This is a genomic window from Anaerovorax sp. IOR16 (assembly GCF_017168145.1).
In the GTDB taxonomy this organism is placed as follows: domain Bacteria; phylum Bacillota; class Clostridia; order Peptostreptococcales; family Anaerovoracaceae; genus IOR16.
Genome location: NZ_JADQTL010000009.1, coordinates 1 through 115,343 on the forward strand (window position 1 = coordinate 1; position 115,343 = coordinate 115,343).

Sequence of the window (115,343 nt, forward strand, 5' to 3'; positions counted from 1 at the left end):
GCATCCATAAAAAAAACCGCATATACTTCTTCCAAAGGACGTTCCTGCCATTCCTTTACAATCGGTATAATTTTATCAGTAACTCGGCTAATCGTACTGTCAGAAATATCAATGTCATATAACTCACGCATATGGGATTCAATATCATTTGTAGTCATACCTTTTGCATACATGGAAAGTATCCTTTCTTCCATATCTTGCGTAACGGTATTTTGATATTTCTTGATAAGCTGGGGTTCATATTCTCCATTACGGTCACGAGGAATAGCAACATTCATATCTCCATAGTTTGTATGCATGATTTTAGAAGAATATCCATTCCGACTATTGTCGGTTTCCTTATTCCGATAGTCATATTTTGAGTATCCCAGTTCGTCTTCTAATTCTCCTTCCAGAGAACCCTCCAGTAATACAGACATCATATCACGCATAACAGAATTGACATCTGTACCATTTTTGATAGGAATATCATTCTCTTTTAAGTATTCCTGCATCATTTTTCTGATTGCTTGTTTTTGGGGTGATTCTTTTCTTCTTTTGGGCATAAATAAAACCTCCAAACTGATATATTTATCTTACATCAGTTTAGAGGTTTACACAAACTTTAGGATACTCCCTTAAGAGGCAGAATCTGTTCTGCCTCTTCGTTTTTATCTAAGTTTATTAATGAGCTAACTATTTATTCATCCAAATGTGGGTTTGCTGCAACAACAGCCTCCAATTCACTTTCATATTTTTTTAAAGAAGTTTCTGTTTCTACAGACTGTTCAGAGATGTTTTTGTCTAAAACAGTAGCTGCTTTATGTAGCCCACTCATACCTAAAGTGCCTGCGAGGCCCTTTATAGAATGTGCTAGGCGCTTTGCTTTTTCATAATTTTCATCTGCTAAAAAATCTCGAATTTCCTTTGCGCTATTTTTATAATTTTTTTGAAATTTATCTACATGTTTATAATAAGCAGTTTCTAATCCACCTAGATTTTTAATTGCTTCTTGTTTTCCGGCAAATGGATTTTGAAAATCATCATTATTTTCATGTTGTTTTTCTAGTACAACTTCACTGATTTCTTCTGGTTCTTCAGAACAAGGGATGCAGCTAGCTGTGACTGGTGATATTAATTCTTTGTTCTCATTTGTAAATGATAAATGTTTATAAATCGTATTATAAAAAGTATCAATTTTAAATGGCTTTATAATAAAGTCGCTGATGATATTACGGTATTGCAGCTTTGTACTCTCATCTAAACAGGTTGCAGTCACTGCTAGAATCGGACATGAAATATGAAGTTTGTTTCTTAATATATTAGACGCTGTATAACCATCCATTCGTGGCATATGTATATCCATAAGAATCATCTTATAGTAATCAATAGGATGTTTTTTACAAATCTCAATTGCTTCTAACCCATCTTTTGCAGTGTCGCAAGTAAAATTTACTTCCGTTAATAAATTGGTAGCTACTTCTTGATTAATTTCATTATCTTCTACAAGAAGAATTCTAGCACCGTGCGCATCATATTTTTTAGGGATACAATCCGTTACTTCATCAGCTTGTACTTGTGTAATATTTACTTTTTTAGCGGTAATTGTGAAATGGAATTTACTGCCTTCGCCAATTTTGCTTGTTACCCAGATTTCTCCACCCATTTTTTCTACAATGTATTTACATATAGTAAGCCCCAAGCCGGTTCCGGTATGCTTTTTAGTGAGGTGGTTTTCTAATTGTTCAAATTCTTCGAATAGCTTGTTCATGTCCTCCTCGAGAATACCAATTCCACTATCTTCAACACAAAATTGAAGGGTAATGATATCGTTTGTTTCCGATTTCACTTCTGCAGATAAAATAATATGACCAGCATCCGTAAACTTATATGCATTTGTGATTAAGTTGACAAAGACTTGTAGGAGGCGAGTGCGATCTAAATACACACATAGGTTGGGATCAAAGTTGTAATGAGTTTCAAATTTAAGTCCCTTTTGAGTAATGTGAGCGATGCACATATCTTCCATGTTTTTTAGGAGATTAATTAACATAAAAGAGGATGGGTAAAAACTTAAATTTTTTGCTTTTATTTTTGAAAGGTCTAATACATCATTTATAATACCCAAAAGTAAATTAGAAGAATTTTTTATTTTAGCTACTAAATCCTCTTGTTTTTTACTAAGCTGTGTTTCTTTCAGAAAATAGGTCATACCGATAATGGCATTAATTGGAGTCTTTATTTCGTGCGATACATTAGCAAGGAAGGCGTCTTTGGCCCGAGAGTGAAACTCAATTTCTTCCAATTGTTTCTGCAGTTGAATTTGCATTTTTTCGGTTTGAGTCGTATCATGAAGCAGATCGATGTATTTCGTTTGTTTGTTTTCATCAAAAATAGTAAAATAATTATAATACATATAATAATCTTCATTATCAAGCTTCATTTTTAAATTGCCTTCGGACGGTCTTGTTTCTGATACGTTTAAAAGACTTGCTACATCTTGAGAAAAAAGAGTATTGGGTGTTTGTCCCATTATGTTTTGGGGCTCTACCTTTAAAAGTTCTCTATATTTTGGATTCATATATTCGTATTTTCCATCTTTATCTTGTATGGAAAGACCTACATTGATATTTTCTACAATTGTCTTATATAATTTTCTAAAATATAAGTTTAAGGCATTTTCCTTTACTAATAGGTAAAAGAGAAGAATACCCATAAAAAATAACAAAATAGATAAGAAAATTAATGTAGCTTCCAATAAGAATTGATTTTTTATAAGAATATTTTCTTTATCATTGATACGATTCATATAGGAGCTGTATATTTTTAGTAAATCTTGATTTTGCTGTTTAAAAAGTTTTTGATATTGTATGGAAGTTAGAATGGACGGATCCTTTTTTATAACAGCGATTTCTAATTGCTTTAATACTCCATTGAACGATTGGATGAATTCTTGATAGGATTCCGACTCTTTCGAAGTAAAGTCTAAATTGTTTAAATGTGCCTTCATCGTCACGTGATCTGAAGAATAGAATGTTTCTGATTCTATGCCAGTAAAAATCTGACTACCAATGGGAATAATATCCAAAACATAATATGTTTGCAGTAAATGATTAAATTCTGTTTGATAGGTTTCATCATCGGTTGAAAAATAAAGTGTAGCATTGTTAATAAGCGTACTAGATATCGTTTCATACTTTGTTGTAAGCTTTAACATATTGTCTTTTTGATTTTCTAAAGATAAGAGGCTATCGCGATAAATTAGAATCCCAATTGTATTAAGAATCAATAAAAAAGTTAAAAATAAAACAATAATTACTGTAGATTTTAATTGTTTCATGTAAAAATCCCCCTCCCCTTTTTTATCGAACATACATATTCTAGTCGTTTTGAATGGAAAAGTAAATCAAAAATAGGCAAAATATGGCATGATTTGAAGAAGAAAATTTCCCTAAGATTCGACGTTTTATAAGAAAAATGTCGAAAGGGATATAAAATTGTAGGGAAAGTTACTTTATGATATAATATGCATTAAAATATTTTTAAGTAGAAGAAAAAAAGAAGTTGAGGAAACAAAATGAAAAATGTTTTGTTAACAATCTCCTATGATGGTACAAATTTTTCGGGATGGCAAAGACAACCACATAAGAGAACCGTACAGGGAGAGGTTGAACGAGTGTTATCAACCCTTTGCAAACAAAGTATACAAATATCAGGGACAAGCAGAACGGATGCTGGGGTTCATGCACTTGGACAAAGAGCTTCCTTTAAAGGAGATTTTGGCATACCGATTGACCGTATTCCGATCGCGTCCAATCATTTACTTGCTGGTGAAGGGGGACTTTTAAAAAGTACCGGAGATATTCGGATTTTAGAAGCCAAACAAATGCCTGATGACTTTCATGCTCGCTTTGATTCTTTAGGAAAAAAATACATTTATCGCATTCGAAATGCGGAGAAACCAGATTTATTTCAAAGAAATTATACTTATCAAATCGAGAAAGCTTTAGATATAGGTGCAATGCAAGAAGCTGCAAAAGCATTTGTTGGTACCCATGATTTTCGGTGTTTTATGGCATCAGCGGGACAGGAAATGGAGTCAACCGTAAGAACCATTTATCAATTAAACGTAAAGAAACAGGTATCTTCGCAAAGCAGCCAAGAAGAACAAATTGAAATAGAAATCATGGGAAATGGTTTCCTTTACAATATGGTTCGTATTATTACCGGCACTTTAGTTGAGGTAGGGCTTGGAAAGAAGAGAACGAAAGAAGCAAAGCATATTTTAGAAAGCAAAAATCGTTGTTTAGCTGGACATACCGCACCGCCGCAAGGATTATATTTAGTAGAGGTATATTATGAGAAGCAGCCTTGGATGTAAAAAGTGAGAAGGAGTGAAACAATGAAGATAAAAGAACTATACAATGAAAAAAAGACAGTCATTTCTTTGGAAATTTTTCCGCCCAAGTTAGAAATGCCTGTAGAAACAGTCTACAAAACATTGGATGAATTGCAAGGATTAAAACCGGACTTTATTAGTGTAACATATGGTGCAGGTGGAAAGGCAAAGGATCGCACTGTAGAAATTGCATCAAAGATAAAAAATGATTACAGGATTGAAAGTCTTGCACATCTAACTTGTATTTCTTCCACCAAAGAACAAATTAAATCAATATTTACAGAGATGAAAAAAAATAATATTGAAAATATTTTAGCATTAAGGGGAGATGTTCCTGAGCAGGAAGATGCTCGTTCGAATATTTCAGAGGAACATCATTATGCAAAGGACTTAATTACAGAGATACGAAATGAAGGTGGCTTTTCAATCGGTGCAGCTTGTTATCCGGAAGGACATATAGAATGTGAAAACCGCATTAAAGATATTAAGCATTTAAGAGAGAAAGTAGATCGTGGTGCTGAGTTTTTAATCAGTCAGCTTTTCTTTGATAACGAGCGGTTTTTTCGATTTATGGAAGAATTGGATCTCGCAGGCATTGATGTACCGGTTTCTGCAGGAATTATGCCTGTAATGAACAAGAATCAAATCCTTCGAATGACCAAACTTTCTGGTTGCTATTTGCCACCGAAGTTTCGACGTATTGTAGATCGTTATGAAAACAATCCGGAGTCTCTTCGAGAGGCAGGAGAAGCTTATGCCATTGAGCAAATTATAGATTTGATGACTTGGGGTGTCAGAGGGATTCATTTATATACGATGAACAAACCGGATACCGCTCGACGAATCCTTACAAACATTGAAAACATCCGACGTTTGCAAGCATAGGTTCTATGGGTATTTCTTGCAAGGCGAATATGCATATGATAAAATAAAAGTTAAGATTTTTAGTAGAAATCATAAACGATAATAAAGGAAGAAAGAGTAGGCAGCATGTTTAAATTACCGAGATACAGAGAACCGAATTTTAAAGAGACATTTTTTGTGCAGGCACCTAATGTAAAAACTGCAAAGGTGGAGCAAGAAGGAGTCGCACCGGATGATTATCATTCGACTTCCATGTATCCCGAATACTTTAAAATAGATGGTAAGTGGAAACTGATTGAGAATACACGTATGGACTGTGTTCCGGTTATTGAATCAGATGGAAGATTGGAAGCAAAGGAATTCCGTAGGTTAACCATTGGAGATACTGTGATTTTAGGAAGAACAGAGGACGGAAGCGAAGGTATTTACTTACATACCGATGGATTTGCAATGGAGGAAGCAAAGGGCGATGCGTTTGCATTTCGCAGCGGGCGTTCCAGAGAAACTTCTTTTGCGAATGATTATCTTCGTTTGGCACAGCTTTTAAATCATGATCGTGATAATGGGCACATTGTTTGGGTGCTAGGACCGGCGGCGGTTTTTGATGAAGGTTCAAGACAGGCTATGGAATATATGATAGATAACGGGTACTGTCATGCTGTTTTTGGAGGAAATGCCGTTGCGACACATGACATAGAAGGTGCATTATTTCACACAGCCTTAGGACAAGATTTAACCACTACTATGAATCGACCAAATGGGCATTATCACCATTTGGATGCGATAAATTTGATTCGTCGTCTAGGGTCGGTGGAAAAGGCAGTGGAGGAAGGTTATATTGACAATGGTTTGGTTTATAGTTGTGTAAAAAACAATGTACCACTGGTTTTAGCTGGATCAATTCGTGATGATGGACCTTTGCCGCAGGTGGAATGCAGTACTGCAATCGTTCAGGATGAGATGCGCCAGCATACAAATAAAGCGACTACTATAGTTTGCCTTGCAACGCAATTGCATACCATTGCAACCGGAAATCTTACTCCGTCTTATGTAATTCGTGGAGAAGAAGTTCGTCCGGTATTTATTTATGCAGTGGATGTTTCAGAATTTGTTCTAAATAAAATTCGTGATCGAGGAACGTTAGAAGTTACCACCATTGTAGCAAACATTCAAGATTTTCTCTTTAAATTAAAGAGCTTGCTGGAAAGAGGCTAATATGGATATACGTGAACAAATGAATCAAAAAGTACTACTGTTTGATGGAGCAACAGGTACAATCATTCAGAAAACAGGAATTCAAATCGGTAAAGTGCCGGAATTGTTAAATTTCACACATGGAGACAAGATAGAAGCGATTCATGAAGCTTATTTTTTAGCAGGAAGTGATATTGTTTCAAGCAATACTTTTGGTGCAAATGCTTATAAAACTGCAGGTTGCGGTTATACCGTAGAGCAAATCGTAGCACAGGGAGTAAAATTAGCTAAAAATGCAGCAAAACGTGCAATGGAGCGTTCCTTTAAAGAAGGGAAGAATGAGCCCAAATATGTTGCATTAGACGTAGCGCCAATTGGAAAACTTATGGAGCCCTATGGACCATTAACCTTTGAGGAAGCTTATGCAATGTTTCGTGAGCAAATTGAAGCAGGAGTCAAGGCCGGAGTGGATTTGATTCTTCTGGAAACTTTTACAGATATCTATGAATTAAAAATTGCGGTATTAGCCGCAAAGGAATGCTGTGATCTGCCTGTTTTCTGCTCGCTGACCTTTCAGGAAGATGGAAGGATGCTTATGGGGACAGATCCATTGACTGCAATAACCATATTGCAGGATATGGGTATTGATACCTTAGGGATGAATTGTTCACTTGGACCGAAGCAAATGATACCTTTGGTTCAAGAGTTTTTGCATCATTCAAAGGTACCTGTTTTGGTACAGCCAAATGCAGGGTTGCCAACTATAATAAACGGAGAAACGATATACGACGTAAGTATTAAAGAATATACAGAGATTATGGTTTCCTTTGTAGATGAGGGGCTTGCTATTGCAGGTGGATGCTGTGGAACAACACCGGATTATATTCTTAGCTTAGCAGAAGCATTAAAAGATAAAAAGCTACAGCCACGCAGCATGAAGGAACCGATTATGGCGGTAAGCTCTGCAACAAAGACCGTTTTTTTAGATGACCGCATCCGTATCATTGGCGAGAGAATTAATCCCACGGGAAAAAAGCGTTTAAAGGAAGCCTTGAAATTAGGGGATTATTCTTATATAGAAAATGAAGCCATTCAACAAGTAGAAGCCGGAGCAGAGATTTTGGATATCAATGTAGGGCTACCGGAAATGGATGAGCTTTCTACCATGCTTTCGGTTGTAAAAAAAGTTTCTGCAGTTGTAGATGTACCGTTACAAATTGATAGCGCAGACAGCAGGGTACTTGAAGCAGCCGTTCGTACTTATAATGGAAAGCCAATCATTAATTCCGTAAATGGAAAAGAAGAAGTAATGGATGCTGTTTTTCCGATTGTAAAAAAATACGGGGCTTGTGTAATTGCCTTAACCTTGGATGAAAAGGGTTTACCTAAAAATGCAGAGGAGCGAGTTGAAATAGCAGACCGTATTATAAAGCGAGCGGCAGAGTATGGAATTGGACCGGATCGAATTCTTGTTGATTGTTTGACTTTGACGGTTTCCGCTCAGCAGAATGCAGGAAGAGATACATTAGAAGCCATTCGAAGGGTCAAACAAAAATATGGTGTAAAAACAACATTAGGGGCAAGTAATGTTTCTTTTGGCTTGCCGGAACGCATCCTGTTAAACCGTACATTTTTAGCTATGGCTTTAGAAGCAGGATTGGATGCACCGATAACTGACCCTCTTGTACCAGATTATGTAAATACCATCAGTGCGTTTGAAGCGTTAAGCGGAAAGGACATTGAGTCAAAGAATTATATCGACTATTATGGGACAAACAGCAATGGATTGACGACGAAACAAAATCGTGAAGTGCTGACCCGGAATACTTCAAAAAAATCATCCTTAGAGGCATTTACGTTAGAAGAGATTATTTTAAACGGGTACGAGGATCGTGCGGCACAAATTACGGAAGAGCTTTTAAAGACAGAAAAACCATTAGAAATAGTTGAAAAACGTATCATACCTTCTTTAGAACAGGTTGGAAAGGAATATGAAACCGGAGAAAAATTTTTACCACAGCTTATGAAAGCAGCCGATACGGTAACTCGTTCGTTTCATGTATTGAAAGAGGCGATGAAGCTTTCCGGTGAAAGTATTAATTACGGAAGAATTATTTTAGCTACTGTAGAAGGGGACGTACATGATATTGGTAAGAACATTGTAAAGGTTATTTTAGAAAACTATGGATATGAGGTACTCGATTTAGGTAAGGATGTACCGGTTGAAAAGGTAGTGGAGGTTGCTCGAAATGAGAACATTCAGTTGGTTGGTTTGAGTGCGCTTATGACGACTACGGTTGTTAGTATGGAAAAGACAATTAAAAAATTGGAGGAAGCAGGCTTAAGCTGTAAGACAGCTGTTGGCGGAGCTGTATTAACAAAGGATTATGCAGAAGAAATAGGTGCTGATTATTATTGTAAAGATGCAATGGACACTGTAAAAGCAGCAAATGAAATTTTTAAAAATTAAAGGGTATTGCTGATCGTTAAATGCGAAAGAGGAACGCAGGAAGGATTCACGTATGGAGAGACCAAGCTGGGATGAATACTTTATGGAAATGGCAGTGTTGACTGCAAAACGTTCCACTTGTATGCGAAGGCAAGTGGGGGCAGTTATTGTTAAGGACAAGCACATCATTGCAACTGGATATAATGGTGCGCCTAGGGGGATTGCACATTGTGAAGAGCGCGGAGGCTGTCTACGGCAAAAAATGAATGTGCCTTCTGGAGAACGTCATGAACTTTGTATGGCACTTCATGCAGAGCAAAATGCAATTATTCAGGCAGCTACCCTTGGTCAAAGCATTGAAGGGGCGACGATTTATGTTACGCATCAACCTTGTGTTATTTGCGCTAAAATGTTGATTAATGCAGGGATGAATCGTATTGTAGTAAAAGAAGGTTATCCGGACAGTTTAGCAGTGGAGATGTTGGAAGAAGCTGGATTAAGCATTATAATGTTAGAAAAAGAGGATAAATAAGGAGTTAGAGAAATGAGTTTTGGAATTAGTTTTGTGCTGCCTTTTATGACGGCTTTATTAGTGTCGTTTTTATGTACTCCGCTTGCGATTAAAATTGCACCAAAAATTGGAGCTGTCGATATTCCAAAGGATGCACGAAGAATGCATACAAAGCCAATGCCGCGATTCGGAGGAATTGCTATTTTTTTAGGAACCATAGCGGCATTGATTGTTTCTATGTATTTTGCATTACCAGCAATTACAGAGTATCTTCCTGAGGGGGAGCCTGTTGAAAAAGTATTTGGACTTTTAATTAGTGGTGTTCTTATTTACCTTGTAGGTGTGGTTGATGATTTGCGAGGAATGCCTGCCAAGGTAAAATTTTTGTTACAAATTGCATGTGCTTCAGTGGTCTTTGCATCTGGAATTCGAATTTCCTTTGTAACCAATCACTTTGGAGTTGGACATGGATATTTTCCATTTGCAATTAGTTTTTTCATTACAATTATATGGATTGTAGGAATTACCAATACCATTAATTTAATCGACGGGTTAGATGGATTAGCAGCGGGAGTTGCTGCTATAGCTTCATTTGCGATTGCTTATACAGCATACATTCATGGAATGTATACGGTAACAATGGCTATGCTTGCAACTGCTGGAGGAGCGTTGGGATTTTTGCCATTTAATTTTCATCCAGCAAAGATTTTCATGGGAGATGGGGGTTCATTATTTTTAGGTTTTATGCTGGCATCAGTATCTATTTTAGGTCCAGTAAAAGGAGCCACCATTCTTGCTACAATTGTCCCAGTATTGGTTTTAGGTGTTCCGATTTTTGATACCGCATTTGCCATTTTTCGAAGAGTGATTAATAAAAGACCAATTATGGAAGCAGACAAAGGACATTTGCATCATCGCTTGATGGCAGCAGGTATGGGTCAAAGGCGTTCGGTACTTACTTTATATGGGATTAGCGCGGTAATGGGAGTAGCAGCAATTCTTTTTAGCCGAGATTTATTTTTGGAATCTGCAGGATTATTTTTAATAGCAGGGAATTTTATTTATATATTTTTAACGGATGCGACGAGCGCGATTCCACAATTAAAAGTGGAAAGTCATCCTAAATCAAATAACAAAAAAAATAAAAAGAAGAAAAAATAGAGATTTAAATAAAGATATAATAAGATTAGAGATTTATAGAAAAAGAAAGAAGGAAAAATCATGAAAATAATGACGGTATTTGGGACAAGACCAGAAGCCATTAAGATGGCGCCTTTGGTAAAAAAACTGCAAGAAGATCCGGACATTGAATCCGTACTGTGTGTAACGGCGCAGCATCGAGAAATGCTGGATCAGGTACTTTCGTTATTTGAACTTGTTCCGGACTACGATTTGAATATTATGAAGCCAAATCAAACCATTAGCATGATTACGGCGAATGTATTACAAGGGATGGAATCGGTATTACAAAAGGAAAAGCCAGATATGATCTTGGTGCATGGTGATACTTCAACGACCTTTGTAGCTGCACTTGCTGCGTTTTACCAGCAAATTAAAGTGGGTCATGTGGAAGCAGGGCTGCGCACTTATGATAAATATTCACCTTATCCGGAAGAAATGAATCGTGTTTTGACCGGACATCTTGCGGATATTCATTTTGCTCCGACACAACGTAATGTAGACAATTTACTTCGAGAAAATATAGAGAAGGAAAAGATTGTGGTTACCGGAAATACGGTAATTGATGCACTGCTTCAGGTAGCAAATAAGCCATATGAGTTTGAGGATGAAACGCTTAAAAAATTAGATTTTGAAGGAAATCGCATTATAACGGTAACGTGTCATCGAAGAGAAAATCTTGGAGAGAATATGGTACATATTTTTAAAGCCATTCGTGAAATTGCAGATGAATTTGATGATGTTGAAGTTGTTTATCCTGTTCATATGAACCCGAAAGTAAGGGAAACGGCGAACATGGTATTCGGAAAATCTGAAAAGGTACACTTAATTGAGCCGTTGCAATATCAGCCATTTGTAAATTTGATGGCAAAATCCTATCTGTTAATTACTGATTCTGGTGGTATGCAGGAGGAAGCGCCATCTCTTGGAAAGCCGGTTCTTGTTGTAAGAAAAGAAACGGAACGCCCTGAGGCAATTGAAGCAGGAACGGTTAAGCTTGCCGGTGTAAGTCAGGATACAATCTATGCACTGACTAAGGAATTATTGGAAAATAAAGGGGCTTATGATGAAATGGCACAGTCAACCAATCCGTATGGAGATGGGAAGGCGTGTGAACATATTATCAAAGCGCTGAAAATATATTTTAAAAAGTAATGGAAAATAGAAATTTCTGTTAAGAAAGTAGGAGTATGGGAAACAATTATCCAATTGTTATTGATAATAAGCAGTTATATCATAGTTTAGTCGTTGTAGCTTTGCCCATTGCGTTACAAAGTTTAATTGCATCTTCTTTAAGCTTGGTGGATAATCTGATGATTGGAAGTCTCGGAGAATCTGCCTTAGCGGCTACAGGGTTAGCGACACAGCTCTTTTTTATACAATGGATGATACTTTTTGGCTTTACCAGTGGATGTTCTACATTTATGGCACAATTTTGGGGAGTACAAAATATAAAGCAAATTCAAAAGGTTACTGGATTTGCAATCACCATATGCTTTTCAAGTGGTTTTTTGTTTTTTATAGCAGCGGCTTTTTTTCCGGAACAGGTGCTGCGTATTTTTACGAATTTACCTGAGGCAATTGAAATTGGTTCTCAGTATATGAGAGCGGGTGCATTTTGTTTCCTTTGCGTCAGCATAACAGTACCATTGACGACTGCTTTACGAGCTACGCAGCAAACAGCAATACCACTAAAAATTAGCGGTATTGCATTTGCAATAAATACTGTTTTAAATTACCTATTAATTTTTGGAAATTTTGGAATGCCTGCACTTGGTGTTGTTGGAGCAGCTGTTGCAACCGTAATTGCTCGCGTACTGGAACTTACTGTACTTATTATTGTAATTTTCGTTCGGAAGAATAAAATATGCGGGAAATTTCAAGATTTTTTTGGATGGGATCGAAAGTTTGCACGTCGTATTTTAAATAATGCGATACCGACAACATTAAATGAAGCTCTTTGGGGTGCTGGAACAGCGGCATATAATGCTGTTTATGGTCGTATGGGTATTACTGAATTTGCTGCGATTCAAGCTAGTACTACAATCAACAGTATGTTCATTTTGGCTATTTTTAGTTTAGGGGATGCTTTGTTGATTTTAGTTGGGCAGCGTCTTGGTAAAGGTGAGTTGGAATATGCATATCTTTTAGCGAAAAAGATATTAAAAATTGGTGTAATCATTGGTGCCTTTGCAGGTGTTTTGTTAATTATTAGTTCGCATCTGATTGTACAATTTTTTGAATTTACAGATGAGGGTAGAATGTATGCATTAAACATCTTAAAGGTGTACGGAATTTTTATGGTTGTAAAATTATTCAATGGGATGAATGTTACCGGAACGTTACGAGCAGGTGGTGATACAAAATATGCGATGACTGCTGAGCTATGTACGATGTGGCTAATTGGGGTGCCGATTGTTTATGTTGGAGCACTTTGGCTGCATTTACCGATTTATATCGTAGTTCTTATGGCTCAATTGGAGGAAATTACCAAGTTTACGCTTTGCATGAAACGGCTGACTTCTAAAAAATGGGTAAGAAATGTGATTCATGAAATATAAAGATAAAAAAGCAAGCTATCGTAAAAAAGCTTGCTTTTTATATATCATATTTTAATAGGTTTTTACTTCTTCTATTTTATTTAAGAAACGAACTCCGTTTTCTGCTAGAGAAAGCATTTCGTTTTCACCGGCGAATTTGTGGACCGGAGCTAAAAAGGATATACGATCGATTAGCCAACTTGTAAACAAATCGGAATAAGCCAAGCTTCCTGTAAGAAGAATCGCATCTACTTTGCCCTTTAGAATGGTGGAGGCACCACCAATTTCCTTTGCAACTTGGTATGCCATTGCTTCAAACACTTCTTTTGCATAATCGTCTCCGTTTTTTATGCGTTCTTCTACCTCGAGGCCGCTGTTAGTCCCCAAATAGGACATAAGACCTCCGCCACCGCGTAAATTGTGCATCATCTGCTCCTCGGTATAGTTACCGCTAAAGCACATACGAACGACAGCACCGACCGGTAGTGTACCTGCGCGTTCCGGAGAAAAAGAGCCATCACCCTCCAATGCATTATTCGTATCAATGACATGACCTTTTTCATGGGTACCTACGGATATTCCACCTCCGAGATGCACTACGACTAAATTTAAGTCTTCATAATCACGACCGATTTCTTTTGCATACTTTCTAGCAATTGCCTTGTGATTTAAAGCATGAAAAGTACTTACTCTCGGTGCTTCCTTGATGCCGGAATAGCGGGCAAAGTTACAAAGTTCGTCGGTACTAACGGTATTTGCTGTAATTACAGGTATATGATACTCCTGACTTAGTTCATAAGCAATCATACATCCGACGTTGGAAACATGTGTGCCGTAAATACCCGATTCCATATCAGCAAGCATTTTTTCTGTAATATAATAAATACCGCCTTCAATCGGTTTTGTGCAGCCTCCTCGTGCAACAATGCAGTCAAAGGTTTCCAAATGAAAGTTGTTTCTTTTCAAAAAATCAATAATTGCATTCTTTCGAAATTCTTTTTGATCCATAATTTTAGAAAAATGATTCAAATCCTCTTGTGAGTGTTGTAAAGATTCTTTCACAATTTCGTTTGTATCTTCATAAACAGCTACTTTAGTAGAGGTAGAACCTAAATTCAATACAAACATTTTATTAGCCATTGGTTTACCTTCTTTCTTTTGTAATAATATTTTGAACAATGATTCTTTTGAATAGTTTACCACAAAAAAAGAGGAAGAGATGAAAAAGTTTAAAAGAAAGTGTATAATGAAACAAGAGAAAATAGAAAAACATATAGGGAATGAATTCGAGTATATAAGGTAATATGATTGATATAACCTAAGAAAATGAGGAATAGATTGGAGGTAAATTATGAAATTTTATATAGTTGACGCATTTACAGATCAGATATTTGGAGGGAACCCGGCAGGTGTAGTACTGCTGGAAGCAGGTATGGAATTTCCTAGTGATGAGTTGATGCGTAAAACAGCAGCAGAGTTACGTTATTCTGAGACTGCATTCATTCGTACAATCAATGAGAAGGAATTTAATATTCGCTATTTTACTCCGGCAGCAGAAGTCGATTTATGTGGACATGCAACCATTGCTTCTTTTTGTGCGTTACAGCAGGATGGTATGATCAATTCAGGAGAATCGTTTATTAACGATACATTGGCGGGACGATTAAATATTGAGGTAAACGATGGCTTTGTTATAGATGGATATGGGACAGCCACAAAGTTTGCCTAAAATGGAACGTCAAGAGGAGCTGGAGGAAATGTATCGTGTTATGGGACTCTCTTATGTAAACCAAGGAGTCGTGGAAAAAACAGAGAAACTTCTTTTACCGCAATTGGTTTCTACCGGCTTGTTTGATATTATGATGCCGGTTGCAAATGTTGAGGAATTAGCTGCCATTTCTCCAGATTTTCCTGCACTCTCTGCATTGTCAGAACGGTATAATGTAACGGGAGTTCATGCGTTCACTGTAAATTCCGATGATGGTGCAGTCCATTGCAGAAACTTTGCACCTTTATATGACATTGATGAAGAAGCGGCTACCGGAACATCCAACGGAGCTTTAACTTACTATTTATATTTAAATGGTTTAATCAATGCAAATCAAAACAATCTTTTTATACAAGGTGAGGCAATGAATCGTCCTTCCAAAATCATTAGCCACCTGAAAGAAGCAAACAACGAAATAAAGATTCAAGTTGGCGGAAGCGGTGTTATACTAGCAAAAGGTGAAATATTCATTTAACAAGCAAAAGGGGGAGACAAATGATTTATTTTTTAGAGGAGGACAGGCTGGAGGCAGAGAAATCCAATCAAAAAGATTCGGTGGATTTTCGGCCTTGTCTTGGTATTTTTGATCAACATGAAACGGAAGATTGGAAGGATTATTTAGAAATCAGTCCGATTGTATGTGAAGAATTATTTGGAGAAAAAACATGTAAATTTGAAAGTCATGATGGTTTTGACTATATTACGATATCCATTCCTAATGCTGTTGATTATACGACAAGTAAACATTGGATTGAAGTATACTATAGAAACAATCAACTTCTTTTCTTTTATGAAGATAACGAGGGTAAGCAATTTCTAACAAAAATGCTTGAATTGGTTACGTCAAAAGGGATAAAGGTATTAAGCCTGGAACGAATCCTTTATGAATTATTTGATTTATTAACCGAAGGAGATGCGGATTATTTAGAAGCAATTGAAGAAGAAGTGTTTAAGTTAGAAGAAGCATTATTGACGTCGGTAGCATCGGATTACATTCAGAACATTATGGGAATCCGGCGGAAACTACTGGCATGGAAACGCTACTATGAGCAGCTCTTGCATATTGCCGAAGGGATGCAGGAAAATGAAAATGGACTGTTATCAAATAAAATGGCGCGAGCATTTCATCGTCTTTCAGGTAGAACTATGAGGATTATGGATAATATTGTAAACCTAAGGGACTATGTTTCTCAGGTAAGAGAAGCATATCAAGCACAAGTAGATATTAAACAAAATGAAATCATGAAACTTTTTACTGTTATAACTGCTATTTTTTTACCATTAACTTTGATTGTTGGATGGTATGGTATGAATCTGCAAATGCCAGAGTTCCGCTTTGCCTATGCATATCCTGTGGTCATTTTAATTTCTGTTACGGTTGCAGTATCAAGCTATTTATACTTGAAAAAAAAGAAATGGTTTTAATTGTTTTTAAGAGGAGAATATGGAGCATCAGAAAGAAGAACATTATTTATTAATATTAGGCATTCTTTGTATTAGTATTTGTTTGCGTGCACCGCTCACTGCAGTAGGTCCGTTGATAGAAGATATTGGTAAAGATTTGGTCGTTTCACCAAGCTTATTAGGGATGATCACTACACTTCCTGTGTTAGTTTTTGGAGTAACTTCGCCGTTTATCAATTCGTTCAGCAGAAAATTGGGATACAATTTTACTGTGATGATAGGATTGGTTTTTTTAGTGATCGGAATTCTTCTTCGCTCCTTTTACGGTTTCTGGGGATTGCTTTTCGGAACCATACTGATGGCTTTTGGAATTGGCGTGGGAAATGTTCTTTTACCCAGCATTATTAAGTCAAGATTTGGGGAAAGCGGGGGCATGATTACAGGGGCTTATATGACGATACAAGGTGTTTTCGCAGGTATTGGAGCTGGATTGAGCCTTCCTCTTGCAATAAAGCTTGGATTTGGTTGGAGAATCACTCTTTCGGTTTGGGCAATCGCAGCAGTGATTGCTCTTCTCTTATGGGTGCCTCAAGTTTCTGAAAAGGAGTTTCAAATTAAAAATCAATTTCTTCAATCACAAAAGAAATTGAAGGGAAACAAAAAAAATGTATGGGCTTCACCATGGGCATGGCATATTACTCTATTCTTGGGAAGTCAATCTTTGTTATTTTATTCTCTAAGCAATTGGATTCCATCGATTTTAGCGGATCGCGGGTTATCTGTTGAAGCAATTAGTATGGCTGCAACATGGTATCAGTGGAGTGCCGTTCCAACTACCTTTTTAGCACCCATATTAATTCAAAAAATGAAAAATAAAAAAATACTTGCAGCTATGATAGGAATCGGTTATTTTATCGGTATCGTTCTATTCTTAATTTCAGGTACTTCTGTTGTGCTTCTGTTGATTGCTTTAGCCATTGCCTCTGCAAGCGGAGGTGCAAATTACAGTTTGTCGATGACAATGATTGTTCTTGTAAGCAACGATGCACAGGAAGCTGGTGAATTATCCGGAATGAGTCAGTGTGCCGGATACCTTTTAGCAGCCCTTGGGCCTGTTGTTTCCGGTATATTATATGATTATACCGGGCAATGGACGGCGACGTTATTGTTTTATCTCTTAGTTACTTTTGTTTTATTTATTTCCGGTCAATTGGTGATGAAGCATGATTCGCTTTAGGAAGGATGGAAACTATGAAAAAATGGATCCGGTTTTCTATTGTGGCATTATCCTGCTTATTAACGTTTGCTTGGATTACCTATTTAAAATATGACATTAATCTTTACGAATATTTACGATATTCTTTACCGTTAACAAGAAATGAAATTGCATATTTAAAAGAAAAAGAAACCATTGTATGCGGTTCGGATCAAAGTGCAAGGCCAATCTCATATGTGAATCCGAAGAACGGCAAGTATGAGGGCTTGATTATTGATTATATGTCTTTTCTATCCGTGGATTTGGGTGTGGATATCGAATGCAAACCGCTTGTCTGGGCTCACGTTATGGAGGAACTTCGCAGTGGGAATATTGATACGGCAGATTTATTCCCAAGTAAACAGCGTAAGGAAGATTTTATTTTTTTGCAATCCATATACTCTCTACGAGGGGTAGTCGCAGTTCAAAAAGAAGCAAAAAATATACAATCCATCTCAGATATAGCGCAAGAGAGAATCGCAGTGGTAGAAGGCGATTTTGTTATTGAATACATTAAGGATAACTTAAAATCAGGGAAGAAAATGCCGGAGGTACTCTTAGTTCCAGATATTGAAACAGGTATTGCTTTGTTGCAGAGTGGAGATGTAGCCGGTATTGCAGGTGATGAGGTTATCATTGATTATGGAATCAATAAAACGGAAGACATTTCAATACGAATATTGGATCAGCATTTATATGAAAAAAATGTAACTCTAGCAGTAAGAGAAAAGGAAAAAGCACTTCTTTCCATTTTAAACAAGGGGATATTAAGTCTAAAGAAAAAAGATATTTTATCAAAAACGCAACAAAAATGGTTTGGAATTTCAGCTCCGATTATTAAGGATAGTCTTTCTTATGAATGGATTTCAAGAGGGATATTATTTGTAATGATAATATTTTTGGTATTGATTTTTTGGAGTGATACTTTGCAAAGAAAGGTCTATGAAAAAACCAGACAATTGGAATTGAGCAAAGCGAATCTTCGAACGATTATTGATGCATTGCATGTTTATTTGTTTGTAATCAATGGGAAGGGTGAAATTATAGACTGCAATCAAGCAGCAGAGTATTTTTTAAAAAAAGGAAGAAATGAGATTATTGGAACTAATTTTTTTGAAAATTTGATACTCACGGAAATTTATGAAAAAGCAGCCATCGGTCAAAGAAAGATCAAAGAAAGATATTATGTTGTAACCGAACGGCATTTGGATGATTTATCGGATAGTAAGCTAATCACAATTGAAGACGTTACAGAGAAGCGAATTAATGAGAATAAGCTTCGTCAGGAAAGTAAAATGATAGCAGTTGGACAATTATCAGCGGGACTGGCTCATGAAATCCGTAATCCATTAGGATTGATCAAAAATTATATGTATGTCATGAAGAAATACGTTACGAACGATTTAGGAATGCATGCAATGCAGGTCATTGACAATTCCGTTAGTCGAATCAATCAACTGATTGAAAACTTATTAAGTTTTTCGCGATTGGGAAATGAAGCAGATACGATTACGGATATTGAAAAACTAATTTGGAGTATTGCCGAGTTGGAGGGAAAAAAATTAAGAGAATTTGGGATTTCCTTTCAAGTAAGTTGTGAATCATTAGGGTTATTATTTTTCAATGAAGAAGCTTTTAAAATTATACTGTTTAATTTAATTGATAACGCAGTAGATGCACTAAAGAATATTGAGAAAGAAGAGAAAAAAATATTCGTTACGGTACAGCGGATTGATGATACGGTGCGAATTAAAGTGCAGGACAATGGATGTGGAATAGAAGAGAGTAAGTTGGAAAATATTTTTAATCCCTTTTTTACGACGAAAGATAGTGGAACCGGTTTAGGACTTTATATTGTTAACTTTGAATTGGAAAATATGAATGGGATGATGCAGGTAGAGAGTTGCTTGGGTCAAGGAACCGTATTTGATTTAACCATTCCGGTAAGAGATGTTTCAGGAGAGGATTGCTGATATGAACATTAACAAAAGTTTTCATATTTTGGTGGTAGATGATGAAGTAGAGTATCAAACGGTATTTTCTTTAATTTTAAGGGAAAATGGATATCGAGTCTCGTGTTGCTCGAACGCACTTACGGCAATGGATTATATAAAGAATAATGAAATTAATCTTGTATTGACGGATTTAAAAATGCCGAACATTGATGGTTTAGAATTGATTCAAATGGTGAAGAACTATGATCCAGAAATTGATATTATGATTGCGACTGCTTATGGGAGCATTGAGAGTGCTGTAGAAGCGATGAAGCATGGTGCGATAGGATATTTTGTAAAGAGCAGTGACTCGGAAGCACTTTTGATAGATATTAATCGGATTACAGAAATCAGAACACTAAAAAAATCCAATGAAATATTAAGGCAGCAAGCATCGTCACCCGAAATATTCATAGACACCAAAAATGAAGAAGTAAAAAAAGTACTGGAGGTTTGCAAAAAAGCGGCTGATTCAAATATTAATGTTTTATTATTAGGGGAATCCGGTGTTGGAAAGGAAATATTTGCTCAGTTTATACATCGTTTAAGCAACCGAAGTGACAATCATTTTATTCCTGTAAATTGTCAGGTGTTCTCGGAGGGTATGATTGAATCCGAGCTTTTCGGCCATGAAAAAGGAGCATTTACAGGTGCTACCAGTAAACGAATTGGGCGGTTTGAGGAAGCGAATTATGGGACAATTTTTTTAGATGAAATCGGAGACTTGCCGATTGCCACTCAAGGAAAGCTTCTTCGTGTATTAGAGACTTGGAAAATTGAGAGAGTAGGGAGTAATAAATCCATCGATTTGAATCTTCGTTTGATTTCTGCCACCAATAAAAATTTAGAAGAAGAAATACAAAAAGGAAATTTCCGTGAAGATTTTTTATATCGTATTAATACGTTAACAATTACAATACCACCTTTGCGTCAGCGTAAGGAGGATTTAGAACGGCTGATTTCATTTTTTCTGGAGAAAATTCAAAGAGAACAAAAAAAGAAAATAATAAACATAGAAGAGGGAGTAAGAAACTTTCTAATGCAGTATGATTACCCAGGTAATATTAGAGAGTTAAAAAATATTTTGGAACGGCTGGTTGCATTAAGTGAAGGGGGAACCATTCGTGCAAAGGACCTTTTACCCCCATTGCAGCAGGAAACACAGGGAACAAAACAGCAAGCAGCATTAACACAAACTCTACGAGATGCCCGTTCTGAATTTGAGGCGGATTATATTGCGAGGGCTTTGAAGAAATATGATTCAAATATTTCAAAGACAGCTGTTTTTTTAGGAATTACAAAACGGCAGTTATGGAATAAGATTTCAGAGTATAACTTAAAGAATTAAAAAAGAAATAAATTACACAAAACAGTGAAATATTTTTCGTAAAGTGAAATAAATTTCACTGTTTTTTCTGTTTGGCATGGTTTGATTCGTTGGAAAATGAATAAATTTCTGTTTGGCATAATATTTGCTTCTTATAATAAGTAACAAAAGCGAAGAAACTCGTTTTTGTTACGGACATCATTGTATTTTTAAGCAAGGAGGAGCAAAGGTATGGATTTTATTAATGAAGTAAATGGAAAAATTAATGATTGGGTTTGGGGCCCGTACATGGTTTTTTTACTGGTAGGTGTTGGCTTATATTTAAGCGTTCGATTAGGATTTTTACAAATCTTTCGATTTAGCTATATCTATAAGCATACTATTGGTAAAGCATTTGCAAAATCAGGGAATGGGGATGGAGATATCAGTTCCGGTCAAGCAGGATTAACTTCTATTGCAGCGGTTGTAGGAACTGGAAACATTGCCGGTGTAGCAACGGCTATTTCCATTGGTGGACCTGGGGCATTGTTTTGGATGTGGGTAGCAGCTTTCTTTGGTATGGCTACAAAATTTTCCGAAATAACCCTAGGTATTCATTATAGAGAAAAAAGGGAAAATGGCAGTTTTGCAGGCGGTGCTATGTATTACATAGAAAAAGGGCTAAAGCAAAAGTGGATGGCAGTCTTTTTTAGTATTATGGTTATCATTGCATATTTTGTTATTGGTGCAATTGTAGATACAAATACCATATGTTTATCGGTTCAAGCGCAATGGGGGATTGCCCCAATCATAACGGGTGTTGTATTTGCAGTATTAACAGCAATTGTAATTTTAGGTGGCATTCAAAGAATTGGAGAAGTTTGTCAGTTTTTAACTCCAATTATGGCAGGGCTTTACATTTTAGCAGGAATTGCAGTTTTAATTTTTAATTTCCAAGAGATTCCGAAAGCGTTTGGTGAAATTTTCACGGGAGCGTTTAATGCGCCGAGTGCGGTTGGAGGTTTTACAGGTGCTACTGTTATGCGAATGATTACGATTGGTATGGCAAGAGGATTGTTTTCCAATGAGGCAGGTATGGGAAGTTCTCCGATCATTCATAGCAGTGCTCAGGTTTCTCATCCGGTAGAACAGGGAATGTGGGGCGCAATTGAAGTATTTATCGATACGATTATTATTGCAACCATCACGGGACTTGTTATTATTATTTCAGGTGCCTGGACGAGTGGAATATCGGGTCCAGAATTAACAATGAAGGCGTTTGAAGTGACCTTGCCAGGTTCAATTGGGAGCTACATCGTTATGATTTCTGCAATATTATTTGGATATTCCTGTTTAATCTCTGCAAATTATTATTGTGAAAAATCCGCAGACTACCTGTTTGGAGCAAAATCGGTGCTTCCGATTCGTGTTATGTGGGTTATCTTTATTGTTATAGGATCAATGGGTGGATTAGAATTTGTATGGGCATTGGCAGATACTGCAAATGGATTAATGGCAATTCCAAATCTAATTGCATTATTGCTTTTAAGTCCGGTTGTTGTAAAACTATCAAAAGAATATTTTTCAAAAGAAGAAGAAAAAGTAGATTTATAATTAAAGTTGGTATTATAAACTTAAATTTTAAACAAAAAACAGGGAAATATTTTTCCCTGTTCAGACTGTAGACAAGGATATCTCTATCTTTGCCTACAGTTTTTTTTACATAATGTAATACATAAAATATATGTATAAATACATGGAGGTATTTGCTTTATGATGGGTAAGAAAGATTTATTAGGTCGTGATCAATTTCAAATGGTAACCTTGAATTCTCTTGTTCCACAAGATCATATTATTCGTAAGATAGATACTGCGATTAATCTCTCTTTCATTTATGACCTTGTAAAAGATTTGTATTCTGATGTGGGAAAAGAAAGCATCGACCCTGTCGTCTTAATTAAAATTACCCTCATTCAATATACCTTTGGTATTCGATCCATGAGGCAGACCATTAAAGAAATTCAAACGAATGTAGCTTATCGATGGTATCTTGGTTATAGTTTAGAGGAAGAAATTCCTCACTTTTCTACCTTTGGTAAAAACTACTCTCGTCGGTTTCAAAATACTGACTTATTCGAACAAATCTTTCAAAGAGTCATTGCTGAAATTATGGAATATGAATTCATTAATTCAGAAAGCATTTTCATTGACGGTACACATATTAAAGCAAGTGCAAATAACCATAACAGTGAAAAAGAAACCGTTTTGGAATCCGTTAAATACTATGAAAAAGAACTAATGAAAGAAATTAACGAAGATCGCATTGAACGAGGAAAACAAGCTTGTAAAAAAAAACGGAAGCCAAAGAAAAGACAAAAGTAATCAAGAAAAGTACCGTAAATCCGGATTGCGGTGTATTTCATAAAGGAAAGCATAAGGTAGTATTTGCTTATGCTGCAAATGTAGCTTGCGATCGAAACAATTACATACTTGCTTTTCATACAAATCCAGGAAATGTACATGACTCAGTTGCATTCCCAAAGATTTATGAAAAAGTAAAAAGATATAAAGGTGTAAAAAATATTGTAATGGATTCCGGATATAAAACACCTGCAATTGCTAGAGAAATACTCAAAGATAAACGAATTCCTATCCTACCATACAAACGACCTATGACAAAAAATGGTTATTTTAAAAAACACGAATATGCTTATGATGAATACTATGATTGCTTTGTATGCCCAGAAAACCAAGTGTTAAACTATACTACAACAAATAGAGAAGGGTATCGGGAATATAAGAGTAAAGGAGAAATTTGCAAGAGTTGCCCTTCCTTATCAGAATGCACAGCAAGTAAGGACCATGTAAAAGTAGTCACACGTCATATATGGGAAAACTACATAGAGCAATGTGAGGACATTCGTCATACTCCAAAGTATCGAGATCTTTACAAACTACGGAGTCAAACCATTGAGCGAGTCTTTGCAGATGCAAAAGAAAAACATAATATGCGTTATACACAATATCGAGGGATTCAGAAGATAGAAATGGAACTGAATCTTCTTTTTGCGTCCATGAATCTAAAAAAACTAGCAACATGGATTCATAAATCTGAAAGAAGGAATCAAATGGCATAGAGATATCCTTTTATTTTTTCTTTTTTTAAAAGCTTTATAGAAAAAATAGAAAATACCTTGCAGAAATTATAAGAATATAAATTTAGCAAGGTATTTTGTCTACAGTCTGAACAGGGAAATATTTTTCCCTGTTTTTTCATGTATTTATTTTGTATAGTTATCAAAGTATCCTTGGATGTAAACAATCGGAGTTCCTTTGTCTCCGCTTCCTGAAGTTAAATCACAAAGGGAACCAATTAAATCTGTTAATCTTCTTGGAGTAGTTCCTTGTGAAAGCATCGACTCTTTCAGGTCATTGTCTTTTTTCTTAATACATTCAGAGATGGCTTTCTTTAATTCCTCTCCGGATAAATGTGCAAAATCATTATCAGCAAGATATTTTAGCTTTAACTCATTTGGTGTACCTTCCAGTCCGGAGGTGTATCCCGGTGATACAACCGGATCTGCAAGCTCCCAAATTTTACCCACAGGATCTTTAAACGCACCATCGCCATATACCATAACCTCAATGATCTTTCCGGTTGCTTCAAGCAGCTTTTTTTGAATACCGTTTACAAAGGTAGTACAGTCGTTTGGAAATAGTTTAATGGTAGTCTCAGTTGATTTATTAGAACCCAGAATACCATAATTTGTATTATAGCCGCTTCCCTCAACACTGCTGGTCAGAAGGTCATCCATACCTAAGATGATTTCACCGCCGGCTTCCTTTAGTAAGCGTTTCGTACGTGCTCTTGTATGAATATCGCAAGTTAATACCCTTTTGGTATAACTCAAAATCGTTCTTGGATTATTTGAAAAAATAACTTCTGCTTCGGCACCTTCTTCTTCGATTAATCCCTTATAATAATTAACATAATCCATACCGGTAAATGTGTGCTTTGATTGACCGAAAAGCGTCTCAAATTGTTCTTGAGTCAGAACATCTGTGTAAGGATCAATTCCTTTTTCATCCAGTTTGTCTATATCAATTAGATGGTTTCCGACTTCATCACTTGGATAGCTGAGCATTAATACTACTTTTTTTGCTCCTTTTGCAATGCCTCTTAAGCAGATTGCAAAGCGGTTTCTGCTAAGAATTGGGAATATAACACCAATGGTTTCTCCACCTAATTTTGTTTTTACATCCAAAGCCAATTGCTCTGTGGTTGCATAGTTTCCTTGCGCTCTTGCCACGACAGCTTCTGTAATTGCTACAACATCTTTATCGTGTAATTTGAAACCTTCCGCTTCTGATGCCTTTAATACAGTATCTACAACAATTGATTCTAAATCATCACCTTCTCGGATAATTGGCGCACGTAATCCACGGACGACGGTTCCGACCATTCTTTCCATATAAAACTCCCTCACTTTTCTATCGATTTTTCTTCTGCTTTTAAACAGATTTTTTACTGTAAAATAAATATTACTTTTTAGTATGGTCAATGAATTATAACCATACTCCATATAATTATAACTTAAAAGTTAAAAAAATTATTTTAAAAAATAAATAATCCAATCTGATAGACAACAAAAGCAGAAATCCAAGCAATGATTGTTTGAAATGTCATTGCTGCTAATGCAATACGGTAACCGCCCATTTCTCTTTTTACTGCGGCCATTGCTGCGACACATGGCATGTAAAGCAGGCAGAAGGTGAGGAATGAAAAGGCTTGAAGTGGTGTAAATACTTCAGAGAGCATGGAAATTACGGCACTTGTATCGCTTGCGTTCATTAAAACGGCAAAGGTACTGATTACTGCTTCTTTCGCCGTCAATCCGGTGATAAGAGCCGTTGCTGCTCTCCAGTCTGCAAAGCCCAATGGTTTAAAAATGGGTGCAAGCAATTTTCCAAGAGAAGCTAACATACTATTTTGACTATCGGTTACCATATTAAAACCAAAATCAAAGCTTTGCAGTACCCAGATAATGATTGTAGCTATAAAAATAATGGTAAATGCTTTAATTAGGAAATCTTTTGCTTTTTCCCACATATGCAAAAGTACTGTTTTAGGCGCAGGGAACCGATAGGAAGGGAGCTCCATAACAAATGGAACCGGTTTTCCTTTATAAATGGTTTTCTGTAGTAAGAGGCCATAAAGGATACCTACTAAAATACCCATAACATAAAGTGAAAACATTACTAACGCTTCGTATTCACTAAAAAAAGCTGCAGTAAAAGTTGCATAAATCGGAAGTTTTGCACTGCATGACATAAATGGAGTCAACAGGATGGTCATTTTTCGATCTCTTTCACTTGGAAGCGTTCTGGTTGCCATAATAGCAGGAACCGAACAGCCGAAACCAATCAGCATAGGTACAAAAGAACGGCCGGAAAGTCCGATTTTACGCAGCAATTTGTCCATGACAAAGGCGACGCGAGCCATGTATCCGCTGTCTTCCAGAATGGAGAGAAAGCAAAATAGGATAACAATCGTTGGAAGGAAGGAAAGAACACTTCCAACACCGACAAAAACACCGTCTATTACCAAAGAATGAAGAGCCGGGCTCACGCCAGCCGACTGCATTGCTTGACTGGTAAGCGCCGTGAATTCATCAATTCCCATAGCTAGTAAATTGCTTAATGCCGCGCCAAAAAGGCCAAATGTCAGCCAAAATACCAGCAACATAATTCCTAAAAAAATAGGAATGGCGAAATATTTATGTGTCAGAATATTGTCAATTTTTACAGAACGCAAGTGTTCCTTCGTTTCACCGGCTTTTACTACGGTGGCAGCACAAACTTTTTCGATATAAGCATAACGCATATCAGCCATGGCGGCTTCACGGTCTGTTTTTAGGTGTGACTCCATATCTTCTACTATATGGCCGATGATATCAATTTCCGGTTCCATCAGCTTTAGTGCAGTCATAACCGGTTCATCACCCTCTACAATTTTTGTTGCAGCAAAGCGAAGGGGAAGTCCTGCTTGTTTCGCTTCATCCACAATAAGATGTGCAATGGAATGTATGGCAGTATGAACGTAGCCCTTACAAAAATCAAGTTTTTTTGGACGTTGCTGTTGTTCTGCAATTTTGATTGTTCGAAGAGTCAGCTCTTCCGTTCCTTCATTCTTACTGGCAGAAATAGGAACTACAGGAATACCCAACTCTTCCTGCAATTTTGCAATATCAATAGAAGCTCCACTGGCACGAACTTCATCCATCATGTTTAAGGCCAAAACCATTGGAAGGTCCAATTCCATTAGTTGCAGGGTCAGGTATAAGTTTCGTTCAATGCTGGTCGCATCAATGATATTAATAATACAATCAGGTTTTTCTTGTAATAAATAGTCTCTTGTGACTACCTCTTCAGCCGTGTATGGTGACAACGAGTAAATGCCGGGCAAATCAATGACCGTAACGCCCTTGTGCTTACGAATGCTTCCTTCTTTTTTTTCTACTGTTACACCGGGGAAATTCCCAACATGCTGATTGCTCCCGGTCAATTGATTAAATAGGGTGGTTTTTCCGCAATTTGGATTGCCAATCAAAGCTATTTTCAAAGCAGTGCTGTTATTCATGATGACAGTTCCTCCACTTCGATTTTTTTTGCATCATCCAATCGGATGGTCAGTTCATAACTGCGTAAATGCAGTTCAATTGGGTCACCCATTGGAGCGACCTTACGTATCATAATTTTTGTATTGGGGGTAATGCCCATATCTAATAATCTTCTTCGCAGGGCACCTTCTCCGCCGATTTTACGAACAACACCGGAAGTCCCTACTTTAAGTTCATTTAATTTCATATGTGAATCCCTTTCTATGGATGTTAGCGTCTGCTAACATAATACTCTTAATACCCTCATTTTGTCAAGATAAAACAATGCATGACAGTCTTTGTCGGAAGAAATAAATTGTAAGACAACATCTAAGAAATAGAAGCATATGATAAGTTATATAAATGTTAGAAAGGAATGAGTAAAATGAATCCAATGATTATGGATTATGGTCCAGAACCATATGTAGCAAATCTTGAAACGATTTCAGAATTCAATGATAATTTTCGCTCTGCTTTATGGACCGGAGAACACCTACAGGTTGTCTTAATGAGTATCTTGCCGGGAGAGGATATTGGTTTGGAGGAACATCCTGAGCTGGATCAATTTATACTTATTGAAGATGGGAAGGGAACGGTAAAGATGGGTGATACAAAAGATGACTTAGATTACGAAACGAGTTTTTATGAAGAATATGCGATTATAATCCCTGCAGGTAAATGGCATAACATAATTAACACGGGGGATATACCGATTAAGTTGGTAACAATATATGCACCTCCGGAGCATCCTCGCGGTACGATGCAGAAAGACAAACCAAAAGAATAATAAGTGATACAAAAAATTAAGGCTGACAATTCTGATCGAAATGTCAGCCTAATTTTTATTACTTAATTTCACCGTGTGTTTCATAACGGGAACATTGTTTTATTTGGTTTTCATCATCTACAAATACAACATGTGGCTTATGTTCTTTTGCTTCGGTTTGATTGAGTTGGCAGTAACACATAATAATTATTTTATCTCCGGGCTGTACACAACGGGCGGCAGCACCATTTAAGCAAATCATACCAGAACCTCGCTCCCCGGCAATGGTATAAGTTTCAAAACGGTTGCCATTATTAATGTCTACAATTTGGACCATTTCATATTCTAAAATATTTGCAGCATCAAGCAAATCAGCATCAACAGTGATGCTCCCTACATAGTTTAATTCTGCTTGCTTTACAGTTGCTCGATGAATTTTTCCTTTTAACATGGTTAGGTTCATCTTTTCCTTCCTTTCTATTCTGGCCAATAAAAATTATCAATTAAACGGGTTTTTCCAATATATACAGCAATAGCACACAATACAGGGCGATCAATGATTTTAACTGGCTGCATGGAAGAGCTGTCTACAATGTTAATGTAGTCAATTTTAGCCAGAGGTTCTTTTTTAATCCAATCTGTCATAGTGGTAATTAGGGATTCGGTATTCCTTTCTCCCTGCACTAGACATTGTTTTCCAAGAGAAAGTGCTTGGGAGAGTATGAGTGCAGCTTTTCTTTCTTCGGAATTAAGGTAAGTGTTTCGAGAACTTTTAGCGAGTCCATCTTCTTCACGGATAATAGGGCAGCCGATGATTTCAATGTCAAAATTTAAATCTCGGACCATTCGCTGAATGATTGCCAATTGCTGTGCATCTTTTTTTCCGAAATAAGCACGATTCGGTGTTATAATGTGGAACAGCTTTGTAACAATGGTACAAACACCACGGAAATGACCGGGACGGCTTTTTCCGCATAGTTCTTCACCGAGTACTTCCATATTGACATAGGTAGTGTAATCAGAAGCATACATTTCCTCAGCAGACGGATAAAACAAAAGGGAAGCACCTGCTTGCTCGCAGAGTTGACTGTCCCAATTTAAGTCGCGTGGATAGGCTGCAAGGTCTTCTTTTGGCCCAAACTGTGTTGGATTGACAAAATCACTTACGACGACTCGGTCGTTTTCTTTTACTGCTCTCTCAATTAAACTTTTATGACCTTCGTGTAAAAATCCCATGGTAGGAACTAAGCCCACGGACAGACCTTGTGCCTTCCATTCTTTTATGAGTTGACGAACTTCAGATATGGTATTAACGATAGGAATCATATTAATTCTCCTTTTTTATAAAATAATGATAGTTATTAATATAATTTGTCAATAATGGAATCGTCGATGCAAAATGTATGCTCTTTTTGAGGAAAAGCGCCGCTCTGTATCTCTTGGATATATGATGCAAAGGCTTGTTTCATTTGTATACCGACATTCGTATATTGTTTTACAAATTTAGGGGTAAAGTCTGAATACATTCCAATCATATCTTGGTAAACCAAAATTTGTCCGTCACACCCTGCACCCGCACCAATCCCAATGGTTGGTATGGAAAGAGTTTCACTGATTTTTTGTGCTAGTTTTTCCGGTACACATTCTAATACAAGAGCAAAAGCACCTGCTGCTTCAACGGCTTTTGCATCATCCAGAAGAGCTTGTGCAGCTTCTTGACTTTTTCCTTGGACTTTAAATCCTCCAAAGGCATGAATGGATTGTGGCGTAAGACCAAGATGAGCCATTACTGGAATCGAGGAACGTGTGATGGCTTTAATTTCTTTGCAGAAAGTGGCACCACCCTCTAATTTTACGGCTTGTGCACCACCCTCCTTAATTAATCGGCCGGCATTGAAAACGGCTTGTTCTATGCTGGTATGGTAAGACATAAAGGGCATATCGGCTACGATAAGGCAATTTTTTGCACCTCGTGCAACCGCTTTTGTATGATGCAGCATATCCTCCATTGTTACAGCGAGCGTGTCCTCGTAGCCTAACATTACCATTCCTAAGGAGTCGCCGACTAATATACCGTGAATACCAGACTGATCCATTAATTTCGCTGTGGAATAATCATAGGCAGTGAGCATACTAAGCTTTTGTCCGGTTTTCTTTGCATCTTTAAAAGTGATTGCTGTATTTTTCATTGTTTTTTCCTCCCATTTTCTCAGATAACAGTTGTTCTACTTTTTCATAAGAACGATTAGGGTGTTTTTTTCTTGCAATTTCTAATAACTTATTTGATAAAATTAGGTAAAGCATTGTTTCTTCTTCCCCTAGGAAATCAAGATGGTGCAAAACAGTTGCAGCATCTCCTCGTTCAATTGGGCCGGTAAGAGCTTCTTTTAAGCTCGTTGCACATAACTTTTCCATATTTCCAAGCATTAAAGGATTAAGTGCTTGCTGGGCAAGGGAATCTGAGAACCCACAACGAATGAGTAAGTCCTGTGACATTTTTGCAAGAGCAAGCATTTGATTGCTTGCACATACCGCGGCTGCATGATACAGTGTCTTTTTTTCTCCGGATATAATTTGAACGGAGTTTCCTAAGCTCTCAAGCATTGTTTTTATTTCGTTCAAATAAAAAAAGGAGCCTTCCAGGGTAAATACCGCCCTTTGAAGCTCCTTATAAGAATCCATTCGACTGCTGATTGCATACAACGGATGCACGGAATAACCAAAAGCTCCAAGGGCTTCGATTCCGTCAAAAACCGATGCGGATAAACAACCACTGCAGTGACATATTTTTTTATTTTGAATCGACAGCTTTTTTATGTCATCCCATAAAATTTCAATTTCACCGTCAGGGACGGTAAGGAATAGGGTATCACTCACATCCAAAAGCGCTTTTAAATTAGAAAAAGCAAGCGAATTTGTAAATGCTGCTGCTGATTTTGCAGATTCGAAATTTCTGCTATAATAGCCGGTTACGTTAATACCGTACAGGCTGAAGTATTTACCAAGGGAAAAACCAACTTTTCCTGCACCGATAAATCCTATTTGCATGCGTACCACCTCCTAAAAAAGAGTGATACACCCGGTCCCATTCCATAGGATATGGGCTGTTTTCAAATAAAAAAATAATTCTGCTTTGGTATAGTTTCCGTCTGTTTTTTTGGAATACTACCCAAAAGCAGTATAGCATACGTTTTTTGCAGTTACAAGAACATATAATAAGGAAATATTTGTGTTTGTTAAAAAATAGACAAAAATAATTACGGCAAATTATAAAAAATATGTAAAAAATAATTAAAATATATTGTGTGAGTAAAAAAATACAAAGAAATAAAGTGTTTTCCATATAGATTATCGAAATATAAAGCAGATTACCGTGAAATCTAAAGATATATAAAAAGACTCGAGTTTGAATTTTCGGTAAATTAATGTATAATGGTTTACAATCATCATTTTGGGGTACATATATCATAATGAGAATGAAAGCGTCTCAAAATGATAAAAATCAAATTAATAAGGAATAGGAGGCGACGCTGTTGGCAATTGAGCAAATTAAGAGGATAAAAGAAGTAGAAGAGGAGGCTGACCAATTGCGCAGAAAGGCAACCGCAGAGGCAAAAGAAATGAGAGCGGAAGCAGAAAAAAAAGCGCAGGATTTATTGGAAAACGCTCGTCATGAAGCGGAGGATGCCTATAAGCAACAAATCGCAAAGGCAGAAGAAGAAGCAAAAGCGGCATATGATGTAACGATTCATAATGCAGAAAAGCAATGTCGTGAAATCATAACGAATGCCAGTGTGCATTTAGAAAATGCCGCAGCAATCATTGTAGGAAGGGTTGTGAGTTAAATGGCGATTGTTAGAATGCAAAAGCTTTCTGCCATTGGACTTGTTTCTGGTAAGGAGACCTTAATGGAACAGCTTATGAAGCTGGGAGTTGTTCAACTGAATATTCAGGACAGTAAGTTGAATAATGAAGATTGGGCTGACTTGGTATCGTTAGATGAAAACGATGCAGCGGTTGCAAAGATAGAGGATCGTATGGGGAAAGCATACCAAGCTTTAGAGGCAATCGCAAAATATGAAACCGTGAAAAAATCACTTTTTCATACCAGAAGAAAGATGCAAAGAGAACTCTTTCAGAAATTGGCAGAAGAGAATCAAACGGTTGAAAGTCAAATTGGACGAATCAACGAAGCGTTTGAAGGAATCACCGAATTAATAAATGAGGCTAACAAAATTGAGGTTGCAAAGCTCGCATTGCTTCCGTGGAAAGACTATAATTTGCCTCTAAACACAAAGGGAACAAAATATTGTGATCTAATTCGAGGCGTTATACCAGCAGCAGCCAGTTTACCAAAGCTCCAGGAAGCTATGGAAGAAAAAACACCTTGTTATGATTTGCAGTTAGTGGCAAGTGATGCAGAACAGCAATATATTTCACTTCTATATTTAAAGAAAGAAAAAAATGAAATAGAAGATGTTCTACGACAATTTGGATTTTCTCCAAGTCAAGGATTGGAATTTGAAGGAGAACCACAGCAGGCCATTTCTGCTTATGAACAACAAACGGAAAAAATTAAAGAACAAATACAAGAACTAGAGAAAAAAATTCAAAAAGAGCAAGATGGAAAGCATAACATCGAAGTTTATTATGATAGTCTTGCGATTAAAAAAGATCGAGCATTGATCCGGCATCGCCTTTTGGTAACCAATCGTACCTTTTACTTAGAGGGATGGACACCAAAGGTAGCGGCAGAAAAGGTAGCAAAGCTATTAGAAGAAAATAATTGTTGGTTTGAAATTACGGATCCGGATAAGGGTGAAGAAACTCCCGTTCTGATGCAGAATGGTGTATTTTCTGCCCCATTTGAGGCGGTTACAAAACTTTATGCACTTCCGGATTCCAGAGGAATTGACCCGACTCCATATTTTTCATTCTTTTATGCGCTGTTCTTTGGAATGATGCTGAGTGATGCGGCTTACGGTTTAATCATCGCCGCTGCTACGTTTATCATTTTAAAGAAGTATCCACTTGAGGGAATGATGGGACAGTTGATGAAGATGTTCTTCTATTGTGGAATTTCTACTATGTTTTGGGGAATTCTGTTTGGAGGATATTTCGGAGATATAGTTACGGTGGTTGCTAAGACCTTCTTTGATGCCGATGTGGTAGTACCTGCCGTATGGTTTAATCCATTGGATGAGCCGATGAAAATGCTTACATTCTCCTTTATTTTAGGGGGAATTCATTTATTCTTAGGAATGGGCGTGAGCGGATATATGTCCATTCGAGACGGAAGACCGTGGGATGCGTTATTTGATGTAGGACTTTGGTACATTCTTTTAATTGGTTTAGTTCTTTGGTTAGGTGGCAAAATGGCCGCACTTGTAGGACCGACAGGCACCAATATTGGAATGTGGATGACAATAGTAGGAGCTGTAGGTATTTTGATTACCGGAGGAAGAGACAAGAAAGGTCTTGGAAAGCTTACCGGAGGTCTTGGTAGCTTATATGGCATTACCGGATATCTGGCGGATGTTTTGTCGTATTCCAGACTACTGGCTTTGGGGTTAGCAACTGGTGTTATTGCTTCTGTTATTAATACCTTAGGCAGTCTGGCCGGCGGTGGCATTGGAGGGGCCATCTTACTTACAATTGTCTTTGTTATCGGTCATGCGTACAATTTATCTATTAATGCGCTGGGGTCATTTGTACATTCCAGCCGTTTACAATATGTAGAGTTTTTTGGTAAGTTCTATGAAAGTGGAGGGGAAGCCTTCCAGCCATTTTATGAAAATACAAAATATGTTGAGATTTCAAGGGAGGAAAACTAAATGATTACAGAAATGATTAGCACACTATTTAATGGAAGCTATGTTGCTATGTTAGGTGCCGCATTAGCTGCTTTGGCAGGTATCGGCAGTGCAAAGGGCGTCGGAATTGCCGGTGAAGCTGCTTCGGCAGTCGTTGCAGAAGATCCGAAAAAGTTTGGTCAGGCGTTGATTTTACAGGCTTTACCAGGTACCCAGGGTATTTATGGACTGTTGATTGCCTTTTTGATTATGTTAAAGATTGGACTTTTAGGTGGAAACGGGATGTTACCGGTCACTACAGAGCAAGGTCTTTATATTTTTGCAGCAGCTCTTCCGATTTTCATTGTAGGTATCATTTCCGGTATTGCACAGGGTAAAGCAGCCGCTTCTGCAATTATGTTAATTGCAAAACGTCCTGAGGAAATTGCAAAAGGTATGGTTTATACAGCTATGGTAGAAACGTATGCAGTTTTGGCATTATTAATTTCCTTCTTAATGCTGAATGGAATTCAGGTTGGCTAATTCTCTGTAGAAAAATAAGGATGTGAAACAATGGGCATTGAAAAAATAACAGAACAAATCCTAGCGGATGCCAAAGACGATGCCAGAAGAATTTTTGATAAAGGGCGTTATGATAGTCGTATTATTGAGCGGCAGGCAGATCACCAAATCAAAATTATGCAGACTGAGGCAGAGGAACGCGGCGTACATGATGCAAACACGCTGAAAAAGAGAAAGGACTCTGTCGCACAGCTAGAAGGGCGAAAGTTACGTCTTGGCGCAAAGCAGGAGGTCATTTCAAAAAGTTTTGATTTGGCGTTGGAAAAGCTATCAAGTATGGAAGAAGAAGCTTATCTTAACCTACTGGAAAAGGTCATGAACGAAACAGGAATGGAAAAAGGAGAAATTCTTTTAAATAAAAAAGATCGAAATTCGGTTGGTCAAAAACTAGTGGAACGCGTGAATAAAAAAGGTACAAATTTCACTTTATCGGAAGAGGTTATTTCCGCAAAAGGAGGATTTCTTCTTCGAGATGGAGCTGTTGAGGTAAATTCTACCTTGGAAACCATGGTCAATGCCGTAAAGGAAGCGGTAACACCTGAAGTAGTAAAAGTCCTCTTCAATTAAAAAATCCAGCGGAAAGGAGGAAGGACTTTGGGAAACAAAAATATGGATTATGTGTTTGCTTCCGCTCGGGTACGCAGTGTAGAAAAAAATCTTCTCAGTCGGGAGAAGGCAGACAAAATGATAGATAGCAAAACATCTGAGGACGCGTTAAAAGTCCTACATGAGTTAGGCTATGGAGAAGAAAACAGTGGTCTGAATCCTTCGGAATTGAATGAAATCTTATCTACAGAAATTCAGAAGGCATATGCATTTGTTTTTGATGTGGCACCGGATAAAGGCGTATTTGATACCTTCTTATATCCCTATGATTATCATAACTTAAAGGTACTGCTGAAAGCCGAGTTTTCTGACACAGAAGCAGAACCATTTTTAATGGACATCGGTACCATACCGAAATCAAAGCTTATGGTTATGGTGAGAGAAAGAAGCTTTATGGATATGCCGGAAGAAATGAAACGTGCAGTGCAGGAAGTTATTGATGTCTTTGGAAGAACTGCTGACCCACAAGTAATTGATTTTATTTTAGATCGTGCTTGCTATGAGTCAATGTGTAAAGCCGCAGACAATTCTGGCAGTGAGTACATTCGGGGATATGTTGCACTTCTGATTGATATAATTAATTTAAAAACTTTTGTTCGTTTAAGACAAATGAAGAAAAATTGGGATTTCTTTTCCAAGGTATTTTTACCGGGTGGACGCATTTCAGAAAGTGTATTCATTAGTGGCTATGAGGAAAGCTATGAGCAATTTGCAGAGAAACTTTTGCCGTATAACTTGAATGAAGTGTTGGCAGAAGGTGCATTGCTGTTAAAGGAGAGCGGTCGGTTTACGATATTGGAGAAGCTTTGTGATAATTGCTTAATGCAATATGCAAAGCAAGCAAAGTATGTATCCTTTGGCGTTGAGCCGTTGGCAGCCTATTTGATTGCAAAGGAAGGGGACATTAAAAATGCCAGGATTATAATGGCAGGTCTTTTGCAAGGACTTTCCCGGGAAATGATAAAGGAAAGGCAGAGGGAAGCGTATGTATAAAATAGGAGTCATAGGTGACCATGAAAGCGTTTTGGGATTTAAAGCGGTGGGACTAAATGGATTTCCTTGTGCAGACAGCACCGAAGCAAGAAGGATATTGCATCGCATTGCCAAGGAAGACTATGCCATTATTTATATCACAGAAAGCTTATGCAAGGGCATGATAGAAGAATTGGACAAATATAAGGATGTGCGTATCCCGGCAATCATTCCAATACCGGGGATGGATGGAAGTTATGGAATCGGGATGCAGAATGTAAAGAAATCTGTGGAACGAGCTGTTGGCGCGGACATTCTTTTTGGGAATGATGAAAGAGAAAAGGAAGGCAGGTGACCTGTGAAGTGAAGCAAGGAAAAGTAGTAAAAGTATCTGGACCACTTGTAATTGCAGAAGGTATGCAGGATGCAGATATGTTTGACGTGGTTCGCGTAGGCGAGCAGGGCTTGATTGGAGAAATCATCGAAATGAGAGGTGATGCTGCTTCTATTCAGGTATATGAAGAAACCGCAGGACTTGGACCGGGCGCAAAGGTAGTTACCACCGGAGCACCACTTTCGGTAGAACTTGGGCCGGGTATGATTGAAAATATGTATGACGGAATTCAGCGTCCTTTGGCAGAAATGTTGGAAAAAGCAGGGCCGAACATAACAAGAGGTATCAGTGTAAAAGCCCTTCCTCGTACAAAAAAATGGAACTTTGAGCCTTGTGTAAAAGCAGGAGATGAAGTAGAGACCGGGGATATTATAGGTACCGTTCAAGAAACGGTAACTGTTTTGCATAAAGTTATGATTCCAAATGGGATCAAAGGCGTGATAAGTGAAATCAAATCCGGGGAGTTTACGGTAGAGGATATCGTTTGTACAGTAAAACGAGAGGATGGCTCTGTCACTGAAGTTACAATGATGCAAAAATGGCCGGTTCGTAAAGGAAGACCATACAAAGAAAAATTGGTTCCTGAAATGCCTTTGGTTACAGGGCAGCGTGTTATTGATACGATGTTTCCGATCGCAAAGGGTGGTGTTGCAGCAGTACCGGGACCGTTTGGAAGCGGTAAAACGGTTGTACAGCATCAGTTAGCAAAATGGGCAGATGCTGACATTGTTGTATACATTGGCTGTGGAGAACGTGGAAACGAAATGACCGATGTATTGATGGAATTTCCTGAATTAAAGGACCCTAAATCTGGAGAACCTTTGATGAAGCGAACCGTATTAATCGCGAATACTTCCGATATGCCTGTAGCGGCTCGTGAAGCATCTATTTATACGGGTATTACGATTGCAGAATATTTTAGAGATATGGGTTACTCCGTTGCATTGATGGCGGATTCCACATCTCGTTGGGCAGAAGCTCTTCGTGAGATGTCCGGCCGTTTAGAAGAAATGCCAGGTGAAGAAGGATATCCTGCTTATTTGGCTTCTCGTCTTGCACAGTTTTATGAAAGAGCTGGTCGTGTCATCAGCTTAGGTAAAGAAGGCCGTGAGGGTGCGCTTTCCGCAATTGGAGCAGTATCTCCTCCGGGCGGTGATATTTCGGAACCAGTATCTCAAGCGACACTTCGTATCGTTAAGGTGTTTTGGAACTTGGATTCTGCACTTGCCTATGCACGTCACTTCCCTGCAATTAATTGGCTGAACAGTTATTCTCTATATGTTGATCGCTTGTCTGTTTGGTTTGCGGAACACGTAAATAAAAACTTCCCGGTTCTTCGGAGTGAAGCAATGAAAATGCTGCAAGAAGAAGCGGAATTACAAGAAATTGTACAGCTGGTCGGCGTGGATGCATTGTCCTTTGCAGATCGTTTAAAGCTGGAGGCTTGTAAATCCATTCGTGAAGACTATTTGCATCAAAATGCATTTCATGATGTTGATACGTATTCCTCATTAGAAAAGCAATATATGCTGTTGAATTTAATTTTGGAATTCTATAAGCAGAGTAAGGTTGCCATTGAAAAGGGTGCTGACTATGAAACCCTTGTTTCTATGTCAGTGAGAGAATCCATCGGAAGATTCAAGTATGTAGAAGAAAAAGAAGTGGAAGTTTATTATAAAGATATATTGAATGAATTAACGAAATGCGTACAAGATTTGATTAATAAGGGGGTAGAAGACGATGCTGAAAGAGTATAAAACCATATCGGAAGTTGCGGGCCCCTTAATGCTTGTGCGCAACGTCGAGAATGTAACCTTTGATGAATTGGGTGAAATTGAATTACCTAGTGGAGAAACCAGACAATGTAAGGTTTTGGAAATTAACGGAAGCAATGCATTGGTACAGCTTTTTGAAAGTGCTGCCGGAATTAACTTAGCAGAAAGCAAAGTTCGTTTTCTTGGCAGAGGCATTGAGCTTGGTGTATCGGAGGATATGCTGGGTCGTGTATTTGATGGTCTTGGACGTCCAAAGGATGGCGGTCCTGATGTCATTGCAGAAAAGTATATGGATGTAAGCGGTTTGCCGATGAATCCGGCCGCTCGTGACTATCCTGCAGAATTCATTCAAACCGGAGTGTCTGCGATTGACGGACTAAACACGTTGGTTCGTGGTCAGAAATTACCGATTTTCTCCGGTTCCGGACTTCCGCATGCAAACTTAGCGGCACAAATTGCAAGACAGGCAAAGGTACTTGGAAGTGATAGTAACTTTGCGGTTGTATTTGCTGCGATCGGGATCACGTATGAAGAAGCCGATTATTTTATTTCAGACTTTAAGAAAACGGGGGCAATCGATCGTACTGTACTATTCACGAATTTAGCAAACGATCCGGCAATCGAACGTATTTCGACGCCTCGTATCGCATTGACTGCTGCAGAATATTTGGCGTTTGAAAAAGGCATGCATGTATTGGTTATCTTAACGGATATTACAAATTATGCAGAGGCTCTTCGTGAAGTTTCGGCAGCTCGTAAGGAGGTGCCGGGCAGAAGAGGTTACCCTGGCTATTTGTATACTGACCTTGCTACTCTTTATGAGAGAGCCGGAAGAAAGAAGGGCTTTGAAGGTTCGATTACCATGATTCCGATTTTAACTATGCCGGAAGACGATAAAACACATCCAATTCCGGATTTGACCGGATACATCACAGAAGGACAGATTATTCTCTCCAGAGAGCTATACCGTAAGGGCGTAACTCCACCGGTTGATGTATTACCATCTTTGTCTCGTTTAAAGGATAAAGGTATTGGAAAAGGTAAGACAAGAGAAGATCATGCAGATACGATGAATCAATTGTTTGCTGCTTATTCTCGCGGAAAGCAATGCAAGGAATTGATGGCGATTTTAGGCGAAGCCGCGCTGACCGATATTGATAAGCTGTATGCAAAGTTTGCAGATGCTTTTGAAAATGAATACGTTTCACAGGGCTATGAAACAAACCGAAGCATTGAAGAAACGTTGAACACTGGATGGAAGCTTCTCTCTATTTTGCCTAGAAGTGAACTGAAACGTATTCGTGATGAATACCTCGATCAGTATTTACCTGAACAAGATGAGCAGGAGAAATAGAAGAGGGAGGTGACGGGGAATGGCAAGATTAAATGTAAACCCCACCAGAATGGTGCTTACCTCTCTGAAAAAAAAGCTGGCAGTGGCTTCTCGCGGACATAAGCTCATGAAGGATAAACGAGATGAACTCATGAAACGGTTTCTGGAGCTTGCGAGAAAAAACAAGTCGCTTCGTGAAGAAGTGGAAAAACAGCTGGCAGAGGTTTATGGAAACTTTACAATTGCCAGTGCAGTGATGTCTTCTCAAATGATGGAGGAAGCATTGATGTATCCGAAACAGGGCGTTTCCATTGAGGTAGGCGAAAAAAATGTAATGAGTGTGGATGTGCCGGTATTTGAATTTACCACTACCACCGATGATTTAACTAATATCTATCCATACGGCTTTGCTTCGACATCAGGTGAATTGGACAAAGCGATTTCTCGTTTGTCAGAGGTTTTCCCTGTAATGCTTGAGCTTGCAGCGATGGAGAAGGAAGCTAGTCTTTTGGCGCAGGAAATTGAAAAGACCAGAAGAAGAGTAAATGCCTTAGAGTATATTATGATTCCACAGCTGGAAGAGACCATTAAGTATATTAAAATGAAACTGGATGAAAGCGAAAGAGGAAACCAGACACGTTTAATGAAGGTAAAAGACATGATGTTGGAACAGGCAATAAGGCAAAAACAAGCCGAAACGGCTGCATCCTTACAGGAATTTAAAGAGCAGGGCTAGTTTTAATAAAAGTTGATACTGAAATAAATAGACTCGTTATAAAAGGAAAGCACCATTTGATATATAATTCAAATGGTGCTTTTAATAAATATGACAAAAATTAATCCAAATAAAGATTCTTTTATTTTATTCTAAAAAATTCTAAGGAGATTTGTTATCATATGATTTACTATATCTTTAATACATAATCTGATTTCTTCCCGTCTTTTTCCCTTCATATAAGAGCTTGTCTGCTTGGTTAATCGCTTTTATTACATTTCCATTTGTATAGGGTGCTAATCCGGCAGAAAAGGTGTAAATAATCTTATTATTTTGCTTTTCGATTTCTTTTCGGAAAGTTTCTATTTTTTCATAAACCTTGTCCAAACTTTTTGACTCAAAGAACATTGCGAATTCTTCGCCACCATAACGATAAACAGGTTGTTCGGGAAATGACTGCATAAGCTGTTTTGAGAAATCAATTAAAACGTGATCCCCTTGGATATGGCCAAAGGTATCATTGATGTTTTTAAAGTGATCAATATCAATCATAACAAAAATACCCTCTTTATGGTCGGTATAAAGGTTATCCATAAAATATCGTCGATTATATAGTCCAGTTAATGCATCTTTCGTTGCCAATATTTCCAAATGCTTTTTGGATTGTTCTGTTTCTGTAATATCACTTACCATATAGATATATCCTTTGTCATTACCTATATTTACAATTTTAAAGTATAATATTTTTTTATCAAACTCATAAATCTTTGGATTTGTATCAAAGTTATAATCCTGTAATTCCGTTACAAAATGAATTGGTTCACCAAGTTTTCTTTCATTAAGAGAGGGAAATAATAGTTTGGAAGCAGGATTAAATCGAACCAATAATTTTTCATTATCAATAACCATTACGGCTTCTTCGACGGAATTAAAAATCATTTCATAGGTTACAGGCATAAAAGCAAGGGAATGATATCGCAAAAGCCCATGGAAAATAAATAAGCTCATGACTAAGTAGGAAAATGGTGATACATCAATATAGATTGCTCCTAACATATAAATAAAAAATGTGATAAATGGTATTGTAGTACCAATTAACATAAAAGCAATTCTTTTTCGATAATAACCCGTTGACTTTTTATATCTTATAAAGAAAAAAATGACAGAATAAAAAAGCGAGAAGTATAAACTTATGGTTTGTACAATGTACCAAATTCCCTTATTTAGTATCATTATTGGGAAACCAAGGGAGAAGTCAAGAGCAATTGAGGAATAGTATAAAAAATGATAAGAATTTGTGTTTACAAAAATTAAAGTAAAGACATTAATCATGAAGAGTAATGTTAGAACACATTTGTTTGCCACTTTTTTTTCATCAATATATTCTCTTGCAAATAAAAGAATTAAAGTTGGATAAAAGGAAGTTCCTATGTATTCGATTCGGATGAAATAATACATTTGTTCTATGGTATTACCTTGTAACTCAAATGAGTATCCTATAGAATGCACGGCCATAGCAAGCATTAATAAAGAAAAATATAGTGCGCCAGGTATTTCTTTGTTTTTAATTCCATAGAGTGCCAAAATACAAAGTAAAATAGAAGATACCATTAACAAACTACTTAAAATAACGTTACTCATTAGAGAACTCCTTCAAGGCGATGTCTTACTATGTAATTTAGGAATAGCATAGCTTGTATTGATATTTCAGTCGTATATTTTATTTTACTAAAATTCAATGGATTTGTCCAATCTGTAGTCTTTTTTATTTTACTTTATAAGTTCTTTACGAATCGAAAGGTTTCTTTTCTATCATAAGAAAGGTTAAACCGGAAAACGTTATATTGCAGGTATTTACAAATTTAGTTATTGACATATGCCCAAAATGGAATATAATGAGAAATATAAATGACATATGACGGAAACTATAAATGTTTTCTATGTTATCTTAAAAAAATGAAGAAGGAGATTATGAAAAATGAAAAAGAGTAAAGCAAGTATGAAATCTTGTCTTCAGCCAATGCCTAAAGTGTTAGTATCTTGCAGAGGATTGGATGGAGAAAACAATGTCCTTGCAGTCGGGTACTGTGGAAATTGCAGTTACGATCCGCCAATGGTTATGGTAGGTATTGTTCCAACAAGATATTCTTATAAAATGATAAAAGAATCGGGATGCTTTGTTGTGAATCTCGTAGAGAAATCATATCAAGAAACGTTTGATTATTTAGGAAGTCATAGCAAACGTGATGAAGATAAATTACAAGCAATGCAAGTGAAAATGGCTGACGCTGAAAAAATAAATGCACCGATACTTACGAACTGTCCTGTGAATATTGAATGTAAGGTAGTGGATTCCATTGTTACAGGTTCTCATGAAATGTTTATCGGTAAAATTGAGTATGTTCATGCAGATAACCAATTGCTTGATAACGAAGGCAATATAGACTTTTCAAAAATAGAGTTTCTTTAATAAATATGATAATTTTTCTATTATGTAAAGAGGTGATTTTGGTGAAAGAAATTAACTGATAAAGGGTTCAAATAGGTGGTAGACATGGATATTAGTGAAAAAACTGCATTGGGTTCGATAATTATAAATCTTATAATTTTCGCTATGAAATATGCGGCGGCCGTTGCATCAGGGAGTATTGCATTAAAAGCGGAAGCCTTCCATACTCTCGCAGATTTTGTTGCATCTTCGACTGTATTTATAGGAATAAAGATTTCAAAATATAAAACAAAAGCATTTCCTTATGGACTTTACAAAATTGAAAATTTATTATCTGTTTTGATTTCATTGATTATTCTTTATACGGGTTATGAAATATTACTAGAGGTAATCGATACAACAAATACTGTCGTAATTAGAAATTCAAATTATGCAATACTTAGTTTGCTTCTCTCAATCATAATCACTCTTTGTTTTTCAAAATATGAGAAGAAAGTTGGTCAAAAAACAAATTCACCTATATTGTTAGCGGATGCGGCTCATATACATATGGACGTATTAAGCAACGGCTTGGTATTCATTGCAATGATATCTAGTTTGATGGGATATCAAGTTGATAAAATAGCTGCAATTATTGTTGTTGGATTTATTGTACGAACCGGATTTCAGATATTAGAGGATGGCGCAAGAGTCCTTTTGGATGCTTCTTTGGATTATGATACGCTTAGCAAAGTAGAAAAAATTATTATAGAAACTCCTCAAGTGATTGAATTAAAGACTTTAACTGGACGTAATTCCGGAAGATTTAAATTTATTGAAGCAAACATAGTAATAAAAACTCATGATTTAAAAAAAGCACATATCATGTCAGAGGAAATAGAAAAACAAATTCAGGAAGAAATTAAAAATGTGCATGAAGTTTTTATTCATTATGAACCAATGCAAAAGGAAGAATTAATTTATGCTTTTCCTTTGACGGATGATCAGAATCATATTAGTGAACATTTTGGAGAAGCTATGTCATTTATGCTAATCACAATTAATGGAAAAGACAAAGAGGTTCGCAAGATGGAAGTGATTCAAAACCCTTTTAGCACAGTAGAAAAAAGTAAAGGCATTCTAGCGGCAGAATATTTGGTTAAAAATTTAGTTGATTTTGTTATAGTAAAAAAAGATTTTGGAAGTAAAGGGCCGCATTATGTCTTTTCGAATTCGAATGTTGAGATGATACTTACGGATGAAGTAAATCCACATGCAGCACTGAAAAAGATTGGAATTCGGGTTTAATTAAAAAAATATAGTATGTTTGTAAATAGGATTATTAGAAATAGGGAGATGATAAGATGTCGGAATTCAGTACATTTACATGGGTTGCGATTTTTGCACTCTGTGCAATGATTGTAAATAGTTTTGGGATTTGGGTCGTATATCAAAACAAGACATGGGCAATCAAAGTAAAGCACTATTTTATATGCTTCGCTGCAGGAGTATTAATTTCATCTCCTTTAATTATGGCATTTCCGCAAGCAATAGCAAAAAATTCTAATGCAGGTTTGGCTGCTTTGTTTGGTTTTATATTTATGTTTTTCAGTAATAAATATATTAAATACAAAACACAGCAACCAGAATTGGCGTTTGGAATTACAGCATTAGTAGGGATTGGAATACATTCTTTTATTGATGGAGTTATCTATTCTGTAACCTTTACTGCGAGTACTTTTGTAGGAGTGTTGGCAGGTACTGGATTAGTCATTCATGAATTTGCTGAGGGAATCATTACTTTTACTGCATTAATCGAAGGTGGATTCCATGAAAAAAAAGCGATGATATATGCGTTTTTTGTAGCTGCATTAACAACACCTGTAGGAGCGTTTATAGCGTATCCTTTTGTAAGTAATTTTAATAATTCTATTCTTGGATTGGCTCTTGGAGTTGTTTCAGGAGTTTTAATTTATCTTTCAGCCTCTCATCTTTTGCCTGCTGTAAAAGAAGGTGAAAAAGGCCATTCGTACATTGCTTTTTTATTTGGTATCTCATTGGCATTATTTATTATGTATACGAAGCAGTAATAAAGTACTATTACTTATATAGCTTTATGTAAAATACTTGAAATTTTAACTAGAACAGTGTATGATTTTTGAATAGATCTGTGTAAAAACAGAAAAAAGACGTATAATAAAGAAGGCAAAGGATCTATTTGCCAATCACTAGTTAAAATGGAGGATAAGATGAAAAAGAGAATTGCACTGATGCTGTTAGCAGGAGCTATGGTAGTATCCTGTCTAAGTGGCTGCGGAGTAAAGTCTACAAGTGACACTGATCAAAATGGAGAAAAGCAGAAATTATATGTTGTAAACTGGAAAGATTATGGTTCTGATGATGCCGACTTTATCGCTGCATTTGAAGAAGCGAATAACTGTGAAATTGTAAATACTTATATGTCAAGTGAGGAAGAATTATTAACTAAGCTTCGTACGGCAAAGGATGGAGAAATTGATGTATGCCTGCCGAATTGCAGTATACTTCCTGCAGCAATCGAAGAAGGACTTTTAAAAGAAGTGGATTCCTCAAAATTAGAAAACTTTGAAAAAATGTTTGATCGTTTTAAGGAACAGCCGGAATGCATCAAAGACGGAAAGCTGTATGCTGTACCATTTGTATGGGGTTCTACAGCGATTGCATATAATACAAATTTGATTAAAGAAGCTCCTACGAGCATAAATGCATTGTTTGATCCACAGTATGCAGGAAAAATTACGTTCCGTGACGATTACAATGATGCGGTTATGACAGCAGCATTGGTTACCGGACAAGATGCCAATAATCCAAAGGATATGGATGCAATTAAGGCAAAACTTTTGGAACAGAAGAAATTAAATAAAACATATTGGAAAACCGGAGATGAGTTTTCCAAGCTGTTTGCAAGTGAGCAAATTTCTATTGGAATGATGTGGTCCGGACAAGCAGCTTTTATGAAGCAAGAGGGACAGCCAATCGCTTATGTTGTACCGGAAGATGGTGCAATCGGTTGGGTTGATAATTGGGGAATCGCAAAAGGAAGTCAGAACGAAGAATTAGCATATAAATTCATCGACTGGATGATCAGTCGTGACTTCCAATACAACTGGGCGGTAAATGGCGGCCCTGCACCGGTAAATCAGGAAGCTGCAGACTCCTTGGATCCGGAATATGCAGCCGGTGCCGGAATGGATGAAACATCTCTAAACCGTTTAACCTTTATGCAGTATCGTACCGATGAGGTAAAGCAGACTTGGAACGAACTTTGGACAGAGGTAAAATCCAGTAAATAAGAGCGAAGGGAGAAGTGAAAGCTTCTCCTTTTTTATCTATTAGGAAATATTCTTAGACTTTTTTATTAGATAAAACGTGAGCGCAAATATGAAAAATGAAACAAGTAATCTTGTAATCTATAACAAGGATGATTTATAATCATAAAATGACTAAATAAAAATACAAGAGCATTTACAAGGAGGAATTTTGTTGAACAACTATAAGAAATGGCTTACGGCTCCGGGCACTTTAACGCTTTTGGTTTTTGCCGTCGCGCCGCTGTTCATCATGCTGTTTTACAGCTTTCGAAATGACAGCGGAGTTGGATTTACACTTCAAAATTATGTGCGTTTTTTTGAAAAAAGTTTTTATTTAAAACTTACAGGCAGAACGGTAATTTCAAGCTTAACGGTTACCGTCATCAGTTTATTGATTTCTTATCCACTTGCTTATATAATGGCAAAAAAGTTGAAAGGGATTAGAAACATTGTACTTATGCTGATTATCATCCCGTTTTTTACGAATCAACTGGTTCGTGTTTATTCCTGGCTGATTTTTTTACAGGATGGGGGTGTTTTGGAGGAGATGCTTAATGTACTTGGAATGGCACAGGATGGTTTGGGGATTTTATATACTCGAACGGCTGTTGTCATCAGCTTGGTGCACATCTTTTTTCCTTATATGGTTATTACTATTTACATTGCATTGGAACGTATTGATAATGCGCTTTTAGAAGCAAGCAAAAGCTTAGGTGCTTCGGCTGTGACTACTTTTTTCCGCGTTACTCTTCCGATGTCCTGGTCAGGAGTCGTTTCCGGCATTCTGCTTGTTTTTGTGCCATGCCTCGGCTGCTTTGTAGAACCGCGTATTTTAGGCGGCGTTGATGGTATGTTTATAGGCAATGTCATTGAAGACCAATTCTTTGAAATATATGGATGGAATTTTGGTGCTGCCATTGCATTTCTGTTGTTTGCTATGGTACTAGTTGCTATGGCTTTGATTCATCGTATGGGAGGTGAGAAACAATGAAAAATGGGGCACTTTCAAAATTATATATTTTAGGAATTTTGCTATTTTTATATACACCTATTTTTGTTTTAATGCTAATGAGTTTTAATGAATCGCGTTATAACACTTTGCCGTTTGTTTTTAGTTTAAAATGGTATGAAGCATTAAAGGATAATACAACGTTAATGACAGCAATGAACAATTCTTTGTATATTGCATTTGTTACAGGTATTTGCTGTGTGATTCTTGGTACTTTATTTGTGCTTGGAAGTCAAGTTATTTCCGGAAAATGGAAGGGATTGTTTTCTTCTATGATGGTAATGCCGCTTTCAATTCCTTGGTTGATTATGGGGCTTTCCTTGTTATTAATGATTCGAGCATTTCAAATGGATAAAAATATGTTTTTTGTATTTGCAGGACACATTATCATTTCTCTGCCATATTCGGTTTTGGTTTTGCAGGCAAGAATACAGGCACTGGATTCGGCATTGGATGAAGCAAGTGCATCGCTTGGAGCAAATGCACTTACGACATTTCGTAGAATTACACTGCCGATGCTTGCACCGGCAATGGTAGCAGGAGGATTTTTATCCTTTATGATGAGTTTTGATAACTTTGTAATCAGTTACTTTTTAATACCGGCTGGAATTACCACACTTCCGATTGAAATACAATCTTCCATTAAATTTGGTTTCACGCCGGAAATCAATGCAGTATCGACTCTCATTATCGGCATCTCCCTTGTATGTCTTGCTGTGGTCGGAGCAATCATGGGATCGAGTCTAAAAAGTATTTTTAACGGAGGGAAAGCATAATGGCAAATGTTGCGATAAAAAATTTAACGAAACAATTTGGAGATTTAACAGTATTAGATCAATTGAATTTGGAAATTCCAGATGGAACTTTAGTGTCTCTTTTAGGCTCTTCCGGCTGTGGGAAGACGACAACGCTTCGTCTAATTGCCGGATTTGAACAAGCCAATGAAGGAGAAATATATATTGGAGAAGAACGCATCAATGATATTCCTGTGCATAAGAGAAACATTGGCATGGTATTTCAAAGCTATGCATTGTTTCCGCATATGACAGTGTGGCAAAATGTTGCTTATGGCTTGGAACAGAGAAAGCTCGGTAAAGACGAAATCAAAAAAAAGGTGGATGCTATTTTGAATCTTGTTAAGCTTTCGGATTATGGAATGCGTAAGCCAAAGCAGCTTTCCGGCGGTCAGCAGCAGCGTGTTGCACTTGCACGTGCTTTAGTTACAGAACCAAGTGTACTTCTTTTGGATGAATGTTTAAGTGCCCTTGATAAAAAGCTTCGTGTAGAAATGCAGGTAGAGCTTCGAGGAATTTTGGAGAAAACAGGGATTACAACCTTATTTGTTACGCACGATCAAGAGGAAGCAATGACGTTATCTGATTGGATTGTTGTTATGAATCGTGGAAGAGTGGAACAAATGGGCAAACCATATGAGGTATATGAGCATCCGAAAAATTCATTTGTTGCAGGATTTTTGGGTAAGGTTAATTTCTTTGAAGGAAGAGTTGTTGAGGCAGATAAGAATACTGTAACTTTGGAGATGTCATGTGGTACGAGTCAATTAAATGTAAACGAAGTCAGTGAAGCAGGCAAGGATGCTGTTTATGCCATTCGACCGGAGAAGCTGCATGTAAAGAAATTAGAAGCGAAGGATGAGTCTGCAACCCAGTTAAGAAATGAGTTGGGGTTAATCGGAACCGTACAATTTATCACATACAGTGGAAACCTTTCCACATATACAATCGACTGCAATGGAAAGACCGTTTTAGCTGAGGTTCAGAACCAAGGGAAACCGGAGGAAATAAAAGTTGGAGATAAGGTTCATTTAAGTTGGGAGAGTACTTCGTGTATGAGAATGGAGGAGCAGAAATGAGCCAAGTCTTGTTACTAGGCGGATTGCTTCTTGATCGATTTTATGAAATTGATGCCTTGCCTCAAAGAGGACAGGATGGTTATATTAATCAGAGTTTTGATCAAGAAGGCGGTTGCACACTCAATATGGCAGTCACGATAAAAAATCTGGGAGGAAAGCCGTATGTGGTCTCTGCTCTCGGAAAGGATGAATGGGGGAAGCGGCTTCATCGTTATATGGAAGAAAATGAGCTTCCTTGTGACTGTATAAAATACAAAAATGGACAGACAGGGTATTGTATGGCATTCATCGAACCGGATGGAGAACGAACGTTTTTAACCGCAAAAGGCTGTGAAATCAACTTTTACCGTGATTTGGTACCGGATGAGGTTTTAGAGAACATCGAGTTTGCAGCACTGACCGGATATTATTTACTGGAAGGGGAAACGGAAACGGAAGTCTTGTTAGACTTTATGAGGGAACTCAAACAAAAAAATATTCCTATCCTGTTCGATCCGAGTCCTTTGGTTGATAAAATTGAGTCAGAAGCATTGGCTGTTATGATGCAATTGGCGGATATATTGACGCCAAATGAAACAGAAGGCTTATTTTTATCTCATAATCAGGACGTTAAGAAGTGGGCAAGCAATCTTGCGAAGCAAGGGAAAACGGTATTTTTAAAGAATGGAAAGCAGGGGGGAGCCGTATATCATGAAAATAGTGAATTTCAGTACATGGCACAAGCTGTAAAACCAGTTGATACGACCGGAGCCGGAGACAGCTTTGCAGGAGCATTGGCACATTGCCTGGCAAAAAAAATACCGCTTTCTATGGCAGCGCAGATTGCTTCAGCTTGTGCGGCAAAAACAGTATTGATTTCGGGACCACATGGACGATTTTCTATTGCGGATTTACCAAAAGAATTACAGGATTATTTATAAGGAATAAAAGCAAGGAAGGAAGGACAAATAATGTTAGATCGAGCTTACGGTTGCTTAGTAGGAGGGGCCATTGGCGATGCCATGGGAATGCCTGCATCCTTTTTTACAAGAGAAAAAATTAAGAAAACATATGGATATATTGAGGATTTTATTGAACCGGAATTGGAAACGCAGAGTTACCATGGGACACTCCATGCAGGAGAAATTACAGACGATACGCAGGAAAGTGTAATCATTGCAAATCTTTTGATTGAAAAGGGCTGTTTTGATAAAGTGGAATTTGAACGTGCAATGAAGGAATGGGCGATTGAGAATAAAATGTTGGAAAGTACAGTGATTGGACCTTCTACAAGAAGGTTCTTAACAGCACTGGTAGAAGGAAGAGATCCGGAGGAAGGAGCAAAGGAAAGCGCAACGAATGGAAGTGCAATGCGGGTTGCGCCGATTGGAATTCGGTATCATGCGGATTTGGAACAGTGCAGACTAGCGGCAGCACAGTCTTCCGTGCCGAGTCACGGAAGCGCCCCTGCGGTGGCTGCGGCCTGTGCGGTAGCGGCCGCCTGTGCTGCCGGAATCCAAGGTGGAAAAACACCCGGCGAGATTATGGACATTGCCGCTGAAGCTGCCGAATACGGCGAATCTGTTGGTTATGATATCACAGCACCGAGTGTATCTCGCCGCATTCGCCTTGCTAAGAGACTGGTAGACGAAAACCGCGAAAAAGGATTTTCCGCGGTTTTGGATGAACTCGTTGGTATCTTTGGAGCGAGTATGCAGGTTTATGAATCCGTAGCCATTGCTTTTGGTGTATTCTATGCCGTTGACGGAAATGCGAAGGACGGCATTTTAGCAGCCATTAATGCCGGAGATGATGCGGATACAAATGGAGCTATCTGTGGAAACCTGTGCGGTGCTTATTCCGGAGCATCTGCGCTTCCGGATGCATGGAAAAAGAGAGTGGAAGAAACTTCTCACGTTGATTTTAAAGCGACAGCTAAAAAGTTGTTATTGGTTAATTAAAAGGCTCAAATTTGAGCCTTAATCCAAGATACTAAAGCTTAATGCCAAAGTTCAGCTCCCATATAACGGATGGACTCAATTTCACGCAGATCAATAATTTTTGAGAACGATTGATCCTTTGTGAATGTGATTCCATCGCTATGTGTTCCCGAGGAGTTATAACCCACTTTACTTCCGTCTTTTAATGTAATTTCAATTTCATTTTGTATCGGTTCTGTCTGTGGTGCAGAATCATACAAGGAAACTCCCTTCCCCTTTGCGTTAATGGTGATGGAAATTGGGGAAATTCTTAAGGTAGTGACCAATGCATTCTTTCCTGAGCCTGCAAGTGAGATTTTCTTCAATGGGTGAGTGGTAATGGAGGCATCCTTATAATCCAAAGGAATATTTAGCTCCCATTTACCACTTACCAAAGTTTCTTCGTAAGGCTCAGTTTCAAGGTAAGTGCAGATATTTTCAAATTGAATTTGAAGGTTTTTCTTTAAGAGACTTTGATTACTGCTTAATTCTAAAAGGAACGTACGAACATTATCATTTGGATTCTCATCCTCCATTTCTGAGAAAGAGTAGCCCATACCGGTATGAAACGGGGTAAAGTTATCTTTTAGTTTTACATCATAAGAAGAAAATCCGTAATATGGAAGATTTAATACATTTTCATCCTCAGCAATAAGATCAAATAAGACATAGACCATGTTTTTATCTCCTATGGCCTGACGTGCTCTTATTGTGTATCCGTTATCCCTGTCTTCTTGTCCGAGTAATATAGCGGAATTTTGAATGGCATCGATTTGCTCTTGATAAGACGGCTTTAGGTACGTAAGAAAAGCAGGATCAATCATAGTTGTTACTGCGGCAAAGGATATGGTCGCCATAGTTAAAATTGCAACTAAAATTGCCGGCAGCAGACGGCGTTTTCTTATTCTGCCATTTTTTAATTCTATAGTTGGTACACTGCTTTGTTTTACGTGATTTTTTTCGGCAGTCGTTTCGAATGAATCATCTAAATATGTGTCCGGATTTGGAATATTTGCTTTTTCTAATACTTTGTTTAGTAAATCTGTTTTTTCCCCTTCATTCAATCCTGCAGTACCGTTTTTTTCTTGCTCTTCTTGCATCATTTCATCTATTATTTTTTCGTCAGGCTGCCAATTCCCGATTAAATCAGTCAGTTTATTCATATAATAAATCCCCTCTCGATTAATTGTTTCTTTAAGCTTATTTTTCCCCTATACAACTTGTTTTCCACCATCTTCTCCGTTAATTGCAATGTGCTGGCAATTGTTTTTATACGTTCTTCAAAAAAGTAACGACGGATAAAAATTTCTTGGTCAGGTGGCGGCAAATTTTCAATTACTTCATGCAAAATTGCAGTATTTGTCTTTTTTGAGAGTTCATCGGTAAAATCCATTTCCAAAGAAAGACTGTCTTCCTCCAGTGGAATCGAAAGCGTATCCTTTTGGTGTTTTTTTCGATAGTCTAAAGCTGTATGACGAGCAATGCCATACAGGTAGCTTTTTAATGGAACACCGTTCTTTATATCAAAACGGTCAATGCTTTGCCATAGACGAACAAAAACATCTGAAACGCATTCTTCGATATCTTCCGAATTATTTAAACCTATTATCTTGCATACAATCCAATGGACAGAATCCCCATATTCATCGATGGCTTTTGCAAGTCCTTTAGAAGGAGAATTTTGGAGAAGCAGCAATAATTGTTGATCATTCATATTAACCTCGTTATAACTATATTTTTTAAATTTATCAGTCTATATATCTTGCCAGCTGATATGACAATGAAGAATTCTTCAATAGTACATTCGACGCAAAACGTATTTTCACTCAGAGAATTTAAAAAATTTATGAATATTTTACTCTATTATACACCAATGTTTTATTTATATTTTTACTTTCATTGTAACAATCGTTAAATCATTCTATAATAAGTTGAATAGCAAATACAGGAGGTTAGAATATGGAACAAAAAACATTTTATATCAGTGCAGATATCGAAGGTATAACAGATGTTACTTCATGGTGCGAAACCCAAGAAGGCGGTGACGGTTATGAAGAAGCACGCGCGCAAATGATAAATGAGGTTTCTGCGGCATGCAGAGCGATTCTTGATGCTGGTCACTGCGTTGTTGTCCGTGATGGTCATGATTCAGCGCGTAATTTAGACCATGCTAAACTTCCTAAAGACACCATGCTGATGCGTGGATGGGCATGTCACCCCGGTTCCATGGTTGCCGGTATTGATGAGAAATACGCGGGACTCATTTGCATTGGCTATCATGCTCCTGCTGGATCGGATGGCAGTCCTCTTGCACATACCATAAATAGAGACAAGGTAAATTACATAAAAATTAATGGTGAATTAGCTTCAGAATTTACTATAAATAGTAATTTTGCCGCAGAATATGGAGTTCCTACTATTTTTTTAAGTGGGGATCAAGCGATATGTGATTTGGCAAAAAAAGAAGTACCGAAAATCAATACAGTTGCAGTTAAGAAATGCAAAGGAAATTCTACCTTTAATATTCATCCTGAAACTTCTTGTGATCTGATATATAAGGGAGTTTCAAAAGCAATATCTGAGGATATTCCTCCGAAAGATATTCCAGATGAACTGATTCTTGAAGTATGCTTAAAATCACATCAGCCTGTAAGGAATGCCCTTGCTATGCCTGGGGTAGAAAAACTGGATAGCAATACTGTACGATATATAGCCAAGAACCCTATGGAATTAAACATAATGAGGGAATATATAATGGGATAAAATACAAGGCAGACAGCGAAAGAGCTGTCTGCCTTTATGATTATTCTGCTTTTTTAAATTCTGTATTCTTTAATACGGGAGCGTCATCCTTATTGTAAAATATTCTGAAATTCGGGTCAACTTTTCCAATTCCCATATATTTTGCTTTATAGTCATTTAATAACTGAATAAATTTAGGTACTAAGAAAACCAGACAAATCAAGTTCATCCATGTAGGAAGTCCTGATCCAATATCTGCAATAACCCAGATGTCTCCACTTGCAAGAGATGGATTCGCAACTACCATATAGCAAACAACAATTCCTGCAAATGGATATACAATTTTTAATATCCATAGAAAGAAATTTATTAATTTAACTCTTTCGCCCAGAAGATGCTTTAACAGAATTTCGTTGTACACCCACCAGCCGCCAGTTGTTGAAAAAGCAAATAAAAATACTGAAATAGCAATGATCCATCTTCCGAAACTACCAATACCAGATTCGAATGCCAATAGAGTAAGAGATGCACCGGCAAGTCCGCAATCCCACACACCTGTAATAACAATGACAAGCCCAGTGATCGTACATACAATGCATGTATCAACAAATACTTCAAAAGCTCCCCACATACCTTGTTTAATTGGATGATCGACCTTGGCGGAAGCATGAATCATTGGTGAAGTACCCCACCCAGCTTCATTGCTATATAATGCTCTTTTAAACCCAGTGTTTAAGCAAAGTGCTACCGTTGCACCTGAGAATCCACCCACAGCAGCAGTAGGATTAAAGGCACTTTTAAAAATAAGAGCAATAGCGGAAGGTAAGGAGCTAAGATTAAGTAAGATAACGATAATACCAGATATTACATAGAACAAACACATAAAAGGGACACATTTTTCTGCAACTCTTGCAACACCTTTTATACCAAATATGATTACGATAAATGTGGATATGGAATAAAACCATCCCCAAGAAACCAAACTGCCAAATTGGGTTGTTGAGTACATTGCATCTGCAACGTTATATGTAGTCATAGTAAGAAATACAGTTATAAGCAAGCCTAACCCAAAAACCAAAGCTGGTATGAACCAGAGTTTAAAATGTTTTTCTTTGCCTAATCCTTCCTGCATATAATAAGTAGGACCACCATAAAAATCTCCATTTATGTTTTTCTTTCTGTAATGCACCGCAAGTGTAACTTCCATCATTTTTGTTATCATGCCAAGGAGTGATGCGATAAACATCCATACAATTGCACCTGGTCCTCCAACCGCAATTGCTGTTGCAACACCACCGATGTTTCCTGTACCTACGGCACCTCCGATGGCCATTGAAATGGCTTGGAATGGCGAAAGTTGTCCTGCGGAATTATCCTGTTCCTCATTGGTTTTTCTGGAACCTCGCACTAGTTTGCCGAAGGTATTTTTCAGAATATATCCCAAGTATCTGAACTGAAAGCCTTTTGAAGCTACCGTCGCAATAATACCTACACCGGCAATTATAATTAATAACCACGGGCCCCAAATAATGTCGTTTGTAAAATAGATTAAAAAATTCATAGTTTCTCCTTTCTTATTGGAATATAGAATCGTTTCACATTAATAACAATGTGCAATATTCATACCAAATTTTATTTTACTATTAATTTTTGTAACCCTTTTTCGGTAATTCGGGTACCCTGTCTTCCTATTCCAATATCAACTAAGCCTTCTTTCTGCATATCTGACAAAATTTTTCTCAATTTTACATCACTTACATTCATATAAGACATTTTCAACATTCGTACTAATTCCGTTCTACCCAGTCCATGTCCGATTTCATTATTATCCATTAACAATTTTAATATTTGTTCCTTTACTTCATTAATAGAAATTACCCCATTCTTAAGAATTTCTTTACGATTTTCAACAAGCATAGTGCTTCCTTCGAATAATGGAGGTAATTTTTTCAACATTTTATAGTACAAGGCACAGCTTTCTAACTCTCGTACATTTCCGGGCCAATCATAATTTAAAATTCTCTTTTTATCCGAGGAACTGACATTTCTATAATCCTTTCCCGTGAATTCTTCAAAAATCAAAAGAATATCTTCCTTTCTGTTTCGCAGTGGCGGTACTAAGATTTGAAGTACATTTAATCTATAATACAAATCATTTCTAAAGTTTTCCTTTTTTACCTCCTGAAGTAAGTCCTTATTGGTTGCTGCGATTATTCTTACATCAATATCAATTACTTTATCGCTGCCAATCCTCATAATTTGTCTCTCTTGCAGAACGCGTAGCAATCCGGACTGTAATTTCGGAGAAATATCGCCTATTTCATCAAGAAAAATTGTACCTTTATTGGCTTGCTCGAAGTACCCTAATTTTCCTTTTTTTCTTGCTCCTGTGAAAGCACCCTCTTCATATCCGAACAACTCAGATTCTAACAGCGACTCAGGTAATGCAGCACAATTTACACCAACAAAAGGCATGTTGCTTCTTTCAGAATAGTTGTGTATTGATTGCGCAAAAAGCTCTTTTCCTGTACCGCTTTCACCACTGATCAGTATAGTATAATCAGTCAATGCCGCTTTTTTGGCTAAGTCAATACTTTGTTTCATTGTAGAAGATGCGTAGATAATGCTATTGAAATTATATTTGGCAAACAAACCCCTCTCTTTAAGTTTCCTATTTAGACTGGTTTCCATATCTTTAATGACGATTTCATCCTGTAAAGTAACAAAGTAACCAAGTTTTTGTTCTGCTGCAACTAAGGATACTTTATTCATAATATAGTTTAGTCCGTCTATGGAAACCATTTGCTTAGAAATATTTTCCGGTTTTGATATTTCATTTCTTATTTCATCTGAAACATAATGCTCAACAGGTGCTGATGAATTTTGATTAAAACCAAATATTTTCTTAGCTTTTTTGTTAAAATATACGACACGACTCTCAGAGTCTATGACAAAAATAGATGAATCTGAATCATATACATATTCATTCAGCATTTGTTCTTTCAAATAACTATCAAAATAATTTATCTGAAAATCCTTTAAAGGTTCTATAATGCTGGAAATATGCCTTATAAGATTGTAATTTACACGCTCATTATTCAAATCCAGAATATTCATTGTTTGAAGAAGCGTATCAAATCCAATTTCTCTATATCCTGTGTTAATAACATTTTTAATATGCTTTGGTACCAGTTGAGGTTCATTTGGCGTGATTGCATATTCAATCTTGTCATAAAAGCCTTCCATTTCAAGCTTTTCATCATAGGGTATAAAATTAACATGCCCTATCCCAAGTTCATAAAACATATATACCATTTCTTCAGCGCTTTGTAATGTATCATTTACGATCAGGACGTCTGTATTTTTTGGTATTTTTAGGATTTTAGGCAAATGTTCTTTTCTGGCACTTCTTGTCATTATTACTGCATTTTTAAAAATAAACATATGTTTTTTTAATTCTGGTAATAATTTTTTATCAATTACAATATAAGCATCGGCATTAACCTGTGAATCATTTGAAAGCTCATCAACAAAACAATTTTCAATCTCTACATATTCCTCAAATATTTTTTTAAGAATTCCTTCCAGATAAAGAATTGCATCCATATTGAAACGATTTCTATAGACAACTTCGATTTTTTTCATCTTACACCTCAAATTTATTTTAATTTAATAAATAATTATATCATGATGAATCATAAAATTCAGAATTATTCAATATTTAATCCTATTAAATAAGATTAATTTAATTTTTCTTAAGTGTAATATCGTATTATTTGATGAACTAACGGTAAGGATTTGCTCTTTCAAAGTAAAGTGAATATATCATGTACAATTATAGAAAGAAAATAGGAACTCTCGTTTCAACCGTTTCTACTATGAAAAATAAGACCATCACTCTATGATGGCATAAAATATGCATATATTTTACATCGAAAATGATTTGTTATATGAATAACTCAACTTTTTCAAAGCGCATTCGTTTTTCCTATGGTGGATTGAATTTAATGATTTTATGAGGTGCTAATTAAGGAGAGTGTATAGGATGGGAATACCAAACAATAGTAGATTGAATTTATTTTCCAAATGGGCACATGGAAAATATAATTTAATAACAGACGTTTCAGGGGTTAAAGTAGGTCATATTACTATAAAAGATAAGAATATCAATACTGGAGTAACTGCTCTTTTACCGCACTCAGGAAATATTTTTCTAGATAAGGTAATGGCGGGTGCCTCGATAATCAACGGCTTCGGTAAAAGTATCGGGATTATCCAAATTGAAGAGCTTGGTACAATTGAAACACCAATAATACTTACAAATACATTAAGTATTGGTACTGCTTTTACTGCTTTATCAAAATATATGTTAAAGAAAAATCCGGATATCGGAGTGAAAACCGGAACTGTAAACTGTCTTATTACCGAATGCAACGATGGTAGATTAAATGATATTCGGGGATTTCATGTAGAAGAAAAGCATGTTTATGAAGCAATTGATAAAGCTGATATTATATTTGATGAAGGTGCTGTAGGCGGAGGAACTGGGATGTGCTGTCTAGGCTTAAAAGGTGGTATTGGTTCTTCATCAAGACTTGTAAAAATTGATGATACTGAGTATACAATTGGTGCATTGGTAATGGCGAATTTCGGAGAAGCAGGCAACCTCGTAATCGGGGGTAAGCATTATGATACAAATGCATGCTCAAATAATAAGAAAGATCAGGGTTCGATTATAATTATAATTGCTACTGATATACCACTTTCAGAACGGCAATTAAAGAGAGTGGCAAAAAGAGCTACAATATCTCTCGCAAGGACAGGCTCATACTGTGGAAATGGCAGCGGAGATATTGCGATTGCTTTTACGACTGCCAACAGACTTCCTCATTACAGTGATAGAAATATAATGAATTTTAAAATGTTTTACGATGAAAATATTGATATGGTTTTTGAGGCTACTGTTGAAGCAGTAGAAGAATCAATTGTAAGTGCACTTTATCATGCAGAAACAATTACCGGAATCAGAAACACAACTGCAATTGGACTGCAGGATTTTTTACGCCAATAAAAAATGGAAATTAAGTTGCCGTGTTATTCTTGCTGAAATACAAAAGCCGCAGTGTTTTACTTTGCGGCTTTTGTGTATATTAAAAATCATGAACGAGTAAATTTATTTACCCATTTTATCTAGAAGAGTCAGCATCTCTTCAATTTTTTTATCTTTCTCTGTTTCATTGTCACTTTCCAATGCATTTTTGACACAGCATTTAATATGACTTCGAAGAATTTCTTTGTTGGCCTTGTTCAAGATGGCTTGTGTTGCGAGAATTTGATTGGAAATATCGACACAATAGCGGTCTTCCTCTACCATCTTTAGAATTCCTTCCAGCTGACCTTTCGCCGTTTTGAGCAAGCGAGTGACAGAGTTTTTATCCGCTTTCATAGAAACTCCTTTATTATTCTTCTTCGATGGAGGCTACATAATAGCCTGCATCTTCAACTGCTTTTTTTAAAGTATCTTGACTTACATCCTTAGAAAGGGTAACTGTTGCACATTGCTTTGCCAGGCTTACCTTCGCTTCTACTCCATCGATTGCGTTGAGTACCTCCGTTACACGATTACTGCAATGGCTGCAGGACATACCTTCAATGTTCATTTTAATCATTTTTTTCTCTCCTTCTTTTGTATTATCAGTAATGGTTGATGTTGATTGTATTATTCTCGATGTTTTGGATTGTTCTGAGACGGGAGCGTGATCTGCTTTAAATAGTTTTAAACGTAAGGCGTTGCTTACGACGCAAACACTGCTTAGACTCATGGCAAATGCTGCAAACATCGGATTTAACTTTAATTCATAAAGGCCATATAATACTCCAGCTGCCAGCGGAATGCCGATGCTATTGTAAAAGAAGGCCCAAAATAAATTTTGTTTAATATTCCTAATTACTGCTTTGCTTAGTTTGATAGCTGTTACAGCATCGAGCAAATCATTTTTCATTAAGACAATATCTGCACTTTCAATTGCGACATCGGTTCCTGCACCGATTGCAATACCGATATCAGCTCTTGCAAGGGCAGGTGCGTCGTTGATGCCGTCACCAATCATTGCTACATTATGTCCTTTGCTTTGCAAAGCCGTGATTTCTTTTTCTTTATCCTGCGGCAAAACTTCTGCGATGACGGTTGGGATATCAAGTTGATTTTGAATGGCTTCGGCTGTTTTTTTATTGTCGCCTGTCAGCATGACAACATGAATTCCAAGTTCTTTGAAAGCAGAAATGGCACGTTTGCTTGTCGGCTTTACGACATCGGCTACGGCGATGATACCTAATAATTCCTTTTCCGATGCAAACAATAATGGTGTTTTTCCTTCATGAGCAAGCTGGTCAACTTTAGCTTCATAAGAACTCAAATTAATGTTGTTTTCTTTTAAGAGTGCTGTATTTCCTGCAAAGTATAAGGTGTTATCAATATATCCTTTTACTCCACGTCCGAAAATCGCTGTAAAATCAGTCACGGAGGTAGGTTTGATCTGTTTTTGCTTTGCCTCCTCCAAAATGGCTTCGGCAAGAGGATGCTCGCTTTGTTTTTCCAAACTTGCAGCTAGCTGAAGCAAAGAGATATGAGTAAAGTTTTTATCATGACTGAAAGGAAGAATATCAGTAACCTGAGGCTTTCCTTCAGTGATTGTTCCGGTTTTATCAAGCACAACGGTTTTTATATTATGTGCGGTTTCCAATGCTTCACCTGATTTGATTAAAATACCGTTTTGTGCACCTTTTCCGGTACCAACCATGATAGCAACCGGTGTAGCAAGTCCCAAGGCACAAGGACAAGATATAACCAAAACGGCAATACCAATGGAAAGTGCGAATTCAAATGTTGCACCAAGCATTAACCATACTATCGTAGAAACAATTGAGATTGCGATTACAGTTGGAACAAAAATACCGGTAATTTTATCTGCCATATTTGCGATAGGCGCTTTGCTAGCACTGGCCTCTTCTACTAAGGCAATGATTTGTGCTAATGTGGTATCGTTACCAACCTTTGTTGCTCTACATTTTAAAAAGCCAGCCTTGTTAATTGTAGCAGCCGTAATAGGATCTCCCGCTTTCTTTTCAACGGGAATACTTTCTCCGGTTAGGGCGGATTCGTCTAGACTGGATGAACCTTCAATTATAACGCCATCGGCAGGAACGCTGGAACCCGGTTTCACCAAAAGAATATCACCTACAATAACTTCTTCAATTGGTATTTCTATTTCAATACCATCCCGTTCGATAAGAGCGGTTTTGGGTGCTAAGTCCATAAGCTTCGTAATGGCTTCACTGGTTTTTCCTTTGGAACGCGTTTCCAAATATTTACCTAGAGTGATCAGAGCCAGAATTGTAGCTGCTGATTCAAAATACAGATCCATGTGATACTGGTGAGCTAGTTCATAATCTTGGATGCCCAGACCATAACCGATACGATAGATGGCAAATATACCATACACTAAGGCAGCACCCGATCCAATTGCGATGAGACTATCCATATTCGGAGCACCGTGGAATAAGGTTTTGAACCCAACTTCATAGTATTTACGGTTTATATATACAATCGGCAAACAAAGTAAAAACTGCGTCAGTGCATAAGCGACTCCATTCTCAATGCCAGTAAGAAAGCCCGGTAGGGGTGCACCTATCATAGAGCCCATGGACACATAAAGCAGAGGTATCAAAAATAGAAAGGAAACCCATAGCCGTTTTTTCATAAAACGCATTTGATCTTCCATGACATCTGAGGCGGATGTTTGATTCTTTGCAGGGGTATTTGATTGTCCAGCTGTTTGATGGATGGAAGCACCATAGCCTGCATGTTTTACGGCATTGATGATGGCTTCCTCATTTAATTGATTTTCATCATATTCTACTTGCATAGTATTTGTAAGCAAGTTTACATTGGCAACATTTATACCATCTAATTTATTTATATTTTTTTCCACTCGTGTGGAACAGGCAGAACAGGTCATACCTGTGATATCAAATTTTTGTTTCATAAATTTATCCTCCCGACAAGTTTATACCCCCCGGGGGTATAGTATAAACATAACATTTTTATTTTCTTTGTCAATTATAGTATCTTCAAGCGTTTAAAATTAATACGAATTCAGTACCTTGATTTGAACGAAAAAAATCGCCACTGCTAATTTTTTAGTGACGATTTTAAAATCTATTTGCGGAAAGTTTTTATTTATTGCTCGGAATTGATGTTTTTCAAATTTTTACGTTTCCTAAATAAGTCAAAGAATCCTCGTTTTATTGTAACAATAGCTTTAATGAGCGAGGCAACCATAAGTAAAGCAACTGCAATTGATCCGGCCATAAGGATGGTTTCTGAACCAATCTTTGTCATTTTTTCAAAATTGCTGTCAAGGAAGGCGAGCATGGTATTGTACATACCGGCACCGGGTACCAGAGGAAGGATTCCGGGAATGATAAAAAGTGTAGTTGCATCTTTAAATACTCTGGAGCAAATGTCGCTGAGTAAGGCTACGACACACGAACCGAAAAAGCAAGCCGCGACATTTCCGTGACCGATAAACAGAGCATATTGGAATGCTGTCCACCCCAATGCACCAACAGTAGAAGCACTGATCATATGCCTTCGTGGTACATTGAAAATCAGACAGAATCCGGCGGTAGAGGCGAACGCATAGAAAAATTGCAATAGCATTAATAGACACCTCCAAACGCACCGAATATTTTTAAAACAAGCCCAACTCCGGCAGCAATGGCGACGGCAACTAAGATGGCTTCCATAGCTCTAGAAAGTCCTGAGACTAAATCACCCGTCAGAGAATCCCGAACCGCGTTTGTAATGGATACTCCCGGAAGAAATATCATAATGGAACCGATGATGATTAAGTGAGTGCTGTGACCAAGTCCGATTCCGACAAATAACAGTGCTAAAAAGGCAACCAAAGCACAGGAGCAAAAATCTTTGATAAAAAGATTTAATTCCAAACGCTCCAAAAGAATGGTAACAAAATAGGTGAGAACACCGATGGCAAAGGAAGCGATAAAATCCAATAAACGACCGCCCAGCATTACTGTAAAAAAGGAAGCGATCATTCCGGCTCCAAGAACTCTCCATAAAAATGCAAACTGTGATGAGTGGTTGATTTCCTTTAATAAGTCCATACCCTCATCAATTGAGAGATCGGTTGTTGCAAAGGTTCTAGAAAACTGATTAATCTTAGATATTTTTTCCAAATCAATGCTGTTGTTTCGAATTCGTTTTAAAAAGGTATGCATATCACTGTGTTCCGATCCTTCGTCGACTGAAACAAAGATGCCCGTTGTTGTGGCGAATACTTCAGCATAAGGAATATTGCAAGCCTTACAGATACGAGTTACGGTATCTTCCACTCGATAAATTTCAGCACCGCTTTTTAACATAATTTCTCCGGCAAATAAAGCCAAAATTAATATTTTTTTTTGAACTTGGTTAATCATAGGGACCCCTTTACTATTTAAATTTACCTTTTATTGTATTTTATCATATATTTTATCATGCATCGATTTCATTTAAATGAATCAACTTTATGAAATTCATTTGATGAAATTACTTTCATTTTGATTCATTTTAACACAGAGTTTCTCTTAAAAATGCTTTTAATTTCGATTTAATACCTTTTTTTTCGACGACACATTTTTTGTGGAATTCGCATACAGTATATACATAATAAGGAAATAATAAAGGCAGAATAATATTTTTTTTTCAATAGTACAGTTGTTGAAATTTAAACGTTTGATGTGTCTATTGAGAAAGAAATGGCAAAAAAGTGTATACTTTTTTCCTTGTTATGGTATAATAACTAAGTGTTTAGTTGTAAATGAACACAGGAAAGAGAGGAGAAATAGATATGGCAAAGAAGCTTATATCTGTGTGGCTTTCGTTGACAATCTTACTTTTCTCATCAATTTCTATATATGCTGGAGATAATGTTCGAGGAGATTTTTTCATTAAGGACATTTCAATTAACGGACAACAAATTATAAACTATCAAATGGATGATCCATTCTTTCTTTATAAGGATTCAACCTATTTGCCGCTAAATGCAGAGATGGGTAAGATTCTTGGTTTAAAGATTGAATTGGACATGGAAAGCCGCACATTGAAACTTTGGAAAGCAGAACCTACGCAAACCAATCTCTCTCAGAGATGGATGAAGAACAATAAGCAGGACGTTAAAACAGAAATTGTGAGTAACGTTTCGGTGATTGCGTATGAAGCTGCGAAAGAAACGACTGTAGATGAGCCAGAAGACATTGAGCAGGAGGCAGTCTCGGATGAAGAAGTACAGTCGGATCAGGAAACGGTGATTGAATTACCAAAACTTGAAGCAAAGCAGGTTGACCTAAAAGGGATGCCAGTTCTAATAAAGGGAACGGTACCGTATATTCCGGTTACTGCAATCACAAGCAATGGTTTATTCGGATGGGATGTATATTTTGATTCGTATACAGGCATTTATATCAGCACAAAAGAAGGTGTAAAAGCCAAATCCTTTTTTAATGAACCTCGCTCAAGATACAATCGGGGCCTGGTAAATTATATTAAGAAGTATAATGGTAGTTATACCACGAATAAGGCACAGAGATTGGTCTTTTTATTTCAACATGAGGCCAACATCTATGGTGTGGATCAAAGTCTGCTTATCGCAGTTGCACATCGGGAAAGTACCTTTAATTCATCAGCAAAATCCAGAAGTGGTTCGTTGGGGATGATGCAAATTATGCCATCTACCGCAGCCAGATATGGAATTAGTTCCACACAGCTTTTGGACCCTCATGTAAACATTGAATTCGGAGCCAAATATTTAAAGGAAAGAATCGATGCTTACGGTGGAAATGTAACGAAAGCATTATCCGCTTACAACCAAGGATCAGTAGCCGTAAATCGCGGAAGCTATTCCACACGGTATGCAGCTAAAATTCTAGGTACGCAAAGCAATTTAAAATATTATTTGTCAAGCGGCGGATACGGAACCGGAAAATAAAAGAAAAGTAAACAAAAAGCATATAGCATATAGAAATTAAGAAAAACGCTGTCAGTAATCGCTGACAGCGTTTTGTTTTATAAAAATTTTCTTCCAATCACAAAAGGAGTGATTGGAAATAAAAAAACATGGATGAAAAAATATAAAATATTCGTATTTTGTTTGATATTTATCTTTGTATCTGTTAATATAAAGGTGAAAAGAGAAATAAATTGCGAAAATCACGAACTATCTAAATTAAAAACAATTGTAATGTTCGTAAATCAGGGAGGGTAACCAATGGTAAGACGAATTTTTGTGGAAAAGAAGACAGGCTTTGATGTAGAGGGGCAAAGACTTTTTTCCGATTTGAAAGTCAATTTGCATTTGCAGCAAATTACAGCAGTCAGAGTGATTAATCGTTATGATATAGAAGGAATCGAAGAAGAAGTATATGAGTCTGCAAAATATGCCGTTTTTTCAGAACCAGCCATTGATCAGGTCTGGGAAGAAACGATGGATTTGGATGCAGATTCTTTTTATTTTGCGGTGGAGTATTTGCCTGGCCAATATGATCAGCGAGCAGATTCTGCAGCGCAATGCATTCAAATGTTAAACACTAGTGCGAAGGCCTTGGTTCGTTCTGCTAAAGTCTACGTGATTTCAGGTGTATTGAACAAAAGCGACAAAGAGACGATTAAGAATTACTGTATCAATCCAGTGGATTCAAAAGAAGCAGATTGGGAAAAACCATCTCGTTTGGAAATGGACATGGATATCCCTATGAGTGTAGAGAGCATTACAGGATTTTCAAGCTGGACAAAGGAACAATTAGAGCAATTTCGTAAGGACAGAGGTTTTGCGATGAGTAAAGAGGATTTACTCTTTATTCAAACTTATTATAAAGAAGAGAAGGCGGATCCTACCATTACAGAGCTTCGTGTGATTGACACATATTGGTCGGATCATTGTCGTCATACTACGTTTAATACAAGAATTACGGATGTTACATTTGGAGATGGCCCTTATGCTGATATGATTAAAGATGCGTATGAAAACTATTTACAGCTTCGTAAAGAAGTTTATGGGGAACGTGAAAAAGATATATGTCTTATGGATATGGCAGTCATCGGTGCGAAATATCTAAAAAAACAAGGCTTGGCAAATGATTTGGACGAGTCAGAGGAAATAAATGCTTGCAGCATTAAAGTAAAAGCTATCATTGATGGCAATGAAGAAGACTGGCTGGTTATGTTTAAGAATGAAACGCACAATCATCCAACTGAAATTGAACCATTTGGAGGTGCAGCGACCTGCCTTGGCGGTGCCATTCGTGATCCGCTGTCAGGGCGTGTCTATGTATATCAGGCTATGCGTGTAAGTGGAAGTGCTGACCCTAGAACGAAGATAGAGGAGACTTTAAGTGGTAAGCTTCCGCAAAGAAAAATTACAAAGGGTGCGGCCGATGGGTATAGTTCTTATGGAAATCAGATTGGACTTGCAACCGGGCAGGTAACGGAAATTTATGATCCTGGTTATGTTGCAAAACGTATGGAGGTTGGCGCGGTTATTGGAGCGGCTCCTGCAAGTCATGTAAGAAGAGAACGTCCGATTCCGGGAGATTGCATTGTACTTATTGGAGGAAAAACGGGAAGAGATGGCTGTGGCGGAGCAACGGGTTCTTCCAAAGAGCACACGGAGGATTCAATTTTAAACTGTGGCGCAGAGGTACAAAAGGGAAATCCTCCAGTTGAACGAAACATTCAGCGTTTCTATCGAAGGAAAGAAGTAGCAACATTAATAAAACGGTGCAATGACTTTGGTGCAGGCGGTGTTTCCGTCGCCATCGGAGAATTGGCAGATAGCATTGATGTTAATTTGGATTTGGTACCGAAAAAATATGAAGGTCTTGATGGAACAGAATTAGCAATATCTGAATCACAAGAACGTATGGCAGCTGTTGTTTCTAAGGAAGATTGTGAAGCATTGATTGCCTATGCAAATGAAGAAAATTTAGAAGCAACTACGGTTGCTTGGGTGACCGATACAGGCTATTTCCGTATGTTTTGGCACGGAGAACGTATTCTAAATTTAAGTCGAGCATTTCTAGATACAAATGGAGTGAAACAGGAAATTCAGGTAGAAGTAGAAGCACCTACTCATTCTATTTTTGAAGAAATAAAAGAAGATGAATTTAAAAAGGTTTTAGCAGATTTGAATTGCTGCAGTCAAAAAGGACTTATAGAACAATTTGACAGTACCATCGGTGCAGGAAGCGTACTTATGCCATTGGGTGGTAAGTACCAGCTGAGTCCTGCAGCCGGAATGGCAGCAAAATTACCGATTACGACAGGTTATACGGATACAACGTCACTTATGACTTTTGGGTTTGATCCGCAGATTTCTAAAAACAGTCCGTTTCATGGAGCGCTGTACGCTGTTATCGATTCTGCAACAAAGATTACGGCAATGGGTGGGGAATACTCAAAGGCACGTTTAACGTTTCAGGAATACTTTGAACGTTTGGGCGATGATTCCATCAAATGGGGAAAGCCATTTGCGGCATTGCTTGGAGCACTGAAAGCACAAATTGAGCTAGGTATTCCTGCAATTGGTGGTAAGGATAGTATGTCGGGTACCTTTATGGACATTCATGTACCACCTACTTTAATCTCCTTTGCAGTGGGTACCATCGAAGCGGATAAAGTTGTTTCAACAGAATTAAAAACAGCCTCTAGCAAATTAATATTTGTTTATAATGATCGAGATAAAGAGGACATTTTAGATTTTGCACAGTACCGTAAAAATATGAGGACCGTGCAGAGATTAACAAATGAGAAAAAAATACTGGCAGCATCTACCGTTGGAAAAGGTGGTATTTTAGCATCGGTGGTAAAAATGGCGGCAGGAAACAAGATTGGAGTATCATTAAAAAATATTTCACGTAAAGAGTTGTATGCAAGTACTTATGGTGCTTTGATTCTGGAAGTATCCAATTCAGAAGATGTTGAACGTTTATTTGCAGGCAGTCAATATAAAGAAATTGGATTGACAACAGATGATTCAGAAATTGAAGTTGTTTTAAATGATATAGAAACAAGTTGTCATAAGATTGATTTAGATCAGCTTATTTCCGCTTGGGAAGCGCCGTTGGAAACGACTTTCCCAACGATAGCGAAGGAAGAGCAAGAGGAAACGAAAGTAGAAGCTCTTTCTTACATTGAGCGTAACCGTGCGAAACCGAGAGTCTGCCATGCGAAGCCAAGGGTATTTATTCCGACGTTTCCGGGAACCAATTGTGAAATGGATTCCAAAAGGGCCTTTGAGCGTGCAGGTGCCGTTGGAGAGATTCAAATCATTCGAAATCGAAGCGAACAAGATTTAAATGAATCCATTAAAGAAATGGCTCAAAAAATAAAAAATAGCCAAATTATTATGATACCGGGCGGATTTTCAGGGGGAGATGAGCCGGATGGTTCTGCAAAATTCATTACTGCGTTATTCCGTAATCCAATGATTCAAGAAGCGGTAGAGGATTTAATGGAGCATCGTGATGGTTTGATGCTTGGAATTTGCAACGGATTTCAGGCGTTGATTAAATTAGGTTTGGTGCCATACGGAAAAATTGTTGATGCAACAGAGGAGAGCCCAACTTTAACTTATAATCGAATTGGACGTCATGTATCGTGTTTAACAAGAACCAGAGTCGCTTCCGTGAAATCACCTTGGCTCGCGTTTGCAGAGGTGGGTGATGTGCATACCATTCCAATTTCTCATGGAGAGGGTCGTTTTATAGCCGATGCACAGCTTGTGAAAGAGCTGGCGCAAAATGGACAGATTGCAACCCAATATGTGGATTTGAATGGTACACCGACTATGAATCCGAAATGGAATCCAAATGGAAGTGTAGAAGCCGTTTGCGGTATTACATCGCCGGATGGAAGAATTTTTGGTAAGATGGGGCATTCTGAGAGAATAGGACACAATCTATATAAGAACGTATTGGGTGAAAAGGATCAGAAGTTATTTGAAGCTGGTGTAGCTTATTTTAAATAAAAGGAGGAAAATCAATGAAAGTAGCAATCGTAATGGGCAGTAAGTCCGATTATCCGGTAGTGGAAAAAGCGGAAAAGATACTGACGCAATTTGGTGTTCAGATTGAAACACGCATCATTTCTGCGCATAGAACGCCAAGAGTGGCAGAAGACTTTGCTTCTCATGCAGAGGAAAGAGGTATTGAAGTTATCATTGCTGCAGCGGGAAAAGCTGCACATTTGGGCGGCGTTATGGCAGCCTTTACCGCAATTCCTGTCATCGGGCTTCCGATTAAGTCTTCCACAATGGATGGACTCGATTCTCTTCTTTCCATTGTACAGATGCCAAAAGGTATTCCGGTTGCTACGGTTGCCATTGATGGTGCAGAAAATGCAGGACTTCTTGCTGTACAGATGTTATCAATTAAATATCCGGAGTTGAGAGAACAGATGAAACAATATAAGACAAAAATGGAAGAGGAAATCATTGCATTGGATCGACAATTTCAAATAGAAAAATAAGCATAGCTACTAATGAAAATAAACACAAGTATCGTATCGACTATATTGTTAATTGGTATAAAAAGAGAGAATGAAAGAAATGGAGAGTAAGCATATGAAAAAATTAGAACAAATGTATGAGGGCAAAGCCAAAAAAGTATTTAAAACGGATGATCCAAAGCTTTACATTGTGGATTATAAGGACGATGCAACCGCATTTAACGGAGAGAAGAAAGGCTCTATTGCAGACAAAGGTGTTGTAAACAATATCATGTCGGATATTATTTTTCAAATGCTGGAAACAAAGGGCATTCCAACTCACTTTGTAGAAAAGCTTAGTGATCGTGAGACGCTCGTAAAAGCGGTAACTATTTTACCTCTTGAAGTTATCATTCGAAATGTAGCTGCCGGATCGTTCTCAAAGCGTTATGGTGTGGAAGAAGGAAAAGCACTTGCACGTACCGTATTGGAATTCTCTTACAAAAATGATGATTTGGGAGATCCTCTTATTAATGACGATCACATATTGGCGTTGGAATTGGCTACAGAGGAACAACTTGCAACCGTTCGTAAATATGCTTACCAGGTTAACGAGGAATTGAAGCCGTTTTTCTTGGAAAGAGGATTAAAGTTGATTGACTTTAAAATTGAATTTGGACTTTATGATGGAAGTGTTATTTTAGCAGACGAGATTTCACCGGATACTTGCCGTTTATGGGATGTAAATACCAATGAAAAAATGGATAAGGATCGTTTCCGCAGAGATTTGGGAAACGTAGAAGAAACGTATCAAAATGTATTACAGAGAGTAAAAAAATAAACGGTATAAAGAATCGATTTAAAACTATAGAATGTAAAACGCAATGAGATAGCAGGAAAAGAAAGGAACAGGAACATAAATGAAAGAAGAAAAGCTTACCTACAAAGACGCGGGTGTAGATACTAAGGAAGGCGAACGAGCCGTTCGTTTGATGAAGGACCATGTAAAAAAAACATTTACACCGAATGTTCTTACAGGCCTTGGCAGCTTTGGAAGTTTGTTTAAGCTAGATGTGAAAGATATGAAGGAACCAGTATTGGTTGCCGGAACCGATGGCGTAGGAACAAAGCTGAAAATTGCATTTCTTATGGAAAAGCACGACACTGTAGGACAGGATTGTGTTGCAATGTGTGTAAATGATGTCTTGTGTCAAGGTGCAACGCCGTTGTTCTTTTTGGATTACATTGCAACAGGTAAGGTGCATGCAGAAAAAGTTGCTGATATAGTAAAGGGGATTGCAGATGGCTGTGTCCTCGGTGAGTGTGCACTGGTAGGGGGAGAAACTGCTGAAATGCCAGATTTCTATGGAAATGGTGAATATGACATGGCCGGCTTTGCAGTCGGTATAGTGGATCGAGAAAAGATCATTGACGGTTCTAAAATTAAAAAAGGAAATGTAGTAATTGGCATTCCGTCAAGCGGTATTCATAGCAATGGATATTCTCTGGTTCGTAAAGTTATTTTTGAAAAAGAGAATATGGATGTATTGGATTATGTGGATGAACTGGGAGAAACAATTGGAGAAGCACTTTTACGTCCTACAAAGATATATACGGCTGCTTGTAATGCCGTTCGTGAAACGACAGATATAAATGGAATCATTCACATTACAGGGGGAGGTTTTTTTGAAAACATTCCTAGAATCATTCCAGAAGGGCTTGGTGTTGAAATTCAAGTCGGAAGCTGGGAGGTACCGCCTATTTTCCGTTATATTCAAAAATGCGCGGATATTGAAGAAAACGAAATGTTCGCAACCTTTAATATGGGTATGGGTATGATTATGGTTGTAGAAGAAGAACAGGTAGAAATGGTAATGCGTGTATTAAAAGAAGTTGGTGAACAGCCGAGCATCATCGGAAGTATCGTAGAAGGACAAGGAGTTGTTCTATGCAGAAAATAACCGTATTGGTATCCGGTGGTGGTACTAATTTGCAGGCAATCATTGATGCCATTACGTGTGGTGAGATCAAAAATGCAAAAATTGTACAGGTAATTTCGAGTAACAGTAAAGCATTTTCTTTAGAACGTGCAAGAAAACATGGGATAGCAGCTAAAGTAATTGATAAAGAAACGTATCCTGATTTAAATGATCGTACGGATGCATTGATTTTTGCATTGAAAGAAGAAGATACAGACCTCGTTGTCTTGGCTGGTTATATGAGTGTGCTGGATGCAAAGCTTATACAAGCATATGAAGGAAGGATTATCAACATTCATCCATCCCTGATACCGAAATTCTGTGGAAAAGGGTTTTATGGAAAACGAGTCCATCAGGCAGTGCTTGATGCCGGCGAAACGCAAACAGGTGCTACGGTTCATTTTGTAGATGAAGGTGTTGATACGGGTGAAGTTATTTTACAGGAAAGCGTTCCTGTATTAAATGGAGATACGGCAGATATACTAGCGGCCAGAGTCCTGATAACAGAACATAAGATTTTAATAAAAGCCATTAAGAAATTATTGGAAGAGAAAAATTTAGGAGGAAAATAATGGGTGGATTATTTGGAGTGGTTTCCAAAAAAGATTGTGTTATGGATTTGTTTTTTGGGACAGACTATCATTCCCATTTAGGAACCAAACGTGGGGGAATGTGTGTATATGGTGACAATGGCTTCGAGCGTGCCATCCATAGTATTGAAAATGCACCGTTTCGAACAAAATTTGAAAAAGAAGCTACGGTTATGGTAGGAACAAAAGGAATTGGGAGTATCAGTGATGGTGAACCGCAGCCTTTAACGGTATTTAGCCGTCAAGGACATTATTCCATCGGCACCGTAGGGAGAATCAATAACAAAGAACAACTGGTGCAGGAGCTCATTCATATGGGAAGTAACCAATTTTTGGAAATGAGCGGCGGAACTATAAATAATACAGAGCTTGTTGGAGCATTAATCTCTACAAGCAATAACATTGTAGAAGGTATTCAGTTTGCACAGAAAAAGATTGAGGGATCAATTACTATTTTAATTTTAACGGAAGATTGTCTGTATGCAGCAAGAGATCTATATGGAAGAACCTCTATGATATTAGGGAAAAAGAAGGATGGAATTTGTGCATCTTCTGAATCCTTTGCATTTTATAACTTAGGTTATAAACCACTTCGTGAACTTGGACCAGGAGAAATTGTACGCATTACAGCCGATGAAGCGAAAACGGTAAGTGAACCGAAAGAAAAAATGAGAATTTGTACATTTTTATGGACCTATTTTGGATATACAACTTCAACTTATGAGGGAATAAATGTAGAACAAATGCGATATCGAAATGGTGCAAGCATTGCAGATCATGATGGAAAAATGGATGTGGATTTTGTAGCCGGCGTACCGGACAGTGGAACGGCACATGCTCTTGGATATGCAAACCAATCTTGCATTCCTTATGCCCGACCATTGATTAAATATACGCCAACTTGGCCAAGAAGCTTTATGCCGCAAAATCAGAAGGCAAGAGACTTAATTGCAAAGATGAAATTGGTTCCGGTTCATGAGATTATTAATGGCAAGAAATTTGTCTTAATCGATGATTCCATAGTACGTGGCACACAGCTTTACGGAACGGTAAAATACCTCTATGAAAACGGTGCAAAAGAAATTCACGTTCGTTCCGCTTGCCCTCCAATCATGTATGGATGTAAATATTTGAATTTCTCCAGATCGGTTAGTGATATGGACTTAATTACACGTCGTGTGATTAAGGAGCTGGAAGGCGGAGAGGTGACGGAAGAAATTTTACAGGAGTATGTGGATGCTTCTACGGAAAAACATGAAAAAATGGTTGAAAAGATAAAAGAAGAACTTGGATTTACGAGTTTAAAATATCATGAGCTTGAGGACACATTATCTGCGGTAGGTATTGATAAGTGCAAGCTTTGTACTTATTGCTGGAATGGAAAGGAGTAGAAAATGAGAGCATTAATCAGTGTTTCCGATAAAACGGGAGTGGTAGAGTTTGCACAAAAATTAGAAGAATTGGGTGTACAGATTATTTCAACCGGAGGTACAGCAACTCGCTTAAAAGAAAACGGAATTGCTGTAACTGGTATTTCGGAGGTAACAGGCTTTCCGGAATGTTTGGATGGTCGTGTAAAGACTCTGCATCCAGCGGTACATGGCGGCATTTTAGCAATGAGAGAAAAAACTGAGCATATGCAGCAGCTTAAGGACTTAAACATTGAAACCATTGATATTGTAGCAATTAACTTATATCCTTTTAAACAAACAATATTAAAAGAGGATGTAACGTTAGAGGAGGCCATTGAAAACATAGATATTGGCGGTCCAACAATGCTTCGTTCCGCAGCAAAAAATCATAAGGATGTAGTCGTTGTCTGCGATCCGCAGGATTATGAAGCAGTAGTCGTCGAATTGAAAGAAAACGGTACCGTTTCTTATGATACAAAGTACAAACTTGCACTTAAGGTTTTTGAACATACCGCATCTTATGATGCTTTGATTTCCGATTACCTTCGTAAGCAAATTCATGGGGAATTACCAAACCAGCTTACTTTGACCTTTGAAAAAGCACAGGAACTTCGTTATGGTGAGAATCCACACCAAAAGGCGTGGTACTACAAGGAAATCAAGCCACAGGCAGGAGACCTTGTCAATGCAAAGCAGCTTCATGGAAAAGAGCTTTCTTTTAATAATATCAATGATACAAATGGAGCTTTGGAAGCATTAAAGGAATTTGAACAACCGACTGTGGTTGCAGTAAAACATGCAAATCCTTGTGGTGTTGGAGTTGGAGAAACGATTTGTGATGCATATGTTAAAGCGTATGACGCGGATCCTGTATCCATTTATGGAGGCATTATTGCAGCGAATCGTCCGATTGACGAGGCAACTGCATTAGAAATCAGTAAAATTTTTGTAGAGATTATCATTGCACCAGATTTTACCGAAAAAGCATTGGAGGTTCTTACACAGAAAAAGAATCTTCGTCTTTTGAAACTGCCTGCAATTATTGAAACAATCAGCGAGGGGACATTAACCTTAAAGAAGGTAACTGGAGGATTGCTTGTTCAAGAAATAGATACAACACTCTTTGAGGAAGATGACTTGAAAGTAGTAACCGATCGTATTCCAACCGAACAGGAAATGGCGGATATGTGTTTTGCAATGAAAGTGGTAAAGCACATCAAATCTAATGGAATCGTCATTGCAAAGGACAATCGTACCTTGGGAATCGGACCGGGACAAGTAAATCGTATTTGGGCAGTTGAAAATTCCATTAAGCAAGCTACCGGAGATACAAAAGGAGCCGTATTGGCATCGGATGCTTATTTCCCATTTGATGATTGTGTACAAGCGGCAGCAGCAGCTGGGATTACTGCGATTATTCAGCCAGGCGGTTCCATTCGCGATGAAGAATCCATCAAAAAGGCAAATGAATTAGGAATAGCTATGGTATTTACAGGAGTACGTCACTTTAAGCATTAAGGATTAAAATACGATTCGTTTGTATGGCAAATTTGTAAGAGAGTTAAAAATCGATTGGAATGCAGCGAAAAGAGGAAACAGAATGAAGATTTTAATTGTGGGAAACGGAGGCAGAGAACATGCCATCGCATGGAAACTCAGCCAAAGTCCTCGAGTAACAAAATTATATTGTGCCCCTGGGAATGCAGGTATAGCAAAACAAGCAGAATGTGTTGATATTAAGGCTGAGGATATAAATAATATTTGTAGATTTGCAAAAGAAAAAAACATAGATATGGTAGTGGTTGGACCGGAAGTACCACTTTCTATGGGTATTGTGGATGCTTTAGAAAAAGAAGGCATTCAAACATTCGGACCGAACAAAAAATGTGCACAGCTTGAAGGAAGCAAAGCTTTTACCAAAGCATTTTTAGCTCGTCATAATATACCTACAGCAGGGTATCGGGAATTTACCGATAAGGAAGAATTGAAAAAAGCAGTAGGAATTTTTGGGTATCCAATGGTACTAAAAGCAGATGGACTTGCAGCTGGAAAAGGTGTTGTGATTGCAGAAACCGAAACAGAGGCACTCAAAGCCATTGAAGAGATGATGGGTGATAAAATCTTTGGAAGTGCCGGAGAAAAGATTGTTGTAGAAGAATTTCTTACGGGTATTGAAGCATCGATGCTTTGCTTTGTGGACGGCAATGTCATTGTTCCGATGGAATCTGCACAGGATTATAAGCGTATTTTTGATGGTGATAAGGGACCGAATACAGGTGGAATGGGAACGTATTCTCCAAGCTTGATTTTTACTGAGGAGCTTGCAGACCAAATTCGTGAGAAGATTTTAGAGCCTACAATAAAAGGATTCCAAAAAGATGGATTGGATTTTAAGGGTGTCCTTTTTATCGGTCTGATGATTGGAGAAAACGGACCAAAGGTAATTGAGTTTAACAATCGATTTGGTGATCCGGAAACACAATCCGTACTGTCTCGTTTAGATTCAGACTTGCTTGATATCTTTGAAGCGGTCATTCATGGAACACTTTCAGAACAGAAAATAAAATGGAGCGATCACAAAGCAGTCTGCGTGGTATTAGCATCAGAAGGCTATCCAGGTAATTATCCAAAGGGCAGGGTCATTAGCGGACTGGGTCATGTGGATAAGGATGTTATCGTATTTCATGCAGGAACGAAATTTGGAACCGAGACGGATGAAAAAGGTCAATTACCGATCCTTACAAATGGAGGACGCGTTTTGGGTGTTACTGCAACAGGTATAACACATGAAGAAGCGAGAAAAAAGGCTTTCTCTAATGTAGAAAAAATCATCTTTGAAGGAATGCAGTATCGAAAAGACATTGGAAGCATTGTAAAAAAGTAGATCTTCATTAAATTTTATTATTGGTTTGCAGTATAAAAGCAGGTAGTTCTGCCTTAAAACTACCTGCTTTTTGTAATTTCTGTTTAAATATTTTTCTTGACGATATAACTATTATGCATTACAATATAGCTACTACTATGTAATACATAATACCATATGGGGGTTTATTGAAGTGAAAACAAAGAAACTAATTAAGGAAATGGCTTGCTATAGTGAAAAATTAACAGAGGCCAATCGAGAAATATTTGATGAAATTTTAATAACCACTCGCTTTTCAAATATTAGTGAGCAGGATGCAGAAGAATTCAGTTACCACTGTTTGGATTTGTTTTTACAGGCAGAGCAGGATGGTGTTGATATAAAAACAATTATGGGAACGGATGATATTAATGTATTTTGTAATGATTATGTTGAATCGATCTATAAGTCGTACAGTTTGCTAAAAAAAGCAGTGCTAAAACTCTTATATGTTCCAAGTATTCTTTTGATTTTTACTGGATTTTTTGGAATGTTTCTCTCCATATTACTGCCGATTTGGATAAAAGAAAGAGCGGTAACCTTTGATGTTGCAGTTCCTTTTCATTTAGTTTTAAACAGTTTAATAGCAATCGGTATTGTACATGTCGCGTTGAGGTATATAGGTAAATATTCTCCTAAACTGGATGGCATAGCTAAGAAACAAGAAAGAAAATGGGATTTTATTGTTTGGGGTGGATATCTGTTTATGGTTGGTATTTTTGTTTTAAGTGGACTATACTTAAAACAAGTACTGTTTCATATAAATTTTATTGTTTTTATTATCGTTTGTTTGATTTTAGATCGACTGTTTCATTATATGATAAGAAAGATAAATTAAGTGACAGGTGGGTGGCATATGAATACGAAATCGCAACTGTTAAAAGGCAGTTTAGAGGGTTGCGTACTAAAGATAATTGAATTAAAGGGAGAAACGTATGGATATGAAATTGCAAAGTTGTTAAAAGAGAATGGCTTTGACGATATCTCAGAGGGAACCTTATACCCACTTTATACACGACTTCAAAAAAATAAATTAATCGAAAGTTCTGTAAGGGAATCGCCATTGGGGCCTTTGCGAAAATATTATAGATTAACAGAAAAAGGTTACCAAGAGCTGGATCATTTTATTTATTCATGGAACAAATTGATACAAAATGTAAATGATATATTAAAAGGTAGGATTTAATTTAAATTTGTATAGAATGATTTAAATGAAGGAAAAGAAATAAAAAAGGAGAGAAAAATGAAAGGGCAGGAGTTTGCACCAATAAAATTTGAAAATGGAAAGTTATTAATTTTAGATCAGACAAAGCTTCCGACAACAACGGAATACTTAGAGATGCATACAAAGGAGGATGTATGGGATGCCATCCATAAGCTTCGTGTACGTGGGGCTCCTGCTATTGGAATTGCTGCTGCTTATGGAATTTATATTTCTATAAAAGATTGCGCTGAAATGGATTATGAAGGCTTTTATACGGAATTTTGTTTAGTAAAGGATTATTTAGATTCCGCAAGACCGACAGCAGTAAACCTTTCTTGGGCACTTTCACGTATGGAAAAATGCGTGATAAAAAATAAGAAAGCTTCTGTAAAAGAAATAAAGGATGCAATGCTTAAAGAAGCAGTGCAAATAAGAACGGAAGAGGAGGCTGCTTGCCGTGCAATGGGAGAACATGGGCTTTCTCTTTTGAAATCGGGAATGGGTATTTTAACGCATTGCAATGCAGGATTTCTTGCTACTTCACAATATGGTACGGCTTTGGCACCACTTTACGTAGGCCAAGAAAAAGGATATGAGTTTAATGTATTTGCAGATGAGACACGTCCTCTTTTACAGGGTGCTCGGCTGACTACATGGGAACTGCATCAGGCAGGTATTCCTGTGACATTGATTTGTGATAATATGGCATCTATGGTCATGAAAAATGGCTGGATTGATGCGATATTAGTAGGCTGTGATCGTATGGCAGCCAATGGGGATGGTGCAAATAAAATTGGTACCTCTGGTGTTGCAATTTTAGCAAAAGAGTATGGAATTCCATTTTATATGTGTGTGCCGACCTCTACCATTGATTTGGATACAGCGACTGGAGAAGAGATTAATATAGAACTTCGCAGCGGGGAAGAAATTTATCAAATGTGGTATGAAAAGGAGATGGCTCCTGCCGGAATTAAAACCTATAATCCAGCCTTTGATGTAACCGATGCAAAATACATTACTGCGGTGATAACCGAAAAGGGCATTGCATATCCCCCTTATGAAGAAAGCTTAAAATCTTTATTTGATAAAAAAGATTGATTAATAAATTTTCTTTATAATAAATATTGACAAAATTTTTTTAAAGTGGTAAATTAGTTCTAATCAAGTGTAAAATGAAAAGACGAAGATCAGAAACAAGTAATCTTATGGGATAACAACAGAGAGTAGCCGGATGGTGAGAGGCGCAGCTAAAACATAAGACGAATACATTTTGTGAGTTGCTCACCCAAAGGGTTACCAAGTAGGCTGAGACGGATGCACCCGTTATAGTGCTAGAGTATGTTAGTACTTGACAAGGCAAGGACCGTGAGGTCTTTGTAAATTGAGGTGGTACCACGGGAAGGTCATCCCGTCCTCTGAAGTAGTTCAGAAGACGGGATTTTTTTATGCTTGGATTTCGTCTTTGTAGGCAGGTAGGATTGTAGTTTTGTAGGTTTGTAGGAAAAGGAGAAAATGTATGATCATCAAAATTGTATTATTGTTATTGTTTTTTACCGTAACAGTAGGTGTAGGTGTTTTTTGTAGAAAACATACTGCAAGTGTAGGAGATTTTGTATTAGGTGGAAGAAATGTAGGCCCTTGGGTTACGGCATTCGCCTACGGTACTTCCTATTTTTCTGCTGTTATCTTTGTGGGCTATGCTGGACAATTTGGCTGGGCATATGGTCTTTCGGCGACTTGGATCGGTATTGGGAACGCTCTCATAGGGAGCTTACTAGCTTGGGTCGTTTTAGGAAGACGTACTCGCATTATGACAAAGCATTTTGAATCAGCAACCATGCCTGATTTCTTTGCAAAAAGATATCAATCAGAACCACTTCGTATCATCGTATCAGTTATTATATTTGTGTTTTTAGTACCATACTCGGCATCGGTATACAAGGGTCTTTCCGGTTTATTCTCAATGGCATTTGGAATTGATTTTGTTTACTGTATGATTGGTATGGCAATACTCACAGCCATTTATGTTATGGTTGGTGGTTATATGGCAGCCGCGTTGAATGATTTAATTCAGGGAACGATTATGCTTGTCGGAATGGTAGCAATTATTTGGACTACACTTCATAGCCAAGGTGGTTTGATGGACGCAATGACAGAAATGTCTAAAATCGAAAATCCTGTTAATCCTGAGTTTCAAGGGGTATATACTTCGTTTTTCGGGCCTGATCCGATTGGTTTGCTCTCCGTTGTTTTATTGACAAGTTTAGGAACATGGGGATTGCCTCAAATGGTACACAAATTTTATACGATAAAAAGTGAGAAGGCGATTAAAACAGGAACGGTTATTTCCACATTATTTGCACTGGTTGTAGCCGGAGGATCGTATTTTCATGGTGCATTTGGAAGATTGTTTGTAAATGCCAATGCAGATGGCTCAGTGGCCTTTGACCAGATTGTTCCGACTATGGTTGGCGGCAATTTACCGGATGTCCTCATTGGAGTCGTTGTTATCTTGGTTCTTTCTGCCTCGATGTCTACACTCTCCTCTTTGGTTATTGCATCCAGTTCAACCTTTACGTTAGACTTTTTAAAACCATTGTTCTTTAAAAACATGAACGGGAAAATGCAGATTATGTCCATTCGGATTCTTTGTGGATTGTTTGTATTACTATCCGTAATGATTGCTTTGCGACCAAATCAATTGATTACATCTTTAATGTCATTATCTTGGGGAGCATTAGCAGGGTGTTTTTTAGGCCCGTTTATTTTTGGGTTGTTTTGGAAAGGAAGCACCAAAACTGCTGTTTTTGCAGCCTTTTTATCCGGAATAGGTATCAATGTTTCAAATTTATTTCTTCACTTTACAACACCGGTTATTGCAGGTGCTGGTTCTATGTTAGTTTCGCTGCTCATTGTTCCTATTGTCAGCTTTGTTACGCCGAAGCTTGCCGCTCAATTTGTAGAAGAGACCTTTGCTTGCTATGATGAAAAAATTATGGCGGCACATAAGCTGGTTCTAAATGAAGATGAAGATCAATAAAAAAAGAACATAACAAAAAATAAGATTGGTCCAACCAACAAAAAACCGTAATTTTTTCGTTAATTTTTCATTTTTTTCCTAAAAAAGCCAGTAAAAGCGCTTGAAGCACGAAAAAGAAACGAGTATAATATTAGCGGAATGCTCGGATGGAAATCTAAGGCATTTCGCTATGAGAAATTATATGTTTTATAAAAAGGAGGGACTACTTATGTTCAAAAAGTTTACCAATGGTTGTGTTGCTTTGGTACAAAGATTCCTACCCGACCCGTTTATTTTCTGCATTATCTTGACTGTATTTGTATTCTTAGTAGCAATGCCGGTTACCGGCCAGGGCCCACTGGAAATGGTGAATCACTGGGGCGGTGGCATTTGGACCTTACTTGCATTTTCCATGCAGATGGCACTCGTTTTAGTATTAGGATCGGCACTTGCAAATGCTCCTTCGGTAAAGAGAGTTGTTGTAAGTTTAGCATCCATTCCTAAAACTCCATTTCAAGGGATCGTTTCGGTTACCGCTTTTTCAGTAATCGCTTGCTGGATTAATTGGGGCTTTGGTTTGGTTGTTGGTGCAATTTTAGCAAAGGAAATTGCAAAGCAGGTAAAAGGTATTGATTACCGTTTGTTGATTGCATCTGCTTATTCCGGTTTTATTATTTGGCATGCAGGATTATCCGCATCCATTCCACTAACAGTTGCTACTGGCGGTGAAGCTCTTACAAAAGCAACTGGAGGTGCGATTACAGAAGCCATTCCAACAAGTGTGACAATTTTTTCATCTTATAATTTAATTATGTGTGCAGCAGTATTAATTATCATGCCGTTTGTAAATGCGGCAATGCATCCTTCTCCAGATAAGGTTGTAACGATTGATACACATTTGCTTCAAGAGGAAGCTTTGGAATCAAGAATTGCTTCAACTCCGGCTGAAAAAATGGAAGACAGCCGTATTATGAGTGGATTGATTACCATTTTAGGTCTTGTTTTTATTGTAATGTACTTTAAAAATAATGGCTTTAAGCTTGATTTAAACATTGTTAATACGATTTTCTTGATTGCCGGAATTTTATTGCATGGTACTCCATTGCGTTATGTAAATGCAATTGGTGAAGCTGTAAAAGGTGCTGGTGGTATAATCTTACAGTTCCCGTTTTATGCTGGAATCATGGGGATGATGACCGGTATGGGTGCGGATCAAATTTCTTTGGCTGGTGCCATTAGTAATTGGTTTGTATCCGTTGCAACACCGACAACGTTCCCGCTATTTTCTTTCTTAAGTGCAGGTATTGTAAATCTGTTTGTACCTTCCGGCGGAGGTCAATGGGCAGTACAGGCGCCGATTATGATGCCGGCTTCTTTGGAATTAGGTGTAGAACCATCTGTTACCGCTATGGCAATTGCATGGGGTGATGCATGGACAAATATGATTCAGCCGTTCTGGGCATTACCGGCACTTGGTATTGCAGGTTTAGGTGCTCGTGATATCATGGGATATTGCGTTATCTGCTTGCTTGTAGTTGGTTTGATTGTATGTGGAGGATTTATCTTCTTAATTTAAACAATCAAAATTAGCAAAGAAATAATCGCTAAAATTATAATACATAAGAACAAAGCAGCGTGTTTTAAATTCTTTAAGGCACGTTGCTTTTTTTCTAAATTATTACTAGATAAATGATAGTGCAAAAGGGCGAAAGCCACTTTTTTTATTGACTTTCTTTTTAGAATAGCTAAAATGAGGGTAGTGCATAAAAGGAATTTTTATAAGAAGATGGAATTGTAACACTGAAAGGGGTAAGATTTATGGCAAAGTATAAATGTCGTCTATGTGGATATGTTTATGATTCAGAGAAGGAAGGAAAAGCTTGGGAAGAATTACCGGAAAGTTGGACTTGCCCAATTTGCGGTTATGCGAAAGAAGGTTTTGATTTAATCATTGAACCGTCTGTTGCTACCAAGGAAGAATCTTCAATTGAAGAAAGCAATGGATCCAATTCTTTGGAATATGATTCAAGATATTCAAAAAAGGAAGGATTGTATGATAGACAAATGGATGCCATTCATGAAATGGCAGTATCAGGAAAACCGATTCATTCAGCAATGAGTACAGAGCTGCCGACTCCTTGCTGGGACGCTATTTTAATCTTAGGATCTCAGCTTGCATCGCTTCCATTGGAGTCGGATGCATCGGTGAGCACAAGAACCGTTATCGGAAGAAATGCCAAAAAACCTATGGTCCTCGAAAGCCCAATTTATATTTCACATATGTCTTTTGGTGCTTTATCGAAAGAAGTTAAAATTGCATTGGCTAAGGGTGCCGCAGAAAATAAAACGGCAATGTGCAGTGGTGAAGGCGGTATTTTAGCCGAAGAGAAGCAGGCTGCTTATAAATATATTTTTGAATATGTGCCCAATTTATATAGTGTAACACCGGAGAATCTAAAAAATGCCGATGCCATAGAAATTAAAATCGGGCAAGGAACAAAACCGGGAATGGGAGGGCATCTTCCCGGAGAGAAGGTAACTGAAGAAATCGCAAAAATAAGGAACAAGAAGATGGGACAAGATATTTTAAGTCCTTCTCGTTTTCCGGGTATTGAAACAAAAGAGGACTTAAAGGAATTGATTGAGAGTCTTCGTATGCAATCGGAGGGAAGACCGATTGGAGTGAAAATTGCAGCAGGGCATATTGAAAGGGATTTGGAATTCATTGCATATGGAAATCCGGATTTCATAACCATTGACGGAAGAGGTGGCGCAACTGCATCCAGTCCCAAAATGGTGCGAGATGCAACGTCAATACTTACGATTTATGCTTTGCATCGAGCTAGAAAATTTTTAAATGAGAATGAATATCAGATGGAGCTTGTTATTACCGGAGGTCTGCGCGTTTCAAGTGACTTTGCGAAGGCTTTAGCAATGGGCGCAGACGCCGTTGCAGTTGCAACAGCACCGCTGATGGCGGCAGGGTGTCAAAGATACCGCATCTGCGGCTCCGGACAATGTCCTATGGGTATTGCAACCCAAGATCCAGAGCTTAGAAAGCGTTTTCCAACTGAGATTGGAGCAAAGAGAGTTGCAAACTATTTAAATGTTTGCTTGGAAGAACTTAAAATGTTTGCTCGAATTACAGGAAAAGAAAATATACATGACTTGAGTATCCAGGATATTTGTACTATCTCAACAGAAATCGCTGACCATACAAACATTCCTCATGCCTAGTAGTGAAAATGACCCAGCTTCTAAAAAAGCTGGGTTTTTTTTGTAAAAAGTAATTGACAGTAAAAAATAAGGGTGATATATTAATAGTGGTTAGCGATTGCTAACCATATTTTGCAACCATAAGTTAGCTTCTGCTAACCAATAATTATATAAAAGCTTACATTAAAAGGAGTTGATGATGGTGCCATTAACATTTACAAAAGTCGGAGAGACAAAATGCATTGAAAGAATCAATGGAAAGGATGATGCAAAGAGGTTTTTAAATAACCTTGGTTTCGTTGAGGGAAGTGAAGTTTCCATTGTATCTGAAATTGCCGGAAATTTGATTGTAATGATAAAAGACACTCGGGTAGCTATCAGCCGTGAAATGGCAAATCGAATTGTAGTATAAAGGTAATAGAAAGGAGAAGCGATGATGAATACTTTAAAAGGAGTAAAATGTGGGCAGACTGTGATGGTCAAAAAGCTTCATGGTGAAGGCGCGGTAAAACGCAGAATTATGGATATGGGAATAACAAAAGGCAGTGAAGTATATATTCGAAAGGTGGCACCTTTGGGTGATCCCATTGAAGTTAATGTTCGGGGTTATGAATTGTCAATTCGGAAAGCGGATGCGGCAATGATTGAGGTTGAATTGGAATTTTGTTAGATCAATAAATTTTTACTGAATTAATAAAAAGAAATAGATATTTTTTTTAATAGTGGGTTAGCACATGCTAACAGCTTGAAGGAGGATAAGAATGTTAAAGATCGCTCTTGCCGGTAATCCGAACAGCGGTAAAACAACGTTGTTTAATGCACTTACAGGGTCAAAGCAATATGTCGGCAATTGGCCCGGCGTCACGGTAGAAAAAAAAGAAGGAAGGATAAAGGGACAGAAAGAAGTACGGTTGATTGATTTACCCGGAATTTATTCTCTTTCCCCATATACATTAGAAGAGGTTGTATCGAGAAATTATTTGTTAGATGAAAAACCGGATGCCATAATAAATATTGTTGATGGATCGAATTTGGAACGCAATTTGTATTTGACGACACAGATTGAAGAGCTTGGCATTCCGATGATTGTTGCAATTAATATGATGGATGTTGTGAATAAAAATGGAGATAAGATTGATTGTTCAAAATTATCGAAGTCTCTCGGATGTCCGGTAATTCCGATTTCCGCAATGAAAGGTGAAGGAATTTCAGACTTGATTGAGCAGGCTGTTTCCGTTGCAAATACTGATAAGACTACTGATCTTTCAAAGCGCTTTTCAACACAGGTGGAGAATGTACTTTCTGAGATTCAAAAGCAGATTCCGAATGAAATTGAGGAAAAACAGAGACGTTGGTATGCAGTTAAGCTTTTTGAAAGGGATGAGAAAGTAATACAGCAAATAAAAAAATCAACCAAAATAGAAGCCTTGGTGAATGAAATGGAAATGGCAATGGAGGATGATTCAGAGAGCATCATCACAAATGAACGTTACCAATACATTACTTCTCTGATTCAAAATTGTTATCAGAAAAAAAGCAAATCCAAAATATCAACATCCGATAAAATTGATAGAGTGGTTACAAACCGATTTTTAGCACTCCCGATTTTTGCTGTTATTATGTTTTTTGTATATTACATATCAATCACAACCATTGGAGATTTAGTAACGGTATTTACAAACGATACTTTATTTGGCGCTTGGATCTCTGAAACACTGGCAGCTTGGATGGAAACAATTGGTGTCAGCACTTGGCTTATTGGGTTAACTGTAGATGGCATCGTCGGCGGAGTTGGAGCAGTACTTGGATTTGTTCCACAAATGTTTATTCTTTTTGCTATGCTTGCAATATTAGAGGAATGTGGGTATATGGCTCGTGTTGCTTTCATTATGGATCGTATATTTCGAAAGTTTGGACTTTCCGGAAAATCTTTTATTCCAATGTTGATTGGAACGGGATGCGGCATTCCAGGGATTATGGCATCTCGAACCATTGAAAACGAAAGCGATCGCAGGATGACAATTATGACGACAACCTTTATGCCTTGCGGAGCAAAGATGCCGATTGTAGCTTTAATAGCTGGCGCGTTATTTGGTGGGGCTTGGTGGGTTGCACCGTCAGCCTATTTTATTGGAGTCGCAGCCGTTATTATATCAGGACTTATTTTAAAGAAAACAAAAATGTTTGCAGGAAAACCTGCTCCGTTTGTTATGGAGCTTCCGACCTATCATGTTCCTACTCTTGGAAGTGTTTTACGTAGTATGTGGGAACGTGGAAGTTCGTTTATTAAAAAAGCTGGAACAATTATCTTACTTTCAAGTGTTTTGATTTGGTTCCTCTCCTCGTTTGGAATGGTAGATGGGTCTCTGCAAATGGTTGAAAATATGGATGAAAGTATTTTGGCAGTGATCGGAGGATGGATTGCTCCAATCTTTGCACCATTGGGTTTTGGAGCTTGGCAAAGTGCGGTCGCTACTATAATGGGATTGGTTGCAAAAGAAGAAGTTGTTGGGGTATTCGGTGTCCTTTATGGAGTGTCGGGTGATGCACTTGAATTAGTAGAAGAAGGTTCCTACGGTGAACTTGGTGCAATATCGCAACATTTTACAATGCTTTCTGCGTATTCGTTTTTAGTCTTTAATCTCCTTTGTGCCCCTTGCTTTGCTGCAATTGGTGCGATTAAGAGAGAGATGAACAATGCAAAATGGACGTGGTTTGCAGTTGCATATCAGTGTGTGTTTGCTTATGTTATGGCGTTTATGGTATTTCAATTTGGATCCATGTTTTATGGAACATTCGGCGTTGGAACCATCATTGCTTTTCTGCTTCTTGCTGCTCTTGTATATCTTTTACTTCGACCGTATAAGAAAAGATCGTCAAGCAGAGCAGAAGTCAATGATGATTTATGTTATCAAAAGGGTTAATGTAATATAAAAAAGCAGCGTAATGCTGCTTTTTTAAAAACAAACAGTTAGCTTGAACTAACTGCGTTATGGAGGGAAAAATGAGTGTTGTGATTGTTGGAGGCAATGATTGTATGGTATGCCAATATAGAAATCTTTGCAAACAATATAAATGTAATGCAAAGGTATTCACACAAATGAACGGAACGTTAAAAAATAAAATTGGTTCACCGGATTTAATGGTTGTTTTTACCGGAACGGTATCACACAAAATGGTTAAATGTGCATTGAATGAAGCGAAGAATCGAAATACAAAAATTGCCCGCGCACATTCCAGTTCTATCTCCGCATTAAAGATGATTTTAGAAGAACATACTGCATAGGAAGACATACAATTTTTGCTTTTTTATTTTTTTTATGGTAAAATCAGGGGTAGATTGGCTCAAGGAGAACGGTATGTCATATAAAGTAAAATTAGATGTATTTGAAGGTCCCTTTGATTTACTGGTATATTTGATTGAAAATGCAGAAATGAATATTTATGATATTCGTGTGTCAGAAATCACCAGCCAGTATTTAGATTATATTGAGCAAATGAAAAAGCAAGATGCAGTGGTCGCAGGAGAATTTATGGTTCTTGCGGCTGCTTTGATTGAGCTGAAATCGAAAATGCTTTTACCTCGTACTAAGGTAGAAGGCATACTGGATGAGGAAGAAGATCCTAGAGACGAATTGGTACAAAAACTTTTAGAGTATAAGCGCTTCAAAGCTGCTTCTGAGTATTTAGAAAAACAAGAGGAACGCATGCGGGGGATTTTTACGAAGCCGCAAGAAGATCTTGCACCATATGCATTAGAACCGGATGAATATTTGAATTTGGATATGAGTCAGTTTATGAAGGCGTTTCAAATATTCTTAAACAAAAAGAAAAAGCTAGAGGATATCAAAAAAAGATACGCTCGAGTTGAACGGCAGCGTATGTCAATTGAAGCTCGGATTGAACAAATGAAGAACTTTTTTTTACGAAAGAAAAGAGGAACCTTTTCCGAACTGTTGGATGGGAAAACAAGCCGATATCATATTGTATTAACCTTTATGTCAATGTTGGAGCTATTGAAGCAGAGAGCCATTACCGTTCATCAAAGTGTGAATTACGGAGAGATTACGCTGACTCTTTGTCAGGAACAGGGACATGTAGAGATACCTGCAGGAGGAGGTTTCGATGACCAGTAAAAAAAATATAAAATCTATATTTGAATCTATTTTATTTGTATGGGGAGAACCTTTGGATGTAAAAATTGCTGCAGATCTTTTTGATATGCATTGGAAGGAAGCATATGACTGCTTTAAGGAGTTGCAGCAGGAGTATGAAGTACAAGACAGAGGCATTCGAATCCGTGAAATCGATAAAAGTTTTCAATTATGTACCAAAGAGGAAAACAATGTTTATATAGAACGATTGTGTACGCCGGTAAAAGAAAAGCGTTTGTCTCAATCGGCATTGGAAGTCCTGGCAATCATTGCCTATAAACAACCGGTGACAAAGGGAGAAATCGAATCCATTCGTGGGATTAAGTGCGATCGCGTGATTGAAGGCCTGATGAAAAAAGATTTGATTATAGAAACCGGTCGTTCTGCTGCAATCGGCAGACCGATACTTTATGGAACAACAAAAGAGTTTTTAAGATATTTCGGGTTTACCTCAATGAAGGAGTTACCGGACATTGATGATATTGAAAGCATTATTAGAGAACAAGAACCAAATCATTTAGATTTTCAACAAATTGCAATTGAATTTGAAAAAAATTAAATAAAAAATTTCATCCATCAATTACCAAGAAGAAATAAGGAAAAGAAGCAAAATTTTGTACAAACTAATACCATGAAAAAGAAATGGATGTTTGTACTATTAATTATTTTATTTATTTGGGCATTTTATAGTCGTATGGTCGTAACTCGCTATACCGTGTATACGGAAAAGCTGCGATGGAATCAAACTCTTCGTATTGTGCTTCTTGCTGATCTGCATAGTCGTTACTATGCAGAGGGGCAGGATAAATTGGCACGCTTGATAAGGGATCAAGATCCGGATTTGATAGCACTTTCCGGTGATATTGTGGATGATCGAATTTCAACACAGGGTGCCTATTCCCTCATTAAAAGAATTGAGGGGTGTGCACCTATTTTTTTTGTTACGGGAAATCATGAGTGCTGTCGGAATGACTTAGAGAAAATAAAAGACGAATTAGAGTATTATAGTGTAAAGGTATTAGACGATGGACAAGTAATAACAACAATTTCCGGAGAGAAAATACGAATTGCCGGTCTTGAAGACCCTTGTATGAGAAAATGTAATGTGACAAAAAGAAAATGGATTAGGAGTAAAAAAGATTTATTTCATAAACAAGAAGATATGTATTCCATTTTACTTTCTCACCGACCGGAACTCTTTTATTTGTATGATCGATGGGAATTTGATTTGGTACTCTGCGGACATACACATGGGGGATTGATTCGTATTCCGGGGATACTAAATGGTTTGTGGGCAGTGGATCAAGGATATTTTCCGAAATATGCGGGAGGATTATACGTGCACAACGGTAAGACAAGGAGCTATGCACAGGTGGTAAGTCGAGGCTGTTCCGTTAATCCAAATTCACCTCGTGTTTTTAATCCTCCGGAAATTGTCGTAATTGATATAAAAGGAAAATAAAACAAGTTTTTACTCATAGTTGATACTTAAAATATAAAATTAGCCTGCAAATAAAAAGTCAATAGTAAAAAGTTGATTTTTTTCAAAAGTACAATGAGGAAATATGACCATCACAAAAAGACCACCGGATATGGCTGGTCTGAAATAAGGGTATGTATGTGGTAATTACTGCGGAAGAGATGCTAAGTATTCTTTCACTCGTCCATAGTAGATACGTAAGAACTTATTGGCACCTGCAGTCATGTAGACATAATAAGGTTTACCTTGAGCACGTTTCTTGTCCATAAATAGATACACGGCATCATCCTGTGGCTTATTTTTGATAAGAGCGTCCATGACCTGAAACAAAGTTTTACGCAAGGTAGAAGATCCTCTTTTGGAAGCATGAACACTCTTTTGTTCATAGGTTCCAGATTGATTTACACCTGGATCGACACCAGCAAATGCTGTAATGGCGCCTTTGTGAGTAAAGCGTGTAACATCTCCAATTTCAGCAATTAGCTGAGGACCTAGAGACGAACCAACGCCTTTCATTTCCATGACGATAAAGTACTCTGGCAGTTTAGATGCAGTTTCATGCATTAAAGAACGAAGTTGTTCCACTGTTTGAGAGGCGATATTTAGCTGTTCTACAGCCTGTTTAACAATCAGTTTGGTTAAGTCATCTTTAGGAAGTACGGGAATAAGCTCCTTAGCTGCACCATAGATTTCTTCAGCTTTTGATTTACTGAAGTTGTACTTCTTTCTCTTGCACCATTTCTGATAATGGTCGGTGAAAGCATTTAGAGACATTTTACGAACACAGTCCACATGCCAGTATGTAGTGGCGAAATCAACCCATTTCTGACTACCATCATTACGGGCAGGGCTATCGAAGTAAGTATTAACACCTGGATAGGTTTGATCAAGAATGCCGATAAAGTTGTTTTTCATAGCCGTTTTGTGCTTCATATAGAAACCAAACTGACGGTTCATTGTTTTTAACTGATTGCGTATTTCATCCATAAGACAATACTGTTTCAAATCAGTCCAGCTGTCAAGAGCATAACGAGCTATTTTAACAGCATCTGCCTTATCAGACTTGACTTTACGGAGAGAATTATCTCCGAAATCTTTAATAAGTTTTGGATTTACGGCACTTACGAAAAGATTTGCCTGAGAAAGCTCATGAGCTAATGGTTCGTAATAACGACCAGTATGCTCCATGACAATCCGTGATTCACCTTCAATGGATTTGATTTGTTCAATTAAGAAACTAATTTCACTTGAAGTGTGGTGAATCTCAAAAGGTGAAGAAATAATCTCACCATATGGGCGGAGAATAGCAATCATGCTTTTGCCCTTAGAAACATCAATACCTACTGCGTTCATAAATTTGTCACTCCTATAGATTATTGCAATGGATAAACACCAGTTTTACTCATTGCCTATTCCATCTACTGTGGTGTGACCCGAACGTACTGTAGGAAGCAGTTCAACCTGCATAAAACGAACGCTGCGAATGAGGAGCTGGTTAGCAGTCTAATTTACGGACGCGAAGTCCAAGAAAGGAAGACGCCATACCTATTGCTCCATACATTCTAACAGCTTAAGCAACAAGATGGATAGTGACCTGACTGGCTGTCAAGCACATTAACCATAAATATATTGTAGTAGAAAAGAGAAGGGCTTATCCCAATCGATGGCAAATCGGGCGGAGTTGGCCCTTTTTGTTATGCCAAAACTGCCCGCTTCGTGACAAGTTTGTCACAATCTTATCGTGAAGTTTAATATGATTTTGACATTTTTTTAACAAAATTAAAGGAGTATAAATTTTTTTTCCGCTTAGAATATCAACGTTTGTCAAAGAATTAACAAATAAAATTCTAAGATAGTTTTTTGAATTGGCACACGATTTGCTCATTAAAATAGCAAACGTATAAACCATATGTCATTTGAGACATTGGTTTTGCACTTTTCGAAAAGTCATGACGCGACCCAATGTATTAGAGATCATCGAGAAAGAGAGAGGAGAAAAGAAAAATATGAGAGAGTATATGCCATATGGCGAAGAAGCACCGTTCATAAAAGCGGGGCCGTTTAAAATTCGTCTTCCATTCATTCATTATCGCTTCGAAGTTGCAGACTACATTCAGGGACTATTAATGTGTGCAGTTTGCCTTGGTGCCATTCCGTTGCTGCAGGATGCTTTAAATATGCCTTTTGAAGTTGCCCTTGCGGTTGTTATTCTAAATGGATTTTTATATACTTGGCACACATTACTTGGGGATCCTGTAGTTCCTGGTTGGATTACACCGGCAATACCATTACTTACTGCCTATTGCTTAACCTTTCCAGCAGGCCACGCAAGAATGCAAGGGCTGGTTGCATTTGAGATTACACTTGGAATTTTCGCTATTTTATTAGGATTGACTGGTGTTGCTGGAAAAATTATTGGTGTAATTCCTCCCGCTATCAAATCAGGCATTATTTTGGGAGCCGGAATCTCTGCAATAACAATGATCTTTAAAGAGGGTGGAAAATTTGAAATGATGCCTTATACTACGGCGATTTGTCTAATTGTTGCATTCTATCTACTCTTTTCAAATGGATTTAAGAGATTGAGTACAAAGAACAAAATGTGGGAAACCATTGCAAATCTTGGAATCCTTCCTGCAGTTTTGATTGCTGTTATCGTCGCACCAATTGTAGGAGAAAGTGCATGGCCACACATCGAGTTTGGTTTTAGTAATCCTGATTTTCATACACTTTGGACGGATTGGGTTCCTTGGGGAGCTGTAGGTTGGCCTGCTCCAATTATGTTTGTAAAGGCAATTCCAACTGTTTTGGCAATTTATATTGTATTATTTGGTGACGTTGTACAGAGTAAAGCACTTGTACATGATGCAGATATTGCAAGAGATGATGAAACCATTGATTACAATCCAAATCGTGCACATTTAATCTTTGGTATCAGAAACACCATTATGGGAGTCATCGGACCGGATATTACTATGTGTGGGCCTCTTTGGGCAGCTATGCAGGTTGTTGTTTGTGAACGTTATAAAAAAGGCAGAAGAAGTATGCAGTCCTTGTTTGGCGGTGCCGCTTCTTTCCGTTTCGGTACGTTTACAGGATATTGGCTTCTTCCGATTTTAACCTTGGTACAGCCGATTTTATCCGTTGCTTTGGCTTTGACCATGATTGTACAGGGATTCGTAAGCGTGCGTATTGGTGTGCAGCAATCGCAAAGCTTTAAGGATTTAGGAATTGCAGGTGTCATTGCCGGTGCTTTATTAGTAAAGGGATCTGCATTTGGTCTTGTAATTGGTGTATTAGCATGTCTCTTATGTTACGGAAAAGATTTTCTCAAAGGCGACACCACTTTTGGTCATTTATGGTCGGCAGAGGTTGAGGTCATGACAAAAGAATCCGGAAACTTAGAGGCTGATGAAGAAGTCGCTTAATTGTGAATTTGAATATTGGAAGTGATAACTTTGGAAAGAAAAATAAAAAAGGTTTTAGAGGAAAAGGTAAATCCTATTTTATCTGAACATTATGGTGGAGCCATACTTACCAGTTTTGAAAATAATGTGGCATGGATACGGATGACTGGTGCATGTGGGCAATGCCCTTCCGCACAGCAGACGATTGAAGATGTCGTAAAGGAAATCATTATCGCAAATGTTGAGGGGGTTACGGATGTATGTCTTGATGCATCCGTAAGTGAAGATCTGCTTGGTATGGCTCGGAAAATTTTAAATAAAGAAGCTTAATATAGGCAATGCAATCGCACTAAGTACGATGTTTGCGAATAGAGTTATAAGGTTTTATTAGCGGTTTGATAGTAAGCAGAATCTGTTTATTATCAAACCGAGTCCATGAAGAGGAGGATTTTTAGTATGTTAATGACAGGAGCACAGTACATCGAAAGTTTAAGAAAGTTAAACACAAGAGTGTATATGTTTGGTGAAAAAATTGAAAATTGGGTGGATCATCCTATGATTCGACCTTCTATCAATTGCTTGGCAGTTACTTATGATTTGGCACATGACCCGCAATATGCTGACCTTATGACTGCAAAATCAAATTTAACCGGAGAAATCATCAACCGTTTTGGACATTTACATCAAAGTGCTGATGACCTTAGAAAAAAGGTTAAAATGCAAAGACTTTGCGGACAGAAAACGGCAAGCTGCTTCCAAAGATGTGTTGGTATGGATGCTTTTAATGCAGTATTTTCTACCACTTTTGAGACTGATAAAAAGTATGGAAGTGAGTACCATAAAAATTTTACTGAATTCTTAAAGATGGTTCAAGAAGAGGACATCGTTGTTGATGGTGCAATGACGGACCCTAAGGGGGACAGAGGTGTAGGACCTTCGGATCAAAAAGATGCAGATTTATTTGTACATATTGTAGAGCAGAGAGAAGACGGAATTGTTGTTCGTGGTGCAAAATGTCACCAAACCGGCTCCATCAATTCTCATTGGCATCTCATTATGCCAACACAGGCAATGAGACCGGAAGACAAAGACTATGCAGTTTCATTTGCATGCCCTTCCGATGCAGAAGGTGTATACATGGTATATGGAAGACAGTCTTGTGACACCAGAAAGATGGAAGAAAATGCAGATGTTGATCTTGGAAATAAAATGTTCGGCGGTCAGGAAGCGTTGGTTGTATTTGATGATGTGTTTATTCCAAATGAATATGTTTTCTTAAACGGAGAAACTGAGTTCGCAGGAATGCTCGTTGAACGATTTGCAGGATATCACAGACAGTCTTATGGTGGATGTAAAGTAGGCGTAGGCGATGTTATCATCGGTGCTGCCGCTCTTGCTGCAGATTACAATGGTGCAAACAAGGCATCTCATATTAAAGATAAGTTAATTGAGATGACACATTTGAATGAAACGTTATATTGCTGTGGTATCGCTTGTTCTGCAGAAGGCTATCCTACAGAAGCAGGAAATTATCAGATTGATCTTCTGCTTGCGAATGTTTGTAAGCAGAACGTTACAAGATTCCCTTATGAAATCGTAAGACTTGCAGAAGACATTGCCGGAGGCTTAATGGTAACAATGCCTTCAGAAAAGGACTTTAAGTCGGAAACTGTGGTTGGAAGAAATGGAGAAACCATTGGAGATATTTGCAATAAGTATTTTGCAGCTTCCCCAGTATGTACAACAGAAGACAGAATGAGAATTTTAAGATTCTTGGAAAATATTTGTCTCGGTTCTTCTGCAGTTGGATACAGAACGGAATCCATGCATGGTGCAGGTTCTCCTCAGGCTCAGAGAATCATGATCAGTCGTCAGGGAAATATCAATGCGAAGAAAGAACTAGCAAAGGCGATTGCAGGAATCAAATAAGGAGTAACCATTGCTTCTTTCAACCTTGCATAGTATGATAAAAGTAAAAATAGTGGGGCGGCGTTTACCGTCCCACTATCGATAAATGGAGGGAGAAAGAGCATGAAATGCGGTGTGAGATTTTGTGGTGGATGCAATCCGAGATATGATAGAGGAAAGGTTCTGGAGGAGATTAAGGAATCGTTGAGTGAGATTGATTTCGAGTATGCATGCGAAGAGGAAACTTATGATGTTATTTTGGTCATAGGTGGATGCACCAATTGCTGTGCATCTTACGAACAATTTAAAACAAAAGAAGGCGTCATTAAGATGTGGGATTCAGCGGACACCAAAAGAATTATCAGAGTCATACGTGATTTGAGTTAAAGAGTGAGCACTTTAAATGGCTGCTCACCAAGGTGATTTTGTAGGAGGACTTATGAATTGGAAAACAATATATGACAGCAGAAAATGTACGGCAGAGGAAGCTGTCAACAAGATTCATTCAGGTGATGCAGTGGTCTTTGCACACGCTGTAGCGGAACCGCCAGTTCTGGTAGAAGCTATGGTTGCTAATAAAGAAGCGTATAAAAATGTAACCGTTTCGCATATGGTTACACTTGGAAAAGCAGAATATTCTCTTCCTGAAAATAAAGAACACTTTACATTTCGAGGTTGGTTTACAAGCGCAACGACAAGAAAATCATTGGAACAGGGGCATGGTCAATTTGTACCTGTGTTTTTCCATGAAGTTCCGGGTTTCATTCGGAAAGGAATTTTCAATGTCGATGTGTTTATGGTAATGGTATCACCTCCGGATGAAAATGGTTTTTGCAGTGTCGGCGTATCTTGCGATTATACTATGGAAGCGATTAAATCTGCTAAAATTGTTTTAGCGGAAGTGAATGACCAAGTTCCTGTGGTTTATGGGGATACCTTTGTTCATGTAAGTCAAATTGATGCCTTTGTAGAAACTTCACATCCTCTTCCGGAAATCGGTATTCCGAAAATTGGTGAAGTAGAATCTGCTATCGGAAAGAACTGTGCGTCTTTGATTGAAGATGGAGCCACACTTCAATTAGGAATCGGAGCAATTCCGGATGCAGTATTAAGTCAATTAAAGGACAAAAAGCATTTAGGTATTCATTCGGAAATGATATCGGACGGTGTGGTAGATCTTTATGAAGCAGGCGTGATTGATTGTTCTCAAAAATCCATTGATAATGGTAAGATGATAGTTACTTTTTTAATGGGAACAAAAAGACTTTATGATTTTTGCAATAAAAATCCTATGGTTGAAATGAAACCGGTAGATTATGTAAATCATCCATCAATCGTTGCGCAATCTTCAAAGTTGGTTTGCATTAATGCTTGTTTAGAGGTGGATTTTATGGGGCAGGTTATATCAGATTCCATTGGAACAAGACAATTTTCCGGGGTAGGCGGTCAGGTCGATTTTGTTCGAGGTGCAGCTATGGCACTTGATGGAATGGCCAAGGCAATCATTGCAATGCCTTCCACTGCTACCATGAAGGATGGTAGTAAGGTATCTAAGATTGTACCTTATATTACACATGGTGCGGCAGTGACCACTTCAAGACACGATGTGGATTACATTGTAACAGAATACGGTGTTGCGCAAATGAAAGGAAAATCTCTCCAAGAAAGGGCGAGAGCATTGATAAATATTGCACATCCTGATTTCAGGGATGAACTTGGCGAAGAATTTCAAAAAAGATTCCATGTAGAGTTTTAAGTATGTTAAAATAAAGAAGGTCCATAATGATTCTTTTTTCACTATGGACTTCTTTGCATTATTTTACGGCAGATGATGATTATTTGTGGAGAATTTTTATGTTTAAATCTGTTCAAACAAGAGCTATGTTCTATTTGGTAAGTATTGCAATTAGCCTGTTGATTATTATCAGCTTTGTTTTGGTAGCTGGTATAGAAAAAATAGGCCATGGCATGCAAGAAAAGGCTCTGGAAGATCGAACCCGTTTGCTTTCAGAGTCTTTCCTAATAACAAGTGAACTCCAAGGAAAAATTACACCCGAAGAAGCTTATTTAATCATTCGGAATTCGGATTATATTGATGAAGACATCAAAGAGAATAGTTTTTTAATTAACAAAGAAAGAAAAACTATTGGGTATTATGGACGAGAACTTCCTTATGATTTAACGTTTTCTAAGCAATGTTCTTTACAGAATATTTATAAAAAGGGAGAAAATTATATTGCAAATCTTGCATCTTTGAATCAAATTCCAGGTCTTGACGGTTGGTTTGTTTGTTCGGAAAAGAGATATTCACAAGTATTTCGAGATATTAATAACATTAAAACGGGCACGATTATAATACTGGTAATTTTATTGTTTATTTTATGGCCACTTTCTAAAAGCATCTCCAAAAAGATAACGACTCCTATACGTGAACTTTCAAAATCTGCAGCGCGGATCGCTTCTGGTGATATCAGTCAGGGAATTGTAACGAAAAATAAGGATGAATTAGCTGACATTGCGACCTCATTTAATTTAATGTTAAATCATTTAAAATCGACTATGCAGCAAGTACTCACCAAATCTGGGGAGACCGCTTCCATGCATGAAATTATGGAATATGCTGAGCAGGCATATGAGAATCTTTTAAGCGGAATCATAAGTATTAATAACATTGGTGAGATTACGACCTTTAATGAAGCGGCTGAAAAGCTAATTGGATTAAAAGCCGAAGAGGTACTTGGTCTTAATGTACAAAACCCTATTCCAAAGGAAATTAAGCCGTTGATTGATACTCTGAAACGATGTTTGGCAAAGGGAAGTCTTCAATTAAAGACTTTGGATGATATTTATAATACATCAGGAGAGAAAATTCCGATTTTATATAGCGTTAAAATACAGTTTGGACTAAAGGATGAAGTAATTGGTGCAGTATGTGTATTCCGAAATATTCTTGACATTCAGAGATTTGAAGAAAGCACCAATCGAACGAAAAACTTAAAGGCGTTGGGTGAAATGAGTGCTAGTTTGGCACATGAAGTAAAAAATCCTTTAACAAGTATACGTGGGTACGCACAATTAGCAAAGCTAGAACTGAGCGAGCATGATTTAAACGTTGAGGGGCTTGATATTATTATACATGAAGCAGACCGTCTGGCTCAAATGCTTGATCGTTTTATGCATTTTGCGAGACCGAAAATTCCTGTATTAAAGGAAGTTGATTTAAGAAAAGTAATTAATTATGTTATTACTTTAATCCAGAATGAATTGCCGGATAATATTAAAATTAACACTGTTTTTAAGGAAATTCCAAACGTAATGGCAGACGAAGAGCTTTTTGAGCCGGTTATACTAAATCTGCTGCTGAATGCAATTCAAGCAATGCCAAATGGCGGTGTAATTACGATTAAAACAGGTTACAATGAAAAACGTAAAATGGTATTTACAGAAGTCATTGATACCGGTCAAGGAATACCAAGAGAAATATCTGAGAGAATTTTTGAACCGTTTTTTACGACAAAAGATATTGGTGCCGGTATGGGTCTTGCGATTTCATCAAGAATTATTGAAGCACATAAAGGTGTTTTGGAAGTAGAAAGTGTTGTAAAGGAAGGCGCAAAGTTCACGATACTGTTGCAATCGGTTGAAACAAGTAAAAAAACCTTTAATTTGAGGGAGGGATAAACTGTGGGACAGATAAACATCCTTGTGGTCGATGACGAGTTGAATGTCAGACAGCTTTTAAGTAAAGTACTGACAAAAGAAGGGTATCAAGTGTATACTGCATGCGATGGGTTAGAAGGGTTGGATCTTCTTCAAACTATTAGCATCGATATTATTATCAGCGATATAAAAATGCCCAAAATGACGGGCATTGAATTTTTGCATCGAGTCAAAGAAATGGACCCGGATATTGGATTTATATTAATAACGGCATTTGCAACCATGGAAACAGCAATCGACGCATTAAAAAGCGGTGCGCAGGATTACGTGACAAAACCTTTTGATATTACTGAGATTTTAACAGCAGTTAAAAAACTATGCTTGCCCGTTCAGCAGGGAGCACCGTTCGGTGGTAATTTTGGAGTAGGAAAAGACCAGTTTAGAGTGAATAGTAAAAGTCCTAAGATGCAGGAAGTTTTGCAGCTTGCGAAACAGGTTGCAGCTTGTGGATCTACGGTATTACTTACGGGAGAAACGGGAACTGGGAAAGGATATATCGCAAGAGCACTCCATCAGTGGGGACTCAGAAGTGATAAGCCACTTATCAATGTTAACTGTGGTGCGATACCGGATAATCTGCTGGAAAGTGAATTGTTTGGTTATGAGAAAGGTGCATTTACAGGTGCGGTATCTCCAAAGCCGGGGCGTTTTGAGCTGGCAGATGGCGGCACAATATTTTTAGATGAAATTGGAGACATTTCACCGTCTCTTCAAGTGAAGCTTCTTCGTGTCTTGCAGGAAAAAACGTTTGAAAGATTGGGTGGGATACGTTCAATTAAAGCCGATGTAAGAGTCATTGCTGCAACCAATAAAAACCTTTTAAAAGAAGTGCGGGAGGGACGCTTTCGAGAAGATTTGTACTATCGCCTCAATGTAGTACCGATTCACATCCCACCTTTGAGAGAACGTGTGGAAGACATTGAAGATTTAGTCACTTTCTTTTTAGAGGATTCTGCTCGTATCTCGAATACGAATATTCGAAAACAAATGACCGCTGATGTTATGAAGTGCCTGAAAGCTTACACTTGGCCGGGAAATATTCGTGAGTTGGAAAATATTATTGAGCGTTGTGTGGTAATTTGTTCCGGAAATTTAATTCAAGTGGATTCTCTTCCGATCGAAGTTCGTGAGGCAAGGGAAAGTTCACATGCAAATCAAAGTAAGCAAGAACCAATGTTAAACAATGCAATTGACTCTATAGAAAAAGAGGTCATTCAAAAAGCGATGAATGAATGTGGTGGGAATAAAACAAAAGCAGCGCTTGCACTGGGCATAAGCAGACGTTCATTACATAGAAAGCTTCAAAAGTATGCAATGAACGATTAATTTATCATTGTATTTCTGTCAAATTCTGAGGATATTTTTCATAATCCATGAAAAGGATTTGAAACAAAAGAGGGTTAAGCATATAATAAGAGAGTACGCTCTAAAAGAGCGATTTTCTCATGCTTACAGAAAGGACATACAATGAATAAGACGATTGGTATTAGCTGTGCGATAGGAGCAGCTTTTATTTATGGGTTTGCACCCCTTTTGGCAAAATTAACTTATATCGATGGGAGTAATACCATCACTTTAACTTTTTTTCGCAGTTTATTTTCCTTTCCGCTGATGCTCGCAATTTTGAGAGTTAAAAAAATTTCTGTCAGAGTATCAAAAAAGGATTTTTTTACATTGATCATATTGGCATTTTTAGGGGCATTTGCAACCGGTCTTATGTTATACGGTGCATACAATTACATATCAGTAGGTTTGACGACCTGCATTCATTATGTGTATCCGGTTTTGGTTGCTGTTGCGTGTGTTCTTTTTTTTAAAGAGAAAATAAGTACAATGAAATTAATTGCAATGGGTCTTTCACTTATTGGTCTTTTATCCTTTTTAGAAGGCGATCTGAAGTTAAATTTTACAGGGGTTGCTTTAGCATTGGGATCTGGTATTGCTTACGCAGCGTATCTTGTTGTAATGGATAAAACAGAAATTAAGCATTTGCATCCTTTTTTAATTTCGTTTTATTGTGCTACAGTGGCAGCTGTATGTCTTTTTGTTTTTGGAACTGCGACCAATCAAATCGTCTATCATATTGCCCCAAGAGGATGGGTTTTGATGTTTATAATGGCCATTGGCGTTTCGGTAATTGCTAATTCCATTACTCCGATTGCTGTAAAAAATGTTGGGCCTACGGTTACTGCAATTTTAGGAATGTTTGAGCCGATTGTAAGCGTTATTTTGGGGATTTTATTTTTAAATGAACCATTTACGTTCCGAGGTGCACTTGGATGTGTATTAGTAATTTTGTCTGTAGTTCTTCTTACCTTAGAAAGGGATAAAACGAACGAAAAACAAGAATAAATTATATGGAAAAAAGCATATCTCCTTTTCAAAAGAAATATTCTTTTGAAAAGGAGATTTTTTTTATGTTTAAAAATAATATTACAAAAAAAATAGTAGTGAGAACAATGAGTATGGTTCTTATAGTAGGAGCTTTCTTTTTGAGTGCAAGGATTTTTGAAACGAATGAAAAAACAGGGATTAAACTTCGTGAACTTCCACCGAGAGAAGCAGCACAAAAAGAAGTATCCGGCGAATCACTCATTGAGATTCCGGCAGGTCCTGAAGTTTCTGCACGTACTGCAATTGTGATGGATTTAAACTCGGGTATGGTTCTTTATGAAAAAAATAGCCAAGATAAAGTGTATCCTGCCAGCACAACGAAAATTCTTACCGCTTTGCTTGCCATTGAACAAGGTGATTTGAATGACATGGTTACGATATCAAAAAAAGCATCAGGAGTTGAAGGTTCCTCAATTTATCTTGAAGTAGGAGAAAAAATATCGTTGAAGGATTTAATATATGGGTTAATGCTTCGATCAGGAAATGATGCTGCCATAGCAATTTCAGAAAAAATTTCAGGAAATACTGCATCATTTGTAGAGGCGATGAATGAAAGGGCAAAGCAAATTGGTGCAAAAGATACACATTTTATGAATCCCAATGGTCTTCATGATGAGGAGCATTATACGACTGCATATGATATGGCATTGATAGCAAGACAAGCCATGTTAAATCCTGCGTTTAAAGAAGTTGCAGAATCCAAAAGCTGGACGGCAGAACGAGGAGATGGAAAATTTAATGTGTTTTATAACAAGAATAAAGTAGTGAATGAATATGAAGGCGGTACAGGTGTAAAAATCGGTTACACAAAAACATCCGGCAGAACCTTGGTTGCTTCTTCAAAGCGAGATGGAATGGAATTGATTTGTGTGGTCATGGATGATCCAAATTGGTTTGAGGATTCCTATCGTTTGATGGACGCCATGTATGATTCCTACGAACAAGTTACCATTGCGCAGGGACAACAGCGATTGAAAACCATGCCTGTAGATGGAGGCATAAAAGAACATGTATATGTAGGTACAAAGGAAGCGGTTTTATGTCCTATATTGAAGGAACATGAAAATGCTGAGGTAGGTATCCAATATGTGTTAGGATTTCAGTGTCAAGCACCGATTCGAAGGTGGCAGGAAGCCGGGTTGCTCAATGTATATGTAAATGGTGCTTATGTACATTCCGTACCTTTGTATTTTCTTGAAGATATTGATGCCCTTTAAAGGGAACTACTGTCACCAATTTGGCCTTCCTTCAATATTTTAGTATTGTAGTTGAAAAAAGGGGGCGTCTTTATGAGCTACAATACTTATGATTGCATTGACGCGGGAACGGAAAATTGCCCTTGTTATCTTGCTCTGACAGGTGATTGCTTGATATGCAGCCGTTTACAGGGAAAGGATTGTTGTGATTGCAACTGGCGAGGTGTTTGTATATATAACGAGTTTGTGCAGGGAAATCGAAAGGTAAGTAATCCAAGAATAGAATTTGAAGCAAAAATATTAGAAAAAAAATTTTACTTGGATGATTTGGTAATTTTTATATTGGATGTAGGGAAAGGGTTTGCAATCAAAGCAAGTCATCCTGGATCCTATGTTTTTTTAAGAGGAAGGCAAAGCAGTCATTTTTATGATTTGCCTATCTCAGTAATGCGTGCGGATGTGGAACAGGGTACGATTCATGTAGCAGTAAAAATTATTGCTTTGAAAACAAAAGCATTGCTTGAAGAGCCAGACCGATTCATTTTACGTGGAGTCTATCGGAATGGAATTCAAGGAGTGGGTGCACTTCGACCTGAAAAAACTAAAGAAAAAAAAATATTATTTATTGCAAAAGGAATTGGAGTAGCACCGGCGATTTTGGCAGCAAATGCACTGCGATTTCGAAATAAAGTCGATTTCGTTTTAGATACCGAAAAGATCAGTACGGAACTAATCAGTGATTACCTTGGCGAAAAAGGAAATCATGATGTGAAAGAAATGAAAGAGGAAAATGGGATTATTGGAGAATTGGGAGTCATTAAATATTTAACATTGAATAATGAACAGGATCGAAGAGATTTGGTCCGGCTATTAAAAAAAGAGAATTATGATTGTGTAGGTGTGCTTGCATCGGATTATTTTGTAGATACGATTGGAGCACTGGTGCGCAGGACACTTCCGGAAGTTAAACTTGCAAACAGTAATAATTTTCGTATTTGCTGTGGAGAAGGTATTTGTGGGGCTTGCTCATTTGTTAATGAAGAAGGCGATACTATAAGAATGTGTAAATGCCAGAGAAGAGAATAGGAAAGTAGTGAAATGCGAAGCGTTTGCTTGCCTTTTATTGTGTTTTTTGTTAGAGTAAAGCTAGAGCAAAAACGCATGGAGGGGAAAATTGCAATGAGCGCGGACTATGATATTAAATTAATCGCATTGGATATGGATGGCACCTTGCTAAATGAAGAGGGGTGCTTGTCTTTATTAAGTCGTAAAATTTTAGAGAGAGTTATGGATAAGGGGATTCATGTAGTAATTTCTACAGGCCGTGTTTTTAGTGCATTGCCGAAGGATGTGTTGGATGTAGATGGGATGGAATATGCAATTACTTCTAATGGAGCGAATATTTTAAAGCTTGCAGATCAAACAACGGTATATACTAATTTGATAGGTAAGGACAGCATTATGGAAATTCTACCACACATTCAGGACGAGGATGTTATGATAGAAGCTTTTTTTGATCACGATGTTGTCGCTGAACGAAGATGCTTGGAAAACTTAGATCGTTATGGAATGGTTACGGAGAAATCGCAAATTTATACACTGAGTACAAGAAAACCCGTAGAAAATATTGCCGCTGTCATGGAGGAAAAAGCAGATCGGATGGAGAATATAAATTTAATTTTTTCCGATCAGAAGAAGCGAATCGAATTTTGGAATTTTCTTTCAAGAATTCCGTCCATTACAGTAACGAGTTCTATGCCATATAATTTAGAAATCGGTGGTGCAACTACAAGTAAAGCAGATGCCTTAAAGCACTTGTGTTCGTTATTGGATGTGAAACATAATCAAGTGATGGCGTGTGGAGACAGTGAAAACGATCTTGCAATGCTTCAATTTGCTGGACTATCGGTGGCAATGGAAAATGCAGCAGCACCTTTAAAAAAGATTGCTCATTTTATAACAAAAACAAATCGTGAAGATGGTGTTGCACATGCCATTCAAAGATTCGTGCTTGACCATAGACAATATACAAATCAATAATTTAATTAAAAATTAATTAAGAACTACAGCAGATCCTATGCTGTAGTTTTTTGTTTTATAATTTATAACTGTATTTTTTCAATTGTAATGAATTTGACTATAAGCAACAAATATTTTTTAAATAATTATAAAAAATCATAAACTGAACTGGTTAAAATAATTGAAATTGTATATTTTGTTATACTCAGATTTGAAGTATTATATTATCAAAATAACAATAAAGGAGAATTTAGATGAGTTATAATACAAATTCAATGACGGTATCAAAAAGTACAACAAAAGGGCTGGTGATCAATGCGTTATGCATCGCTTTGACGCTCGTGGCTACTATGTACATTAACATAAGACTGCCTCTTATGGGAAATGGCGGATTGATTCATTTAGGAAATGTTCCGTTGTTTATTGCGGCGATTGTATATGGGAAAAAAACCGGAGCAATTGCGGGTGCCTTCGGGATGGGGGCGTTTGATTTGCTATCAGGCTGGACTACTTGGGCTCCATTTACTTTTGTAATTGTAGGTGCTATGGGCTATGTGGTTGGTTTGATTACAGAAAAAGTACCGGGTAAACCGTTCCTTGTAAACAGTTTGGCAGTAGTTGCTGCGCTTGTTATAAAAATAGTCGGTTATTATTTTACGGAAGTTGTGCTATATGGAAACTGGATACAACCATTCGGATCCATTCCGGGTAACATCATTCAAATTACAGTTGCGGCTATCATTGTTCTTCCAATTGTAGAACGAATTAAAAAACTGGCTGTAAGAGTATAAGGAAATAAAAATAGTGAGACGATAGCTATAAGAGGAGGGAGCTTTATGTATAAAATAATGACGCCGGGTCCTACGACAATAAAAGAAAATGTAAGAAAGGCAAGAAGTTTGGAAACTACAAATCCGGATTTGGATTTGGAATTTTATGATTATTATAAAGAAACTTGTGATTTGCTTCGTTTGTTGCTACATACAAAAAATGAAGCATACATTCTTAGCGGAGAAGGAATTTTAGGTTTGGAAGCGGCTTGCGCTTCCTTAACAGAACCTAAGGATCGAGTTTTGATTTTAGATAATGGCGTATTTGGGAAAGGCTTTGCCGATTTTGTTCGGATTTATGGAGGGAATCCGGTTTCTTTTGCATCGGATTACCATAAGCCAATTAATCCGATAGAGCTCAAAGATTTTTTAGAGAAAGATTCTGATTTTAAATATGCAACTGTTGTGCACTGTGATACACCGAGCGGGGTGCTGAATGACGTAGAAGCCATTTCAAGGTTATTAAAGGAATATGGCATCTTAACCGTTGTGGATTCAGTAGCGGGAATGTTTGGCGAAGCACTTAATGTAGATGAAGCTCAAATTGATATCTTGTGTGGAGGATCACAAAAAGCACTTTCTGCGGCTGTCGGTCTTACTATGCTTTGGGTAAGCTCGGATGCGATAAACGCTATGGAAAACAGGAGTACTCCTATTGCTTCCTTCTATGCAAATATTCTAAATTTTAAAGATTACTATGATAAGAAAGCATTTCCTTATACGCCTCCGATTAGTGATATTTATGGAATTCGTGCAGCACTTGAAAATGTAATGGCTGATAAGGAAATCTTGATAAGACATAAAAAAATTGCGGAAGCAACACGAAAAGCAATTCAAAAATCCGGACTCCAATTATTTTTAAAAGAAGGTTATTCTAATACCGTAACAGCGGTATCGGTGCCTTCAGCTTTAACAGATCGAGAAATATTGGATACCATTCGAACAAAGTATGGAATTATGATTGCAGGCAGTTTTGATGTTTTGGCAGGCAAGGTCATTCGAATTGGTCATATGGGAGAAAATGCGAGAGAAGCGTGTATGAGTGAAACGATGGATGCGCTTACAAAAACATTCAAAGATCTAGGATATCCTTTAAAGTGTGATTTAAAAATGACATTTTTAGAGGCACTTCAAGAAGAATAAGAAGTAAATGAACACACCTCTTCATATACTGTAATGTATGCAAAAAAATGCAACAAAAAACGGTATGAGGAGGTTTTTCTTTTGAATAGAGTCATTGTGATTGGCGGAGGCTGGTCGGGTTGTGCGGCAGCGTTGGCTGCTAGAAAGGCCGGAGCAGAGGTTGTACTGATTGAAAAGACGGATTTACTTTTGGGTTTGGGAAACGTAGGCGGTATTATGCGAAACAATGGAAGATATACTGCGGCAGAGGAGAATATCGCACTTGGAGCTGGAGAATTGTTTGCAATTACCGATGAATTAAGCAGGCATAGAAATATAGATTTTCCAGGACATCAGCATGCTAGTTTGTATGATGTTATTAAAGTAGAGCCTTACGTACGTCGTTTTCTGCAAGAGCAGGGAATTGAAATTCGAACAATGGCAAGAGCGATTGATGTAGAAACAGAATCGGTTTCGATCAGTATTGGAAATGGAAAGGGAGTTGAAAAACGAAGAAAATATTTAAAGAATATTACTTTAGCAGATGGTACTGTTTTGGCAGGCGATGTATTCATTGAATGTACGGGTTCAACCGGGCCGATGGGTAATTGTTTGACTTACGGAAATGGATGCTGTATGTGTGTTTTGCGTTGTCCGGCATTTGGACCGCGAGTCAGCATTACCCAAAAGGCAGGGCTGAATGATATTATGGGACAGCGTAAGGATGGAGCCTTCGGTGCATTTAGTGGATCAGGAAAGCTGGAAAAAGCTTCTTTGTCAGACGAAATTCAAAGAGCGTTGAATGAAAAAGGGGTAGCAATTATTCCTTTGCTACCAGATCAGGTTGCAAAAGAAAAATTAGAGTTAAAGGTATGTCAGCAATATGCACTGGAAGAATTTGCGGATAATATTGTACTTCTTGATACAGGATATGCTAAAATTATGACACCTTTTTTTCCGTTGGAAAAATTGAGAAAAGTTCCAGGAATGGAGAATGCACGTTACATTGATCCATATGCAGGTGGAAAGGGGAATTCCATAAGATATCTATCGGTTGCAGAGCGAGAGAATAATATGAAGGTAAGCGGAATAGAGAATCTTCTTTGCGGAGGTGAAAAATCCGGCTTATTTGTTGGGCATACAGAAGCAATTACGACCGGAACGTTAGCTGGGTATAATGCGGCACGTTTAATAAAAGGGATGCGGCCGCTGGAATTACCGCCACAATTAGCTCTGGGTGATCTGATTTCTTATGCAAACGAAAAAATAAAAACAAAAGAAGGATTACTAAAGAGGTATACCTTTGCCGGTGCAGAGTATTTTGAGAGAATGAAGGAAAAGGGTCTTTATACTACAGATGTGCAAGTGGTGCAAAAACGTGCAAAAAAATATGATTTAGCTAATATTTATAAAGAAAAAATATTATAAAACAAAAAATTATTACATATAGAAATGTCAATGAATTGGTTGACAACTTCTGAGGGAAACTATATGATAAACGTGCGAAAATAGAAGAAAAAGAGGATAAAGATGAGACTAAACAAATACATTGCTCAGTCAGGCATTGCATCCCGCAGAAAAGCGGATGAATTGACTATAGCTGGAAACGTTAAAATAAATGGTTTGGTAATGAAAGAACCGGGTTATGATGTTGTTGAAGGCGACGTCGTGGAGGTTTCAGGCCGTAAGATTGAACCTGTTAAAAAATTTGTATATCTTATGCTTAACAAACCAAAAGGTTTTGTGACTACAGTTTCCGATGAAGAAGGAAGACCGACGGTTTTAGATTTATTGACAGATGTGTCGGTACGAGTTTTTCCGATTGGTCGTTTGGATTATAATACTTCTGGCTTACTGTTATTAACGAATGATGGAGATTTGGCATATCGATTGACGCATCCAAAGCATCAGGTTTATAAAACATATCGTGCCAGAGTTACCGGCATATTGTCAGAAGCTCGGGCAGCAAAACTTAGAAATGGTATAGACATTGGTGGGTTTGTTACGTCAAAAGCAAAAGTAGAGATATTGAAGGGAACTGCAAATTCTACGATAGTTGAAATTCAAATTTATGAAGGAAAAAACCGTCAGGTCCGTAAAATGTTTGCTGCCGTTGGAAATAAAGTGATTGATTTAGAACGAGTGGCAATGGGTGAATTATTCTTGGGGAGACTGAAAGAAGGACATTACCGTAAATTAACCCAGCAAGAGATCGATTATTTAAAAAATTGCTGATTCTGAGTTTCTTAATTGAATGAGTATGAGTTTTAAGAATAATGATGCGACAATTTACAAACGAAAGGGAAATAAAATTGAAATATCGCTGTTTAATTTTAGACCATGATGATACAGTTGTTAAAAGTACGCCAAATATTCATTATCCTTCATTTATTGAAGCGTTAAAAGTATTAAGGCCAAATATGAACCCCTTAAGTTTTGAAGAATTTGTTGCATATTGTTTTAATCCAGGGTTTGCGGAATTATGTAAAGATATTTTGAAGTTTAGTAAAAATGAACAAGAGTATCAATATAAAATATGGAAGAAATATACGAATTTAAAAATACCTGACTTTTACCCTGGTTTCTCTGAATTTATCACAGAATATAAAACGTTAGGGGGAATAATATGTGTTGTATCCCATTCAGAGAGTAAACAGATTATTAGAGATTACATGTTAAATTGTAAGCTAAAGCCAGATTTAATATTTGGATGGGAACTAGAAGAGCATAAACGAAAGCCCAACCCTTATCCTATAATTGAAATAATGAAAAGGTTCAATTTGAATTGTAATGAGATATTAGTAGTAGATGATTTAAAGCCAGGATTGGATATGGCAAAAAGTTGTAAGGTAGCATTCGCTGGAGCGGGATGGTCACATGTTATTCCTGAGATAAAAGATTATATGGAATTAAATTCAGATTATTATTTTTCAACAGTTGATTCTTTAAAAAGATTTGTACTATCGGCATAAGAATATATAATTCTATAGACGATTTGGGCTGTCAATAGTTAATTGGCGGCCTTTTAACATGAAAGAGACTTCTCTTCGTTCTTTGCTAGATGCAGATTCTGGCCAAACTAAAAATACCCGTCATAATCGACAGGGTACTTTTAGTATGAGTGTATGTATATGTTTCTTATTTTCTCTTTGATTCTTTTGGAGTTACACAAACGCCCTTTGCTCTGCAAACAACGATTGGTTCTTCCAAGAAGTCTGCAGCAGAAGCACTGATGTCAGCTCTTGCAGCAACCACTTTCTTTGCAACAAATTCCATTGTTCTGGAAGTGTTACCCATCTTTGTGATTTCACCATAAGCTTCAATATAGTCTCCAGCATAAGTTGGAGCTAAAAATTCAACTTCATCATATCTTAAAAATAAACCTTCGTCTCCGTCAGCTTTGATTAAAAGCTCAGTAGCAACGTCTCCAAACAAGTGAACCATGTGAGCGCCATCTACTAGGCTACCGCCGTAGTGTGCATCTTTGTGAGACATTCTTAAACGAATAGTTGAGGTAATCTTTTCCATGTCATTTCTCCTTTACGCATTTAGGTATTTTATTCTACTTTTACGATACATAAAAATAGTGTATGCCTAACATGTATCGCTTTTTAAAGTTAATTATGTAACACTAAAAATAAGTTGCAAATTCCGTGCCAATGCGTTATGCTTAATATAAAGCGAAACTGAACCGATTTGGCATCGGTATTTTTCTTGGAAGGAGATGAAAATGCATAATATTTATGGGATAAATCGTGTCATGGAACCAAACCATGTTTTGCCTACCTCGGCTTGGAGAATCAATAATGATAGGGAGATTTACCCAAACGAATTACGGCTAAAGGTACAAAAGATTCATATTGAAAGTACCAGTTTTCGTCAGATTTGCATTGAATGCAACAATAATATGGAGAGAATAAAAGAGCGTATTTTACATATTGTTGAAAAACGCGGAAAACTGCACAATCCTGTGACCGATACCGGTGGAGTGATTTTTGGGACAGTTGAAGAAATTGGCGAAGAATATGAAAATGTGAAGGGTTTAAAGGTTGGAGATGAAATTATTTGTAATGCTTCCTTGGCGGGTATACCTTTGCTTTTGACACGTATTTCTAAGATTGATATGGCATATACACAAGTGGATGCAGAAGGTTATGCTATTTTATTTAATAAAGTTCCGGTCGTAAAAAAACCCGAAGATTTGCCCATTAATTTGATACTTTATACGTTTGATGAATCTGGTACTTTGTATTCTGCATATAAAAGTGCTAGAGACAAAAAACGTTGTCTTGTGGTTGGAAATAGTTTGTTGACAAACTTACTATTTGGACGAGCAATCCGAAAGTCTGCCGGTGATGATGCGGAGATTATTTGTCTTTTCGACAATAATACCGACATTGGTGTAAGAGGAAAAGAGTTAAAGGATATTTTAGAAAAGACCTTTACGGACATTCATTATGTGAATATATTAAAACCTGTAGAATGCTTAGAAAAACTAGAGGTCGGACTGTTTGACGTGAGCGTGAACTGTGCAGACATACCTGGAGCTGAGACGATTAATATTTTATCGACTAAGCCTGGAGGAACGGTATATTTTGCAAATTTAATTAACAACTATAATATAGCATTATATATAACAGAAGCAATTTCCCGGGAAATTCAAATTAAGTGTGCAGATGGATATGAGGAAGAGTATGCTGAGTTCGATATTGAATTGATGCGTGGAATTGCGCCTTATGTTGCGAACTCTAAGCTAGATTCTTATAAGATAATTGATAATATAGCTTATTCTCTGCGAAAAAATAAATTTGGATATGAACAGACTGTCTACCAAAAAACTTTACTAGACGACTTTATTTGCAACAGTAGCGCAATGGCAACGGTTGTTGATGAAATCCTCAGTGTGGCAAAATACGACTGCAGTGTTTTGATTACGGGAGACACTGGGGTTGGTAAGGAAAAAGTTGCAAGCCTGATACAAAAAAACAGCAATCGAAATATGCAGCCTTACATTAAAATCAATTGTGCATCCATTGCAGATAATTTGATTGAATCCGAATTCTTTGGTTATGAAAAAGGTGCATTTACCGGAGCGAATGCAGGGGGTAAAAAAGGTTATTTTGAACTAGGAGATAATGGGATTATTTTTCTAGATGAAGTGGGTGAATTGCCAATGGATTTGCAAGCAAAATTGTTGCGTGCAATTCAAGATGGAGAGTTTTATCGAGTCGGAGGCACGGTACCTATTAAGACGAATGTTCGAATACTTTCGGCGACAAATAGAAATTTAGAAGAGCTGATAGAGGAAAAAAGATTTCGAAAAGATCTTTATTATCGATTAAATGTATTCCCAATTCGAGTACCCAATTTAGATGAAAGAAAAGCGGAAATTCCAAACCTTGTTCAGCACTTTTTAAGAAAGTACAATGAAAAATTCGGAACAGTACGAACAATTACACCAGATGCTGTGGAATATTTGCAGGGTTGTAACTGGCCCGGTAATATAAGAGAGCTAGAAAATGTCGTACAGCGGCTTTTGATTTCATCGCGGAATGAGAACATTACCGTGTTTGATGTCACCAAGGAACTTCATGCCGACTTATACAATTCAGTCAATGTTGATTTTGATGCGGATGAATTTGAAGCAAATAAAGAACTGACACTTGATACAATGGTTGATAACTTTGAACGTAGTATCATGCAGTTTGCATATGAGAAATATGGTTCGTCAAGAAAGGCAGCAAAAGCACTTGGCATTAGTCAGACTCAGTTCGTAAGAAAGAAGAATAAATATAACATTAATCTTCCAGAAAAACAGTGAACCTAAAAAGGTTCGCTGTTTTTTGCAGTTTGAGTCTAAAATGGTTCTGATATTGGGTAAAAATGCAAACTTCCGCAAAGATTATCAAAAAAGATAGGCAAAAATGAAAATGAGCAGAATAATTTTGCATAAAACTAATTTTATTGCAAAAAAAATTGTGGTTTGTTCATTTTGGCATATTATTTGCTCTATATTTTAATGTGAAAATATTAAAATATTTTTATGTTTTAAAAAAATGCATTATGCAAAATAATTTTTTTTAAATTTTAAGGAGGATGAATAATATGCAGAAAAAAGGATGCCCTTACGGTACACACAGAGTAATCTCCCCGAAAGGTGTTTTACCACAGCCAGCTGAAAAGATTGATAACAATATGGAAATCTATGATAATGAAGTATTGATTAACGTTCAGACTTTGAACATAGACTCTGCTTCTTTCACTCAGATTGAAAGACAAGCTGAAGGAAATATTGAAGAAATCAAAAAAATCATGCTTGGTCATGTTGAAAAGCAAGGTAAGCACAAGAACCCAGTAACTGGTTCCGGCGGTATGTTAATCGGTACTGTTGAGCAGGTTGGTGAAAACTATAAAGGTGAATTAAAGGTTGGCGATAAAATTGCTACATTAGTATCCCTTTCTTTAACTCCATTAGTAATTGATGAAATCGTTGCAGTAAGACCTGACATTGACCAGGTTGATATCAAGGGACACGCAATCTTATTCCAGAGCGGTATCTATGCAGTTCTTCCAAAGGATATGCCAGAAACTTTAGCTCTTTCCGTATTAGACGTAGCTGGTGCTCCTGCTCAGGCTGCTAAGCTTGTAAAGCCAGGAGATACTGTAGTAGTAATTGGTGGCGGCGGAAAGTCCGGTCTTCTCTGCTTATATGAAGCAAAGAAGAGAGCTGGTGTTAACGGTAACGTTATCTGCATCGGTGGATCCCCTAAGTCCACAAAGAGAGCTCAAGATTTAGGTCTTGCAGATCACTATTTTGCAGCAGACGCTACAGATGCAATTGGTATCTACAACAAGATTATGGAATTGACAGATGGTCAGTTAGCTGATATCGTTATCAACTGCGTAAACATCGAAAATACAGAAATGGCTTCCATTCTTGCTTGTAAGGATGATGGTCTTGTATACTTCTTCTCCATGGCTACTAGCTTTACAAAGGCTGCATTAGGAGCAGAAGGTGTTGGTAAAGACGTAAACATGATCATTGGTAATGGATACTGCAAGGGTCACGCAAACGTAGCTCTTCAGGTTCTTAGAGAATGTGAACCATTAAGAAAGTTGTTCCAGGAAATGTATGCATAATCATGCATAAGAGAATACTTCCTATATAAGTATATTATAGTTGGTTTTCTAATCAGGAGCGGAGGGTTGTTTTTAACCTTCCAATCCTGTGAAAATATTTTTAAAGAGCTTCGTTATGAGTGTGCGGAGCGATAAAAAAGGAGATAGAAAATGGCAGAGAGAAGACATTTCAGAGACATCGAGCTTTGGAAAAACGTTACTGACGAACAGTGGAATGACTGGAAATGGCAGGTTGATAACAGAATTACAACCGTAGAAGACTTAAAGAAAGTAATTAATTTAACTGCAGAAGAAGAAAAAGAAATCACAGAAGTTGCTAAGAATTTCCGTTTGGGAATCACACCTTACTATGCATCTTTAATGGACGTAGACGATCCAAGATGTCCAGTAAGAATGCAGGCAGTTCCTGTAATCGCTGAAAATCATAGAAGCGAAGCAGACATGCTTGACCCTCTTCATGAGGATGAGGATTCCCCAGCTCCTGGATTAACACATAGATATCCAGATAGAGTTCTTCTTTTAATCACTGACCAGTGCTCTATGTACTGCAGACATTGTACAAGAAGAAGACTTGCTGGTGAAACTGATGGCGCTAGAAGCATCGAAGATATCGATAAGTGCATCGAATACATCAGAAAAACTCCACAGGTAAGAGACGTACTTCTTTCCGGTGGTGACTGCTTGTTAGTAGATGATGATGTATTAGAATATATCATTAAGAAATTAAGAGAAATCCCTCATGTAGAAATCGTAAGAATGGGTTCCAGAACACCAGTTGTAATGCCAATGCGTATTACTGACAAATTGGTAGATATGATTAAGAAATATCATCCAATCTGGTTAAACACTCACTTCAACCACAAGAAGGAATTGACTGAAGAAGCAACAGTAGCACTTGCAAAATTAGCTGATGCAGGTATTCCTCTAGGAAATCAGTCCGTATTACTTCGTGGAGTAAACGATTGTCAGCATATCATGAGAGAATTAGTTCAGGCATTAGTTAAGAACAGAGTAAGACCTTACTACATCTATCAGTGTGACCTTTCCTTAGGTATTGAACACTTCAGAACTCCAGTTTCTAAGGGTATCGAAATCATTGAAGGTTTACGTGGACACACTTCCGGTTATGCAGTACCTACTTTTGTAGTAGATGCTCCAGGAGGCGGTGGAAAGACTCCAGTTATGCCTCAGTATGTAATTTCTCAGTCTCCTGATAAGGTAATCTTGAGAAACTACGAAGGTGTAATCACTACTTATACAGAACCAACTGATCTTCCTAAGATCGATTGCACATGCGATTACTGCACAGGAAAGAAACATTACGAATATGAAGGTGTTGCTGGTTTGCTAAGAGGACAGAGATTAGCAATGGAACCACAGGATCTTCTTCGTCACAAGAGAAACAAATAGTTCAAAGGAACACAATATATGGAAGGTTATGGGGCAGAGTAATCTGCCCCAAACCAACTAAAACGGAGAATTGAAATGAGCTTACTGTACCAATTACAACAAAAATATAAAACCCTATCCATTGTAGGGATGGCAAAAAATGCTGGAAAAACAACCGCTTTAAATTATTTAATTGAAGAGGCAATGGATGAAGGAATTGTCCTAGGCGTTACTTCTACAGGAAGAGACGGAGAAAGCTCGGACTTGGTCACAGGTACAGAAAAACCAAAGGTATATCTGGATACGGGGACCATTGTTTCGGTTCCGGTACAGTTATATGAATTAGCAGAAACCGGTTTAGAAATCATTCAAAAAACAAAATTCAGCACCTCTTTAGGAGAGTTGCTGCTTTGTCGTGTTGCAGAATCTGGTTATGTACAGATTGCAGGACCGGTAAACACAGTCGATCATAAAAAACTTTGCAAAGAAATGGAAGAATTGGGTGCAGAGTTGATTTTAATCGATGGAGCAATTGATCGAAAATCCATTGCAGCTCCAGGAACTTCGGATGCAATTATATTATCGACTGGTGCAGTTTTATCCCGCAGTATGAAAAAGGTAGTCGAGGAAACGGTACATATTGTATCTCTTTATAGTATGCCCAAACTGCCAGAGGGACGTGTGCGAGATATCATACGTAAGGAATCGGAAAATAAAGAGAGAATTACACTAATCAATAGTAAAAATGAAATGCAGTTTCTTGATCTAAAGACCGGTCTAGGAGCCAGCAGATTTTTAGATGAAGCAATTGACGATGACACGCAGTATGTCTATATACCCGGTGCTTTAACCACGAGTGTTTTTGAAGACATTCATCCAGCAAAGAGAAAGCGAATTCAATTTGTCTTAAAGGATCCTACTA

General features: G+C 37.5%; 99 protein-coding genes, 1 pseudogene and 1 other annotated feature (1 of these 101 running past the window's edge). Of the genes and pseudogenes, 79 read left to right on the forward strand and 21 right to left on the reverse strand.

The window, feature by feature from the left end:
* On the reverse strand, positions 1 to 545 hold a 545-nt coding region (locus tag I2490_RS03590; RefSeq protein WP_206458420.1), incomplete at its 3' end, for a transposase.
* A gap of 134 nt (positions 546 to 679) precedes the next feature.
* Entirely contained in the window at positions 680 to 3,319 is a 2,640-nt protein-coding gene (locus I2490_RS03595) for an ATP-binding protein (protein ID WP_206458421.1), read from the reverse strand.
* Between the two features lie 237 nt (positions 3,320 to 3,556).
* On the opposite strand from I2490_RS03595, the gene truA reads away from it, so the two are divergent.
* From truA to I2490_RS03635, 8 genes are all read left to right on the forward strand, one after another.
* Positions 3,557 to 4,360, forward strand: a complete 804-nt coding sequence (gene truA, locus I2490_RS03600; protein WP_206458422.1) for a tRNA pseudouridine(38-40) synthase TruA — start codon at positions 3,557 to 3,559, stop codon at positions 4,358 to 4,360.
* A 21-nt stretch (positions 4,361 to 4,381) separates the two neighbouring features.
* Positions 4,382 to 5,263: a methylenetetrahydrofolate reductase [NAD(P)H] gene (gene metF / locus I2490_RS03605; RefSeq protein ID WP_206458423.1), complete on the forward strand. Its 882-nt coding sequence runs from the start codon at positions 4,382 to 4,384 to the stop codon at positions 5,261 to 5,263.
* 105 nt (positions 5,264 to 5,368) lie between these two features.
* Complete coding sequence (locus tag I2490_RS03610; protein WP_206458424.1) at positions 5,369 to 6,457, forward strand: ornithine cyclodeaminase family domain; 1,089 nt, start codon at positions 5,369 to 5,371, stop codon at positions 6,455 to 6,457.
* A 1-nt stretch (position 6,458) separates the two neighbouring features.
* Complete coding sequence (locus I2490_RS03615; RefSeq protein WP_206458425.1) at positions 6,459 to 8,906, forward strand: homocysteine S-methyltransferase family protein; 2,448 nt, start codon at positions 6,459 to 6,461, stop codon at positions 8,904 to 8,906.
* Between the two features lie 52 nt (positions 8,907 to 8,958).
* Positions 8,959 to 9,417 (forward strand): deoxycytidylate deaminase, encoded by a 459-nt coding sequence (locus tag I2490_RS03620; protein ID WP_206458426.1) that lies wholly within the window; start codon positions 8,959 to 8,961, stop codon positions 9,415 to 9,417.
* A gap of 12 nt (positions 9,418 to 9,429) precedes the next feature.
* Positions 9,430 to 10,557, forward strand: a complete 1,128-nt coding sequence (locus I2490_RS03625) for an MraY family glycosyltransferase (protein WP_206458427.1) — start codon at positions 9,430 to 9,432, stop codon at positions 10,555 to 10,557.
* Positions 10,558 to 10,617: 60 nt separating this feature from the next.
* Positions 10,618 to 11,730: a non-hydrolyzing UDP-N-acetylglucosamine 2-epimerase gene (gene wecB, locus I2490_RS03630; protein ID WP_209010575.1), complete on the forward strand. Its 1,113-nt coding sequence runs from the start codon at positions 10,618 to 10,620 to the stop codon at positions 11,728 to 11,730.
* 35 nt (positions 11,731 to 11,765) lie between these two features.
* Positions 11,766 to 13,136, forward strand: coding sequence for an MATE family efflux transporter (locus I2490_RS03635; protein ID WP_206458428.1), 1,371 nt, complete (start codon positions 11,766 to 11,768; stop codon positions 13,134 to 13,136).
* Positions 13,137 to 13,187: 51 nt separating this feature from the next.
* Here I2490_RS03635 and buk read toward each other — a convergent pair whose 3' ends face one another.
* A complete protein-coding gene (buk, locus tag I2490_RS03640; RefSeq protein WP_206458429.1) occupies positions 13,188 to 14,255 on the reverse strand; it encodes a butyrate kinase in 1,068 nt (355 codons plus the stop codon).
* Positions 14,256 to 14,466: 211 nt separating this feature from the next.
* Between buk and I2490_RS16840 the strand changes: the two genes are divergently transcribed.
* From I2490_RS16840 to I2490_RS03680, 8 genes and pseudogenes are all read left to right on the forward strand, one after another.
* The gene (locus tag I2490_RS16840; RefSeq protein WP_206458430.1) at positions 14,467 to 14,844 is read left to right on the forward strand and encodes a PhzF family phenazine biosynthesis protein; all 378 of its coding nucleotides are present in this window, start codon (positions 14,467 to 14,469) and stop codon (positions 14,842 to 14,844) included.
* Positions 14,819 to 15,358: a PhzF family phenazine biosynthesis protein gene (locus I2490_RS16845; protein WP_206458431.1), complete on the forward strand. Its 540-nt coding sequence runs from the start codon at positions 14,819 to 14,821 to the stop codon at positions 15,356 to 15,358. The genes I2490_RS16840 and I2490_RS16845 overlap by 26 nt, the downstream gene beginning before the upstream one ends.
* 20 nt (positions 15,359 to 15,378) lie before the next feature.
* Positions 15,379 to 16,308, forward strand: coding sequence for a magnesium transporter CorA family protein (locus I2490_RS03655; RefSeq protein WP_206458432.1), 930 nt, complete (start codon positions 15,379 to 15,381; stop codon positions 16,306 to 16,308).
* Between the two features lie 19 nt (positions 16,309 to 16,327).
* Entirely contained in the window at positions 16,328 to 17,524 is a 1,197-nt protein-coding gene (locus I2490_RS03660) for a CynX/NimT family MFS transporter (protein ID WP_206458433.1), read from the forward strand.
* Between the two features lie 14 nt (positions 17,525 to 17,538).
* Complete coding sequence (locus I2490_RS03665) at positions 17,539 to 19,515, forward strand: ATP-binding protein (RefSeq protein WP_206458434.1); 1,977 nt, start codon at positions 17,539 to 17,541, stop codon at positions 19,513 to 19,515.
* Between the two features lies 1 nt (position 19,516).
* Entirely contained in the window at positions 19,517 to 20,884 is a 1,368-nt protein-coding gene (locus tag I2490_RS03670) for a sigma-54-dependent transcriptional regulator (protein ID WP_206458435.1), read from the forward strand.
* A gap of 210 nt (positions 20,885 to 21,094) precedes the next feature.
* Positions 21,095 to 22,456, forward strand: coding sequence for an alanine/glycine:cation symporter family protein (locus I2490_RS03675; RefSeq protein ID WP_206458436.1), 1,362 nt, complete (start codon positions 21,095 to 21,097; stop codon positions 22,454 to 22,456).
* 159 nt (positions 22,457 to 22,615) lie between these two features.
* Positions 22,616 to 23,979, forward strand: a pseudogene (locus I2490_RS03680) (IS1182 family transposase).
* A gap of 144 nt (positions 23,980 to 24,123) precedes the next feature.
* Here I2490_RS03680 and I2490_RS03685 read toward each other — a convergent pair.
* The 3 genes from I2490_RS03685 to I2490_RS03695 all read right to left on the reverse strand — a co-directional run bounded on the left by I2490_RS03685 (position 24,124) and on the right by I2490_RS03695 (position 27,709).
* The gene (locus I2490_RS03685) at positions 24,124 to 25,314 is read right to left on the reverse strand and encodes a coenzyme F420-0:L-glutamate ligase (protein WP_206458437.1); all 1,191 of its coding nucleotides are present in this window, start codon (positions 25,312 to 25,314) and stop codon (positions 24,124 to 24,126) included.
* 143 nt (positions 25,315 to 25,457) lie between these two features.
* A complete protein-coding gene (feoB, locus tag I2490_RS03690; protein ID WP_206458438.1) occupies positions 25,458 to 27,482 on the reverse strand; it encodes a ferrous iron transport protein B in 2,025 nt (674 codons plus the stop codon).
* On the reverse strand, positions 27,479 to 27,709 hold the full coding sequence (locus I2490_RS03695) for a FeoA family protein (protein ID WP_206458439.1): 231 nt from the start codon (positions 27,707 to 27,709) through the stop codon (positions 27,479 to 27,481). The genes feoB (I2490_RS03690) and I2490_RS03695 overlap by 4 nt, the downstream gene beginning before the upstream one ends.
* A 177-nt stretch (positions 27,710 to 27,886) precedes the next feature.
* On the opposite strand from I2490_RS03695, the gene I2490_RS03700 reads away from it, so the two are divergent.
* Positions 27,887 to 28,288 carry a cupin domain-containing protein gene (locus I2490_RS03700; protein ID WP_330634558.1) on the forward strand — a complete coding sequence of 134 codons (402 nt, stop codon included), beginning with the start codon at positions 27,887 to 27,889 and terminating at the stop codon, positions 28,286 to 28,288.
* A 58-nt stretch (positions 28,289 to 28,346) separates the two neighbouring features.
* Here I2490_RS03700 and panD read toward each other — a convergent pair whose 3' ends face one another.
* From panD to I2490_RS03720, 4 genes are read right to left on the reverse strand one after another with little or no spacing between them, the layout of a single operon-like run.
* The gene (gene panD / locus I2490_RS03705) at positions 28,347 to 28,730 is read right to left on the reverse strand and encodes an aspartate 1-decarboxylase (protein WP_206458441.1); all 384 of its coding nucleotides are present in this window, start codon (positions 28,728 to 28,730) and stop codon (positions 28,347 to 28,349) included.
* A 14-nt stretch (positions 28,731 to 28,744) separates the two neighbouring features.
* Positions 28,745 to 29,593: a pantoate--beta-alanine ligase gene (gene panC / locus I2490_RS03710; protein WP_209010576.1), complete on the reverse strand. Its 849-nt coding sequence runs from the start codon at positions 29,591 to 29,593 to the stop codon at positions 28,745 to 28,747.
* 35 nt (positions 29,594 to 29,628) lie between these two features.
* The gene (gene panB, locus I2490_RS03715) at positions 29,629 to 30,456 is read right to left on the reverse strand and encodes a 3-methyl-2-oxobutanoate hydroxymethyltransferase (RefSeq protein WP_206458442.1); all 828 of its coding nucleotides are present in this window, start codon (positions 30,454 to 30,456) and stop codon (positions 29,629 to 29,631) included.
* Positions 30,431 to 31,315, reverse strand: a complete 885-nt coding sequence (locus I2490_RS03720) for a Rossmann-like and DUF2520 domain-containing protein (protein ID WP_206458443.1) — start codon at positions 31,313 to 31,315, stop codon at positions 30,431 to 30,433. The genes panB and I2490_RS03720 overlap by 26 nt, the downstream gene beginning before the upstream one ends.
* A 485-nt stretch (positions 31,316 to 31,800) precedes the next feature.
* Between I2490_RS03720 and I2490_RS03725 the strand changes: the two genes are divergently transcribed.
* The 9 genes from I2490_RS03725 to I2490_RS03765 are packed head-to-tail and all read left to right on the forward strand — an operon-like array spanning position 31,801 to position 40,457.
* On the forward strand, positions 31,801 to 32,112 hold the full coding sequence (locus tag I2490_RS03725) for a hypothetical protein (protein ID WP_206458444.1): 312 nt from the start codon (positions 31,801 to 31,803) through the stop codon (positions 32,110 to 32,112).
* Positions 32,113 to 34,101 carry a V-type ATP synthase subunit I gene (locus I2490_RS03730; protein ID WP_206458445.1) on the forward strand — a complete coding sequence of 663 codons (1,989 nt, stop codon included), beginning with the start codon at positions 32,113 to 32,115 and terminating at the stop codon, positions 34,099 to 34,101. It begins immediately after the preceding gene.
* Complete coding sequence (locus tag I2490_RS03735; RefSeq protein ID WP_206458446.1) at positions 34,102 to 34,602, forward strand: V-type ATP synthase subunit K; 501 nt, start codon at positions 34,102 to 34,104, stop codon at positions 34,600 to 34,602.
* Between the two features lie 30 nt (positions 34,603 to 34,632).
* Positions 34,633 to 35,208 (forward strand): V-type ATP synthase subunit E, encoded by a 576-nt coding sequence (locus I2490_RS03740; RefSeq protein WP_206458447.1) that lies wholly within the window; start codon positions 34,633 to 34,635, stop codon positions 35,206 to 35,208.
* Positions 35,209 to 35,235: 27 nt separating this feature from the next.
* A complete protein-coding gene (locus I2490_RS03745) occupies positions 35,236 to 36,240 on the forward strand; it encodes a V-type ATP synthase subunit C (RefSeq protein ID WP_206458448.1) in 1,005 nt (334 codons plus the stop codon).
* Positions 36,233 to 36,574 (forward strand): V-type ATP synthase subunit F, encoded by a 342-nt coding sequence (locus tag I2490_RS03750; protein ID WP_206458449.1) that lies wholly within the window; start codon positions 36,233 to 36,235, stop codon positions 36,572 to 36,574. Before I2490_RS03745 ends, I2490_RS03750 begins: the two co-directional genes overlap by 8 nt.
* A gap of 8 nt (positions 36,575 to 36,582) precedes the next feature.
* A complete protein-coding gene (locus I2490_RS03755) occupies positions 36,583 to 38,370 on the forward strand; it encodes a V-type ATP synthase subunit A (RefSeq protein ID WP_206458450.1) in 1,788 nt (595 codons plus the stop codon).
* The gene (locus I2490_RS03760; protein ID WP_206458451.1) at positions 38,354 to 39,742 is read left to right on the forward strand and encodes a V-type ATP synthase subunit B; all 1,389 of its coding nucleotides are present in this window, start codon (positions 38,354 to 38,356) and stop codon (positions 39,740 to 39,742) included. The genes I2490_RS03755 and I2490_RS03760 overlap by 17 nt, the downstream gene beginning before the upstream one ends.
* 19 nt (positions 39,743 to 39,761) lie before the next feature.
* Positions 39,762 to 40,457, forward strand: a complete 696-nt coding sequence (locus I2490_RS03765) for a V-type ATP synthase subunit D (protein WP_206458452.1) — start codon at positions 39,762 to 39,764, stop codon at positions 40,455 to 40,457.
* Positions 40,458 to 40,634: 177 nt separating this feature from the next.
* Here I2490_RS03765 and I2490_RS03770 read toward each other — a convergent pair whose 3' ends face one another.
* Complete coding sequence (locus tag I2490_RS03770) at positions 40,635 to 42,077, reverse strand: histidine kinase N-terminal 7TM domain-containing diguanylate cyclase (protein WP_206458453.1); 1,443 nt, start codon at positions 42,075 to 42,077, stop codon at positions 40,635 to 40,637.
* Between the two features lie 337 nt (positions 42,078 to 42,414).
* Here I2490_RS03770 and I2490_RS03775 point away from each other — a divergent pair, with 337 nt between their 5' ends.
* The 9 genes from I2490_RS03775 (at position 42,415) to I2490_RS03815 (ending at position 51,036) form a co-directional block, all read left to right on the forward strand.
* Complete coding sequence (locus I2490_RS03775) at positions 42,415 to 42,906, forward strand: flavin reductase family protein (protein WP_206458454.1); 492 nt, start codon at positions 42,415 to 42,417, stop codon at positions 42,904 to 42,906.
* A gap of 84 nt (positions 42,907 to 42,990) precedes the next feature.
* Positions 42,991 to 44,172, forward strand: coding sequence for a cation diffusion facilitator family transporter (locus I2490_RS03780; protein ID WP_206458455.1), 1,182 nt, complete (start codon positions 42,991 to 42,993; stop codon positions 44,170 to 44,172).
* A 56-nt stretch (positions 44,173 to 44,228) separates the two neighbouring features.
* Complete coding sequence (locus tag I2490_RS03785) at positions 44,229 to 44,954, forward strand: ZIP family metal transporter (RefSeq protein WP_206458456.1); 726 nt, start codon at positions 44,229 to 44,231, stop codon at positions 44,952 to 44,954.
* Between the two features lie 159 nt (positions 44,955 to 45,113).
* The gene (locus tag I2490_RS03790) at positions 45,114 to 46,196 is read left to right on the forward strand and encodes an ABC transporter substrate-binding protein (protein WP_245157081.1); all 1,083 of its coding nucleotides are present in this window, start codon (positions 45,114 to 45,116) and stop codon (positions 46,194 to 46,196) included.
* 190 nt (positions 46,197 to 46,386) lie between these two features.
* On the forward strand, positions 46,387 to 47,205 hold the full coding sequence (locus I2490_RS03795; RefSeq protein WP_245157082.1) for an ABC transporter permease: 819 nt from the start codon (positions 46,387 to 46,389) through the stop codon (positions 47,203 to 47,205).
* Entirely contained in the window at positions 47,202 to 47,999 is a 798-nt protein-coding gene (locus tag I2490_RS03800) for an ABC transporter permease (protein WP_206458458.1), read from the forward strand. Before I2490_RS03795 ends, I2490_RS03800 begins: the two co-directional genes overlap by 4 nt.
* Positions 47,999 to 49,096, forward strand: coding sequence for an ABC transporter ATP-binding protein (locus tag I2490_RS03805; protein ID WP_206458459.1), 1,098 nt, complete (start codon positions 47,999 to 48,001; stop codon positions 49,094 to 49,096). The genes I2490_RS03800 and I2490_RS03805 overlap by 1 nt, the downstream gene beginning before the upstream one ends.
* Complete coding sequence (locus I2490_RS03810) at positions 49,093 to 50,016, forward strand: carbohydrate kinase family protein (RefSeq protein WP_206458460.1); 924 nt, start codon at positions 49,093 to 49,095, stop codon at positions 50,014 to 50,016. Before I2490_RS03805 ends, I2490_RS03810 begins: the two co-directional genes overlap by 4 nt.
* 30 nt (positions 50,017 to 50,046) lie before the next feature.
* Positions 50,047 to 51,036 carry an ADP-ribosylglycohydrolase family protein gene (locus I2490_RS03815; RefSeq protein ID WP_206458461.1) on the forward strand — a complete coding sequence of 330 codons (990 nt, stop codon included), beginning with the start codon at positions 50,047 to 50,049 and terminating at the stop codon, positions 51,034 to 51,036.
* A gap of 38 nt (positions 51,037 to 51,074) precedes the next feature.
* Here the strand turns inward: I2490_RS03815 and I2490_RS03820 are convergent, their stop codons facing one another.
* Positions 51,075 to 52,217 (reverse strand): DUF4179 domain-containing protein, encoded by a 1,143-nt coding sequence (locus I2490_RS03820; protein ID WP_206458462.1) that lies wholly within the window; start codon positions 52,215 to 52,217, stop codon positions 51,075 to 51,077.
* The gene (locus I2490_RS03825; RefSeq protein WP_206458463.1) at positions 52,214 to 52,768 is read right to left on the reverse strand and encodes an RNA polymerase sigma factor; all 555 of its coding nucleotides are present in this window, start codon (positions 52,766 to 52,768) and stop codon (positions 52,214 to 52,216) included. The genes I2490_RS03820 and I2490_RS03825 overlap by 4 nt, the downstream gene beginning before the upstream one ends.
* A gap of 245 nt (positions 52,769 to 53,013) precedes the next feature.
* Between I2490_RS03825 and I2490_RS03830 the strand changes: the two genes are divergently transcribed.
* Positions 53,014 to 53,817 carry a M55 family metallopeptidase gene (locus I2490_RS03830; protein WP_206458464.1) on the forward strand — a complete coding sequence of 268 codons (804 nt, stop codon included), beginning with the start codon at positions 53,014 to 53,016 and terminating at the stop codon, positions 53,815 to 53,817.
* Positions 53,818 to 53,857: 40 nt separating this feature from the next.
* Here the strand turns inward: I2490_RS03830 and I2490_RS03835 are convergent, their stop codons facing one another.
* The gene (locus tag I2490_RS03835; RefSeq protein ID WP_206458465.1) at positions 53,858 to 55,357 is read right to left on the reverse strand and encodes an alanine/glycine:cation symporter family protein; all 1,500 of its coding nucleotides are present in this window, start codon (positions 55,355 to 55,357) and stop codon (positions 53,858 to 53,860) included.
* Between the two features lie 71 nt (positions 55,358 to 55,428).
* Positions 55,429 to 57,441, reverse strand: coding sequence for a sigma-54 interaction domain-containing protein (locus tag I2490_RS03840; protein ID WP_206458466.1), 2,013 nt, complete (start codon positions 57,439 to 57,441; stop codon positions 55,429 to 55,431).
* A 400-nt stretch (positions 57,442 to 57,841) separates the two neighbouring features.
* Between I2490_RS03840 and I2490_RS03845 the strand changes: the two genes are divergently transcribed.
* On the forward strand, positions 57,842 to 58,867 hold the full coding sequence (locus I2490_RS03845) for a DmpA family aminopeptidase (RefSeq protein WP_206458467.1): 1,026 nt from the start codon (positions 57,842 to 57,844) through the stop codon (positions 58,865 to 58,867).
* Between the two features lie 102 nt (positions 58,868 to 58,969).
* On the opposite strand, the gene I2490_RS03850 is transcribed toward I2490_RS03845, so the two are convergent.
* The 4 genes from I2490_RS03850 to I2490_RS03865 all read right to left on the reverse strand — a co-directional run bounded on the left by I2490_RS03850 (position 58,970) and on the right by I2490_RS03865 (position 63,300).
* A complete protein-coding gene (locus I2490_RS03850) occupies positions 58,970 to 59,242 on the reverse strand; it encodes a metal-sensing transcriptional repressor (RefSeq protein WP_206458468.1) in 273 nt (90 codons plus the stop codon).
* Positions 59,243 to 59,255: 13 nt separating this feature from the next.
* A complete protein-coding gene (locus tag I2490_RS03855; RefSeq protein WP_206458469.1) occupies positions 59,256 to 61,841 on the reverse strand; it encodes a heavy metal translocating P-type ATPase in 2,586 nt (861 codons plus the stop codon).
* Between the two features lie 194 nt (positions 61,842 to 62,035).
* Positions 62,036 to 62,518, reverse strand: a complete 483-nt coding sequence (locus I2490_RS03860) for a threonine/serine exporter family protein (RefSeq protein ID WP_206458470.1) — start codon at positions 62,516 to 62,518, stop codon at positions 62,036 to 62,038.
* A complete protein-coding gene (locus I2490_RS03865; protein ID WP_206458471.1) occupies positions 62,518 to 63,300 on the reverse strand; it encodes a threonine/serine exporter family protein in 783 nt (260 codons plus the stop codon). The genes I2490_RS03860 and I2490_RS03865 overlap by 1 nt, the downstream gene beginning before the upstream one ends.
* Before the next feature lie 410 nt (positions 63,301 to 63,710).
* Here I2490_RS03865 and I2490_RS03870 point away from each other — a divergent pair, with 410 nt between their 5' ends.
* From I2490_RS03870 to I2490_RS03975, 22 genes are all read left to right on the forward strand, one after another.
* Positions 63,711 to 64,847 carry a lytic transglycosylase domain-containing protein gene (locus I2490_RS03870; protein WP_206458472.1) on the forward strand — a complete coding sequence of 379 codons (1,137 nt, stop codon included), beginning with the start codon at positions 63,711 to 63,713 and terminating at the stop codon, positions 64,845 to 64,847.
* A gap of 279 nt (positions 64,848 to 65,126) precedes the next feature.
* Positions 65,127 to 68,882 carry a phosphoribosylformylglycinamidine synthase gene (locus I2490_RS03875; RefSeq protein WP_206458473.1) on the forward strand — a complete coding sequence of 1,252 codons (3,756 nt, stop codon included), beginning with the start codon at positions 65,127 to 65,129 and terminating at the stop codon, positions 68,880 to 68,882.
* Positions 68,883 to 68,896: 14 nt separating this feature from the next.
* Complete coding sequence (gene purE / locus I2490_RS03880) at positions 68,897 to 69,382, forward strand: 5-(carboxyamino)imidazole ribonucleotide mutase (RefSeq protein WP_206458474.1); 486 nt, start codon at positions 68,897 to 68,899, stop codon at positions 69,380 to 69,382.
* 94 nt (positions 69,383 to 69,476) lie between these two features.
* A complete protein-coding gene (gene purC / locus I2490_RS03885) occupies positions 69,477 to 70,181 on the forward strand; it encodes a phosphoribosylaminoimidazolesuccinocarboxamide synthase (RefSeq protein ID WP_206458475.1) in 705 nt (234 codons plus the stop codon).
* 79 nt (positions 70,182 to 70,260) lie between these two features.
* Positions 70,261 to 71,301: a phosphoribosylformylglycinamidine cyclo-ligase gene (gene purM / locus I2490_RS03890; RefSeq protein WP_206458476.1), complete on the forward strand. Its 1,041-nt coding sequence runs from the start codon at positions 70,261 to 70,263 to the stop codon at positions 71,299 to 71,301.
* Complete coding sequence (purN, locus tag I2490_RS03895) at positions 71,289 to 71,891, forward strand: phosphoribosylglycinamide formyltransferase (protein ID WP_206458477.1); 603 nt, start codon at positions 71,289 to 71,291, stop codon at positions 71,889 to 71,891. Before purM ends, purN begins: the two co-directional genes overlap by 13 nt.
* Positions 71,891 to 73,300 carry an amidophosphoribosyltransferase gene (locus I2490_RS03900; RefSeq protein ID WP_206458478.1) on the forward strand — a complete coding sequence of 470 codons (1,410 nt, stop codon included), beginning with the start codon at positions 71,891 to 71,893 and terminating at the stop codon, positions 73,298 to 73,300. Before purN ends, I2490_RS03900 begins: the two co-directional genes overlap by 1 nt.
* Before the next feature lie 3 nt (positions 73,301 to 73,303).
* Complete coding sequence (purH, locus tag I2490_RS03905) at positions 73,304 to 74,839, forward strand: bifunctional phosphoribosylaminoimidazolecarboxamide formyltransferase/IMP cyclohydrolase (protein ID WP_206458479.1); 1,536 nt, start codon at positions 73,304 to 73,306, stop codon at positions 74,837 to 74,839.
* An 82-nt stretch (positions 74,840 to 74,921) separates the two neighbouring features.
* On the forward strand, positions 74,922 to 76,205 hold the full coding sequence (gene purD, locus I2490_RS03910) for a phosphoribosylamine--glycine ligase (protein ID WP_206458480.1): 1,284 nt from the start codon (positions 74,922 to 74,924) through the stop codon (positions 76,203 to 76,205).
* Positions 76,206 to 76,377: 172 nt separating this feature from the next.
* A complete protein-coding gene (locus I2490_RS03915; RefSeq protein WP_206458481.1) occupies positions 76,378 to 77,061 on the forward strand; it encodes a hypothetical protein in 684 nt (227 codons plus the stop codon).
* Positions 77,062 to 77,079: 18 nt separating this feature from the next.
* Complete coding sequence (locus tag I2490_RS03920) at positions 77,080 to 77,409, forward strand: PadR family transcriptional regulator (protein WP_206458482.1); 330 nt, start codon at positions 77,080 to 77,082, stop codon at positions 77,407 to 77,409.
* 57 nt (positions 77,410 to 77,466) lie between these two features.
* Positions 77,467 to 78,525 carry an S-methyl-5-thioribose-1-phosphate isomerase gene (gene mtnA / locus I2490_RS03925; RefSeq protein WP_206458483.1) on the forward strand — a complete coding sequence of 353 codons (1,059 nt, stop codon included), beginning with the start codon at positions 77,467 to 77,469 and terminating at the stop codon, positions 78,523 to 78,525.
* A gap of 76 nt (positions 78,526 to 78,601) precedes the next feature.
* Positions 78,602 to 78,846 (forward strand) — a binding site (T-box leader).
* 97 nt (positions 78,847 to 78,943) lie between these two features.
* Positions 78,944 to 80,467: a sodium:solute symporter family transporter gene (locus I2490_RS03930; protein ID WP_206458484.1), complete on the forward strand. Its 1,524-nt coding sequence runs from the start codon at positions 78,944 to 78,946 to the stop codon at positions 80,465 to 80,467.
* A gap of 208 nt (positions 80,468 to 80,675) precedes the next feature.
* On the forward strand, positions 80,676 to 82,022 hold the full coding sequence (locus I2490_RS03935; protein WP_206458485.1) for a short-chain fatty acid transporter: 1,347 nt from the start codon (positions 80,676 to 80,678) through the stop codon (positions 82,020 to 82,022).
* A 242-nt stretch (positions 82,023 to 82,264) separates the two neighbouring features.
* The gene (locus I2490_RS03940) at positions 82,265 to 83,683 is read left to right on the forward strand and encodes a glutamate synthase-related protein (protein ID WP_206458486.1); all 1,419 of its coding nucleotides are present in this window, start codon (positions 82,265 to 82,267) and stop codon (positions 83,681 to 83,683) included.
* A gap of 175 nt (positions 83,684 to 83,858) precedes the next feature.
* On the forward strand, positions 83,859 to 84,074 hold the full coding sequence (locus I2490_RS03945; protein ID WP_330634562.1) for a FeoA family protein: 216 nt from the start codon (positions 83,859 to 83,861) through the stop codon (positions 84,072 to 84,074).
* A 24-nt stretch (positions 84,075 to 84,098) separates the two neighbouring features.
* Entirely contained in the window at positions 84,099 to 84,332 is a 234-nt protein-coding gene (locus tag I2490_RS03950) for a FeoA family protein (protein ID WP_206459646.1), read from the forward strand.
* 91 nt (positions 84,333 to 84,423) lie between these two features.
* On the forward strand, positions 84,424 to 86,586 hold the full coding sequence (gene feoB, locus I2490_RS03955; RefSeq protein ID WP_206458487.1) for a ferrous iron transport protein B: 2,163 nt from the start codon (positions 84,424 to 84,426) through the stop codon (positions 86,584 to 86,586).
* A gap of 80 nt (positions 86,587 to 86,666) precedes the next feature.
* Positions 86,667 to 86,948 (forward strand): DUF2325 domain-containing protein, encoded by a 282-nt coding sequence (locus I2490_RS03960; protein WP_206458488.1) that lies wholly within the window; start codon positions 86,667 to 86,669, stop codon positions 86,946 to 86,948.
* Between the two features lie 73 nt (positions 86,949 to 87,021).
* A complete protein-coding gene (locus tag I2490_RS03965) occupies positions 87,022 to 87,798 on the forward strand; it encodes a segregation and condensation protein A (RefSeq protein WP_206458489.1) in 777 nt (258 codons plus the stop codon).
* Complete coding sequence (gene scpB / locus I2490_RS03970) at positions 87,788 to 88,375, forward strand: SMC-Scp complex subunit ScpB (RefSeq protein WP_206458490.1); 588 nt, start codon at positions 87,788 to 87,790, stop codon at positions 88,373 to 88,375. Before I2490_RS03965 ends, scpB begins: the two co-directional genes overlap by 11 nt.
* An 87-nt stretch (positions 88,376 to 88,462) precedes the next feature.
* Positions 88,463 to 89,278, forward strand: coding sequence for a metallophosphoesterase (locus tag I2490_RS03975; protein ID WP_206458491.1), 816 nt, complete (start codon positions 88,463 to 88,465; stop codon positions 89,276 to 89,278).
* A 165-nt stretch (positions 89,279 to 89,443) separates the two neighbouring features.
* Here the strand turns inward: I2490_RS03975 and I2490_RS03980 are convergent, their stop codons facing one another.
* The gene (locus tag I2490_RS03980) at positions 89,444 to 90,649 is read right to left on the reverse strand and encodes an IS110 family transposase (RefSeq protein ID WP_206458492.1); all 1,206 of its coding nucleotides are present in this window, start codon (positions 90,647 to 90,649) and stop codon (positions 89,444 to 89,446) included.
* 653 nt (positions 90,650 to 91,302) lie between these two features.
* Between I2490_RS03980 and I2490_RS03985 the strand changes: the two genes are divergently transcribed.
* The 16 genes from I2490_RS03985 (at position 91,303) to I2490_RS04060 (ending at position 108,864) form a co-directional block, all read left to right on the forward strand.
* Entirely contained in the window at positions 91,303 to 92,724 is a 1,422-nt protein-coding gene (locus tag I2490_RS03985; protein ID WP_206458493.1) for a solute carrier family 23 protein, read from the forward strand.
* Between the two features lie 30 nt (positions 92,725 to 92,754).
* Positions 92,755 to 93,033: a NifU family protein gene (locus I2490_RS03990; RefSeq protein ID WP_206458494.1), complete on the forward strand. Its 279-nt coding sequence runs from the start codon at positions 92,755 to 92,757 to the stop codon at positions 93,031 to 93,033.
* A gap of 126 nt (positions 93,034 to 93,159) precedes the next feature.
* Positions 93,160 to 94,632 carry a 4-hydroxyphenylacetate 3-hydroxylase family protein gene (locus I2490_RS03995; protein WP_206458495.1) on the forward strand — a complete coding sequence of 491 codons (1,473 nt, stop codon included), beginning with the start codon at positions 93,160 to 93,162 and terminating at the stop codon, positions 94,630 to 94,632.
* 102 nt (positions 94,633 to 94,734) lie between these two features.
* The gene (locus I2490_RS04000) at positions 94,735 to 94,998 is read left to right on the forward strand and encodes a hypothetical protein (RefSeq protein WP_206458496.1); all 264 of its coding nucleotides are present in this window, start codon (positions 94,735 to 94,737) and stop codon (positions 94,996 to 94,998) included.
* A 52-nt stretch (positions 94,999 to 95,050) separates the two neighbouring features.
* Positions 95,051 to 96,367, forward strand: a complete 1,317-nt coding sequence (locus I2490_RS04005; RefSeq protein ID WP_206458497.1) for an acetyl-CoA hydrolase/transferase family protein — start codon at positions 95,051 to 95,053, stop codon at positions 96,365 to 96,367.
* Positions 96,368 to 96,465: 98 nt separating this feature from the next.
* Positions 96,466 to 98,292 carry an ATP-binding protein gene (locus I2490_RS04010; RefSeq protein ID WP_206458498.1) on the forward strand — a complete coding sequence of 609 codons (1,827 nt, stop codon included), beginning with the start codon at positions 96,466 to 96,468 and terminating at the stop codon, positions 98,290 to 98,292.
* A gap of 3 nt (positions 98,293 to 98,295) precedes the next feature.
* Positions 98,296 to 99,657, forward strand: coding sequence for a sigma-54-dependent transcriptional regulator (locus tag I2490_RS04015; RefSeq protein ID WP_330634564.1), 1,362 nt, complete (start codon positions 98,296 to 98,298; stop codon positions 99,655 to 99,657).
* Between the two features lie 141 nt (positions 99,658 to 99,798).
* Positions 99,799 to 100,683: a DMT family transporter gene (locus I2490_RS04020; RefSeq protein WP_206458499.1), complete on the forward strand. Its 885-nt coding sequence runs from the start codon at positions 99,799 to 99,801 to the stop codon at positions 100,681 to 100,683.
* Between the two features lie 65 nt (positions 100,684 to 100,748).
* Positions 100,749 to 101,942, forward strand: a complete 1,194-nt coding sequence (locus I2490_RS04025; protein WP_206458500.1) for a D-alanyl-D-alanine carboxypeptidase family protein — start codon at positions 100,749 to 100,751, stop codon at positions 101,940 to 101,942.
* A gap of 72 nt (positions 101,943 to 102,014) precedes the next feature.
* The gene (locus tag I2490_RS04030; protein ID WP_206458501.1) at positions 102,015 to 103,007 is read left to right on the forward strand and encodes a hypothetical protein; all 993 of its coding nucleotides are present in this window, start codon (positions 102,015 to 102,017) and stop codon (positions 103,005 to 103,007) included.
* 93 nt (positions 103,008 to 103,100) lie between these two features.
* Positions 103,101 to 103,961 carry an HAD family hydrolase gene (locus tag I2490_RS04035; protein ID WP_206458502.1) on the forward strand — a complete coding sequence of 287 codons (861 nt, stop codon included), beginning with the start codon at positions 103,101 to 103,103 and terminating at the stop codon, positions 103,959 to 103,961.
* A 233-nt stretch (positions 103,962 to 104,194) separates the two neighbouring features.
* Positions 104,195 to 104,731, forward strand: coding sequence for an ECF transporter S component (locus I2490_RS04040; RefSeq protein ID WP_206458503.1), 537 nt, complete (start codon positions 104,195 to 104,197; stop codon positions 104,729 to 104,731).
* A 45-nt stretch (positions 104,732 to 104,776) separates the two neighbouring features.
* On the forward strand, positions 104,777 to 105,913 hold the full coding sequence (locus tag I2490_RS04045; protein WP_206458504.1) for a pyridoxal-phosphate-dependent aminotransferase family protein: 1,137 nt from the start codon (positions 104,777 to 104,779) through the stop codon (positions 105,911 to 105,913).
* 33 nt (positions 105,914 to 105,946) lie between these two features.
* Complete coding sequence (locus tag I2490_RS04050; protein WP_206458505.1) at positions 105,947 to 107,320, forward strand: FAD-dependent oxidoreductase; 1,374 nt, start codon at positions 105,947 to 105,949, stop codon at positions 107,318 to 107,320.
* 102 nt (positions 107,321 to 107,422) lie between these two features.
* On the forward strand, positions 107,423 to 108,127 hold the full coding sequence (locus I2490_RS04055; protein WP_206458506.1) for a pseudouridine synthase: 705 nt from the start codon (positions 107,423 to 107,425) through the stop codon (positions 108,125 to 108,127).
* Positions 108,128 to 108,168: 41 nt separating this feature from the next.
* Positions 108,169 to 108,864 (forward strand): HAD family hydrolase, encoded by a 696-nt coding sequence (locus tag I2490_RS04060; protein ID WP_245157083.1) that lies wholly within the window; start codon positions 108,169 to 108,171, stop codon positions 108,862 to 108,864.
* 166 nt (positions 108,865 to 109,030) lie between these two features.
* Here the strand turns inward: I2490_RS04060 and I2490_RS04065 are convergent, their stop codons facing one another.
* On the reverse strand, positions 109,031 to 109,420 hold the full coding sequence (locus tag I2490_RS04065; protein WP_209010577.1) for a hotdog fold domain-containing protein: 390 nt from the start codon (positions 109,418 to 109,420) through the stop codon (positions 109,031 to 109,033).
* 202 nt (positions 109,421 to 109,622) lie between these two features.
* Between I2490_RS04065 and I2490_RS16575 the strand changes: the two genes are divergently transcribed.
* The 4 genes from I2490_RS16575 to I2490_RS04085 all read left to right on the forward strand — a co-directional run.
* Positions 109,623 to 111,713: a sigma-54 interaction domain-containing protein gene (locus I2490_RS16575; protein ID WP_245157084.1), complete on the forward strand. Its 2,091-nt coding sequence runs from the start codon at positions 109,623 to 109,625 to the stop codon at positions 111,711 to 111,713.
* Between the two features lie 284 nt (positions 111,714 to 111,997).
* The gene (locus I2490_RS04075) at positions 111,998 to 113,032 is read left to right on the forward strand and encodes a zinc-binding dehydrogenase (protein WP_206458507.1); all 1,035 of its coding nucleotides are present in this window, start codon (positions 111,998 to 112,000) and stop codon (positions 113,030 to 113,032) included.
* 150 nt (positions 113,033 to 113,182) lie between these two features.
* Positions 113,183 to 114,442: a lysine 2,3-aminomutase gene (gene ablA, locus I2490_RS04080; protein ID WP_206458508.1), complete on the forward strand. Its 1,260-nt coding sequence runs from the start codon at positions 113,183 to 113,185 to the stop codon at positions 114,440 to 114,442.
* A 75-nt stretch (positions 114,443 to 114,517) separates the two neighbouring features.
* Positions 114,518 to 115,343, forward strand: the 5' portion of a protein-coding gene (locus I2490_RS04085; protein ID WP_206458509.1) for a hypothetical protein. It continues 212 nt past the right edge of the window; only the first 826 of its 1,038 coding nucleotides appear in the window; it begins with the start codon at positions 114,518 to 114,520; the stop codon falls past the right edge of the window.

Coding starts and splice junctions, on each gene's coding strand:
- I2490_RS03945 (WP_330634562.1), top strand. CDS start 83,859: ATGATGGTGCCATTAACATTTACAAAAGTCGGAGAGACAAAATGCATT.
- I2490_RS04045 (WP_206458504.1), top strand. CDS start 104,777: ATGTATAAAATAATGACGCCGGGTCCTACGACAATAAAAGAAAATGTA.
- I2490_RS03665 (WP_206458434.1), top strand. CDS start 17,539: ATGAAAAAATGGATCCGGTTTTCTATTGTGGCATTATCCTGCTTATTA.
- I2490_RS03780 (WP_206458455.1), top strand. CDS start 42,991: ATGGATATTAGTGAAAAAACTGCATTGGGTTCGATAATTATAAATCTT.
- I2490_RS03845 (WP_206458467.1), top strand. CDS start 57,842: ATGGGAATACCAAACAATAGTAGATTGAATTTATTTTCCAAATGGGCA.
- I2490_RS03765 (WP_206458452.1), top strand. CDS start 39,762: ATGGCAAGATTAAATGTAAACCCCACCAGAATGGTGCTTACCTCTCTG.
- purH (WP_206458479.1), top strand. CDS start 73,304: ATGAGAGCATTAATCAGTGTTTCCGATAAAACGGGAGTGGTAGAGTTT.
- panB (WP_206458442.1), bottom strand. CDS start 30,456: ATGAAAAATACAGCAATCACTTTTAAAGATGCAAAGAAAACCGGACAA.
- I2490_RS03660 (WP_206458433.1), top strand. CDS start 16,328: ATGGAGCATCAGAAAGAAGAACATTATTTATTAATATTAGGCATTCTT.
- I2490_RS04035 (WP_206458502.1), top strand. CDS start 103,101: ATGAGCGCGGACTATGATATTAAATTAATCGCATTGGATATGGATGGC.
- I2490_RS03770 (WP_206458453.1), bottom strand. CDS start 42,077: ATGAGTAACGTTATTTTAAGTAGTTTGTTAATGGTATCTTCTATTTTA.
- I2490_RS03995 (WP_206458495.1), top strand. CDS start 93,160: ATGTTAATGACAGGAGCACAGTACATCGAAAGTTTAAGAAAGTTAAAC.
- I2490_RS03625 (WP_206458427.1), top strand. CDS start 9,430: ATGAGTTTTGGAATTAGTTTTGTGCTGCCTTTTATGACGGCTTTATTA.
- I2490_RS04005 (WP_206458497.1), top strand. CDS start 95,051: ATGAATTGGAAAACAATATATGACAGCAGAAAATGTACGGCAGAGGAA.
- I2490_RS03695 (WP_206458439.1), bottom strand. CDS start 27,709: ATGAAATTAAATGAACTTAAAGTAGGGACTTCCGGTGTTGTTCGTAAA.
- I2490_RS04025 (WP_206458500.1), top strand. CDS start 100,749: ATGTTTAAAAATAATATTACAAAAAAAATAGTAGTGAGAACAATGAGT.
- purE (WP_206458474.1), top strand. CDS start 68,897: ATGAAAGTAGCAATCGTAATGGGCAGTAAGTCCGATTATCCGGTAGTG.
- I2490_RS03790 (WP_245157081.1), top strand. CDS start 45,114: ATGAAAAAGAGAATTGCACTGATGCTGTTAGCAGGAGCTATGGTAGTA.
- metF (WP_206458423.1), top strand. CDS start 4,382: ATGAAGATAAAAGAACTATACAATGAAAAAAAGACAGTCATTTCTTTG.
- I2490_RS03860 (WP_206458470.1), bottom strand. CDS start 62,518: ATGCTATTGCAATTTTTCTATGCGTTCGCCTCTACCGCCGGATTCTGT.
- I2490_RS04000 (WP_206458496.1), top strand. CDS start 94,735: ATGAAATGCGGTGTGAGATTTTGTGGTGGATGCAATCCGAGATATGAT.
- I2490_RS03615 (WP_206458425.1), top strand. CDS start 6,459: ATGGATATACGTGAACAAATGAATCAAAAAGTACTACTGTTTGATGGA.
- I2490_RS03720 (WP_206458443.1), bottom strand. CDS start 31,315: ATGCAAATAGGATTTATCGGTGCAGGAAAAGTTGGTTTTTCCCTTGGT.
- I2490_RS03830 (WP_206458464.1), top strand. CDS start 53,014: ATGGAACAAAAAACATTTTATATCAGTGCAGATATCGAAGGTATAACA.
- I2490_RS04030 (WP_206458501.1), top strand. CDS start 102,015: ATGAGCTACAATACTTATGATTGCATTGACGCGGGAACGGAAAATTGC.
- I2490_RS03610 (WP_206458424.1), top strand. CDS start 5,369: ATGTTTAAATTACCGAGATACAGAGAACCGAATTTTAAAGAGACATTT.
- I2490_RS03670 (WP_206458435.1), top strand. CDS start 19,517: ATGAACATTAACAAAAGTTTTCATATTTTGGTGGTAGATGATGAAGTA.
- I2490_RS03965 (WP_206458489.1), top strand. CDS start 87,022: ATGTCATATAAAGTAAAATTAGATGTATTTGAAGGTCCCTTTGATTTA.
- I2490_RS03850 (WP_206458468.1), bottom strand. CDS start 59,242: ATGAAAGCGGATAAAAACTCTGTCACTCGCTTGCTCAAAACGGCGAAA.
- I2490_RS03750 (WP_206458449.1), top strand. CDS start 36,233: ATGTATAAAATAGGAGTCATAGGTGACCATGAAAGCGTTTTGGGATTT.
- I2490_RS04040 (WP_206458503.1), top strand. CDS start 104,195: ATGAGTTATAATACAAATTCAATGACGGTATCAAAAAGTACAACAAAA.
- I2490_RS03975 (WP_206458491.1), top strand. CDS start 88,463: ATGTTTGTACTATTAATTATTTTATTTATTTGGGCATTTTATAGTCGT.
- I2490_RS16845 (WP_206458431.1), top strand. CDS start 14,819: ATGGGACAGCCACAAAGTTTGCCTAAAATGGAACGTCAAGAGGAGCTG.
- panC (WP_209010576.1), bottom strand. CDS start 29,593: ATGATTCCTATCGTTAATACCATATCTGAAGTTCGTCAACTCATAAAA.
- I2490_RS03930 (WP_206458484.1), top strand. CDS start 78,944: ATGATCATCAAAATTGTATTATTGTTATTGTTTTTTACCGTAACAGTA.
- I2490_RS03820 (WP_206458462.1), bottom strand. CDS start 52,217: ATGAATAAACTGACTGATTTAATCGGGAATTGGCAGCCTGACGAAAAA.
- I2490_RS03685 (WP_206458437.1), bottom strand. CDS start 25,314: ATGGAAAGAATGGTCGGAACCGTCGTCCGTGGATTACGTGCGCCAATT.
- I2490_RS04055 (WP_206458506.1), top strand. CDS start 107,423: ATGAGACTAAACAAATACATTGCTCAGTCAGGCATTGCATCCCGCAGA.
- wecB (WP_209010575.1), top strand. CDS start 10,618: ATGAAAATAATGACGGTATTTGGGACAAGACCAGAAGCCATTAAGATG.
- I2490_RS03935 (WP_206458485.1), top strand. CDS start 80,676: ATGTTCAAAAAGTTTACCAATGGTTGTGTTGCTTTGGTACAAAGATTC.
- I2490_RS04075 (WP_206458507.1), top strand. CDS start 111,998: ATGCAGAAAAAAGGATGCCCTTACGGTACACACAGAGTAATCTCCCCG.
- mtnA (WP_206458483.1), top strand. CDS start 77,467: ATGAAAGGGCAGGAGTTTGCACCAATAAAATTTGAAAATGGAAAGTTA.
- I2490_RS03675 (WP_206458436.1), top strand. CDS start 21,095: ATGGATTTTATTAATGAAGTAAATGGAAAAATTAATGATTGGGTTTGG.
- I2490_RS03840 (WP_206458466.1), bottom strand. CDS start 57,441: ATGAAAAAAATCGAAGTTGTCTATAGAAATCGTTTCAATATGGATGCA.
- I2490_RS04060 (WP_245157083.1), top strand. CDS start 108,169: ATGATGCGACAATTTACAAACGAAAGGGAAATAAAATTGAAATATCGC.
- I2490_RS03620 (WP_206458426.1), top strand. CDS start 8,959: ATGGAGAGACCAAGCTGGGATGAATACTTTATGGAAATGGCAGTGTTG.
- I2490_RS03760 (WP_206458451.1), top strand. CDS start 38,354: ATGCTGAAAGAGTATAAAACCATATCGGAAGTTGCGGGCCCCTTAATG.
- I2490_RS16575 (WP_245157084.1), top strand. CDS start 109,623: ATGCATAATATTTATGGGATAAATCGTGTCATGGAACCAAACCATGTT.
- I2490_RS03855 (WP_206458469.1), bottom strand. CDS start 61,841: ATGAAACAAAAATTTGATATCACAGGTATGACCTGTTCTGCCTGTTCC.
- I2490_RS03870 (WP_206458472.1), top strand. CDS start 63,711: ATGGCAAAGAAGCTTATATCTGTGTGGCTTTCGTTGACAATCTTACTT.
- I2490_RS03700 (WP_330634558.1), top strand. CDS start 27,887: ATGAATCCAATGATTATGGATTATGGTCCAGAACCATATGTAGCAAAT.
- purM (WP_206458476.1), top strand. CDS start 70,261: ATGAAAGAAGAAAAGCTTACCTACAAAGACGCGGGTGTAGATACTAAG.
- I2490_RS03775 (WP_206458454.1), top strand. CDS start 42,415: ATGAAAAAGAGTAAAGCAAGTATGAAATCTTGTCTTCAGCCAATGCCT.
- I2490_RS03980 (WP_206458492.1), bottom strand. CDS start 90,649: ATGAACGCAGTAGGTATTGATGTTTCTAAGGGCAAAAGCATGATTGCT.
- I2490_RS03875 (WP_206458473.1), top strand. CDS start 65,127: ATGGTAAGACGAATTTTTGTGGAAAAGAAGACAGGCTTTGATGTAGAG.
- I2490_RS03960 (WP_206458488.1), top strand. CDS start 86,667: ATGAGTGTTGTGATTGTTGGAGGCAATGATTGTATGGTATGCCAATAT.
- purC (WP_206458475.1), top strand. CDS start 69,477: ATGAAAAAATTAGAACAAATGTATGAGGGCAAAGCCAAAAAAGTATTT.
- I2490_RS04010 (WP_206458498.1), top strand. CDS start 96,466: ATGTTTAAATCTGTTCAAACAAGAGCTATGTTCTATTTGGTAAGTATT.
- I2490_RS03785 (WP_206458456.1), top strand. CDS start 44,229: ATGTCGGAATTCAGTACATTTACATGGGTTGCGATTTTTGCACTCTGT.
- scpB (WP_206458490.1), top strand. CDS start 87,788: ATGACCAGTAAAAAAAATATAAAATCTATATTTGAATCTATTTTATTT.
- I2490_RS03800 (WP_206458458.1), top strand. CDS start 47,202: ATGAAAAATGGGGCACTTTCAAAATTATATATTTTAGGAATTTTGCTA.
- I2490_RS03825 (WP_206458463.1), bottom strand. CDS start 52,768: ATGAATGATCAACAATTATTGCTGCTTCTCCAAAATTCTCCTTCTAAA.
- truA (WP_206458422.1), top strand. CDS start 3,557: ATGAAAAATGTTTTGTTAACAATCTCCTATGATGGTACAAATTTTTCG.
- I2490_RS03865 (WP_206458471.1), bottom strand. CDS start 63,300: ATGATTAACCAAGTTCAAAAAAAAATATTAATTTTGGCTTTATTTGCC.
- feoB (WP_206458487.1), top strand. CDS start 84,424: ATGTTAAAGATCGCTCTTGCCGGTAATCCGAACAGCGGTAAAACAACG.
- feoB (WP_206458438.1), bottom strand. CDS start 27,482: ATGAATAACAGCACTGCTTTGAAAATAGCTTTGATTGGCAATCCAAAT.
- buk (WP_206458429.1), bottom strand. CDS start 14,255: ATGGCTAATAAAATGTTTGTATTGAATTTAGGTTCTACCTCTACTAAA.
- I2490_RS03730 (WP_206458445.1), top strand. CDS start 32,113: ATGGCGATTGTTAGAATGCAAAAGCTTTCTGCCATTGGACTTGTTTCT.
- I2490_RS03810 (WP_206458460.1), top strand. CDS start 49,093: ATGAGCCAAGTCTTGTTACTAGGCGGATTGCTTCTTGATCGATTTTAT.
- I2490_RS03595 (WP_206458421.1), bottom strand. CDS start 3,319: ATGAAACAATTAAAATCTACAGTAATTATTGTTTTATTTTTAACTTTT.
- I2490_RS03815 (WP_206458461.1), top strand. CDS start 50,047: ATGTTAGATCGAGCTTACGGTTGCTTAGTAGGAGGGGCCATTGGCGAT.
- I2490_RS03735 (WP_206458446.1), top strand. CDS start 34,102: ATGATTACAGAAATGATTAGCACACTATTTAATGGAAGCTATGTTGCT.
- I2490_RS04020 (WP_206458499.1), top strand. CDS start 99,799: ATGAATAAGACGATTGGTATTAGCTGTGCGATAGGAGCAGCTTTTATT.
- I2490_RS03950 (WP_206459646.1), top strand. CDS start 84,099: ATGAATACTTTAAAAGGAGTAAAATGTGGGCAGACTGTGATGGTCAAA.
- panD (WP_206458441.1), bottom strand. CDS start 28,730: ATGAACCTAACCATGTTAAAAGGAAAAATTCATCGAGCAACTGTAAAG.
- purN (WP_206458477.1), top strand. CDS start 71,289: ATGCAGAAAATAACCGTATTGGTATCCGGTGGTGGTACTAATTTGCAG.
- I2490_RS03835 (WP_206458465.1), bottom strand. CDS start 55,357: ATGAATTTTTTAATCTATTTTACAAACGACATTATTTGGGGCCCGTGG.
- ablA (WP_206458508.1), top strand. CDS start 113,183: ATGGCAGAGAGAAGACATTTCAGAGACATCGAGCTTTGGAAAAACGTT.
- I2490_RS03985 (WP_206458493.1), top strand. CDS start 91,303: ATGAGAGAGTATATGCCATATGGCGAAGAAGCACCGTTCATAAAAGCG.
- I2490_RS04065 (WP_209010577.1), bottom strand. CDS start 109,420: ATGGAAAAGATTACCTCAACTATTCGTTTAAGAATGTCTCACAAAGAT.
- I2490_RS03805 (WP_206458459.1), top strand. CDS start 47,999: ATGGCAAATGTTGCGATAAAAAATTTAACGAAACAATTTGGAGATTTA.
- I2490_RS03740 (WP_206458447.1), top strand. CDS start 34,633: ATGGGCATTGAAAAAATAACAGAACAAATCCTAGCGGATGCCAAAGAC.
- I2490_RS03940 (WP_206458486.1), top strand. CDS start 82,265: ATGGCAAAGTATAAATGTCGTCTATGTGGATATGTTTATGATTCAGAG.
- purD (WP_206458480.1), top strand. CDS start 74,922: ATGAAGATTTTAATTGTGGGAAACGGAGGCAGAGAACATGCCATCGCA.
- I2490_RS03920 (WP_206458482.1), top strand. CDS start 77,080: ATGAATACGAAATCGCAACTGTTAAAAGGCAGTTTAGAGGGTTGCGTA.
- I2490_RS03655 (WP_206458432.1), top strand. CDS start 15,379: ATGATTTATTTTTTAGAGGAGGACAGGCTGGAGGCAGAGAAATCCAAT.
- I2490_RS16840 (WP_206458430.1), top strand. CDS start 14,467: ATGAAATTTTATATAGTTGACGCATTTACAGATCAGATATTTGGAGGG.
- I2490_RS03900 (WP_206458478.1), top strand. CDS start 71,891: ATGGGTGGATTATTTGGAGTGGTTTCCAAAAAAGATTGTGTTATGGAT.
- I2490_RS03635 (WP_206458428.1), top strand. CDS start 11,766: ATGGGAAACAATTATCCAATTGTTATTGATAATAAGCAGTTATATCAT.
- I2490_RS04050 (WP_206458505.1), top strand. CDS start 105,947: ATGTATGCAAAAAAATGCAACAAAAAACGGTATGAGGAGGTTTTTCTT.